We start from the raw sequence: 96,634 nt of genomic DNA, 5'->3' as shown, positions 1-96,634 counted from the left end.
ACAAAAATCCTGAGTGGTATCGTTTGTTGTTGGAGCAAGTGTTTCATTTACCTGAACAGTTACTACTTTTAATGTTCCTGAAACATTTTGACAACTTGAATCACTATTCATAGAGACATAATAAGTATATGGACTACCCGGCATTGTCAATCCAGAAATTGTCAATTGTCCGGTTGGACTTATAGTATATGTAACTCCGCTAAATGTTCCATTTGTAATTGGTTGTGAATAATCATTTGTAAAATACCAGCTAAAAACCGGATTACTTAAAGCGGATGTTGGTTGAATTACCGCATTATTCCCTAAACAAATTTGTACATTATCAGCATTAATATCATTAGCAACTGAGAATGGTAATATCGTAAATGTTATAGAGGCTCTGTCTGTTTGTGCGGATTGACAAAACTGTGTTGAGCTCACTCCAACATAATAAGTATACGTACCAGGTAGTAATCCTGTTAACTGAAGTGTATTCGAGTTTTGTCCAGCTATTAAAATTTGGTTTGTGCCATCAAAACTGTACCAGTAATACACTGGATTCGTAACCGGTGGAACACTATTAAGCTGAGCTGTCAAAAGCACATCTCCTGTTGTACTACAAATGGTAGTATCTGTATCTGAATTAACTAAAATACTTGATATAGATCCATTAGGTGATGTTCCTAATACGGTTACAGTAATTTTTGTTCTTGAAAGCACTTCACACCCGCCTCTTATAGGCTGCACATAAAACACATAAGTTCCAGCAGGTAAATTAGAAGGTAATGTATAAGAATTACCATTGGCTAAAATAGTTCCTCCAAATTCAGCATCATACCATCTGTATGAAGTACAATTGTCTCCAGCTATAGTAACTGTTCCTCCCTGACAAAGTTGAATTGTAGTTCCTGTTCCCCCAACTACACTAACGTCAGCTTCACGTTTAACATAATTAACATTTAAAAAATCAAGCACATTAGCCGCTCCTCCTAATCGGATTTTAACTCTGTCATAAGGTGGTGACTGGGTGTTTGAAAGGAAAACAACTTCATCAGAATCAATTACCTGAACAGTTGCAGAAGAACTTCCTGCCACCATCAAATCACCAACAGGTGTGTTACCCATGTAACGTTGTACGGTAAAACCTGCTAAAGCTGAAACAGTCAGCAATGCTCCAGGTTTTGTCAGCTTAATTTTTAAAATATCAGTCGGTTGAGAAACTGTTCTAAACTTAACTGTCAATTCTGAAGCCGATAAAACTCCTACTCCATTGTACATGGTTGCAAAACTATTATCATCATTATCTACAGAATTCCAAGGATTAACCACACTTGTAGTCCCTGTTAAAGCTCCAACTCCTAAATCATATGTTCCATAAAATAAATCTTCAACATCTCCAGATTGACAAATCAATGGATTAGCTTCTCTTGTGTAGTAAGCCTCAAACACCTTAGCATTTTGGGATACTCCAACAGTAGATCCAACAATAATTCTGATTCCGTCATAAATTTTTGGACCAGTATTATCTGACGGAACAAAAGTGTATTCAAAACTATTTTCACCTGATAATAAATCGACAAGAGTTCCTGAAAGCGGTTGAATTGTTCCTATAATTTGTGGTACACCGCCTCCGTCACGTTTAGTCGCAACAACTGAAATAGCTCCAATTAATGTCAGACCACTATATTCTGTTCCAAGTTTTACTGAAACTGGAGTTCCTGCTGCTATGGCAGTATTCCATTGTAATGTTTGCCATGTAGTACCTACACCTAAAACCCCTAATCCACTTGTAATAGTCGAATGAGTTTGCGGGTTATGATCAATTGCTTGTGAATCATTAACAACTGTTCCAGTTACTATAGAACCTGAACTTTGAGTATCAGCATAAACTCTTTCTGTAAAAGTAACACAATCAGCAGGGTTATTTACAACAACAGTCACTATAGCACTTGTATCACAAAATCCATTACTTGCCACTACTGTAAAAGTATATACTCCTGCTTGAGTAAAAGGTCCTACTGTTGGAGAAGCCAGAGGAGTTCCGTTTGAATTATACCAAGTAACCGTTGCATTTGAAGTAGCCTGCAGTGTTATACTGTCACCTACATTTATTACGAAGTTATCTGGATTAACAGTTAACTGAGGTACCGGATGTACTGTAACAACTACTGAAGCTTCTGTTGATGCACAAGGAACTCCTCCAACTACTGCCTGTATATAATATGTTCCGTTTACTTGAATATTATCAACTTGATCAAGCGGAATTGTATTATGATTACTATCTAAAAATATATAGGTAGTATTTCCAGAAGCATCAAAATTAAGAATAGCATCTCTTAAATTCACTACTCCGCAACCGGCTAATGTTGCCGCAACATCTAAATCGACCTGAGCAGGAAAAACTACATCTACTGGTAATAATGTATTAACTTCGTTTTCACAAGTTCCATTTATTTTAATAGATATGTAGTAGGTTCTGGGTGTATTTGCAGTATTTAAACCATTTATTGTAAGTGAACCTGTAACTGCATCTTTAACATAAGTAATTCCTGTATGACCAGAAAATCCAGTTGTTATTTCGGTAGTTTTATTTTGATCAGTATAATAATGAAATTCACTATCAGCTACAACAGTTACTGGATTTAGAACAGCAATTCCTGAGCACGTAGCTGTAACAGGGCTGGAAATTGAAATATCCGTCGCAACTGGCCTTGCAGTAAAAGTAACTGTCACTGCAGTTCGAGATGATAGTGCTGTACAACCTATTTTTCTTGCAGCAACATAATAAGTTGTCGTTGCATTTAAAACCGGAGTCGTGAAACCTGCATTATAAGCAGTCGTTGCTATAGGAGTATTACTAGTTGGACTATCATACCAAAGCAATTCGTTCTCACTATCTGTCTCTGCGTAAAGTGTCACTGACTGAGGCCCGCAAATGGATACATTCTGTGAGCCTCCAGCAATTGCTGGAGTCCCCGGAGATAAATACACCTCATACAACCTTAATCCCTTAGTTAAATTTAATTGAACCAATGATGATAGTGTGATTTTTATTCTGTCAAAAGACTGTCCGGGAGTAATAGGTATAGTAGCTTTTTGTCCGTTACTCAACAATCCTAATAAATCTAAATCCAGTATTGTTCCTACATCTAATGTATAGACAACATTTGCCCCGTTTAAAGCTTCTATTTTTAATCCGTCAGATAATCCTAAATTTAAAATTGCCGGATTGTCAAGCTGTAAAGTTACATGCACCTGATCAGTTGGTTTGGAAAGGGCATTAAAATATACGGTTTGACTTATAGTTCCAGCAGCAGCTAATGCACCCAAACTTAAATGTGAATAACTATTCAAATCTGAGTCAATTGCCCGTTCAGGGTGATCTACTTCTGCACCTCCTAAACCTATTAAGTCAATTGTTCCTCCTGTTCCGTCAAATGAAGTAGCAAAAGGAGGACTACAGCTATCATTACCTGTTGTATAAAATGCATAATACACTTTCATACTGTTGGAAGTTCCTAATAAAACAGCATTAGTATTATCTGTTATTTCAATCCTGTTATAAGATGAATCAGGTGTAATTGCAAAATAAAAATTACCATCCTTGTCACGAATCAGTTTACCTGATTCGTTTGAAAAATTATTTTGACTTGAGAAACTATTTATTATTGTAGTGTTGTTTTTTGCAGTAACTGTGAAGAAATGATTTCCCAGAACAACTGTCCCCAGTAAATCGGCAAGATCACTGCCTAAATTACCGCCTAGCAAGGAATTTAATACATCTTGGTCAAAATCAAGTCTGACATAAGTTGTTTTTCCTGCGGGCACTGCTGTTGGGAATTCCAACTCAATTTTACCGCTGTAATTACCAATTCCAACCGCCACCCCTCCATAAGAATTTAAGGTTGCAAATGAATTATTAAACAATGTAGCATTGTTTGGATTGGTAACATGATCAGAGGTGACCAGAGAACTTGCATTGACGTAATTGATTTGTGCTTTCAAATCTGTTTGAAGAAAAAGTAACAGAAAGACAGAAAGACAAAAAACAAGGATAAAATTATCCTTTTTGGTAAATCTCCTATTCATAAGCAATAATTTAAATGTTCAACTTTATTTTTATTGTGTGAAAAATGAATCTTTACTTAAATCATTATAAGATCTATTAAGTGAGCAGAATGTGAAATTTACATTCCATTATAAGACAAAAGCTTACTTAAAATTATTCTTAGTGGGAGATCTTAGAATATTAATAATTTTTCGAATTAGTTGCTTAAAAAATACGATTTGTGTTTTTGTGAAATTTTATTCATTAAACATTAAATTCAAAATGTTACATATTAAAATTATCAAAAAAAGTAAGAAAAAAGTCGCATATACGAGTCTATTCGATGAAGGTTGAAAAAAAATCGACAAACTAAACATTTTTCCATATTTAACTAAAAAAAAGCTAATAATCATTAAAAAAATAACATAATATGATTATTTTATATAACTTTATAGATAAATTCCTACAATTTATTAAAAACAAAGTCACCTGATAATTATCTATTATGGAGAAGTGTGATAAAAAATATAGAATTACATTTTCTAATGTTTTTATACTACTATTAGTAATTATACTTGCATGTACTTCTCTTATTTTTCTAAATGGCTTTACTATAAAAATCTTATCAGCAAGTCGAGCATATGTCAACGGAGAATCTCATTACTCTAAAGCACAAAAAGATGCTGTTCGACACTTAATAACCTATTTGTATACACATGACAAAAAACAATGGAATCTCTATTTAAAAGAAATGAAGGTTCCATTTGGAGATGGTTCAGCGAGAATAGGATTGCTAACAAATACTCCTGACTATAAAATTAAAGAAGGATTTATACAAGGTAGAAACAGTCATAAAGATTTAGACGATATCATCTGGCTTTTCAGAAACTTTAATTCTGTTCCTTTTTTGAATAAAGCCATTAAAGAATGGGAACAAGGAGATAAGCTAATTAAAGAATTATCTAATATAGGAAACAATGTTAATGAAAAAATTAGCAGATACAATTTAAGTAATACTGACAGACAAAAAATTCTCTTAGAAATTAGTGAAATTAGTGATAGATTGACTATTAATGAACGTAATTTTTCCAATACTTTGGGGGATGGAACCCATATCATCAAAGATTATTTAATATATACAAATATCTTTTTTATTTTAATCATCATAAGCAGTGTTAGCATATATTATCATATAACTGTGAAAAGAATAATGAATTCTAACAAAGAGATTGAAATTAACAATCAAAATTTAGTTACTGCTAATAAAGAATTAGACAAATTTGTTTACAGTGCTTCACATGACTTAAGATCTCCAATAACTTCATTAAAAGGATTAGTTGAAATCGCTAAAGAAGAAGACAATTTGGGTGAGATAAGAAATTATTTAGCTTTAATGGAACAAAGTCTATCCAAACAAGATCAATTTATCAGCGACATAATTGATTACTCCAGAAATAAACGTCTAGGAGTAAGAAATGAAGAAATAAATTTAAATGAAGCCATAGAAGAAGTAATTTCCCAGCATAAACATATTAAAGAAGCAAACGAAATTCAAATTCACAAAGACCTGGCAGTTAAGAAAATAAATGGTGACCCGCTTAGAATAAAAATTATTTTAAATAATCTGGTTTCAAATGCTATAAAATATTCTGATAAAAATAAAAGCTCAAAATTCATTCATATCAAAATATTTAATACAAATCCATTTCTTAAAATCGAAGTCCAGGATAATGGCATTGGTATAAAAGAAGAATTTATTGATAAAATTTTTGATATGTTTTTTGTGACAAATACTAACTTAGGTTCTGGTTTAGGACTTTATATAACAAAGGAAGCTGTTGATAATCTTAACGGTTCAATAACCGTAAATTCAAAACATACTATAGGAACAACTTTTACAGTTTTAATACCAATCCAATATGAGATGTAATCATACTTTTTTACTTATTGAAGACAATTCTATTGATCAGCTTATAACGAGTAAATTGATCAATAGAATTACCGGAACCCATGAAATAAATATTGTTGAGAACGGCAGGGAAGCTATAAAATGGATTAGCTACAACAGAATTGATTTTGATAAATCGCTGATAATCCTTTTAGACATAAATATGCCCGAAATGAATGGTTTCCAATTTCTCAACGAATTTGAATCATTACCTGAAAATTTGAAAAAAGAAACGCAAATTTTCATGTTGTCTTCGACTTTAAACAATGATGATATTGAAAAAATAAAAAACAGCGCAAGAGTTAAAACATTATTAGAAAAACCCTTGTCTATTCAAAAGCTCGAACAATTTATTTGAGTGAATCTACTACACTCCATTTTTTAATCCAAAAAAACATTTTAATTACATTTTAATTATATTTCACAACCATTATTAATTCATGCAATTTTGATTGAGTAGCTTCTGCAATTGATTGAGTAAATTTAATATCAAGATTAATTCCGAGTTACCTTTATTTAGTTTTAACTAATCCACCCAAACTTGCTTAGGTTTTAATAACCAAATACAGGTAAAATACCACCAATACTTTTATCGATGAAGTAGTTGAAGTTATCAACTCCTGAATAGCAAGTCTTGAAGAAATAATAGCACTAAAACTAGATGTTGCTTCCAGAACCGGCAGAAAAAAAGATTATTGGGATATAGATGAATTAAAGGCCGATTATTCTACCGTTCTTCCACCTTCAGTCTTAGTATGGTTTCCATTTAAAGTGACAGTTGGGTAAAAAAGCGAACGTGATTCTTTTAAGGCATACATGCTTTATTTATGTCAAAATTATGTTGCATGATTACCTCATTGTTTTTTAATCCGGCTTCAATGTACCCCTCGAATTTACTTTGGGAATATCTTTGATACCAAAGTAAAATTGTCATTAGAATTTGTGCTTTCCTCATTATATTCAATTTTTATTAATTGAATATTGTTTATTATTTTTAATCAAAAAAACACAGTCTTTTTATAATTTTTAAATATTTATTATACCCATCATACAAAATAATGTCAGGATTAGTGAATTTAACACCTTTAATTCTTTGACGAATTTCGAAACAACACATACCGTGAACTAAACTCCAAACCATAAACGAAAGCGGTTCTACATTATGTCCTTTAAAATAACCTTTATTGATACATCTTGATGTTTTTTCAACTCGGTCAAAGTAGCAACACCTTCATCCAAATCTTCATTCTCCGAACTTTCTAAAAATCCCATTGGTGCCTTTAGGTTGAACATCAAATCATACATTTCTTGGTTTCTATGGCGAATTTCATATAAGCCAAACTCATTTACATAAAATCTTCTATTTTGAATAAATCTTCAAAATAGCCACCCAGTTCCTGAAAAACCTATAGAATACAGGTCGTGTAGAATAGCATTTTTATCTTTAAAATAAACATGTATAATACCTACACTATAGTCAATCCCGTCAGCAATGTTTCTAACAGTGGTTTGCTCAATTCCTTTTTCTATAAAAAAGTTTTTTGCTCCTTTAAGAATCAGTGTTTTTAATGTTTCTTTTTCTCTTGCTTTTCTATCCGCTACGCTCTTACCTCAAAAATTATTTGACTATAATATATTTTATTTTTAAACAATGTTCATTTTTTTACAAATAATAAACACAGTAAACAAATCTCTTGTGTTACTGCGTTTACAAGCATTTTTTTTATATTTCTTTTGGGGTTGAGGAAGCATAAAAAGAATCATTTCAAAAATATCTTCATGCATAATTGGGGTGTGCCCCTCACCATCACTCTTGAAATGAACTAATCTCTTATTATTGAAACGTCATACTTAAATTAATTATTAAATATTAAGTTTAGAAATTGAATCCCTTCATTAATCGCTTTCAAACCTTCTGAATTTTGTTCATTATTTTTAAAAAACTGAATAAATCCGTGATATTGATTATTATAAACACACACTTCCGATTTTACTCCAGCCTCAATTAATGCTTTATTATAATTTTTGTTCTCATCTAATAAAGGGTCGAGTTCACCCACTTGAATAAAAGCTGGTGGAAGATTCTTATGATTGCCATTTAAAGGAGCGATATATGGCAAGTCTGAATTTGTACCGTTTGGTATATATCCATTCATACTACTAATGAATACCTCCTTAGTTGGAAAGTTTGTGTCGCCTAATTCTTTCCACGATGCTGTATTCATGTCCAAACTTGCTGCATATAAATATATCAACCATTGTCCAACAATTTGAGGACCATTCTTATCTCTTGCCATCATAGTGACAACCGTAGCTAGGTTAGCTCCCGCACTGTCTCCACAAACTGCAATTTTGTTAGGGTTAGCTTCTATTTGGTTAGCATTATTTGAAATCCATTCTATTGCTGTGTAAATGTCATTTAACCCTGCTGGAAAAGGATGTTCAGGAGCCAAACGGTAGTCAACATAAGCAACTATAGCTTTAGCACCATTTGCAATGGTATGTGCCATAACAACATGTGTTTCCAAATCGCCAGCAACAAAACACCCACCATGAGCAAAAACGACTACAGGAAGAGATTCAGTTTCCAAATGTTTTGGTATATATAAATGAACGGGTATACTATACTCGACATCATTTGTAGGAATATGTATGGTTTTTATTTCGCATTCAGTATCTGGCGTACCTGCTGAAGGTATCATAGCTCTATATGAAGAGCGTAGTTCTTTTGCAAATGTTAATTCTGTACTCATTTTAAATTGTTTACTTAATTCTATAATTTCTAATTCAAATTTTTTAATTGGTTACATTAAAAACCACTATCCATTAAAACCTATTTTCACATGAGCTCCATCGCAAAAAGGTTTGTTCTGAGAAGCGCCACAACGACAAAAAGCTGTAACCTTTGACTTTCTTTCTTCTGTCCCATCTGTTTTTTTTATTGATATGTTACCATATACTAAAAGCGGTCCGTTTGCTAAAGGTTCTACAATGGTTTCGGTTTCCACTGTTGGTTTTTCTTGTGTATCATTATTTTTGTAATAGCTTAATGCACCACTCGGACATTGATCTATTTTTTCCATAATGATTTGACTATCACTACCATCTATGTTTATCCAAGGCTTTTTTTGAGGATTAAATACTTGAGACAATCCTTTTTCGCCTTTCCAGCAAATGGTAGAATGAATGCATTTTTGGGGTTGCCATACAACGGTTATTTCTCCGTTGGTATACTCTTTTTTAATTTCTTTATCCATATTTATTTAATGTCTCAATATTTTAATAGATTACTTTTTTAAAAATTATTATTTCTTAATCTAATTATGTTTATGTACGAAGCCATTTTTTAAAAAAAGACAGTACTAGCGGCATAACTAAAAAAATCATTAGACCTGAAATTAAAAGTGCATTTATAATTCCTTCAAAAAAAGAAAGAGAAATTACTGCTGAAATTGTTTTTACAAACCTAGGCACAACAATTGTAAGCGGATAAACAGCAATAAATGTAACTACCCACTGTTTCCATTTTTTTACTTCTGAAAAAGTATTATACCAAAATTTGTCCCAGTCTTGGATTACTTCCTGTTTATCACTCAACCATGTAGCGTGTGGATCTTTCAGTAGATTCTTTCTTGCATCAGAATTTAACCAAACCCTTGCGTTTTCAGAGCTATTGAAACGAATTATAACATAATAATAGTCACTATCCTTTTCGGGATTCAGTAATGTAATAGCAATAAAGCCTTTAAAAGTTTTCATAACTTCATCAGTCTTAGCCTTCCATATTTGAAAATCCTTCACACTATCAGGAGCTACTTTATATCGTACTAGTAGAACTCCATCTCCATCAATTTGTTGCATCTCCATTTAATATACCAGAATTATGAAAAATATGTTTGTATTCAACAAAGTCATGCATTGCTGATAAACCGTTTAATCTTCCTAACCCGCTTAATTTATATCCGCCTTCCTCAAACTCATCATTTACCTGTGCCCAATTATTAATCCATACAGTGCCGGCCTCCAACTCTCTGATAACACGAAGAGGTAAATCGACATTTTGTGACCATATAGATGCTGCTAAACCATATATACTGTCGTTTGCCAGTGTGATAGCTTCTTCAGGTGTATCAAATACCTGAATAGTTGCTACCGGACCAAACGTTTCTTCCTGTATAATTTTCATTGAGTTATCAGAAACTTCTAATAAAGTAGGGGCATAAAATGCTCCATCAGCTAACTTACCTTCTGAAAGTTTTCCGCCTCGAACCAACACTTTTGCACCTTCAGTTATTGCCTCTTCGACTGTTTTGTCAACGCGTTCTACATTTGCTTTATCAATCATTGGCCCCATATCACTTGTAGGGTCTGATGCCGGACCAACCTTAACCTTTTTCAATCTTTCTGCTAAACCTGCTTTAACTTTGTCAGCTATTCCTCTTTGTACCAATATACGGCTTCCAGTCATACAAAATTGTCCCGCAAAAACAGTAATTGCTTTTTCAAGAGTAGGTAATGTTATATCTAAGTTTGCATCGTCGAAAACAAGCATAGGCGTTTTACCACCCAACTCAAAACCAAATCGTTTCAATTGAAGCGCACCATTACGCATCAAAATTTGTCCAGTTCTTGTACTTCCTGTATAACTAATTGTTGGCACATCGGGTGATTCAACCAAAAATGCTGCGCCATCGCTACCCGATTCAGTAAACAAGTTTAATACACCTTTAGGAATATCCTTAACTGATTCAAAAACTTCACTGATTAATGCATTTACCTGTGCAGTTTGGGCAGGCATCTTAATTACTGTAGTACAACCGGCTGCAAGTGCAGGTGCTAATGAACGAACCATTAGTATAATTGGAGAATTCCATGGTGCAATAATTCCCGCTACACCTAAAGGCTCTGCCAAGACCATACTAAAAGATCCTGGCTTTGTTTCCAAAGCGCGTCCGTTCTCACTTAATGTCAATGCAGCATAATATCTAAATTTAGGAGCAACGAGACTGAATTCAAATTCTGCTTCCATTTTTATTTTCCCATTTTCTAGCATTAAGGCATCCACTAATCTTTCTTGATAGGCTTCAAACTGGTCTGCCAACTGATTTAGAACTTTATAGCGTAAGTGGCGGTTTGTTCTCCAGTCAGATTTTTTAAACGTTTCTTTTGCAACAGCAACTGCAGCTATTGCTTCGTCTTTGCCACCGTCTGCATATTGCCCGATAACTTCTCCTGTAGCAGGACTGAAACTGTCTTTATAATTTTTATTATCAACCCATTCGTTGTTAATAAAATTCAATGCTATTTTATTTTTCATAAATTGATAATTTGCTTTTTAACTATAGTTTCCTTTAAAAGTTTAACCTACTTTTCTGCTATTGTATTTCTTTTTTCTATTATAAATTAAATTCCTTGCCTTTTGGATCACTGTGAAATTTTCCTGCCGGAGTAATTCTGAAACTACCTGCTGTGGCAAGTGTATCTTCCATGAACATGAAATGATAAATTTTTTCGTCTTTGACTTTGGCAAGTATGGAGAAAGGTGAAGTCACTTGTTTGTTAAGTGTTCTCGATGTATAAGTAAAAGAACCAAACACTGCTACTTTTTCATCTTCAGAAAATATATCCTGTACTTCAAAAGCCTGAATGGTCCAAAATTCATTTACGCCGGAGAAAGTATCAATAAAAGCTTTTGCTCCTTCATGATGAGTTCCTGTCCAAGGAAGAATTTTCTGCAATTCTGGGTTATCGAAATTTAATGAAATATAAGTAGCATTCGAATCAACAAGTGAACTTATAACATCAGGATTAGTTGTGTTGGCTAAAAAAAGTTCAATAATTTCTTTTGGAGTTTTCATGGTTTTGTTTTTAAGTTGTTTTTCTTTTTCAGTTACTGAAGTTTGTGAGAATGCTTGACTTTCTAAGCATACTATAAAACTTAATAATTGTACTTATGAAATAGTATTAATTTTATTCTTTGCTTCAGCGAGAGTAACCGTTTTACCTAAAGCTCCAAACTCATGCAGGTCACCAAATACTTCGATACGTATAGATTGATTAAGACCACCTACTCGTAATGGGTCAAAACCATTATCACGAATTAAGTCTTCGATTTCTGCATTTATGCTATTATCATCGGTTGCATAAAACTCAACTGCTTTGTCTGGAGTTTGGAAAGAAGCATTTGATAGTGATGCTGCTCCTAATGTCCCTAGTGCTTTTGCTAATTTCACATCATTAGGCAATAATGTAGAAAGTATTTGTCCTGATGATTCGTCTGCACCGATTATTTTTTTAAAACCTCCTTTTTCGTCAGGAGCGATTGGATTTGAAGGATCTACAATAATTTTACCTTGTAGTTCACTTGCATACGTTTTTAAAACTTCTTTGATAGAATCAAACCAAATCGCTAGTATAACAATGTCTGCTTGTTTGATTGCATTAGAAATAGTTGCCGGCTTTGCTAAACTACCTAACTTTTGAGAAAGCTCGTTTGCTTTTTCAATTGTTTTGTCCGCAACAATAACGGAACGATTTCCTTTTACAAGATTTGTGGCAACTGTAGCTCCGATATTTCCCAAACCGATAACTGCCACTTTTGATTTTTGTATCATAACTATTTCTTTTTAATATTAACTATAATTTAGGGATACAATGTCCGACATTGGATAGAGATAATCCAATGATATAGTTTAAGAAATAGTCTTGATGTAGATTAAGTATTTTAGGAAGCCTTGCTACGTAAATTTCGCAATCGACTTAAAAATTCAGGAGTTACTCCAAGGAAAGCAGCAATCTGTACCTGCGATATCCGGTTAATCAATTGAGGATATTGATTTAAAAAAGATTCATAACGCTCTTCTGCTGTTAAACTGAAATTTTGCAGTAATCGCCCTTGTAAATTAACAAAGCCATTCTCTATTAATACTCTAAAAATACGTTCAAATATAGCTGATTGCTGATATAATGATATTAAATCTTTCCTACTTATTTGTAAAACAACAGTGTCTTCCAGTGCATCAATATTCAGAGTAGATGGTTTTACTCCATGAAAACTGCCAAGATCATTTATCCAATAATTTTCAATTCCAAATTGTAAAACATGAATATTTCCTTTTTTATCAACACTATAGGTTCTCAGACAACCTCTTACTACAAAATTAAATTGTGTGCAAATATCTCCTTCCTGTAGAATATATTGTCGTTTTCTATACAGGCGTGGATGAAACTTTTCCTGAATCAACGCTTTTTCTTTGTCGTTTAACACATAAGATTTACTTGAAAGGTAATCAAGCAAAGGTTCAACAGAGGCTAAAGGTGCTATTTCATTCATTTGGCAATCGTTAAAATTAATTTTGTAAATTATCTTACAAAATTGCTTACTGATTACAAATTTATGCTTTTTCAAACGAAATATTGATTTTATCTAAGTCTTAGACTTTGGGTCAGCGATTTAAGTGTTGGGAGTAATCCATTTTCCATTTTAAAACAGCTATAATACTTCTTAAAAAAAATCTCAAAAAAGATTAAGAATACATATTTTTATATATAAAATCATTTTAAACCTGTTCATTTTTGAGTCTGATTCAGAACAATTTATTTGGTCAAATTATCAATTATAACTATCCTAGCTACATAAGATTTGAAGCTTTTGTAGTACAGGAGTCCTTTGTTTTTTATGTTCCCTGGAACCCTTATCAATAAAAGAGTTAGTTAGGATGTTCGAATCCCTCTTTCTCCGCGAGCTAAAGGCTAATGGTTTTAAAACCCTTCAAATTCAAAATTTGAAGGGTTTTTTGTTTTACGGTTATCGTTTAGCCGGAATGAAAAAGTTTACTTTGACAGTTTCAATTCTTTTTTAAATTACATGAACAGATTAGTAACACAACATAATGTTAATTAACCGCTTTTATTTCTTAATTTATAAATACTTTTGAAATAAAATATAAATGTATGTTTTCTAAAACTTGTGAATACGGATTAAGAGCAACAATTTTTATAGCTTCAGAATCAGCAAAATATAAAAAAACCAGTCAGAAAGAAATTGCTGAAGAAATTGATTCTCCTATGGCATTTACAGCTAAAATTTTGCAAAAGTTAGCTCGAAAAAACATTGTAAGCTCTTCTAAAGGTTCCGGTGGCGGTTTTTATATCGAAAAGGAAAACTTAAAAAAAATTAAGTTTATTGAAATAATTGAAGCCCTGGAATGCGGTTCAATTATTACAGGCTGTGGTTTGGGACTTAAAAATTGTTCAGAAGAGCATCCATGCCCTGTTCATGAGAAATTCAAAGACATTAAAGCCAGTTTGATAGAAATGTTTGAAAATACTACCTTAGAAGAACTGGCTTCCGGAATTAAAGAAGGAAACACTTTTTTACGTTATTAATTTTATCATACTGATAAATGTCATAATTCATTATTTTTTAATAAGATATTTTTGTCTTGTTAATAAAATCTAATGAAGCAAAACACTTATATTTATTTTTTATGTATCAGTAGTTTAATTATAATTTTTTCAATTTATAATTATACCCTTTACAGTTCACCTCCCAAACTGACACTATCCGCCAAAGCAATGTCAGGACAGCAGCTATGGCAAAAAAACAACTGTTTTAACTGCCATCAGCTTTATGGTCTGGGCGGCTATCTGGGGCCTGATTTGACAAACATCTATTCTAATCCGAATAAAGGACCCGGCTACATCAGAGCAATGCTGAAAAGCGGTGTAAAAACGATGCCTGTATTCCATTTTTCAAAACAAGAAACAGACGCTTTATTGTCTTTTTTAAAAGAAGTGGATAAAACAGGGCAATATCCTAATTATAATGCTAACATGAAGCCCGACGGATGGGTGGAAATAACGACTGAAAATGAAAAATAAAGTACCGCTTTTGTTTTTATCCCTGGGTATGCTTTCTTTACTGGCTGGTATATTTTTTGGTGTTTTGTCAGGACTCCAATACATATTACCCGATTTTTTAAAAGAGATATTACCTTTTTCCCACTTACGTCCACTGCATACGACCAGCGTAATAGCCTGGATAATTTTATCGGCAACAGGCGGGGTTTATTTTTACCTTTCGAAAATATCCACTTTGTATTCCGTAAAATTAAGTTACATTCATTTTGCTTTATTTTTCATTATTGGAATCTGTATTGTACTATTCTACTTTAAAGGTGACTTTGGAGGCAAAGAGTATTTGGAATTTCCTCCTTTTTTAATTATCCCCATTCTATTGGGCTGGGTATTGTTTGGCATCAATTATTACAGGACTTTGGCGGGTAAAATTAAAAACTGGCCTGTGTATTACTGGATGTGGGGAACCGGTATCGTCTTTATGATTTATCATTTGTGCGAAGCCTACTTGTGGCTGCTGCACAGTTTCAGCACCGATTATATTAAATCACTTGCCATGCAATGGAAAGCAGGCGGTTCGTTTGTAGGTTCCTGGAACATGCTTGTGTATGGCACAGCTATTTATTTAATGTCTAAAATAAAACAGGATGATTCCATAGGCAGGAACAGAAAATCCTTTTTCTTTTATTTTTTAGGATTGACCAATTTAATGTTTGGCTGGGCACACCACATTTACATTGTCCCTACCGAGTCCTGGATCCGGTACTCGGCCTATGCCATCAGCATGACAGAATGGATTATCCTATTCCATATGATTTATGAATGGAAGAAATCGATGCCGAAAACATTGATTCAGAACCATTTTCTTTCTTATAAATTTTTAATTATGACCGATATTTGGGTGTTTATCAATATTATTCTTGCCTTGCTGATATCAATTCCTGCAGTAAATTATTTCACCCACGGCACACATATAACCGTTGCCCATTCAATGGGAACAACAATTGGCATAAATACTTCTATTTTACTGGCATCTGTGATTTATATCCTGAATGATTGGGAGATGACAACCGATTTGGATTCGAAATACCTTGGATATAAAATTTTAAACAGCAGTCTGATTACTTTTTTGCTGGCTTTGTTGATTGCCGGCGCCTATAAATCGTATTGTCTTTATTACCTTAAAATAGATAGTATTTCGGTTATTCATTACAATTTGCGATGGGTGTATGCCTTCTTTGTATTGTCAGGACTAGGCATTTTTACCGGAATATTATGTATTGCTTTACCACTGTTGAAAAAAATGAAAAGGATTTTAATAACCCAATATTAAAAAAATGAAAGCATTAAAAGACAAAATAATTGAGCTCAAAAAAGAAAAGAACGCTATAATTCTGGCACATTATTATCAGGATAAAGAAATTCAGGAAATTGCCGACTATGTAGGTGACAGCTTGGGTTTATCACAAGTAGCCGCAAAGGCGGACAATCCTGTAATTTTATTTGCAGGGGTCCATTTTATGGCCGAAACAGCTAAAATATTAAATCCGGATAAAAAGGTAATTGTTCCCGATTTAAATGCCGGATGCTCACTGGCTGACTCCTGCTCTGCCGAAAAATTCGGAAAATTTGTATTCAATCATCCGGATCATATTGTTGTCACCTATGTCAATTGTTCTGCAGAAGTAAAAGCATTGACGGATATTGTTTGTACTTCCTCCAACGCCCTAAAAATAGTTAAGTCGATACCCGAAGACAGACCGATTATTTTTGCTCCCGATAAAAATTTAGGAAAATACATTATGGAGCAGACAGGCAGAAAACTCTTGTTATGGGACGGCAGCTGTGTAGTACATGAGGCTTTTTCATTCGATAAATTAATTGCCCTTCATAAAGAACACCCGGAGGCTGAAATAATTGCCCATCCCGAATCGGAATCACATATCCTGAAAGTAGCCAGCTATGTAGGCTCTACGGCGGGAATGATTGATTATGTGGCTAAAAGACCTTCCCATAAGTTTATTGTGGCCACCGAAGCAGGTATTTTATACAAAATGCAGGAAAATGTTCCTGATAAAATTTTAATTCCGGCTCCTTCACATGAAGATAATACATGTGCCTGCAGCGAATGTGCCTTCATGAAAGTAAATACTTTACAAAAAGTATATGACTGCCTGTTGCAGGAATCTCCCGAAGTAATGGTTGACAGTACTGTCATTGAACGTGCCTTGATTCCTATTAAAAGAATGCTGGAATTATCTTAATTATGAAAACAGATTATTTAATTATTGGGTCGGGAATTGCAGGTCTGACATTTTCCTTAAAAATTGCACAGCATTATCCCGAGAGAAAAGTGGTAATCATCACAAAATCGGAAGATGCAGAGTCCAACACTAAATATGCTCAGGGAGGTGTTGCAATTGTAATGGATCATTTAAATGATTCTTTCGAAAAACATATTAAAGACACCATAAAAGCCGGCGACGGTCTTTGTGATCCCAATATTGTGGAAATGGTCGTAAAAGAAGGCCCGCAGCGGTTTAACGAACTGTTGAAATGGGGCGCTTCTTTTGACAAAAACGACAATGGAAAATATAATCTAGGAAAAGAAGGAGGACATTCGGCCAACAGAATCCTGCATCGCAAAGACCAAACAGGAAAAGAAATCGAAGAAGCTTTAATTAAGCAAATTGGAAAACAAAAAAACATAGAACTATTAGATTATCATTTTGCCATTGATTTATTAACCTCCGAAAACAGATGCTACGGATGCTATGTACTTAATGAAAGAACCGGACAAATACTGACTCTTAGGGCAGGTTATACTGTTCTTGCAACAGGTGGCATTGGTAAAATATATGGTCTTACCACCAATCCTGAAATTTCTACAGGCGACGGTATTGCTATGGCACACAGAGCCAATGCAAAAACCAAAGACATGGAATTTATCCAATTTCACCCCACAGCTTTTTATAACCCGGACAGCAACGAAACTTTTTTAATTTCTGAAGCGGTCAGAGGTTTTGGCGCTTATTTGAAGAACAAAAAAGGAGAACGTTTCTTATTTAAAGCTGATCAAAGAGGTGAACTGGCATCACGTGATATCGTGTCACAGGCCATTTATAACGAGCTTAAATCAACGGAAGAAAATTGTGTCTATTTAGATTGCACGCATCTTGACAAAGAAGAATTCATCCATCATTTTCCAATGATTTTTGAATATTGTATAAAAAACGACGTAAATATAGAATCTGACTGGATTCCGGTCATTCCTGTCCAGCATTACTTATGTGGCGGTATTGATGTCGACAGCAATGGAAAAACCTCAATAGATCATTTGTATGCGTGTGGTGAATGTTCCCGGACAGGTTTGCATGGCGCCAACCGTCTGGCATCCAATTCACTGCTGGAGGCACTGGTTTTTTCCGACAGGATTTACAAACAGATCACTAAATCATCTGTCAACAAACTAACACAAACCATTACCGCAGCCGATTTGAACCCATTGGAACAATGTGACTTGTCTGACAATTATACAAATGACTTGGAGACTGAAATACAGCTTTGCATGCGTGAAAAAGTAGGAATCGTTAGAAATAATGAAGAATTGAAGCAGACACTGCAGCAGTTTAAAGTCTGGAAAAAGGAAATCGAACAAAAATTTCAACAAAATACAATCTCCTCCACACTTTGTGAAATTAGAAACATGCTGGATGTGGCAATTTTAATCACAAAAGCTTCAATAAAAAGAGCCAAAAACTGTGGTGGCTTTTTAAAAATTTAAATGATGATTGCAATCAATACAAAAACAGAAACCTCAACATTGCTGGATTATTACGATTTATTTATAAACTATGGTGCTGTTCAAAAACTATACAAAAAAAATGAAATCATATTCAATGAAGATGACTGGGCAGGTTTCTTTTACATCATAGTAGAAGGCAGTGTACGTATGTTTAACCGTAATGAAGAGGGAAAAGAATTCATTCAGGGATATTTTACAACAGGACAGAGTTTTGGAGAACCTCCATTGCTTATCAATGAAAAATATCCTACTACAGCAGCCTGCATTAAAGACTCGGTTTTACTTAAACTTTCGAGAGATCACTTTTTTCATTTACTTAAAGAAAATCCAAATTTCCAAATGATTTTTCTAAAGATTTTATCAAAAAGAATAATCGGCAAAGCCAAATCTTCTAAAGATATTATCAATCAAAACACAAAACAGAAAATCATTTCGTTTTTAAACGCCCAAAAAGGAAGCAAAACCAAAGAAAGGGTTTTAATTTCCTACACACGCCAGGAAATAGCCAATTTTACCGGATTAAGGGTAGAAACGGTAATAAGGATTTGTTCTAAACTAAAAAATGAGAAAGTGATAGATATTATTGATCATAAAATTTATTTCTGATTAATGTGTTTTTAAAAAATAAAGAGGGACAAGTCCCGCTTTATTCAATAATTAATTCTAAAAAGTAATATGAAAAGAAATTCGTTAATTATTTAACACCATCATTTTTACGCATGTATTCCAAAAGGTTTCGGGCATCACTTTCAGCAAGATTTTGATTGGGCATACGAACCATACAAATTTCCAATTGTTTTTTCAATTCAGGATCCTTGTCAATCATAGGATCAGGATTTGTGATGAAATTCATAATCCATTCCGGAGTTCTTCTTTCAGTGACACCTTTCCAACCTGGTCCAACCAATTTTTCATCAGTCAGTTTGTGGCAGGAATTGCATTTAAGTCCATAAACTTTTTCACCTTCTGAAGCCATTTTCGGGTCTAAGGAAGCTCCTAAATCCACTTTGTCATAACTTCCCTCTCCTTTGGTTGCATCATAGTTTCCTGAGGCTGCCGCATCACCCTCTGCAACAGGTTCTCCTTCTGATACGACAGGCTCTGCTGCTGCTTTTGAAAAGTCCTCATTGCCACTTTCTTTTTTCCCGCAAGCTATTGCTAAACTAATTGTTAAAGCAAGTAAACATACTTTTTTCATGTTTTTATAAAGATTTCAATTTTATTCAAATTTCGGATTTACATAGTAACAGTTTTATGACCAAAATCACAAATCAAAAATTTAATTAGACCAATCCAGCAACCTTCTTTCACCTGAAATTGCTTTGATATCAGTAATATCCTGAGACATTTCAATCACTCCTTTATAGTTTAATTTTTCATCCCTTACGGCAAAGTAACGGATGTAGATTAACTGTCCTTTATAGTTTATCCAAAATGAAGCTTCGTTTTGCTCGCCTTTTCTGAATTTATCCAGAATTTCCAATACAGTCCCCACACTTTTAGGTGGATGACAAAATTTAACTTCTCTTCCTATAATACCTGCACTTCTGGGAAACACACGCTCCTCTCCCCGATTGTAAAAAATAACTCTATCATTTTCGTCCACATAAGTCAAATCGAGCGGTATGGTTTTAAAAAGCAGATTTAACTGCTCAAGAGTCATATACCCTTCGTTCAATTTAAAACCTTCATTGGCAAACAGACTTTCTTCTTTTGCTTCAAAATCATTGGCGTCTGTTTCATTTGTAATATAAGGGATGGGCGGGTTTTTAAGCATCCAGCCAATTTCTTCCTCTCCATTACTCATTTCAATCCAATCCTTATCTTCCAAAAGCTGTAAAGCATTGGGAAACAAAACAGTTTCCTCCACTTCAATTAATCTGTAAATATTATCGATTAAATAAGGCGTATCGGCCTTTAAGCGTTCATAATTATTATCTGAATAATGCTTTCTCAACAAACGCATTTGTTCGCGCATTGTATCATGAAATGACCACATCCCTTTTGAAGGACCGTTCCAGCCTTTTTTTTCCAGATAAGGAAAAAGCTGGTTTTCTTTTCGAAGAAAACGTTTTTCAATCGTTGATAGTTCGTTAAAAATATTGAACCATTTTTGCGTTTCCTCCTGCGGATGGGTTGCACTTAATTCCTTTAATAACGAAACTATCAAATCAACTTCTTGAAAATACGTATAAACCGGATGTCCTTCAACCACAGGACTGCTTTTCGTGTCTGTATTCATTTTAAGACCGTTATTTTGAAATAATAATTTCGGGTTGCAATATCACTTTAGACGTGATGGAATTGGAAATCAGGCAGGCTGTTTCTGATTTGGAGATAATTCTTTCGGTTTTACTTTTCTCTTCTTCATTTGAAATCACGATAACAGGTTTCAAAACAATTTCAGTCATTAAAAATCTGCCGTCCACTTTTTCAAGTATCCCGGTCGCCGCACAGTTGATTTTTTTGAATTCCAGTTTTGAATATTCGGCGATAGCCAAAAAAGTAGTCATGAAACAACTTTGCACGGCTGCCGTAAACAAATGCTCCGGCGACCAGAATCCAGCCATTCCTTTGTCAAATTCCGGTGGAGTGGCCACTTCAACCTTTAATTGAAAATCGGGTGAGGAAAGCGTTCCTTTTCTGTCTCCCGTCCACTCTAAATCTAAATTATACTGATGTTTCTCCATATGCATATAGGTTTAATTCGATCTTGAATAATTGTATTTTGAGATTTTCCAAATCATGGATTACTTTCTCCTTGTTTACCCAGTAATACTGCTCAAACAGGTTTTTATAATAATCGATTCCATGAGATAAATTGTTTTTAAAGGTTTCCCATTTTTTTATTTGAGCAGGCTGTACCTCAAGTACTTCTTCTATTTGATTTTTCAAATAATCGATATACAGTTGCAGTTCTTTGATAAAAAAATTGGGGCGGTCCCCGTGTATCTCAATGCTTTTGCTGCCGTATATGTGCTGAACCATTTCTTTTAAAGAAACTTCTTTTGAAAAATAGGCCATATTGGGACCGGGACATACCACAACTCCTTGTGCCTGTCCTTTAACAGGGAAATTTAATTCTAAATGGCTCGGATTGGCTAAGCCTACACACAGACAGGCTTTTTCGGTTATGGCTTTCATTTCTTTTGCAAAAACCGATTCCGGAAGTTCATGCTTCCTGTTTTGCAATTCGGTTATTTTTTTATCCTGATATTTTTTAGAGGCGGTACAACTTCCTTCTTTATCGTATTCCTTGCTTAACGCCAGATATTTTTTAGGACAGGAGCTTCCTGCTTTACCTGCGGCAATCCGTGCATTTTTAAAAATATCATTGGTCATGCCTTTGACAGTATTGAAGGGTACTCCCAATGGTGAAATATTACTCAGATAAAGGTCGCTTTCCTTACAGTCAGCTAATAATTTTCTAGTTTCCGCATCTACAGAAGTTGCTTCAGGGACTAATAGAAAAGGAGACCCCCACCCTACACTGTCAACCTGATAATGATCCAGTAAAAACTGATGTTCTTCGGCTGTCCCAACACCACCCTGTACAGTTATTTTCAGCAAAGGAGGTTTTTCAGGCACAAATTTATTTTTGGAAGTCAACGCTTGTGTGAATAATGAAAAAGCCGAATCAACCAGTTCGTTTTTTTTGGCCTTGAACTCCTCCAGTATAGGACCCAGCAACAAACCTTCGGTAGCAAAAGCATGACCGCCACAGTTTAAACCCGATTCAATTCTGTATTCTGAAACCCAAAGTCCTTTTTTGGCTAAAAAATTGCCCTGAATTATTGCCGAACGAAAATCACTTACTTTTAAAATGATTTTTTTATGGAATTGACCGTCAGGAGCAGGATAAAATCCATCAAAAGATTCCAGGTAGCTGTATAATCTGGGATTCATACCCGCCGAAAAAACCACTGAAGAATTTACAGTACTGTTTGCAAAACCTCTCAAGGCGGCATGTGCGTCATTATAGAAGATTGGCAATTGTTCCTGATTATCAAAATTGTCTTTATCGACTTTGGTCATAATATTTACATCAATACTGCCCGGTTTAAAAAATTGTTCCAAAACGCTTTTTACTTCGTTAATATTGGTCTTACCGGATGTAATGAGTTGCTCCAAATTATTTTTCAATTGGGAACCATTGGGAAGCATTGCAATAAATGATTCCAATGAAGCTCTTTTTTGAAGGAGTTCCTGTTTGAAATTTTCAAATTTTTGAGTAACTATTTTATCGGCTAAATTTAAATAACCGGTGATTCGTCTGGCTCTGAAGTCTTCTATTTTCTGAGTAATTTCTTCATAAGGCTGTTTGAATTTCGCAGCATAGTAAGCCGTCATCTTTTCAATTAAATCATCATCCATAATGGAAATGACAGAATCTATACCATAGTGGGCAACCCTGATAGGGCTGTCAATGGTAAAAGCTAATCCCATTACGGGAATATGAAATGTATGCATCGTATTTTAATTAGTTCATTGTTTGGACGTAACAAATTGACCAAATAACTTTCAAACAGAATATGATTAAAATCACATTCTGCTTATTTTAAAAATAAACCCGAAATAAAAAATATAACAACCACAACTATAATATTGGATTTCCAAAAGGCATTGGCATTTTTCAGCTCCATGAAATGGAAGGCCACCAACAAAAATTTGATTCCAAAAATGCTTAAAATGAGTAAAATTTTACTGGTTGCACTGATCGATAAGAGACTTATTAAAAAGGCCATTATTGAGACCAGAATTAAAATGACAATAATATTAATTAATGACTTGTTCATACGATTCTGAAGTATAAATATAAAATAGGAAAAAGCAACAGCCATATTAAATCACACATGTGCCAAAAAGTGGTTCCCGCCTCTACATCTTCTATTTTTTTAGCCGATAGATTCTTTTTCAGCAGCAGTATAATCAGGATGCCGATAATTACATGGATTAAATGAAAACCTGTCAAGAGCCAATAAAAAGAGAAGAAATTATTGGTTCCTAAGCCATATCCGGAACTCAATTTATTATAATATTCAATCGATTTTACAACTATGAAAAGGATTCCGAGGAAAACCCCCAGATTAAACTGCCTGCCAGCTGATGAATAGGATTCTTTTTTAAAAAAATGCAGTCCCTGAGCCACAAAATAGCCGCTAATCAGTAAAATAAACGTATTTAAGGTTCCCAAAGTCAAATCTAATTTTAAACTAGAGCTGTGGTATAACTCCGGGGTGGCTTTAGCATCAATCAATGCGGCAAAAAGTGCCATACAAAAAGTAATGACTTCAATAAAAATGATAATCCACATCAGGATTCCTCCCGGCGGATAGTATATGCTTTTATAATCTATTTCCTGTGTTTTCATGATTTATAAAAATTTTACCAGCCCCGTTTCAACTTCATAAAAAGCACCTACTAAATCTATTTGATCATCATAAGCCTGTTTCCTGATTTCAGGACTTTTATCCAAAATGTCTTTAATGGTTTTATTGATATTTAAAGCAACATGATGCTGGGCTTCATTATTTGTAAATGATTCCTTGATCTGCCCTGTAAGCTGGGTTAAATTGCCTAGCTCGACTTTGTCCAATGTACCTTGTATAGCACCGCAGTTAGTATGCCCCAAGACAACAATCAGTTTGATTTTTTTGAATTTCACTGCATATTCAATACTGCCTATTATATTGTCATCTTCTAAATTACCTGCCACTCTCTCTACGAAAATTTTCCCCAGACCCTGATCAAAAATAATTTCGGGAGGCACTCTCGAATCCATACAACCCAATACCAATGCGTAAGGATGTTGTGCCGATTTATTATGAAGAATATCGTTTTTATAATCCGTATTTATAAAATTACCGGACAGAAATCTTTCGTTACCTGCCATAAGTTCCTTTTTTACAGCTTCAGGAGAATCCATTTTTACGTGTTGCTTTTTGGAATAACAGCCCAAAACAAGGAAAGCGGTTTTTAAAGCCAGGATTTTAATTACAAACCCTTTAGCAAACAATCCTTTAAAAAATAATAGTTTAAACAAATAGGTCTTCATGATTTCTGATGATTTTATTTAGTACAGTATTATTGTTTTTTGATTTTATCATATAATTTAACCAATGCCGTTAGTAATTCTACCGGATTTGTCAATATTTGGTAATGATTCTGACCAAACATCTGCGGTAAATAGTATTTGGCCTGCGCTTCAATTGCCAAGGCATACGAATTGATGTTTTTTTGATTCAACTCCCTTAAAGCCTGACGGGTGTCGTTTATACCGTATCTGCCTTCGTATTTATCATAATCGTTAGGTTTACCATCAGAAATAAGGATAATCCATTTGTTTTTAGAATCCCGCTGTTCCAGTCTTGCACCGGCATGACGCAGTGCGGCGCCTATGCGTGTATATCCGGAAGGTTCTATCGCACCGACTTTATACTTGGCACTATCCCAGTTTTCATCAAATTCCTTGATTGTTACATAACTGGAAAAGTTGCGTGTTTTTGAATAAAAACTATCGATTGAAAAATCAATATTGAACTCATTTAAAATTTCTCCAAACAATATGGAAACTTCTTTTTCGACGTCAATGACTCTGTTGCCTGCCGCATAACTGTCACTGGACAAACTGACATCCAGAAGCAATAAAATAGAGACATCCTTGTCTTTCTTCCGGTTGGAAAGATATACTTTGTCCGAAGGATTTTTTTTAGAATGGATGTCGACATACAAATCGGTGAGTGCGTCGATATCAAATTCGTTTCCTTGCGGCTGACGTTTTTGCTGCTGCATTTTATTATTTAAATGGGTGAGTATTTTGCGCAGTCCATTTAAAGTAGCCGCATTTTTTTTGATGGTATTTTCATAATACGAAGTATCTTTTTTGAGCAAAGTCTTCGGATATACTTTACAAAACTTTTCTTTGTAGGTTCTTTTTGAAAAATCCCATTCGTCATAAGCGATATGATAACCGGTTGTATCAACTTCGGCACTTTCTGAAACCGAAGTATTTTCGATAAAATCGGCTTGATATACCGAATGCGCCGTATCATCTACCCTGACTGTAAACTTCATGCTCAAATCCTCGATGGCATTTTCATGGTCTTCCAACTCATCAGAACCATCGAAATCCCTCCAGGTACCACTGAATTCTTCAGCTGTCTCTACTTTTTCAAATTGATGCAGCAACACATAGTCTTCCTGCTGTTTTTTATCAATTTCGAGTGTTTTTATTTCCTCAACCGCTTTTGCCTTTAAAAGGGTCTGAGGCTGTTCTGTATTGGAAGTTTTTACCGAATCCGAAAAGTTTTCCAAAATATTATTACCAGCTGTTTTTTGTTCATTTTTCATTGGTTTTCCATATATCATGGAAAAATCCGGCTCTTTTTTGGGATTTGTATTTTTAGAAAAATGACTGACCAACCGATAATAAATATCTTCGGTACTGGGATATTTTTCAAAAAGAAGCTGCAAAACTTGCTGTTTTTCTTCTTCCGAAAAAAAAAACATTTTCCTGTTGGTTTATATCTAATTCTTTTTGAATACTTAAAAAAAGAATCCGGAACTTATAAAAATCAAAATTTTCATCACCCGATTCAAATCCATTAAAATGAACAGACAAAAAGAAATTGTTGTTTTTATAACCTCCTTCCCTTTCTGCAGGGAATATTTCGATAGGTTCGCCGGTAATGGCTCTTGCTAAAAGAGTAATGCGAGATTTTATATCCTTTAAGAAAACAGCATTTTTATCAGAGAGCACTTTGTGCTTGTTTCTGTTCTTAAAGTATTTAGCTACCGAACTAAAAAGTATCTCGTCTAAGTCCATAATCAAATCATTAAATCACATAAATCTTTCAGAGCCTGGGTGGTTTGCAAATCATCGGTCAATGGTTCTATAATGGCTGTATGAGTGGATAATCTTTTAGGCAATCCACTTTTAATCAGCTTAGCGGCATTGACCAGCAATCTTGTTGAAACTGTTTCTGTCAGTCCTAATTCGGTCAGGTTTCTTATTTTATTTCCAATGGCCGTCAATTTTTTGGCAGTGTCCGGTTCGCATCCGGTTTCCTGAATCAGAATTTCGATTTCCTGATTCGATTTAGGATGTTCAAAAGTAATAGCTGTAAAACGCTGTTTAGTGGATGGTTTAAGTTCTTTAAAACCTTTTTGATAACCCGGATTAAAAGAGGCCACCAACATAAAATCAGGATGTGCTGTGATGGTTATTCCTAATTTATCAATGTATAATTGACGTCTGTGATCGGTTAAGGAGTGTATGGCTACGATAACGTCGGGCCTGGCTTCGGCAATTTCATCCAAATAAATGATTGAACCTTCCTTGACAGCCATGGTTAAAGGACCATCAGTCCAAACCGTTTCGGCTCCTTTTATGATATATCTGCCAATTAAATCAGTCGATGAAGTTTCTTCATGGCAGCTGATGGTGATTAATTTTTTTTCAAGTTTCACCACCATAAATTCTATAAATCTGGATTTACCGGTTCCGGTAGGCCCTTTGAGCAGTAACGGAATTTTATTTTGGTAAGCCTGTGAAAAAACATCTTCTTCTTTTCCTACCGCAAAATAATATGGAATTGTAGTTGTCATAATTTTTAAGAATAAAACGGAAATTTACACCTCTTATAAAGATAGTGACGGGTATGGAGGTATGAGCAAATAAGAATCTGGTGTAAATTTTCCGTTTGTTATTGTGATACTGTTTCTATGATTTTTGCCACGGTGTTTTCGTTGTTAACACCTAAACCTTCCTGTTGATGGACTAATTCCCCGTTTTTATTAAAAACACTGATGATATTTGAATGGGAAAAATCCAAAGGCGATATCTTTTTATATTTCACGGCCAGCACATTAGCAAATTCTTGTACAGTGTTTACATTTCCCTGAAGAAATGTCCAATGCGGAGCATCCATAAAATTTTCCTTCGCAAATTTTTTCAGCCTTTCAGGATTATCCGTTTCGGGGTCTATGCTGACCAGAACAAAATTTAAGTCTGACAATTTATCTTCCGGCATTTTCGATTCGATATCACGCATATCAGCAACTAATCTGGGACAAGCTGCTTTACATGAGGTATAAATCATTACCATGACGGTTACTTTTCCTTTCAAATCCTCTAAATGGATGGTTTTATTGTCTTGTGTTTTCCATTCGCTGGTTAAATTGAAGATAGATTCTTCTGAAATGGACTGCTTTACAGTTTCCTTTTTTTGGCAACCCAAAAAAAGAAATAGTGTAAGTATGTAGATTATATTTTTCATGATTTTCAATTTTATTTTAAAGTATCCTTAACACATCTAAAACCTAGGTTTCTAATGGTATAATCTGCTTTTGTGCTACCCCGGAATGCATAGCGCATAAAAGCGGCATAGTTCATCAAATCGGATGCATTAAGCGAGCCGCTGCCGCAAAACAGATTTTTGTCTGTAGTTACATCACTTCTTGACTCTCCGGTCAGGAGAATGGAACTAAAATCGGAAGTCCATTCCCACACAAGTCCGTGCATGTCATAAACCCCATAATAATTTTTAAAAGTTTTTCCTACCTCATTATCATACGCTTTCGTTTTTTCATACCAATCCAAAATGTATTGATTGTATATTTTTTCTTTTCGGGCATCGGGCATTTTTTCATTTGCCATTGCCACATATTCCCATTCATCCACAGTGGCCAGTCTTTTACCCTGACATTCGCAGTAAGCATTTGCCGCATACCAGGAAACGTTGGTCACAGGATGGTTATTTTCTTCTGTATTACATGTCCCGTCATTATTTTTCCAACTATACAAATAATTTTCATCTGCAAAAATTCTTTTAATCTCAGATTTCTGCCAGCGTTTATTTTGTTTTACAAATGCTGCAAAATTTTCGTTTGTTACCGGATAAACATCCATATAAAAATTGGTAACGGTTACCGGTTTTCCTTGTTTTCCATATAAAGGAACATAACTTCCTCCTTTTATGAACACCATCGGGGTTTCTACCCCAAAAGACGTATCTTTCGGAGTAGAAATTGATGGTTTATTTATATTTTCTACATTTTTGAAATCATCATTTTTCTGACATGAAATCAAAACAAAAGCAAAAACTAAAAAATATAAATTCTTCATTGCACTAAAAATTATTTTTTACCTCTTACAGCTTGAACCATTGCAACCGTAACTTCTTTTTTATTATTACCCCATGAATTATACACATAAGTCAGTACGTTTGCCACTTCCTCATTCGTCAATGTCTGGGCAGTCATGACACTATTGAATTTTTTGCCATTTACAGTAATCTCACCCGTTTTACCTTTCAGCACAATATCAATTGCTCTATTAATATCAGCATTTAAGAAATCTGATTTTGCAAGCGGCGGGAAAGCATTGGGCAATCCTTCTCCACTAGCCTGGTGACATGCAAAACATGTTTTACCATAGATTGATTTACCATCGTCAATTCTTTCAGTAAGCGTGACTGCTTTAGCCGGTTTTGCCGTGTTTTCATCAGGCATAGATTGAATTGTACCTCCTTCAGGATGGTAAACCTGATCTGATTGTGTACCTGAGTATATTTTTTTATTATCCTCACCGGTAACATTAAGCATCCCTAAGCTGCCTTTATTGAAAGTTCTAAAAATAGAGTGGTCGACTAAAATTAAAGTACCTGGAACATCCACTTTAAAATCAACGATGGCTGCACCACCGGCCGGAACAAGGGTGGTTTGAATATCGTGATTTACCAAATCACCGCCTTCTACGTGAACATTATCAAAAATTTCTCCAATAACATGGAAAGAAGACACTAAGTTAGGGCCACCATTCCCAACGAACAAACGTACTCTCTCGCCTACTTTTGCCGTAAGTGCACCATCCCCGGTCAAAGCTCCGGTTTTACCATTAAACACCACATAATCAGGCTCTTCTTTTACTGCTTTTGCCATATCAAACGGTTGCAATCCTTTTTCACCGTTGACTTCTTTAGTATAAAAATCACCCTGCATTACATAGTATTCTTTATCTACCGGAGGCAGTCCTCCTTCAGGTTCTACCAGGATTAATCCGTACATACCATTTGCAATGTGCATCCCTACCGGTGCAGTCGCACAATGGTAAACATACAAACCTTGGTTTAATACTTTAAATGAGAAGGTTACTTCGTGACCTGGCGCTACAAATGAAGATTTAGCTCCGCCACCTGGACCAGTAACCGCATGCAAATCTATATTATGCGGTAATTTGTTATCGGGATGGTTTTTAAGATGGAATTCAACTTCGTCTCCAACTCTGGTTCTGATGAAACTGCCCGGAACTGAACCACCAAAAGTCCAGTAAACATATTTTACTCCATCAGCCATTTCACCTTCTTTCTCAATAATTTCCATATTGACAATCAGTTTTTTTGCCGGTCTGTCGCCTACGGGTTTTGGAACAAACGGCGGTGCTGTCAATTCTGCTGTAACAGGATCTCCTTCTACACTAATTGAAGCTGGATCTGTTTTTGTGTTTTCTTTTTTACAACTAATCATCATTGCACTTCCTGCAATCAGGATTAAAGCTAATTTTCTTAACATTTTGTACGTTTTAATCGTTATTGGTAATTTTAATTGCTTCGACTGTTGGTCTGCCATACTTAATAAAATCAATAATATAGAGTATGATACCAACTGTAAACATGGTGGCACAAATCAGCAATACATAAAAGTGAATGCTAATTTCATTTTGTACTTCCATAAATTCCATTTTTAATTTTCTCTCGAGATATACCTGTACAACACCTGCCACACCAAAAGCAACTGTCATACCTAAAATTCCGATATTCGCCAGCCAGAAAGCCACATGCCCTTGTTTACTGTCATATCGTTTTCTTCCTGTCAGGTTAGGAAGTGCATAACTTATAATAGCTAAGACAATCATAGCATAAGCACCCCAAAAAGCATAATGACCATGCATAGCTGTTACCAGCGTTCCGTGAGTATATAAATTGGTTTGCGGCAATGTGTGTGCAAATCCTAATAAACCTGCTCCGATGAACGAAACTATAGCTGAACCGATAGTCCAGAACAGGGCTATTTTATTGGGATGGCTTTTTTCACCCTTACGATACATCCTTACTGCAAATAAAGCCATCGCTAAGAAAGCAAGCGGTTCTAAAGCTGAGAAAATACCGCCTATAATCAACCAAATTTTATTTACACCTATAAAATAATAGTGGTGTCCGGTACCTAAAACTCCTGATAAAAAGGTCAAACCTATAATAACATACAGCCATTTTTCGATAACCTCTCTGTCTACACCGGTTAGTTTTATCAACAGGAATGATAAAATACCTCCCATAATTAATTCCCAAACACCTTCAACCCATAAGTGAACTACCCACCATCTAAAGAAGGAATCCGTTACCTGGCTATCAAACCAAATCATTCCCGGTAAATATAAAAGCGCAGCAAACAACAATCCCATTGAAAGCACTAAGGCAGTAGTGGTTCTTCGCGGACTTTTAAATAACGTAACCAATATCAGTCCCAAAAACAGTAATACGTTTACTACTACTAAAAAGTCCAATTCTCTTGGGATTTCAAGAAATTTTCTTCCTTCCCAATGGTTTAAGTGAAAACCGATTATGGCTATCACACCAACAACAGCAAGCGATATTAACTGTACATACGCTAGTTTTACACTTACTATTTCCCGTTGCGCTTCTTCTGGAATAATATAATAAGCTGCTCCCATAAAACCTGTCAACAGCCACACTACCAATAAATTAGTGTGCACTGCTCTTGCAGTATTGAATGGAATAATGTCGTGCAGTCCTTGTATACCAATCCGATCAAAACCCATTATAAATCCGTAGACTATTTGCAATGAAAAGAGCAGCATACACAAGGCAAAAAACCAATAGGCTACTTTTTGTGATTCGTATTTCATAAGTGTAATTTTTATTGTTTATCTTTTGCTAATGGTGAAACAACTCTGTCAAAACCATTTAAATCGATTTTCCCAATCCAATTTAAATAGGCTACCATTGCCTCTGCATCTTGTTCCGTCATGGCATAGGCTACCATTTTTCTGCCTCGGGGCTGCCATGGTTCTTTAGACATCAGGACCGCTTTTATATAAGCTTCTCCTCTTCGGTCAACAACTTTTGTTAATTCTGGAGCGTAATATCCTCCTTCGCCTAAAATAGTATGACAGCCCATGCAATTATTAGACTCCCATATTTCCTTTCCGCGAACAATCCTGACATCTATTTTCTCATCAAAAGACTGATCGTTTTGAGGCATGAACGAATAAATGGTTAATCCAATAAAAATCGTAAATGTGACAAACGTTCCTCCGAGAAAAAATGCTCTTGCTTGTGATTTTGAAAGCATAATCTACTTGTTTAAGGTTAGTGAATTTTTAAAAGGACATTTTTATCCTTTTTATCTGAAAACAAATTTCATTAACATTTCATTAACTGTTTATGATATTTATCATATATCAAATTATTTGCAAAAAAAAGCGTCTATGATTAAAATCATAAGTGCTGATTACCTATTCGAGTAATTTCGAATAAAAAAAATAACATGAAAACAATGGAAGAAAAAACAATAGGAGAATATGTGGCAGATGATTTTAGAAGCGCAGCGATATTCTCAAAATACGGTATCGATTTTTGCTGTAAAGGACATAAATCCATAGATGAAGTATGCCAGGCTAAAGGATTGGACAAAGAGGCATTGATTGACGAAATCGGGACAGTTACAAATTCAAATAAAGGAGAAATAATAGATTTCAAATCCTGGCCATTGGATTTATTAATTGATTACATAGAAAAAAAACATCACAGATATGTAGAGGAAAAAATACTTGTTATAGCCCAATTCTTAAATAAGCTGTGTAAAGTTCATGGGGAAAGACATCCGGAACTTTTTGAAATTCAAAAAATGTTTTTCGAATCGGCTGATGAACTTACACAACATATGAAAAAAGAAGAGCTGATTCTTTTTCCTTTCATCAAAAAAATGGTGGCTTCCCAAAATAATGAGAGCAGTTTGAACCATCCTCCTTTTGGAACTGTACTGAACCCTATTCAAATGATGAAACATGAGCATAATAATGAAGGTGAAAGATTTAGAAAAATCAAAGAACTTTCTAACGATTATACACCACCGCAGGATGCCTGTAATACTTACATAGTAACGTTTGCCATGATAGATGAATTTGAGCAGGATCTGCACAAGCACATTCATCTTGAAAATAACATCTTATTTCCTACTGCTGAAAATTTAGAAAACAAATTGTTAAACTAAACTGTATGGATTTTTTTGTAATCAAACGCAGTGGAGAATACAAACCTTTTCAGGCTTTCAAAATCGAAGATGCGATTTTAAAAAGCTTTGACAGTGTTCATGTTGCTTACGACGAAGATATTTTTACTTCGGTAATTGATAAATTACAAGGTAAAACTGTTTGGGCAGTAGAAGAAATCCAGGACCTAATCGAAGAAACCTTATTTAAAAAGGACTATTTTGAAGTTATGCGCTCTTTTATGCTGTACAGGCATACAAGAAAAATGCAAAGAGAACATATTCAGGATTTAAATGATGACACTACTTATGTAGACAGTTCTCAGACCATTGAAGAATATATCCAACAAACCGATTGGCGTATCAATGCTAATGCCAACACGTCTTATTCAAATGCCGGGCTGGTAAACAATGTGGCCGGAAAAATAATTGCTAATTATTGGCTGGATAAAATATACTCCAAAGAAGAAGGGTTTGCACATAGAAACGGAGACATTCATATTCATGATTTAGACTGTCTTACCGGCTATTGTGCCGGATGGAGTCTGAGAGTCTTTTTAAACGATGGATTCAACGGTGTCAGAGGCCGTGTTGAAAGCAAAGCTCCGTCTCACTTCAGAGAAGCATTAGGACAAATGGCAAATTTTTTAGGTATTTTACAAAGCGAATGGGCTGGTGCACAAGCTTTCAGTTCATTTGATACGTACCTCGCTCCTTATGTTTTTAAAGACAACTTAAGCTATGAAGATGTGTTGAAAGCTATCAGAAGCTTCATATACAATTTGAATGTCCCTGCCCGCTGGGGCCAATCTCCTTTTACCAATATCACTTTAGACTGGATTGTCCCTGAAGATTTGAAAGATCAAATACCAACAAAAAACAACCAGCATCTGTTTGCCGTTTCAAATGCAGATTTACTTGGTAAAGCCAGGGAAAGAGGCGTTAGTACATTACCTGAGCTGCAGTACAGGCATTTCCAGAAAGAAATGAATATGATTAACAAAGCCTATTATACGGTAATGACAGAAGGCGATGCCAACGGACAGCCTTTTACCTTCCCTATTCCAACCGTAAATATTACGGAAGATTTTGACTGGGATGGAGAAAATACCGATATATTATTTGAAAACACGGCCAAAATAGGTTCATCCTATTTCCAAAATTTTATCGGAAGTCAGTACTTAGTTGATGAATTGGGTAATAAAGTAGAAAATCCCAATGCCTACAAACCCAATGCCGTACGCAGTATGTGCTGCAGGCTGCAGCTCGATTTAAGAGAATTGCTTAAAAGAGGCAACGGACTTTTTGGTAGTGCCGAAATGACCGGCAGTATTGGCGTGGTTACCATAAATATGGCCAGACTGGGGTATTTGTATAAAAACAACAAAACCGAATTATACCGTCAACTGGACAATTTACTCATTATTTCCAAATCAACTTTAGAGAAAAAAAGAAAATTCATTCAGGAAATGTATGACCGGGGACTTTACCCATATACTAAAAGGTATCTGCCGCATTTCAGAAACCATTTTTCTACAATTGGAGTTAACGGAATGAACGAAATGATTCGAAATTTCACCAATAACGAAGAAGACATCACTTCAATGTATGGATATGAATTTTCAATGGAAATTTTAAGCCATATAAGAGAAAAAATGAAAGAATTTCAGGAAGAAACGGGTAACTTATACAATCTTGAGGCAACTCCTGCTGAAGGAACCACTTATCGCTTTGCAAAAGAAGATAAAAAACGATTTATAGACATACTTCAAGCCGGGGAATGCGAAAACATTTATTATACCAATAGTTCGCAGATCCCTGTGGATTATACCAATGACCCGTTTGAAGCTTTACTGATGCAGGATGACTTACAATGCCAATACACCGGAGGTACGGTACTACACTTGTATATGAGCGAAAAAATAAGTTCTCCCCAGGCATGTAAAGAATTTGTAAAAAAAGTGCTGACAAATTTCAAACTACCTTATATAACAGTTACACCCGTATTTAGTGTTTGTCCGGTACACGGCTATTTGAATGGTGAACACGAATATTGTCCAAAATGTGATGATTTAATCATACAAAACTTTAATAATCAGATATATGAACAAAACCAGACAAATTTTAATTAATCACCAGCATTTAAGAACTAAATGCCTGGTGTACACTAGAGTAATGGGCTATCACAGACCTGTTGAAAGTTTTAATATTGGTAAGAAAGGTGAACACAAACAACGAATCCATTTTAACGAAAAGTCATGCTGTTAAACCTATTTACAGCATAACCCCTTTTACTCTTTTGGATTTCCCTCATATTACAGCCTGCATCCTCTGGTTTTCAGGCTGTAATATGAAATGTTTGTATTGTTACAATCCTGAAATTGTATCCGGTAAAGGGCAATTTTCGTATGAAGATTCTCTGTCTTTTCTAAAAAAACGGCAGACACTTTTGGACGGCGTTATTTTAAGCGGCGGAGAATGCACAAGCCACAAACATTTTATCCCCTTTTTAAAAGAGGTGAAACAGCTTGGTTATGCTGTCAAAATAGATACCAACGGCTCAAATTCAGCATTGCTGGCTGAAATAATAAAATTGAAATTGGTGGATTATATAGCATTGGACTTTAAATCACTGCCTGATAATTATAAAAAAATCACACAGTCCGATTTATTTGATTCTTTTCAAAAAACATTGGATATTTTACTTGAATACAAAGTAAAATTTGAAGTACGGACTACTTATCATTCCGATTTAATTTCCATTTCCGATTTAAAAAAAATGATTCTGTTTTTAGAGCAAAAAGGATACATTGGTTATTATTATATCCAAAATTTTATCAATAACACTCCAACAATTGGTAATCTGAATTATTCAACAAAACTTACTGAAATTGAAAATTTAAGCACCAAAAGAATAAAAGCAGTGCTTCGATGAAATAATTTTTTAAGGTATTTTAGCTGAACAATATCTGTTATCTTGTTTCAAATATAATTGTATCTTGAAAGAAAAATAAATTCCCTTAATGACTACAAAAATAAAAATAGAAATTTTTAACTATTGCTTAATAATTTCCGGAAGCTTTTTGTTAGCGTTTGGAGTGGTTGCTTTTTTATCGCCAAATCATATCGCAACAGGTGGTACGGCTGGTTTGGCCATTGTACTGCATCATCTTCTTAAACTGCCTATATATCTGTTGCTTGTTTTAATTAATATACCGTTATTATTTTTTGGTGTTAAATATTTAGGAAGAAAATTTGCTGTCGACACCACATTTTGTATCGTTTTAATCTCGGTTTTTGTGGCAATTCTCACTAAAATAATTCCGATTCCTGCCTTAAGCAATAATTTGTTACTCTCAACTTTATATGGAGGAATTTCTATAGGCATAGGATTGGGGTTGATTTTTAAAGGAGGGGCCTCAGCCGGAGGCGGTACAATTTTGGCAAAAATAATCGCTGTCAGCACAGGCTTTAAAACCAGTACCATAATTTTAGTTTTGGATGCCCTTGTAATTATTATGGCTGGAATTATTTTTAAAAGCCTTGAAATTGCACTTTGGAGTCTGATTAGTATATATACAGCTTCAAAACTTATCGATACTATTCTGGTAGGTGCGCCAAACAAAAAGATTGTTCATTTATCTTCATCAAAAAATTTAACAGAATTAAGCAATCTTATTTTTCAACAACTAAATATAAAGGGTACAGTTGTAACCGGGAACGATTTAGCAAATACTGAGCATAAGGACATAATTTTTATTTTAATCGATAAAAACAAATTAAACATCCTCAAACAACTGGTTCATTCCTACGACAAAAACATCATAATGATTGTAATGGAAGCTGCTGAAATATTAGGTACTGACGATTAACTACCATATGATCCTGCTTTTAATTTCTTAAACTATTTTTATGTCTGATGCAAAAAAAAAGCATCATATGATAAATGTCATCAATAATAGGACATTTGTGTCCTAATTTTATTTGAAATTTATAATTAAAAATATGAAATTTATAAAACAGTTAAGCTTACTAGCTTTAACAACCTTCGGAATAAATATTCAAGCACAGGAATTTGAAGTAAATTTACAATTAAGACCAAGATATGAATATAGAAACGGTTTTAAAGAACTAATGAAAGACGGTTCTTACCCAAGCTCATTTGTCAGTCAAAGAAGCAGATTGGATTTTAATTACAGGCAAGAACATTTAAAAGTTAAATTAACTCTTCAAAATTTAAGGAATTGGGGTGATGCATCCACAGTTACTGCCTCCGATAAAAATGGAACAGCATTGTTTGAAGCCTGGGCGCAATATGAAATCGACTCTACCTGGAGTATAAAAGTGGGAAGGCAGGTCCTGTCATATGACAACCAAAGAATTATGGGTGCAATAGACTGGGCACAGCAGGCACAATCCCACGATGCAGCATTAATTACTTTCAACACTAAAAAACATCAATTACATTTAGGTTTTGCATTAAATACAGATAGTGAGAAATTATACGAGGAATTGTATACCACCAATTATAAAAACATGCAATTTGCCTGGTACCACAAAAACTTCAATAAAATGAACATGAGTTTGTTGTTTTTAAACAATGGTTATCAATATAAAGAAGCTGTCACAGATGATTTGAAACTTGATTACATTCAAACTTTTGGATCCTTTATGGATTACAAAAACAATAAACTTGATGCCAGCTTAGGAATTTACGGCCAAACCGGCAAAGGCAAATTAATCAATGAAAAAACTCCTGTAGGTGCTTATTATGCCGGTATTGCAGCCAACTATGCTTTTACTGAAAAATTTAAAGCCGGTTTAGGTTATGAATACTTATCAGGGAAAGATCAAGAGGACACCAGCAACAAAATAAAATCATTCTACCCGCTGTTTGGAACAAATCACGCTTTTAATGGTTTGATGGATTACTTTTATGTTGGCAGTTTCAAAAATAATGTCGGACTTCAGGATGCATATTTGAAATTGAATCTGAATTCAAACAAATGGCAGTTTAATCTAACACCTCATTTATTTTACAGCGCAGCCAATGTTTCTGACCCTGCAGCTGCAACAAAAAAAATGGATAACTATTTAGGAACAGAAATTGATTTTGTCACAACTTTTATGTTCAAAAAAGAAATTACCTTATCCGCCGGATATTCACAAATGTTCGGTTCAGATACTTTAGAAGTACTTAAAGCCGGAAATAAAGGTTATGACAACAACTGGGCATGGATAATGATAAATATTAATCCAAGAATCTTCACAACAACTGCTAAATAAAAATGGATTTAACCAAAAAGGATGTGTCGTTGCGATACATCTTTTTTTTTAAGAGTACTTTTAGATTCATAAATCAGCAATCTTGATTTCAATAAAGAAAGCCATCCAAATCATTAATACAAGTAAAATTTCTGAATGCTAATTATTATATGTTGATTAAACTTGTATATAAAGGCAGATTTGAATACTTTAGTTAGCAATGGAGGAAAAAAAGCAAATATTAATCACGTTTGGAGACAATGTCCGAAGGTTCAGAATCCAAAAAGGACTTTCTCAGGAGCAATTGGCCCATCTCGCTGATGTTCACAGAACCTATATAGGAATGATTGAAAGAGCTGAAAAAAACATCACACTGATCAACATTCAAAAAATAACTAATGGTCTTGGTGTTGACCTAATCGATTTATTAAAAGATGAACAAAGAGCAGATTCAGTATCTTAAAGACAATATTTCAGCAATAAACGGTGTGAATTTCGACCCTGCAAATACAGGTATTGGAGGTTTGCTTTTATTTGGTTCTAAAACCGACTTCAAAACTGCTATGAAGAGGTATTTTACTGAAAGACTCAGTGATGATGAATTTAATCAAACCTTACAGCGTGAATTCAGAGATGAGAATTATATTAAAGCAAGAATTCTGGATATAGCAAACAGGCATTTAATTTTAAAAGCTGACTTAATCACATATTACGATTCTATTTTACAGCAAAGTGTAAAAAATGAAATCGATAAAGCTGGATTTGTTGCCAATGCTATTGAGTATATTAAGAATAATATGAATAATGAGTATCATTATAAATATACAGCAACCAGTTTAAAGAAGATTTTAGAAAAACAATATGATTTTATATTTTCAAACGGATTTCCTTCTAATATTCAAAATATAAACACAGGAATCATGACTGCCAATGCAGGGGATAGTGCTCAATTTTTATTTCTGGCAAGAGCCATATTAGCAGGTTTCAATTGTTCCAATGTTGATGTCAGATCCAGTAAATATGATGCAGTCGTTGATTATAACAATACTTTGTTAAGAATTCAAATAAAAGGTGCATCAGGGAATTCAATCAGTTTTAAAGACAGAGACAGAGGAGGTCAGGGAATTGACCATCATCACATAAGAAATCAAGGTCAGAGAATTACTGCGGAACATTGTGATATTTACGCCGCCGTGGATAAACAGGTAGGTATATGCTATTTAATTCCTATGAGTTATGTGGAAAAAATTGATGATGCCGACATCACAAATGTAAGCTTAAATTCTCTTGACCGATTTAAAGAAAACTGGGATATTATTTCTGAAGTTGCTTCCGAAAAAAACAAAAGAATATGAAACTGACTTATTCAACTGAAAACCAAAGGAATAATTATCACTCGAATTCCAAAAGAGCTTTTTCTGGTTTTCCATTATCATCAACTGATGTAAAAAAAACTTTTGATTTTGCTTTCGAAATGTGCATGGGTACTGGACACCACCGTGCTCACAGGACAGGCGGTCAATATGACAGAAGTAACGGAGAAAAATTCTGCAATACATTTCAAGGAAAATTAGCCGAAATAGTTCTTTATAACCATTTTAAATCGCATGGATTTGATATAAAGGAACCTGATTTTGGTGTATATGGCAAAGGTCTTTGGGATGATTCGGATTTAGAAATCAACGGAAAAAAAATTAATGTAAAATCCGCAGCCTTCTTCTCAAATCTCCAGCTTTTAGAAACGAGAGACTGGAACACAAATGGTCAGTATATCCCAAATTTAAATACGGGCACTACAAGTAAATATGATTACTTTGTTTTGGTAAGAATAAAACCCGATTTGAAATCGATATTCAGAGAAAATAATTTATTCAACGGTACTATTTTTGAGAAAGACAATATTGAAGCAACTGTAACGAAACAAAATTTCAGTGCCGATATTGCAGGATATATTACCCACACAGATTTAATAACGGTAATAGCCAATAGAAATATTTTACCCCAAAACTCTTACCTGAATGGAAAAGTAAGAATGGATGCGGAGAATTATTATATTCAGTGTGGAGATATGCGGGTTATAACAGATTTAGTGTCAGAATTGAAAGCTATGCCTCAGCCTCAACAGGCACCATAACATTATCCAGAACTTTTTTAATGTTTGCAGAAACGGCTTCAATAACAGGAACACTGACAGAATTACCCGCTTGTTTGTACAAATTTGAGTTGGCCAGTTTCGTTGGAATCTTAAAAGTATCCGGAAACCCCTGAAATCTTAAACATTCCCTTGGCGTTAGTTTTCTAAAGCCATAATCAGTTAAAATGAGCGGCACATTGTGTCCGCCGGTTCCCATATTAGCAGTAAGCGTAGGACAAACATTTGATTTGTTCTCTCTTACATACTGTCTTCTGAATTGATAAACAGTATCTTTTGATTTGATAGTCTCTTTCAGCATATCAAACATATACCTGTCTTCATTGTAATAGAAAGCATCATCAACTTTCTCTTTGATAAGGAAGTCTTTTATTGTTTTTGTAAGTTCTTCCTTTTTTGGAAATTCAAACAAAGTCTCGGCATTTGGATATTCATTCAAATCAAAAGCTATCATAAATATTCTTTCCCGGTTATGAGGAATATTACCATAGTCCTTTGTATTTAAAACCTGAGCCTGAAACGAGTAATTTCTTTCTCTTAAAGAAGATTCAATCACCTGCATAGTCTTGCCGTGGTCGTGGGTTACAAGGTTTTTAACATTCTCTAAAAAAACCACTTTAGGTCTCATTGTATCAACAAAATCCAATATTCTGAAAAAATGATTGCCTCTATGGTCATTAAATCCCTTTCTATAACCGGCAACTGAAAATGGCTGACAAGGGAACCCTGCTGTCAAAATATCAATCTTTGGAATTGTATTCAAATCCAATTGTAAAACATCTCCTTCAATAAGCTCATGTTTAAAGTTTTCGCGGTAAGTTACACAGGCAGCCTTATCAAATTCATTAGCCCAAAGCAATTCGAATCCGGATTTTTCAAATCCCATACAAATCCCTCCAATACCAGCATATAAGCTCCCTACTTTAAACTTTTCATTCATAACCTCTTGTTTTCTATGCTAATTATAGTATGTAATCTATATTTAAAAATACAAATATACAAGTAATACTATATTCTAATACTCATGCCTGTTAAATTTAAAATCAGCTGATTAAAATACATTTTTAAAGAGCTGATTAGTAAATACATTTATTCAAAGAAGGCTTTTTAATTTGGAAATCAAATTTTCCTGCCAGTCACCTTTTTTAATCTCACATTCCCAAATCACAACTACATTATAACCATTTGCAATATTAATCTTTTCATTTTCAACATCCCTTTTTATATTGTTTCCAATCTTTTTCAACCACCATTCTGTATTTGTTTTGGGAGGTCTATAATATCTGCAGTCATTATGACCATGCCAAAAACATCCTCTGATATCAATAATACACTTAAGTTTGGGGATAAATATATCGGGTTTTCCCGGTAAATCCTTTCTATATAATCTATACCTGAACCCTTTACTAAATAGAAATTTCCTAACAAGAACTTCTGGTTTTGTGTTCTTGCTTTTTATCTGACTCATATTATAACTCCGTACCTCTTTACTATGTGTATCTGCCATTTCTTTATTATTTACAGAAGTCATAAACCAACATATAAAGTTAAATAATTAACCCGTTACCGGGAAGTTTATTGGAGGATTTGCGTTATTTTTCAACTCACTTCAGTGCAAAATCCTTTATCTTTGCACACTTGAGAAAGACAGTTATCAAATCGATTGAAGATGTAAATCTTTTTAAAACCCAATTGCTGCATTGGGCACAACAGTTTCGTGAAATTATTTTTCTGGATAGTAACAATTATCCTCAAAAATACGGTTCGTTTGAAGCAATTTTGGCTGTCGATGCTTTCACTTCCATAAAAACGGATTATTATAATGCTTTTGAAGATTTAAGACAATACCAGCAACAAACAAAAGACTGGCTGTTTGGTTATTTATCGTATGATTTAAAAAACGATATAGAACAGTTGACATCACATAATTTTGATGGTTTGCAGTTTCCGGATTTGTACTTTTTTCAGCCAAAGAAAATTTTCCTGATAAAAGAAAACCTTGTCGAAATTTCATATTTATCAATGTGTGATGATGAATTGGAGGAAGATTTTGAAGATATAGTCAAAAGTCGAAAGCCGAAAGCCGAAAGTCAAATGTCAAACATTGAGAGCATAAAAATCCAACAACGTATTTCAAAAGAGAGCTATTTAGACAAAGTAACCCAAATGCTGGCTCATATTCACCGCGGCGATATTTATGAGGCTAACTTTTGTATGGAATTTTATGCTGCCGAAGCTGAAATTAATCCAGTGGAAATTTTTCAAAAACTGGACACTATTTCTGAACCTCCATTTGCAGTATATTTTAAAAACCACAAACATTACTTATTATCCGCTTCACCTGAACGCTATTTAAGAAAAGAAGCAAATAAAATCATTTCACAACCTATAAAAGGAACTTCAAAACGTTTTGAAGATGCTGCTTTGGATTTACAATCCAAAACCGAATTGGAACAAAATCCAAAAGAACGCTCCGAAAACATCATGATAGTTGATTTAGTCCGGAATGATTTATCGCACACAGCCACCAAAGGTTCTGTCAAAGTAGAAGAATTATGCGGTATTTACACTTTCAAACAAGTACACCAAATGATTTCTACTGTTACTTCAGAAATTGAACCAAATACATCTCCTATAGAAGTTTTAAAAACCACTTTCCCTATGGGAAGCATGACAGGAGCACCAAAAATTTCGGCGATGCAAATCATTGAAGAACTCGAAGAAACAAAACGCGGGCTTTACAGTGGTGCCATAGGGTACTTCACTCCTGCCGGCGATTTTGATTTTAATGTAATAATCCGAAGTATTTTATATAATGCTGCCAATAAATACATCTCTTTTTCTGTGGGCAGTGCCATTACAGCACTTTCTGAACCTGACAAAGAATATGAAGAGTGTTTATTAAAAGCTAAAGCGATGCATGAAGTATTAACAAACTAAAAAAAATAAATATGCTTATTCCATCATTACAGTATCTTTTTGAAAGGGATTTAAACAAACTAAAAGAAGAAATCGAACTTTACAACAACGAAAACAACCTTTGGATTACTGACAAAAACATAAGCAATTCGGGAGGAAATTTATGTTTACACTTAATCGGCAATCTGAAAACATATATTGGTGCTGAACTTGGCGAAACCGGATACATACGTGAGCGTGATTTAGAATTTTCTCAAAAAAACACTCCAAGAATTGATTTATTACGTGCGGTAGAAGAAACAAAAGAGATAGTTTTAGACACACTTACTAAACTAACAGAAGAAGATTTACATAAAGAATATACACTGGTAAAGAATTACCCATTTAAATCCACCTATCATTTATTGATACATTTAACTGTCCATTTGGGGTATCATTTAGGACAAATCAATTACCACAGAAGATTATTGGATAATTAAAAATCAAGGCAACTCAACAGGGTTGCTTTTTTATTGATAAAAAACTTAAATTCGCATAATGCTTCAGGATTTACAAAATCATATTCATAAAAACCTACACTACCTTATTGGTAAAAAACTGCTTCTGGCTGTCAGTGGTGGTATTGACAGTATGGTTCTAGTAGATTTATTCTCAAAACTTGATTTTGAAATCGGCATAGCACACTGTAATTTTCAATTACGTGGAGAAGAAAGCAATCAGGATGAATTTTTTGTAAAATCCAAAATATGCCACACCGAGCGCAGTCGAGGTGCCAAACACAAAATCTTTATTCGAAAATTTGAAACTCAAAAATACGCTGAAGAAAACAAACTTTCCATTCAGCAGGCGGCACGCGAATTACGTTATAATTGGTTTCATGAATTATTGGAAAAAGAAGGCTTCGATTATTTAATTACTGCCCATCATCTGGATGATTCACTGGAAACTTTTCTGATTAATTTTACACGGGGCACCGGTATCGAGGGTCTTACAGGAATTCCTGAGGTAAATAACAAAATTGTCCGTCCTTTATTAATTTTTTCAAGGTCAGCAATTGAAAATTATGCCAAAGACAATAGTATCGAATGGCGTGAGGATTCAAGTAATGCCTCTGATAAATATTTCAGGAATAAAATCAGACATCATGTTGTTCCTGTGCTGAAAGAACTGAATAATAGTTTACTGGATTCGTTTCAAAATACCATTAAAAATCTATCAGAAACCAATTCATTAGCCAAAGACGCTTTGGTTTTTCAATTTGAGAGGATTGCTTCTCAAAAAAATGAAGAAATCCACTTTGATACCGAAAAATTAAAGCAGCTCCCGAATTGCGGTACATATTTATACGAATGGCTGAAACCATATGGTTTTTTTGATTGGACTGCCATTAATGATTTAATGGATAACCAATCAGGAAAGCAGGTATTTTCGGAAAATTACAGATTATTAAAAGACAGAAATCGGCTTATTCTTTCTAAAATTACCAATGAAAATCCGGAAATTATTTTAATAAATGAAGAAGATAATTTCATAGATAAACCAATAAAATTATTGTTTTGTAACCAAAGTCACATTTCAGAGCCTTCAAAATCATCTATTTTTGTTGATAAAGAAAAGTTAAAGTTTCCTTTAGTGCTTAGAAAATGGAAAGAAGGTGATTATTTTTACCCTTCGGGAATGAATGGAAGGAAAAAAGTGAGTAAATATTTCAAAGATGAAAAATTCTCATTGATTGATAAAGAAAAAACCTGGCTTTTATGTTCAGAAAACGAAGTAGTCTGGATTGTAAACCATAGAGCCGACAAACGATATATTGCAACAAACAACACAATAAAAATTTTAAATATTACCCAAAAAAAATGAAAAAATTATACGCCTTACTCCTATTTTTTACAAGCTTTTTAGGAGTTCAAGCCCAAATTTTAAATCCAGTTTCATGGAAGACATCGGTTGAGAAAAAATCGGAAACCGAATTTGTCATTACTTTCAATGCAACAATAGAACCTGAGTGGCATATGTTCTCTCAGTTTACGCCTGATGGTGGTTCTTTACCTACAGTTTTCACTTTTAAAAACGCAAAAGGCAACTATCAATTAGTTGGCAAAACAGTTGAAAGCCCCTATAAAAAAGTATATAGTGATGTTTTTGAAATAGATGAATATCTTTTTGAAAATAAAGCACAATTTAAACAAACTGTAAAAGTAACCAATCCTAAAAGCAATTCGGTTAAAGTATTTGTAGAATATCAGGTATGTAAAGAATCGTGCATTCAGCAAGACAAGACATTTGATATAAAATTACCTGTTGCCGTTGCTGAAGAAACTAAAACAGAAAAAGAAGTAAAAAAGGACTCGGTTCAAAAAGACACCAATAAAATAATTGCAGTTCCTTTAATTACAAAGGAAAATAGACCGGCTTCAATAGATGAAGTAAAAAATCCTGCCACTGAAAAGAAATCTGGAAACTCGAAGAGTTTGTGGAGTATATTCATTTTAGCTTTCATAGGTGGATTTGCGGCGCTCTTAATGCCTTGTATTTTCCCTATGATTCCTATGACTGTAAGCTTTTTTACAAAACAAAGCAAAACAAAAAGTGAAGGAATCAGAAATGCGGTTATTTACGGACTTTCAATCATTGCTATTTATGTAATTTTAGGTTCAATCATAACTGCTGTATTTGGTGCAGAAGCTTTAAATGAATTATCAACGAGTGTATGGTTTAATTTAATTTTCTTTGGATTATTAGTAGTTTTTGCTCTTTCATTTTTAGGTGCATTCGAAATTGTTTTACCAAGTTCATGGGCTACAAAACTGGATTCACAGGCAGACAAAGGCGGTATTATCGGAATCATTTTTATGGCACTTGCTTTAGCAGTGGTATCATTCTCTTGTACCGGCCCAATTGTAGGAACTTTATTGGTAGAATCGGCTTCAAAAGGAGGTATTGCCCCAATTGTTGGTATGTTAGGATTCTCACTGGCTATTGCGTTACCATTCATGTTATTTGCTATGTTCCCGGGCTGGTTGAACTCACTGCCTAAATCAGGTGGATGGTTAAATACCGTAAAAGTTTCATTAGGATTTTTAGAATTGGCTTTTGCTTTTAAATTTTTATCAAATGCCGATTTAGTATTACAAAAACACTGGCTGGAGCGAGAGCTGTTTATAGCGATATGGATTGCAATTTTTGGTGCATGGGCCTTATATTTATTTGGCAGATATATGCTGCCTCATGATTATGAAAAAGCTGATAAAATTGGAGTAGGAAGACTTTCAATGGCTATCATTGTAACTACTTTCACATTTTATATGATTCCTGGTTTATGGGGAGCTCCTTTAAAGATTTTAAGCGGCTTAACACCTCCTTCAACTTATAGTGAAATACCAAATGGTTTAGGCGGCACGACTAATAACGATAAATCGGCTTTACCGGAACATGCACATTACGGCCCGCATGGCATCATCACTTTTGATGATTATGAAACCGGTCTGGCTTATGCAAAACAAGTAAACAAACCAGTACTTCTTGATTTTACAGGTGACGCCTGTGCCAATTGCCGAAAAATGGAAGATAATGCATGGTCCAATCCTGAAGTTCTATCTATTTTAAAAGAGAAGCTGGTCGTAATTTCATTGGTTTGTGACAGAAAAATAGAACTTCCAAAAGAACAGCAATATGTTTCAAAAACCACGGGTAAAGAAGTTGTTACGATTGGCAACAAGTGGAGTGATTTACAAATTACTAGATATAAAAGCAACTCACAGCCTTTATATGTAATTCTGGATAACGAAGGCAATGATTTATCTGAACCTATAGCCTATACTTCTGACATACAGGAATACAAAACCTGGTTGGAAAACGGAATCAAAAACTTTAAATAACAAGAAAGCCCTCAATTTTGAGGGCCTTTCTTTTACTGATTGTATTTGTCTTTATATTTTTTATACAATTTCGTTTGATGTGATTCCAGCGGTATATCCCTTCCCTGAATAAAAGCTTTAGTCAGTTTATTGGTTCTCATATCGAGTGCATCACCATCCGAAATGAATAATGTTGCATCTTTACCGACTTCCAAAGAACCGCATTGATTTTCAACACCCAGTATTTTAGCAGTATTAAGCGTAATTGTTTGCAAAGCCTGTTCTTTAGTCAATCCGTAGGTCACAGTTGTTCCTGCTTGAAATGGTAAATTACGGGTATTCATACGTTCCATATCCCCGCTGTTTTCCAAACCGACAACAATTCCTGAATCGGTTAGGATTTTAGCCAATTTAAACGGTTGATCGATATCATCCTGATCCAAATTGGGAAGACTATGTGTTCTTCCTATCAATACACTTATTTGATTCGATTTAAGCAAACCGGCTACTTTGTCTGCCTGATAACCTCCTATGATTACCATTTTTTTAATTCCGTTGTCTTTCCCTACTCTTATGGCATCAATGATTTGTTTTTCTTCATTGGCATTGATATATAAAATTTGTGAACCATCAAAAAGTCCTTTCATAGATTCATAAACCAAATTCTTTTCTTTTGGGGTTTCGCTTAAATATGCTTTGGACTTATTAATGAAAGTGTTTAACTCATCCACTTGTTTAATATAATCTTTATTAGCCTCTATAGTCCCTGGTTCTGCCCACCACCCGGAACGCCTAAAAGTTGTTGGGAAATTCAAATGTATCCCGTCATCCTGCTTAACTACAGCATCTTCCCAGGTCCAGGAATCCAACTGGACAATTGAAGAAGTTCCTGTAATTCTTCCTCCGCGGGGTGCTACCTGAGCCATTAATACTCCGTTAATTCTTGCGGTTTCAATAATCTTGGATTCAGAATTATACGCAATAATACTTCGTACATTAGGTGTAAAGCTTCCTATTTCTTTTTCATCATCAGAAGCTCTTACAGCATCAATTTCAACCAGACCAATAGTCGAATTAGGTGCAATAAAACCAGGATATACATGTTTCCCGGAAGCATCAATAACATTTTCATAAGCCGTCATATCCAAACGGATTAAACGGGCATCTGCAACCAATGTCAGTTTTCCGTCTTTAAAACCAATTGCGCAGTTTTCAACAACTTCACCATTGCCCAAGTGAGCGGTTCCGTTCATGATTAACGTTGCTTTTGCTTGTTTAGGTGCGGGTATATTTTGTGCCTGAAATCCAACTATTGGAAATAACAGACAGGCTAATTTTATATATTTTTTCATTTTTTTATTCTTCTAAAGTGTCACAATGGTAATGTACTTTGTCTTTTTTGGCAGCCGGCTGCGTGGCCATTCCCTGATTTTTTTCCTGCAGTAACTGCATAATCAAGGCCGCTTTTTCATTGGCTATTTCTTTACGCTTGACTTCATCCAATGTTTTATCGAAATAGACTACACCTTCAACTAACGTTTTTTCAGCTTTGGCATAAATCGATAATGGATTATCGCTCCATAAAACCACATCGGCATCTTTACCAACTTTTATACTTCCGACCTTATCATCCAGATGCAAAAGCTTAGCAGGATTTAGTGTCACCATTTTCCATGCTTCTTCTTCCGAAACACCTCCGTATTTCACTGTTTTGGCAGCTTCCTGATTTAAACGGCGTGACATTTCAGCATCGTCAGAATTAATTGCAACCACAAGTCCTTGTTTTTGCATTAAAGCTGCATTATAAGGAATAGCATCATTTACCTCAAACTTATATGCCCACCAATCAGAAAAAGTTGAAGCTCCTACTCCATGTTTCTTCATTTCATCAGCCACTTTATATCCCTCAAGAATATGTGTGAAAGTATTGACTTTAAAATTGAATTTTTCTGCCACGCGCATCAAACCTAAAATTTCGGACTGCACATAAGAGTGACAGGAAATAAATCTTTTCTTATTAATAATTTCAGCTAAAGTCTGTAATTCCAAGTCAACTCTTGGCTGTTTCATTCCGCCTTTTTTACCTTGTGAATTAAAAGTCTTCCATGCATTATCATATTCCTGGGCTCTGGTAAAATAATCGATAAATACCTGTTCCACTCCCATACGTGACTGAGGGAAACGGGTTGGATTTTGAATACCCCAATTGGATTGTTTCACATTTTCTCCCAAGGCAAATTTGATAAACTGAGGTGAGTTTTTAAAAATCATTTCATCCGGTGCCAAACCCCATTTCCAGCGTACAATTGCCGAACGGCCTCCAATAGGATTCGCTGAACCGTGCAGTAACTGTGAAGTAGTAACACCTCCGGCAAGATTTCTATAAATATTGATATCGTCAGAATTTACAACATCTTCAATCGTTACTTCGGCAGAAGAATTATGACCACCTTCATTCACACCTCTTGAAATAGCAATATGCGAATGCTCATCAATGATACCGCTGGTTAAATGTTTCCCTTTACCGTCAATTACAACTGATGAAGCATCAGAAAGATTTTTTCCAACAGCCGCAATCTTACCGTCTTTAATCAAAACATCGGTTTCCTGCAAAATTCCGTCCTTTTCATTGGTCCAAACCGTTACATTTTTAAACAGAATTGGTTTTTGCGTTGGTTTTTGCAGATTACCATAAGGCAAATTAGGATAGGTAACAGGGAAAACTTTATAGATATCGTTTTTCTTTTCATCCTCTTTTTTCGTTTCAGAAGAAGTCGGTACTTTTTTAGCAGACCAATACGTTTCCTGGCCATTTGCCAAAACTGCCTTTCCTGAAATCATATTTATATCAGATACAAAAGCAGTAAGTCTGTTAAATTCAGTTTTGGTTGTATCAGCAGTTCTAACTAATAAATTCATCCAGTTATTAGCTAAAGCCAATTTTGAATTCACCTTTTTATCCTGAGCTGTTTTTACATCAGCTTTTGGAGAAACTATTTCACCTTCAATTTTCAATTTAAAATTTTCATTCCCTAAAGTCAGCTGGTAATCGCCACGGACATCTTTCAGATTCATGTCGTTTACTATGAACTTAGTTCCATTTACCCAATTTTCATAGATAACCGTTTTAGCATCAAATATTTCACCCGATGTGATTAAAAGATTGGCAATTGCTCCGTTTTTCAAACTTCCAATTTCATTAGATTTTCCAAGCAAAGATGCCGGCACCGTTGTTAATGCCTCAAGCGCTTTAGTTTTATCAAAACCATATTTAATAGCTTTTAAAAGATTGCTTCTAAAATCATCTATTTTTTTAAGTTTGTCTGTTGTTAATGCAAAAACAATTCCGTTTTCAGCCAATACTTTCAAATTGGTTGGTGCCTGATTCCAAAAGCGTAAATCTGCCAATTCCATCTGATTGGCCTGATAAGGATCGGAAACATCATACGCTTCCGGAAAATTAATTGGAATGATAAATTTAGCATTCGTTTTTTTAATTTCCTCCACACGCTCAAACTCGTTACCGGAACCCTTCAGAATATAATTTATACCAAATTGCTTACCCAATTTAGCTACCCGTAAACTGTTCAGCTTGTCTTCAGAGGCAAAAATCTGAACCAATTTTTCATTTTTTAGTAAGGCTTCCAGAGAAGCATCTTTATACTCCGAATTCCCTCCTTTATACCAACCGGCATCATGATACATTTGTTTTAATAAAGCCAGCATTCCCATCAATGAAGATGGATAAGCCTGATTGCTTGTTGGACTTTTAGTGAAAGCGAAATGATTGCTAACTGTTGGCACTAAAAATTTATTGGTTTCTTTATCATTATTCAAAAGCACCAAAGATCCCGTTCCTCTTGCTATCCCATCAGGCACATGAGTTCCAACAGTTCCAAAACCGGCTTTTAAGAATTCTTCTGCTTTTGTCTGATCAAACTTAAAGACCTCAGCTGTATTTACTTCGGTTTTAATATGTTCATTCCAGTAATAACCTTTCTTTTTTGTATCATACATAGGGTTATTGCCATTACTTTGACCTTTAGGAACTTCAACACCAAACGTTGTGTACATATCTATAAATGAAGGATAGATAGATTTCCCCTCTAAATTGACAAGCATTGCTCCTTTAGGAATTGTCAGATTCATTCCAGCAGAAACCACCTTACCATCTTTAATGAGTAAAGTTCCTTTCTCAATTATTTGTGAAGGGGTTACGTAAATTTTAGCATTTTGAAATGCCACATACATTGAAGATTTACTCTTGGTACTTTCATTATTAGGAAAGTAGTCCTGAGAATACGTTTGAGGAATGCATAAAATTCCAAAAAGCAACAACAATACTATTTTTCTCATTTTGATCTGGTTGATTAGGCTTCTAAAATACCGATTTTTTTCAGTGATAAAATTAGACAATCAGTTTCTTTAACATAAGTTTAAGAAAAAAGCCGTAAGAAATTGCCGCTAATTATTTTTTGCTATTTTTGTGTTATATAAGCCATTAAAATAATATACGCCATGTTAGTAAAAGTTTTTGGAAGCGCCGTTTTTGGCGTGGACGCCACCACCATTACTGTAGAAGTAAACATTGACAAAGGAATAGGTTATCATCTTGTAGGACTTCCTGATAACGCTATTAAAGAAAGTAGCTACCGCATAGCCGCAGCACTTAAAAACAATAATTATAATTTTCCCGGTAAAAAAATCACTGTGAATATGGCTCCTGCCGATTTACGAAAAGAAGGTTCTGCCTATGATTTGACAATCGCTGTTGGAATTCTCGCCGCATCAGGTCAAATTATGTCTGAAGAGGTTGACAAATACGTCATTATGGGAGAACTATCTTTAGACGGAGGTTTACAGCCCATAAAAGGGGCTTTGTCCATAGCAATCAAAGCAAAAGAAGAAGGTTTCAAAGGTTTCTTTTTACCAAAAAAAAATGTAAAAGAAGCTGCAATTGTTACCGGATTGGTTGTTTACGGAATTGAGAACGTAAAAGAAATCATTGACTTTTTTGAAGGAAAAGGAACAATTGAGCCTACCACAATAAATACAAGAGAAGAGTTTTACAAAACCTTGGATTATCCCGAATTTGACTTTGCGGAAGTCCGTGGACAGGAATCGATTAAACGGTGTATGGAAATTGCGGCTGCCGGGGGACATAATGTGATATTAATTGGCCCTCCAGGAGCAGGTAAAACCATGCTTGCCAAACGATTGCCCAGCATTTTACCGCCAATGACTCTAAAGGAAGCTTTAGAAACGACTAAAATTCATAGTGTCGCAGGAAAAGTTAAAGACACCGGGTTGATGAACCAAAGGCCTTTCAGAAGTCCCCATCATTCTGCGTCGAGTGTTTCATTAGTAGGTGGCGGCAGTTATCCGCAACCCGGAGAAATCTCTTTAGCTCACAATGGCGTTCTCTTTTTAGACGAGCTGCCGGAATTTAAAAGAGAAGTTCTTGAAGTCATGCGTCAGCCTTTGGAAGACCGGGAAGTAACTATTTCAAGAGCCAAATTTACTATAACCTATCCTTCCTCTTTTATGCTGGTTGCCAGTATGAATCCAAGTCCCGGAGGTTATTTTAATGATCCGCATGCCCCTGTAAGTTCGTCTCCTAATGAAATGCAACGGTATTTGAATAAAATTTCAGGACCACTTTTAGACCGGATTGACATACATATTGAAGTTACACCTGTTCCGTTTGAAAAACTATCTGATAAAAGAGCTTCCGAAAGCAGTGTTGAAATCAGAAAGCGGGTAACAAAAGCAAGGGAAATTCAAAGCAATCGTTTTGAAAAATACGAACACATACATTACAATGCTCAAATGACCACAAAACAGATACGTGAATACTGTGAACTCGATGATACTTCTTTGCAATTGCTGAAAACTGCTATGGAACGATTAAATTTATCAGCAAGAGCCTATGATAGAATTCTAAAAGTTTCGCGGACAATTGCTGATTTAGAAGATTCTGAAAATGTCAGCTCAAACCACATTGCCGAGGCAATTCAATACAGAAGCCTTGACAGAGATGGATGGTTGGGTTAATTGGCCGCAATATTTTTTATCATTCCCTTAAAAATAAAAAAATGAAAAGGTAACATGCTATACCAGTAAAGCCGGCCAAAAATTCCTTTGGGTCTGAATGTAGCTATCTGGTGTAGTGTGTTATTTTCATCAATCTTAAACTCCAGCCAGGCTTCACCCGGTACTTTCATTTCGGAAAACAAAAGCAGTCTTCTTTTGTCTTTATCGGCTAATATCACTCTCCAAAAATCCAATGAATCACCATTATCCAAATGATCCGGATTGGTTCTGCCTCTTCTTAAACCTACGCCTCCAAAAAGCCTGTCAATAAACCCTCTTATTTCCCACAGCCAATTTCCATAATACCACCCGTTATACCCCCCAATTGACCAGATATTATCCAGAGCTTTATTTACATCATCAACTTTCACTTTTTGATAATCTTTCAGACAGCCGTATTTAGGTACTTCAACATAATTCTTAAGATCCAATTTGAAACCGCTGCTTGAGAGACTGTCTTTCCAACTTGAAACAACAAGGTTTTGCTCAATTTTTTTGAAAGCCAATTTAATTGCGTCAGTATATGAAATTGGTTTTATACCAAGCATTCTTTGTAAATCATTGTTTTTACAAACAACCTCAACCTTCATGCTGTTCACTAGATTTTTTGCCAGTTTATAACTCGTTGAAGTAACAAAATAAAGCCAGTAAGAAGATAGCTTAGGCGACATAAACGGCACTCCTATAATCATAATTTTTAATCCTCTTACTTTAGCATACAACTGCATCATTTGTTTATAGGTCAAAATGTTTGGTCCGCCAATATCAAATGATTTATTGAAACATGTTTCTTTATTTATTACACCGATCAGATATTGAATAACATCTCTTATGGCAATAGGTTGCGATTTTGTTAAGACCCATTTGGGAGTTATCATTATGGGAAGTTTCTCGCATAAATCCCTGATTATTTCAAAGGAAGAACTTCCGGAACCCACAATAATTCCTGCCCTTAAAACGGTAAGATTAAAATTTCCCTGATACAAAATGTTTTCAACATTATTCCGGGAATTCATATGCTTGGAAAGATTAGGGTTATTAACAATTCCACTAAGATAAATGACTTGTTTTACCTTCATTTTATCCATATAAGCATTAAAATGATGTGCAGATAAAGCTTCCAACTTGTCAAAATCTTCAGTAGAGCTGGTCATTGAGTGAATCAGATAATAGACAGTATCAATGTTTTCAGGAATGTGGTCAAAATTTGGTTCTTCTAAAAAATCAACTTCCCAGACAGCTATTTTTTTTAAAGTCTCCTCATCAGTTCCCAATCTATTTTTATCCCTTACACAGCATACCACATCATGCCCATTGGCCAGTAATTCAGGAAGCAGTCTTCTCCCCACATATCCATTTGCTCCGGTAAGTAATATCTTCATGATTTTTACAAAAAACTTAAAGCATTAAAAATCAGTATTTTGTTTAATTATTTACAATTAAAATTAAACAAAAAAGCTCAGAAAAACAATAAAAAAAGTCGGGAAATCCCGACTTACATATATGATTTTAAATCTTTTATTTTAGCTCTGCAAAAGTATCCCCTTGTTTGATATCTCCGGTATTATACCCTTTCATAAACCAGGATTTTCTTTGTTCAGAAGTGCCATGAGTAAACGACTCCGGTACTATATAACCCTGCATACGGCTTTGAATTGCATCATCTCCTACTGCCTGGGCCGCACTGAGTGCTTCATCAATATCGTCTGGATCTAAATATTTCTGATTATATTTTGCCCATACGCCTGCGTAGAAATCAGCCTGCAGTTCCAAAGCCACAGAAAGGCGGTTACCCTCTTCCTGACTCATCTGTTGCTGCAGCTGGCGTACTTTTCCGGAAGTTCCCAATACAGTCTGCAAATGATGCCCTACCTCATGCGCAATAACATAGGCAATGGCAAAATCACCTCCTTTTGCTCCAAAACGTGTTTGCAGCTCGTTAAAGAATTTAAGATCCATATATACTTTTTCATCTCCCGGACAATAAAAAGGTCCCGAGGCTGCTGATGCACTTCCGCAGGCAGTCTCGACAGCATCTGTAAACAAAACCATTTTTGGATTTCGGTACTGCACCCCATTATCAGTCATAATTTTCCCAAAAATATCCTCAGTATCAGCAAAAACAGTAGATACAAATTCACCAAGTACTTTTTCCTCTTCTGTTAAAGGTCTTTGTTCAGTTTGTGTTGTGGTTTGCTGTTGTGTTTGCTCTAACAAATTACCGATTGTCTGACCGGTTTCACCGCCAAATAAATTCAACAATAAAATAATAATTCCCAAAGCACCTCCGCCGGCAATTACTTTTCCGCCGGATGACATTCCCCTGCGGTCTTCAACGTTATCACTTTGACGTCTTCCCTGCCATTTCATAGTTTTGAATTTTGAATTATATAAAAATATATTTTTTTATGGTTTTGAAAGCCATTTGAACAGGATATTTTCAAATAAGTCTTTCTCGATTGGCTTGGCAATGTAATCATTCATACCTGACTGCAGGCATTTTTCTCTTTCTCCTTTTATTGTTCCAGCCGTCAAAGCGATAATAGGCACTTTTTTATTTTTCTTCCGTATTGATACAGAGGCTTCGTACCCATTTAAAACCGGCATTTGAATATCCATCAGTATCAAATCAGGATTTTCTTTTTCAAATTCCTCAATACCCGTCTGACCGTTTTCTGCTTGAATTACAATAACATTCGGCAGCATTTTTTTCAACATTGTTTTTGCCAGCATCATGTTTACCTTATTGTCTTCAACTACCAGGATTTTAAACTCTTTATGCGACAGACTTTTTAATAACGAAACCGGAACATTTTCATAAATCACTTCCATGGTATTCACATCCATTGGCCCGCAATTCGTATTTAGAGTACAAAAATCCAAGTCAACATTAAAATAAAAAGTACTTCCTTTTCTGTAGTGGCTTTCAACTTCCAGTTTAGAGTTCATCAATTTCAGAATATTATTGGAAATTGTCAATCCTAAACCTGTTCCTCCATATTTTCGGGTAGTAGAGTTGTCTTCCTGCGAGAAAGGCTCGAAAATTTTAGCCAGATTGTCTTTTTTAATGCCAATACCCGTGTCTTTCACTAAAAATTGAATATTTGCTTTATCCTGTCTGAAATCATTTGCTTTTATCTGGAGTTCAACCCGTCCTTTATCAGTAAATTTAACAGCATTTGACAGCAGATTTAAAAGAACCTGTTTGATACGCAAAGAATCAATTAAAACATATTCAGGCACATTTTCATCAATATGAAGTTCCAATTCAATGTTTTTTTGGACCGAATCAAATCGAATAATATCAATAATCTGATTTGCTAATTCATATAAGTTGGTTTTCTTATATTCAAGTTCCAGTTTTCCTGTCTCGATTTTAGAAAAATCCAGAATATCATTAACTACATCTAAAAGTATGTTTGCAGATTGATTAACCGTGGTTATATACTCATTTTGAGTTTTATCCAAGTCCGTATCCTTCATTAACGACGAGAAACCAATAATTGCATTTAAAGGGGTTCTGATCTCGTGACTCATATTTGCCAAAAACTCAGACTTCGCTTTACTGGAAGCTTCAGCATATTCACGGGCTTTTATTTCATTCTCTACAACTTTCTTTTCAGTAATATCAATAAGAATACCTTCAATAAAAGCAACTTTTCCATCTTTGAAAATAACATCACTGTATTCTTCAACCCAAACTATCTCTCCATTCTTTTTTATGATTCTGTAAGTCAATCTAAACGGAGTTCCTCCTTTAATTGCTTTTTTATTAATTTGGAGTGCTTTTTGCTTATCCTCAGGATGCAGTAAATCAACTAAATTAATTTTACCATCTAAAAATTCTTCTCTTGAGTAGCCTGTGAGCGCTTCTATCTCATCATTGATATAAATTTTAGAAAATCTCTCGTCATCTTTTGATAAGAAAACTACACCCGGCATATTATCAGCCAATAATTTAAACCGCTGCTGTGACTCAAAAAGTAATTTTTGACTTTCTATCCGTTCAATTGTAATCGAAACGTTATTTGCTAATATCTGCAGGATTTCAATTTCATCGTCTGTCCACTCTCTGTCCTGAGAACAATCATCAAAACCGATAGTTCCATAGAATTGGTCCCCTACAAAAATGGGGAAAACTAAAATCGTTTTTATATCCTCAACAATGAATCTATTATCTTCATCATTATTATCATCACTTACTTTAACCTTAATTATCTCATTATTGAAAAGTTTACTCATGAACATCAGGTTATCTTCATGTTTCATTTTTTTCAATAATGGGTTATTGATCTGTGAAGAAATATTTTCTGCAACCCATTCGTATTTTATTGATATTTCCTTATTTACAGGGTCATTTTCCAAATAAGAAATTCTATCAACATTAGTAACTTTACCTATTAATGCAAAAATTTCATCAAAAATGTCTTTTAGGGAATCTTTGCTTAAAATTATTTTTGTAGAAAGCGCAATGGCTGTCAATAACTTTGTCTTGGATTCTAATTGCTGTTCTGTCTTTTTTCTTTTAAAAGTTTCAATGGTCAGTGAAATAATATCTGATACAGAACGTGCAAAATTGATATCATCATTATCCCATTCCCTTTGACTTTTTGTTGTTTCAAAACATAAAATTGAATGTAATTCCCCGTTAATTAAAACAGGTACATCCAGCATTGATTTGATATCGTTTTCCGGGAAATAATCCAATGCAAATTCTTTTGTACTCTCATTTTCATATACATTTGAGGCAACAATGATATTCTCCTTTTCCAGAGTATTAAAATAAACGGAATCTCCGTCTTTATAAGTCGAAAAACCTCCGTCAAACTCATCAGACTCTAAGTTATAAAGTGAAACACAATATAATTTTTCAGGAAAAAATTCCCAATAGCTTATTCTGTCAATGAATGAACCTTCCGAAGCTGCTTTGAGTATTTTATTCAATCTGATTTCAAAAGTTTCATCATTGTCAAATGCCTGAGTAGCCAGCGTATTGATAGTTTTATTGAATATTTCATTTTTATACTGTCTTTCTTTTTGCTCAAGTTCAATCTTTTTGAGCAAAGTAATATCTCTCGCAATTGCTGAAAAGCCAGACAAACGCCCCTCAACATCACGTTTGACAGTAACATTTTGAGACAGCCATATCTCCTTGTTTTTAAGAATTATAACAGGGAATTCAAAAGGAGTAATTTCAGTTTCATTAAGAATAGAATTACGGTAAAAGCCTAGTATCTCATTCCTATAATCTTCCCTGACAAATAGAGTAAAATTTTCACCTATTATTTCTTCATTAGTGAGATTGAATAATTTCTTAGCATAAGAGTTCACAAAGGTGAAGCGCCCCTCTCTATCTGTTTCAAAAATTATATCTGTGGCCGACTCAATAAGATTTTTGTACTGATGCTCTAAATCAACCTGCTCAGTTACATCTTGTCCAATACCAACATATAAATCCTCAGAATATTTTGAATCTTTCCACTGAATATATTTGTATGAACCGTCTTTTGTCTTAAGTTTTCTGGTATAAAGTTTATCGCTGATTTCATAATCAACGGTTGTAAACCCCTCATCTTCTGTCAATTCCCAAAAACCAAACCCTTTAACTTCATCCAGAGTATATCCCAGAATACTTTCAATAGTATGGCTGCAATAAACAACCTCTCCCTTTTTATTTACTCCCAATACCAGCGATGTCCCTTTGTTGACAATATTATCTGCAAACAAAAAATTATCTTTAGCATTCAGGTTGACTATATATCTTACATGATTTATAAGAGATGTCATAAAACAGCTGTACATTAGTATAACCAAATACATCTCATTAATTATGCTCAAGTAATATAAAACAGCAATAAAAACAAAATTAGCCAACACAAAAACCCAATAGGAACGTAACGATCTAAAGACATTATAGGCAAAAAACATCAATATGATTAAATCAAAATAATTTGATTCATACTCAGGTCTTTCCAATATTCTTTGAATTGTTATGAAATAATAGGCTGTAAAAAGCAGAATAAAAAGTTCCCTTATATTATTAAATACTATTTTTATTTTTAAGCTTGAAAAATAAATACTTAACAATATCAAAGACACTATCATATTGATAGGCGCCTGTTCTTTTTCCCTTAAATCAAAATATTCAATCGAGAAATCGACAACCGGAAGTGTTAATCCTATAAATAAAAAATAAAGCTGATATTGTTCTTTGGAATTATCAATTTCGGAGTAATTTTTTATCAGATCTTTATTGATTAAAGAACTTTTTCTAAACCCCAAAAAAAACAAAAAAGCAGTAAATACAAAAAACGACAATATAAACCACCACGAATGGTGAACATCGTCTTCAAAAAATAAGCTTTTCGCAACTAAAGTAATTGTAATCAATAAATTGGGAGTTTAAAAATGTTATTACCATGACCCAATTTACTGATTTTTTTCTTGTTTTCAATTAATTGTCTTATTTTTTTCTTCAATCCATTTTGACATAAATTTTACTGACAAAAACTGATTATTAATCAGTAAGTTACCAATAAAATTCTGTCTTCTTAGGTTTATAACATTTTGTTTTGTTTGTGTTATTTTTTCATAAAAACCATAAGCGTATTTTTCTTGAAAAAAATGCTCTTCAAGTATGTCAAATCCTGCTTTTTGCTTACTTATCCATAACTCCTGATTAAGGTATAATTCAACAGATTTCAAAACAAAATCTGCATTATTATCCACGATAAAACCATTCCAGTTATCGTCTTTAGAAATACCTTCACAACCTATTTGTGTAGTTATTGAAGGAGTACCAGTCACCATTGCTTCAAGAAGTTTTCCTTTTATACCGGCACCAAAACGCAATGGAGCCAGTAAGGCTCTTGCATTTTCAATCACTTCCAATGCATTTTCGGCTCTGCCTTTTATTAAAAAACCTTCTTTTTCATTATGCAATTGCTCTACTTTTTGTGAGGAATAAGCTCCATAAATATTCAAATCGGCTTCGGGTATGGCTTTTTTAATTGCTTTCCAAAAGGATTTCAGCTGCAATACCGCATCATAATTAGGTTCATGCAGAAAATTGCCGATGAAAACAAAATCCTTCCTTTCTGAAAATGTTTTAATTTCTTTTTTAGGCGCATAAAATATTGGCAGATAAAAAAGCAACGAAGTATCTATTTTAAAAATATGCTGCAGAATTTCCATTTCGAAATCAGAAACCATAAGCGAAACATCACATCTATATACACTTGCAATTTCCCTTTTGGCGGATTCCTCCTCCAATAAATTCTCAATTTCGAAGTCCGAATTACTTTTAACAGCCTTATGACGTGCATAACGCAAACAATGAAGGTCTTCTGTATCCAAAATCCGAACGGCATCCGGGCAATTTTCAATTACACGCCATCCAAACTGTTCTTCTGAAATAAAACGGTCAAATAATACAATATCAGGATTTAATTCTTTGACAAAAACATCAAAACTGGAACAATTCAATTCTATTTTTTGAGTTTCAATTCCCAATATTTTCAAATCAAATGAGAAATCACTTTCCTGCGCTGCCGATGCAAAAGTTATAGTATAATCCATTTCCTGAAACAGGGAAATTAATTGCAGCATTCTAGTTCCCGCAGCGGAAGAATTGGGCTCAGGAAAAACCAATCCAATGATTAAAAGTCGTTTCAAAATTTGATTTTTATACAAAGTAACAACTATAAATTAGTTCTAAAAAATGTAATTTTGCATTTCAATCTTGAAACTATGTTAGGATTAAAATTAAAAACCGACCCAAGATGGGTAAATATTGCTGAAGATAATTTAGCTGAAATTTTATCGGACCATGCCTGGTGCGAGCAAAAAGCCGCTACCAATGCGATTAACTTAATAATCAATAATTCAGAAAAAGATGATTTGGTTACAGAAATGACCAAAATAGCTATTGAAGAGATGGATCATTTCAGAATGGTTCACGATATAATAAAAGCTCGAAATTTTGAATTTACACGGGAACGCAAGGATGATTACGTTGGTTTACTTACAAAATTTTTAAAAAAAGACGGCAGTCGTGATCAATCTATGATTGACCGTTTGCTTTTTGCAGCTATGATTGAAGCAAGAAGCTGCGAACGTTTTAAAGTACTTTCAGAAAATATAAAAGACGAAGAATTGGCTAAATTTTATCGCGAATTGATGATTTCTGAAGCGAATCATTTTACAGTTTTCTTAGGTTTTGCCCGAAAATATGGTGAAAAAGAATATGTAGACAACCGCTGGAAACAATGGATTGAGTACGAAGAAAGCATCATTACCAATTTTGGAAAAAAAGAAACCATACATGGATAAAGATAAAAGCGTTCAAAAATTTTGAACGCTTTTTTTGTAACATTTTTATTGTTTAAAACTCTAATTATATAAACTTAAAACTAAAAAAATGCAGGCACATGAAATAGATTACCATATTTATGGTGAAGAAATGCAGTATGTAGAAATAGAACTGGATCCGCAGGAAGTTGTTGTTGCCGAAGCCGGCAGTTTTATGATGATGGACAACGGCATCAAAATGGAAACCATTTTTGGTGATGGTTCCGGACAACAATCAGGAATGCTGGGTAAACTTTTAAACGCCGGTAAACGAATGCTTACAGGTGAAAGTTTATTCATGACGGCTTATCAAAACCAAGATTTGGGTAAAAGAAAAGTTTCTTTCGCCTCTCCTTATCCTGGAAAAATTGTTCCAATCGATTTAATGAAATACGGAGGGAAATTCATCTGCCAGAAAGACTCTTTCCTTTGTGCTGCTAAAGGAGTAGCTGTAGGAATCGAATTTTCCAGAAAATTAGGAAGAGGATTATTTGGCGGAGAAGGTTTCATCATGCAGAAAATTGAAGGTGACGGAATGGCTTTTGTACATTCCGGTGGGACTTTAGCCCGCAAAGAATTGCTTCCGGGCGAAGTTTTGAAAGTTGACACAGGCTGTATTGTAGGTTTTACTAAAGATGTTGACTACGATATTGAATTTGTAGGCGGCATCAAAAACACTTTATTTGGTGGCGAGGGTATGTTTTATGCAACTTTGAGAGGACCTGGAATAGTGTATATCCAATCATTGCCTTTCAGCAGACTGGCAGGCCGAATTATTGCATCAGCTCCCGGTGTTGCCGGAGGCGGTAAAGAAGAAGGAAGCTTGTTAGGCGGTTTAGGAAACCTGCTTGACGGGAGATAATAAATCTTAAAAAAAGTAGTCTGTCTGTAACAACCTGCTTTATGTTTGGTTTTAAGGATTACAGACAGACTCTTTATTCTAAAGAAAACTACTTCATATACGTTTCCTCATATGATTTTTTAGCCTCTTCGTAACCTATCTTAAAAATCTCATCCATTTTTGCTTTGCTGGTTTCAAACGTACCAAATTTTGACAATTCTTCCGGCTGAATTACCCAGTCACAATGTGTAAATTTATGGGCACTGGAATTTGCAAAGAGCAGTTCAAAAGCTCTTGCGGTTACAGCTTTTATAGATGCTAAGGAATTGGCATCAATTTTTTGGGTGGGGCTTACATACACCCCTATAATGGCATCACAACGACCTAACAATATATCTGTAGGAAACTGATTCAAAATACCGCCATCGCTATATAAATCGCCGTCTATTTGATACGGTGACAGTACGCCGGGAAAAGATGACGATGCCAGGACAGCATCCACCACTTTAGTTTTCTCGTCAAAAATCTTCAATCTGCCTTTAACCAAGTCGGTTGCAGTAAGATGAATTTTTAAATCCAAATCGCCTATTGTCTTATCACCAAAAACACTTTCAAAGTACAATTTAAAAGCATCGGCATCAATAAATCCTGCTTTTCTGAAAGTAAAATGCTTCCAATTGAAAAAATAGATTGATTTAAAAAAATTTAAAATTTCGACAGGAGTTTTTCCTTCAGCATATAATGCAGCCACTATAGCCCCGGCACTTGTACCTGCGATGCATGTTGGCTTAATTCCTTTTTCTTCCAAAAACTGCAGCACACCCGCATGTGCCAAACCTTTGGTTCCGCCACCGGAAAAAACTATCCCTATGGATTTTGATTCTAAAAACATAAAAAAGAAGGCTGTAAAAACAGCCTTTATAAATTATTACATCAATTAATTATTCAATAGCGAAAGCAACTTGGGCATTTACAACGATTTCAATTTCACCAATCGCTAATGTTTCCTTATTTCCTCTATCTGCCATTGCCATTTCAGCCATTGCCCCTTTATACATTGGACGTGGGAAATGTGTAGCAGAGTTATCAGTAATTAAAAGTAATTTTCCCACTTTTTGTCCTAAAGCTGAAACAAAATCATTCGCTTTTTGTTTTGCGTTAAGCATTGCTTTTTTACGTGCTTCTCTTTCATGCTCTTCTAATTTTGAGGATTTAAACTCAATACCATTAATATTTGTGATTCCGGTATCTGTAATTCCCATCATGAATTCATCATACTTTTTGATATCTTTCAACAATACCGTAATCGTTTGGTTAGCATGAAAGTTGTACTTCTTCTTTTCGTAATCGTAATTTTTATACAGGCTTACATTTGTAGTCTGGAAATCAGTTGCAGGAATATTGTTCTTTTTGATGTATTTAATGACTTTGTCAATTGTTTCATCATTTGTTTTTTTTACAGAAGCTGCATCTTTACCGGTATTTTCCACTCCAAGAGTAATTACACATTGGTCAGGTGCTACTTTCACTTTACCCTCACCCGAAACATTTACTTGCGGAATCTGAGGCTTTTGATCTTGAGCGTAAGTCATTGCTGTTAAAAACATTAAAAAAGTTACTACTAGTTTTTTCATTGTTTATTTAATTTAAAATTGTACGAATCTATATTTTAACAATACAAGATTTACAAATGTCGTGCCATTATAGCTTTCCACCCCTATCTAAAAAATATAAAAGCACTATTGGTATAGCCAAAAGTCCTACTATAAATGTGTTATCTGTCAACATAGACGGTTCTTTTATCAATGTTGTTGCATAGCCTCCTATGGCACCCCCAAAATGTGCTACATGGCCTATATTGTCATTTTTAGCTTTCATTCCGTATATAGAATACAGCAAATAACCAATACCGAATATATAAGCCGGAATAGGTATTGGTATAAAAAACATGTATAAGTTCATGTCTGGATTCAATAAAATAGAAGCATAAACAATACCTGTTACAGCTCCTGAGGCTCCTACTGCCCTGTAACCAAAATCATTCTTATGAAAACTCAGCGTAAGTAAACTTCCTGCAACTAAGCTAATAAAATACACCATCAAAAAGGTAAGAGAACCAAAACTGTATATCACAACCGGCGCAAACATGTACAAGGTGAACATATTAAAAAACAAGTGCATATAATCCCCATGCAAAAAACCAGAGGAAAGCATACGAATTTGTTCACCGGCACGGATACTTCCTACATGAAATTCGTACTTTCTAAAAAAATTATAATCATTAAATCCTTTGTAACTTATCAAAACATTTGCACCTATAATGCTTAGCAAAAATATGTTCATTCTTTTTTTATTTAAAAGTATAAAAAAAATAAAAGCTCAGAAAATTCTGAGCTTTATTTTATAATTGAAACCAGTTTTTTATTAATTCTTTCTCGGTTGAAATTGCATTTTTATGCAAATATTCGTTGGTTTTAGAATTGTAATTATAATCTTTAGCCCATTCCTTATGATTTTGAGCCAATTCTCTTATTGCGTTACAAACAAAGGTAATTTCATCATTAGTGGTTGTAGGATGAATTGACATTCTTATCCAGCCTGGTTTTTCAGTTAAAATACCAGAGTCAATATTACACGTAATCGCATTTGATTTTTCCTGATCTACATGCAACAAATAATGTCCGTAAGTACCTGCACAACTACAGCCACCTCTTGTTTGAATACCAAAACGGTCATTTAATAATTTTACCCCTAAATTATAATGCAGATCATTTATATAAAACGAAATTACTCCTAATCTGTCTTTATGCTGACCGGCAAGAATATTGATATTAGTCTCTTTATTTAATTCAGAAAAAACATAATCAACAATTTCATGTTCACGTTCCAAGATATTTTGAACGCCCATTTTTTCTTTCAACTGAATTGCCAATGCTGTTTTAATCACTTGTAAGAAACCTGGTGTTCCGCCATCTTCCCTATCTTCTATATTATCAATATATTTATGTTCTCCCCATGGATTAGTCCATGAAACGGTTCCTCCTCCAGGGCAATCAGGTACATTATTTTTATATAAGTTTTTATTGAAAACCAATACCCCGGAAGTTCCAGGCCCTCCCAAGAATTTATGAGGAGAAAAGAAAACAGCGTCTAAATAAGCTTCTTTGTCTTCAGGATGCATGTTGATTTCTACATACGGTCCAGAACAGGCAAAATCAACAAAACAAACACCTCCGTTCTGATGCATGATTTTGGCTACTTCATGATACGGTGTTTTTATTCCGGTAACATTAGAGCATGAAGTAATTGATGCGATTTTAAAACTTCTGTCCTGATATTTTTCAATCAATTTTTTAAAAATATCCAAACAAAAAACACCTTCCTCATTGGCAGGAATCACAACGACGTCTGCAATAGTTTCCAACCATGATGTTTGATTGGAATGGTGTTCCATATGTGATACAAAAACAATTGGTCGTACTTCCGAAGGAATCGTTGTAAATTCTTTTAAGTTTTCAGAAACCCGTAAGCCTAAAATACGTTGAAATTTATTTACGACACCTGTCATTCCTGTTCCGTCTGTAATCAGAACATCATTTACATCAGCATTTACATGGTGCTTGATAATATGTCGTGCTTCATGATACGCCATGGTCATAGCTGTACCTGAAACCGTAGTTTCGGTATGAGTATTTGCAACAAAAGGACCAAAATCATTCAACATTTTTTCTTCAATTGGTCTGTATAAACGACCCGAAGCTGTCCAATCTGTGTAAATAATTTTTTTTCGGCCAAAAGGAGATTCAAACTCTTGATTAATTCCTACAATATTATTTCTAAACTGTTGGAAATACTGTTCTAGAGCAGTAGTTTTTTCTGTTGCAATCATTGTGTTGAAATTTGGTTCCAAATATACATTTTTTAGCAATTTTATAACTCGATACTGACATTTTTATGATTATTTTTGGAGTTCATCATGAATAACCTGAAAATAAAAAATGCAATTAAATATTCAAAATAGTTTTATAAATGAGCTTCCTGCCGATTCCAACTCAGAAAATCAAGTTAGAAAAGTATTCGAAGCCGTTTTCTCATTTGTAAATCCAACAGAACCATCAAATCCTAAAATCCTGCACACCAACGCTGATTTGGCAACTGATATTGGTTTTTCAATGTCAGATTTGGCTTCATCAGCATTTTTAAATGTTTTTTCAGGAAAAGAAATTTATCCAAATACGAAACCTTTTGCCATGTGCTATGGTGGACATCAGTTTGGGGTTTGGGCAGGGCAATTAGGAGATGGTAGAGCCATAAATTTATTTGAAACAGAAAACAACCAACAAAAACAAACCCTTCAATTAAAAGGTGCCGGAAAAACACCTTATTCAAGAAATGCTGATGGTTTGGCAGTTTTACGCTCTTCCGTTCGTGAATATTTATGTGCCGAAGCTATGTATCATTTGGGAGTCCCTACCACGCGTTCTCTAAGTTTAATTACTTCCGGCGATATGGTATTGAGGGATATTTTATACAATGGCAACCCAGCTTATGAAAAAGGAGCAATCGTTTGCAGAGTAGCTCCCTCATTCATCCGTTTTGGTAATTTTGAGATTTTTGCTTCGCGGAATGATATCAACAATTTAAAAAAATTAGCTGATTTTACCATCCAGCAGTATTTTCCTGAAATACATTCGGAAGGAAAAGAAAAATATTTGGCTTTCTTTAAAAAAGTTGCCGAAACCACTCTTAATATGGTCGTTCATTGGCAACATGTAGGCTTTGTACATGGTGTTATGAATACCGATAATATGAGCATTCACGGCATTACCATAGATTACGGACCATATGGTTGGTTGGAAGACTATAATCCGGATTGGACACCCAATACAACCGATGCCGGCCAACGCCGTTATCGTTATGGTAACCAACCCCAAATTACCCTTTGGAATTTGTATCAGTTAGCCAATGCTTTATATCCTCTGATTAATGAAACTGAAGGTCTGGAAGCTATTTTACATGCTTATGAAGAAGATTATGACAAGGCTTACCTGACAATGATGCGCAATAAATTAGGCCTTGAAAACACTATTGAATCAGATACGGAACTAATCCATCAACTAACAAACAATTTATCAATAAAAGAAACTGATTATACTATTTTCTTCCGATTGCTTTCAACAATTCAAAAAGAAGATACCATTGAAACAGCTTTAGAGAAAATAAATTATTCATTTTATCATCCTGAAGAAATTAAAGATGAAATTTTAAACCAATGGCAAATCTGGTTTGAAAACTATTTAAACCGATTGCAGTTGGAAACTCCTTCAGATACTGAACGAAAACAAAAAATGAACATAGTAAATCCTAAATACGTATTGAGAAATTTCATGGCACAATTAGCTATTGAAAAAGCGGATCAAGAAGATTATTCTTTACTAAATGAATTATTTACCTTACTTTTAAAACCATATGACGAACAACCTCAAATGGAACAATGGTTCTCTAAAAGACCTGATTGGGCAAAAGAAAAAGTAGGTTGTTCTATGTTAAGCTGTAGTTCTTAAAATGAAAAGACTTTTATATATTTTAGTATCGGTTCCAATTTTTCTTCCTGGCTGTAACAAAGAAAAAACAAAACAAGAAACAAAAACAGTTATCATTCAACCGTTTGAAGACATTTCAAACAAAGAGATTGATTTTGTTGAAAAAAAATTAAAGACTATTTTTTCAGAAATTAAAATAAACAAGTCCATTTCCTTTCCGGATTATACATGGAATAAAACCAAAACAAGACACAGAGCAGATTCATTAATTGCTTATTTAAACAGTAAAGCAAAAAATGATGAAGTCATAATCGGGCTGACAAAAAAAGACATCAGTACCTCAAAAAACGATATTGACGATTGGGGTGTTTTTGGACTAGGTTACAGACCCGGAAATTCATGTATCGCTTCTTCTTATAGATTAAAAGGCAATAAAATTGATAAACTTTATAAAGTAGCCATCCACGAACTGGGACACACTCAAGGGCTGGTTCATTGTCCCGTAAAAAATTGTTTCATGCGGGATGCGGAGGGTAAAGATCATTTGGATGAAGAAAACACGTTTTGTGATCAATGCAAGAAAGCTTTAAAAAGACACCACTGGAATATTAACTAAAAAACTATATAATTATGGCAAGTGTAAATCCTTATTTGATTTTTAACGGACAGTGTGAAGCGGCTTTTAATCATTACAAAAAAGCTTTTGGCGGAGAATTTGTAACTTTTTCTAAATTTAGTGATATGCCTAATGACGGTAGTACTCCGCCATTATCTGAAGAAGAAGCCAATCGTGTTATGCACGTTAGTTTTCCTATCAGCAAAGAAACTATTTTAATGGGCAGTGACAGTAACTCACAAAGTGGTGATGCAAAGTTTGGAGATAATATTTCAATCTCTATAAATGCTGACAGTAAAGAGGAAGCAGAAAAATTATTTAACGGTCTTTCTGAAGGCGGTTCTATCACTATGCCGATACAAGACACATTTTGGGGAGCTTATTTTGGCATGTTTGTTGATAAATTTGGTGTAGCATGGATGGTAAATTTTGATTATCCGCAACAATAAAAATTAAAAAATATTGTTATATTTCAAAAAAATAATTATTTATGAAACAAATTACCCAATTTCTACTTGCACTTTTCTTGTTTATTACAATAAGCGAAAATGCATTTGCACAAGGGCCGCCACCATGGGCACCTGCTCACGGTTATAGAGCTAAAACACGTTATGTGTATTTCCCTGATCAAAATTTTTATTATGATTTACAGGCAAGAAATTACATTTATCTAAACGGTTCCAACTGGCAAGTTAGAGCAACTTTACCCAGCATTTTTGTTGGAATCAATTTAGGTAGAAGCGCACAGGTTGAATTAGACTTTGTAGGAACCAGACCTTACCGTTACAACACTACCCACATTGTGAAATATAAAAAACCTAAAAAAGTTAAACACAAAAAGGTAAAGGTAATTGAAGTGCATGATCATCACGGTCATGGTCACCACGGTCGTGGACACGGAAAACACTAATACGGTATATGCAGTTTGATTTAAACAAAAGCATAACAATTTTATCAAAAACACCTCAGGTTTTAGAAACTTTACTCTCCAATATCCATCAGGATTGGACACATAACAGTGAAGGCGAAAATACTTGGAGTGTTTTTGATGTTTTAGGCCATTTGATTCATGGTGAAAAAACAGACTGGATTGTTAGATCTGAAATCATTTTATCCTCAAAAGAGAACAAAACATTCGAACCTTTTGATCGGTTTGCTATGATTACTGACAAACCCAATAAAATAGCACAAGATTTACTTGAAGAATTTGCTAAACTTAGAGCAGAAAATTTAGAAAAACTAAAAGCGTTTAAGCTAACTGAAAGTGATTTATCAAAAAAAGGAATTCATCCGGAATTAGGTATTGTAACATTAAAAGAATTACTTTCCTGCTGGGTGGTTCATGATTTGAATCATTTAAGTCAAATAAGCCGGGTTATGGCTTTTCAATACAAAACGGAAGTAGGTCCATGGGAAAAATACTTAAGTATATTGCATAAAAAAGCCTGAGTTTAACTCAGGCTTTTATTTTGTAAAACTCTTATTAAATCCCAGCAATTTGTTTCAACTCATTTACAAAACGTTCTGCTAAAACATCAGCTTCTTTTTGTGAAGGAGCTTCGGTATAAATACGGATAATTGGCTCTGTATTCGATTTTCTTAAATGCACCCATTCAGAAGAAAAATCAATTTTTACACCATCAATAGTCGAAATATTTTCAGAAGCATATTTATCCGCAATTTGCTTCATCACTCCATCCACATCAATTTGAGGTGTCAATTCAATTTTATTTTTACTCATAAAATACTGCGGATAAGAAGCACGTAATTCAGCTACCGACTTTTCCTGATTAGCCAAATACGTTAAAAACAAGGCTACTCCTACAAGTGCATCGCGACCATAATGAATTTCTGGATAAATGATACCGCCATTACCTTCACCACCAATAATAGCATTTGTAGCTTTCATCAATTCAACCACATTCACTTCACCTACTGCACTTGCCTGGTAACTTCCGTTATGCTTTTCCGTAATATCACGTAATGCACGCGATGAAGACATATTGGAAACTGTATTTCCAGGAGTTTTACTCAACACATAATCAGCCACAGCAACCAAAGTATATTCTTCACCAAACATCTCTCCATCGTTAGATATAAAAGCCAAACGATCGACATCCGGATCCACCACGATACCAAAATCGGCTTTTTCTTCCACTACCAACTTACAAATGTCTCCCAAATGTTCTTTTAATGGTTCAGGATTATGTGGAAATTGACCGTTAGGTTCGCAGTACAACTTTACCACCTCAACACCCATTTGCTCCAATAATTTTGGGATAATAATTCCGCCTGAGGAATTTACCCCATCAACAACCACTTTAAATTTCTTTTGCGCAACAGCATCAGCATCCACCAATGGCAATTCCAAAACCTCGTCGATATGGATGTCCATATACGCATCATTTTCAGTCACTTCACCTAATGAATCCACATCCACAAAATCAAAAGCTTCCGCTTCGGCAATTTCAAGTATTTTAGCACCATCGGCACCACTTAAAAACTCACCTTTTGCATTTAAAAGTTTTAAGGCATTCCATTGTTTAGGATTGTGGGAAGCAGTCAAAATAATTCCTCCGTCAGCCTGTTCTAAAGGAACAGCCACTTCAACTGTAGGTGTGGTTGACAAACCCAAATCGATTACATCAATTCCTAATCCTACTAAAGTATTCACCACTAAGTTATGAATCATAGGTCCCGAAATTCTAGCATCCCGGCCTATACACACTTTTAATCTGTCTTTTGAAATATTTTGCTTTAAAAAAGTACCATAAGCCGATGCAAATTTTACCGCATCAACCGGAGTTAAATTATCTCCTACTTTACCTCCTATTGTTCCTCTAATTCCTGAAATTGATTTTATTAAGGTCATTATTGCATTTAAAATTTAGAAGTTTAAAAAAATTGACCCAACCAAAGTTGGATAGCAAATATAGTTAAACAATTTAGGTAAAAAAAGTGTCACTATTTAACTTGTAATTTTTCTGACGGCTTCAAAAGATCAGTATTAGTATTCTTAATTTTAGTGTAACCCTTAATTATCTCACCATTAAGAAATTAAGGAATTTAGTATTGCTTTATGTTTTTTTCAGAATCGCTTAATAACTTAATATCTTAATGGTTAAATCAAAAAGTTAGATGGTTTTGAATTTAAGTACATTAAGCATTTCTTTTAATATATTATGACTGAATAGTTACAAAAAAGCTATATTTACGAAGACAAACAATTAAACAGACACTACTATTTGAATTTTTTAGCACACATATATTTATCAGGTGATAATGAATTACTTAAGATAGGTAACTTTATGGCCGATGGTATCCGGGGCAAAGATTATCTGCATTTTGACCCTGAAATTCAAAAAGGCGTTTTATTACACCGGCTCATAGATACTTTTACCGATGCGCACCCTGTTTACCGCCAAAGCAAGCACCGTCTGCATGAAAAATACGGACATTACTCCGGGGTGATTATGGATATTTTTTATGATCATTTTTTAGCCAAAAACTGGAGCAACTATCATGAGAAGAATCTAGACAGTTATGCTGATGATTTTTACCAATCGCTGCAAAACAATTACGACCAGCTTACTGAAAAAACCAAAAAAATGATGCCTTACATGATTGGCCGAAACTGGTTTGTAAGCTACGCAACTGTTGGAGGACTGGAAATGATTTTATTCCAGATGGACTACCGTACCAAGCACAGAGCCAACATGCCTGAAGCCATAAACGAACTTCTGTTATTTCATAATGAATTTGAAAATGAATTTACAATCTTTTTTGACGAACTAATTAAAGTATGTGCAAAATGGAGAGCGGAAAATGGCTGAATTTTTACAAACTGAAGTTTCCTTAGTTCCAAAACAAATAAATTTCGATTTTAAAACATTCAAATCGCTCTACTTCCCTCCATAAAACCACAAATAATGCAAATCAAAAAATCAATAATCACATTATTTATTTTTTTAGTTCAAACAATTGTTTTCGGGCAAACTAAATTGATAAAAGATTTAGACAATGACGGTATAAAAGACACTGTGTTTATTGATTCGTTAGAATCTGTAATAATCTGCAAACTATCCACCTTGAAATTTAAACCCGTTTCAAGCAAACCTATTGAAATATTGAATCCAACTTCCGGTGTTTATAAAACAAAAAATGGATTTGAGTTTTTTAATGATTGGATGCGTGCAGGTTACAAAAACCAATTCAGATACAATGTCAAAACGAAAAAGATTCAGTTAATTGGTATGAGCAGGTATGAATTTGGAAATGCCGCTAATTACGGAAGCGGCGAATCAAGTGTAAATCTGCTAACTGGAGATTATATTGGTAATTGGAATTATTATGATATGGAAATTGAAAAATTAATCAGTATTCCAACAATTAAAACTAAAATGAAATTTACTGTCACAAATCTGGAAGACTTTGGAGAAGAAACCTATTTCAACTATGCCGAAAGATGTGCTGAATTATACCAAAAACACAAGGAGATTAAAATGAATAAAAAATAACCTTTATCAATTCGGGGATATGGCTTGGCAAAAGCAAAAAAACCATACTCAAAAACGAACCGAATTTAACTTTTTAAGCCTCAATTGCAGTTCAAATCAATGATTTTCTTTTTAACCTGAAACCTTTTGGTTAAATTTATAGAATAACAGTAAAACATTCAAAACTTTATAAACCCACTGATCTATAAATTTCAGACTATGAAACAAAACAATTTACTTCGGATGGACAATGTAGGAATTGTGGTGGAATCTCTTGATGAAACCATTCCATTTTTCCTTGAACTTGGTTTGGAACTGGAAGGAAGAGCATTCATTGAAGGCGAATGGGCAGGCCGTATTACCGGTCTTCATAATCAATCTGTAGAAATTGCTATGATGGTCACACCGGACAGAAACAGCCGTCTGGAATTATCTAGATTCATTAATCCTGAAGTGATTGCAGATCATCGCAATGCTCCGGTAAATTCTTTAGGTTATTTACGCGTCATGTTTGCAGTTGCCGACATAGACGATACTCTCAACAGACTTTACAAACACGGTGCCCAGCTCGTAGAAGAAGTAGTTCAATATCAGGACGCTTATAGACTTTGTTACATAAGAGGACCGGAAGGAATTTTAATTGGAATTGCCCAACCTCTTAAATAAAACTAAAACTGCATTAAAATCTTTTTTGCTTTTTAATAATTGTCAGCTTTTAGAAATTTCTTTTCTACAGAATATAGAATTTCTATCTTTAACCTACTTATTTAAGTTTAAGCGAAAGTAAAACCAACAATACAGCAGTTTGACAAAAAACATTAAAATGACTGATAATATAAAGCTGGGACTCAAAGAAAACTGGAAACAATTTACTGTTTTGGTAATTGTAAATGCCTTTGTTGGCGGTATGATAGGAATGGAACGAACCATTTTTCCGCAGTTTGCCAGTCAGGAATTTGGAGTTGGCTCAAAAACGGCAATACTATCATTTATTACAGCATTCGGGCTAACCAAGGCAGTTGCAAACTATTATACAGGAAGGCTGGCTAATAAATTCGGGCGAAAGAATCTGCTTTTATTTGGCTGGTTAACCGCCATCCCAGTTCCCTTTTTATTGATTCACGTACCAAACTGGAGTTGGGTGATTTTTGCCAATATACTTTTAGGGATGAGCCAGGGACTTACCTGGAGCAGTACAGTTGTGATGAAAATTGATCTTGTAGGCGAAAAAGACCGTGGTTTTGCAATGGGTCTAAACGAATTTGCAGGGTATTTTTCGGTAGGCTTGGTAGCATTCTTCACAGGCTTTATTGCCAACAGATTCGGCATTACCCCCTATCCGTTTTATATTGGTATCTTTATTTCCATTATGGGTTTCCTATTGACTGCTTTATGGGTGAAAGATACCAGATTGTTTGTCCATAAGGAAAGTACAACAGACACTACGGCCCAGCTCGACAATATATTTTTAGAAACGACTTTTAAAAACAAAACGCTGAGTTCAGTGACGCAGGCCGGTCTTGTCAACAATTTGAATGACGGTATGATCTGGGGATTGCTTCCAATTGTACTGCTGTCATTAAACTACAACAATGAGAACATTGGAATAATTACAGCTGTTTATCCTACTGTATGGGGAATCGGTCAACTTTTCACAGGCCGGATGTCTGATTTTTACTCTAAAAAAGCGATGCTTTTTTGGGGGATGCTTTTACAGGGTTTGGCAATTTTACTTCTCCCTTTTTACAGTGACTTTTATATTCTGGCATTCATTTCGGCTGCTTTAGGCCTTGGAACTGCATTGGTTTATCCAACTTTTTTGTCAACAATAGCACAGGCAACAAGCCCAAAACAAAGAGCAGAAAGCATAGGAACATTCAGACTTTGGAGAGATTTAGGATACGCTTTCGGGGCAGTAATATCTGGAGTGACTGCCGACTTATTCGGCATTAAATACGCTGTTATTTTTATTGGAATTGTGACTATTATCTCTTCTCTGATTATTAAATTCCGTATGCCGGAACAGATAAAAAACAATAATTAAAAAATAAATCATTGTTGACAGCATCTGTCAAACACATTACAACATCCCTAAAAAATGCTGAAAATTATCTATTTTTTGCTGATATTAAAATTACAGCAACTTTATATATCACTTGGCAGGCCTGGGAATGTAAAGAAATAACAAATGATGAAATTCAAAAAATTAAATAATTACTTTTCTCAAAATTTAAACAGATTGAAAAAAAAAAAAAAAAAAACGGAACTGTAATACTACAATTCCGTTTTCATTTTGAATTAATAATTTAACCTCATCTCATTAACTCAAAGGGAGTATGAACTATTGAACTGCTTTTAAAGCATCCGGCATACCATAACCAAACTCAGGATGTTTATTGTTATACAAGTGTGATGTCTGGCGTAATTTATTCAATACCTGATCACGTGTCCAGGTTGGGTTTTTAGCCCAAATTAAAGTTGCTATACCCGCTGTAGTAGCTGTAGCCACAGATGAACCGCCTACATAGTCCCCCTGACCATCATAATAACTGTTTACTGGCAATTTATTTCCTGTTCCGTCTCTTTGCATCATTATAGTAAATTCAACTTTACTTCCTGTGTGGCACACATCGCACGCCTGGTAAGTACCTGCCTCTTTAATTCCTGTTACAGCCACAGTCTCAGCCATCCAAGCCGGGAAAATAACCCCTGCAAAATTGGTAAAACTTGTAGAAGTTCCCGCAGCACAAAATATCAATTTTCCTTTACTGTAAGCATACCTGATTCCATCTTCAATTTTACCGGAAGAAATAATATTCCCCATTGACATAGAAATTACTTTTACACTTGAATTATTACCTAAACTGGTAAATGCAGTTTTAACTCCTTCCAATTCATGATACCCATCAAGAACAACATTAGAAGCTGCTCTGTAAGTAATCAGATTACAGTTGTAAGCTACACCAACAGGCTGTCCCTTATCATTACGCGGTGACGCGGCTACAGATGACATGCTGGTTCCATGTCCGCATTTATCATTAGCTCCATCGTAACCCGTTGACCAAGGCCAGATAGAATCTACATATACACCGTATTTTTGAACTGTTCTGCCTGAAGAAGCTCCATTATTAAAACTGCCGTTTAATAAAGAATTGACTGTAGAAGCCCCTGTATCAACAACACCTAATGTGATGCCTTGACCTGAACTGTACCCCCATGCTGCCGGGATATTATGTTTGTAAAATGCCCACGGAGCTTTTGCATTTGGCGAGATTACAGTATAATCAGCTGAACTTACTGCTTCACTTTCCAAGCCGCATCCGGATGAAGAAGATGAATCCTTGCCTTGTATTGCAGATTCTTCCTGCAGTCTGAAATCGGCAGGCTCAATATATCTCACATAACCTAATCTGCTTAAAGCTACAATAGTTTCCTGTTTCTCGATATAAACATTCACTTGATTCAAATAATTATCCGATGACAATAAAATTTTATCCACTGTTTTACCCTCATATCTGGCAATTGTTTCTAACAACTGGTTCTGCAGATAAACCTGATTCGAGGTTTTAGCTCTGTCAAAATCATTTTTATTATTCCCAAAACCTATTGTGCACAGTTTATTCCCGTTTTGAACAGCACTCCATAATTCCTGAGAAGTTGCCATTCCCCAATTGAATTGTTTTCCTTGGTTTACAAAAGAAAAAACCTTTGATCTGACTTCTTGAGCAGACAAAGGCCGTCTTTGATTTTCAGGAATAGTAACCTCCTGTTCGCTGGTTGCTGTATCATCTTTAGAACACGAAGCAAAAGTCAAAATAGACAATACGCAAATTTTCATTAAATTTTTTTTCATTTTATTGGTTTTTGTTGGTTAATTTTACTAATGTAGTATTTTTTTTACAAAAAACAAATTAATATCTCAACATCAGCCAACTACTAAAAAAGAAAAAATAATTTCATACTTTTGCATTCCTATGCAAAAAACAGTTAACATACTTAATAAAAGAGCGAAGTTTGATTACGAAATAATCGACAGATACACTGCTGGTATAGTGCTGACTGGAACCGAAATTAAATCTATACGATTAGGAAAAGCATCTATTGCTGAAAGTTTTTGTGAATTCCATGGCACTGAATTATTCGTAATCAATTCGAATATAGAAGAATATGCTTTTGGAACACATTATAATCACAGAGCAAAAAGTGAACGAAAACTTCTTTTAAATAAAAAAGAGCTGAAAGGACTTTTAAAAGATCTGCAAAACAAAGGTCTTACTGTTATTCCTTTACGTCTTTTCACAAATGAAAAAGGGTTGGCTAAGCTAGACATTGCTTTATGCCGTGGTAAGAAAAATTACGATAAAAGAGAGACAATTAAAGACCGTGATAATAAGCGTGATTTAGACAGAATCAAAAAATCACATTAATTCTTATCCTCTAACAAAGGAACAAATCTGAAATCACCAAACTCATGTTTTTCAAACTGGGTTTCGCTTTTACGGATAAGTAAAGTCATAACCTGAACATCTTCCCCTACAGGTATTACTAACCTGCCTCCTATTTTAAGCTGTGCCATTAAAGGTTGTGGAATATAAGGCGCTCCTGCCGTTACAATTATACTATCAAAAGGAGCATAATTGGGTAATCCTTTATACCCGTCACCAAAAGATAAATGCTTAGGACGGATTCCTAATTTAGGTAGTAAAATAGAAGTTTGCTTAAACAACTCATTCTGTCTTTCAATAGAATATACTTTGGCGCCCATAGTACACAATACAGCAGTCTGATAGCCACTACCGGTACCAATCTCTAAAATCTTATCGTCTTTTTTTACCTGAAGTAATTCGGTTTGAAAAGCAACCGTATAAGGTTGGGAAATAGTCTGCCCAGCACCTATAGGAAAAGGTTTGTCCTGATAGGCAAAATCCTCAAAGCCGGAATTCAAAAACAAGTGTCTAGGAATTTTTTTAATAGCATCCAACACGTTTTTATCGGCAATTCCTTTGTGTTCCAACAGGCTTACCAACTGATTTCGAAGTCCTTGATGTTTTGGGGTATCTTTCACGGTATAGGCAGTTAATTTTTGGTAAAATTAAGCGTAAATTTTCAATTTAAAAAAACATTTGTCTAAACATTTAAAGGTTTTGAATTTGAAATTTATTTGTCATTTGGTTTATGCTTTTTGTTATTTCCAACTGGAAATTGTTATTTTTGTTCAAAATACTTTTTTATGCTTAAAGTGGGCGTTTTAGGTGCCGGTCACCTTGGAAAAATACATTTACGATTACTTAAAGAATCTACAAAATACGAACTCGTTGGCTTTTATGATGAAAATGCCGAATATGCAGAAAAAATAGCTAAAGAATTTGGATACCAGCGTTTTGACACCATTGCAAAATTAATCCATGCAGTAGATGTTGTCGATATTGTTACTCCAACTCTTTCACATTATAAATGTGCCAAAGTGGCTATAAAATCAGGAAAACACGTTTTTATAGAAAAACCTATTGCCACTACTGTTGAAGAAGCTGAAGAAATTATCGCTTTAGCCAATGAACATAACGTAAAAGGGCAGGTAGGACATGTCGAGCGTTTCAATCCTGCATTTAAAGCGGTAAAACACAAAATCGAAAACCCAATGTTTATCGAAACGCATCGTTTAGCCGAATTTAATCCCCGTGGGACTGATGTTCCTGTGGTTTTGGATTTGATGATTCACGATATTGATGCTATTTTGAGTGTGGTAAATTCGAAAGTGAAAAATGTACATGCCAGCGGTGTTTCAGTAATCAGTGATTCTCCGGATATTGCCAATGCCCGAATTGAATTTGAAAACGGTTGTGTGGCCAACATTACTTCAAGCCGAATTTCAATGAAAAACATGCGTAAATCACGCTTTTTTCAAAAAGATGCCTATATCTCGGTTGATTATCTTGATAAAATTTGTGAAGTTGTAAAAATGAAAGATGCGCCTGAATCCCCGGGTGATTTTGATATGATTTTACAAAATGCCGAAGGTGTTAAAAAACAGATTTACTACGATAATCCATCCGTAGAGCCAAACAATGCCATATTGGACGAACTCGAATCATTTGCTGATGCAATAAACAATAACACAACTCCAGTAGTAACTCTGGAACAGGCTACTGATGCTTTGCGTGTCGCGTATCAGATTATTGATGAGATGAAAAAATAGAAAAATCGCCACGGATTCACGAATATGATTTTTGAAAATTATTCGTGAATTCGTGGCAAAATTTTAAATACAACAACAAATAAATTAATAATGAAACACATAGCTGTTATAGGTGCTGGAACTATGGGTAACGGAATTGCCCATACCTTTGCACAATCAGGATTTACCGTAAAACTAATTGATATCTCTGAAAAATCCCTTGAAAAAGGAATGGCAACCATCGCGGCCAACTTAGACCGTATGGTAGCAAAAGGTACTATTACCGAAGAGGATAAACATAAAACCATAGGAAACATCATCACCTATACTGATATCAAAGACGGTGTGGTAGGCTGTGATTTAGTGGTTGAAGCAGCAACTGAAAACGTTCAGTTAAAAATGAATATCTTCAAACAATTGAGTGATACTTGTGACCATAATGTGATTTTGGCTACCAATACTTCTTCAATTTCAATTACTCAGATTGCTGCAAATGTTGTACATCCTGAGCGTGTTATTGGTATGCATTTCATGAATCCGGTGCCAATTATGAAATTGGTTGAAATCATCCGTGGATACAACACTTCTGACGAAGTGACTAAAATCATCATGGATTTATCTGTTAAATTAGGAAAAATCCCGACAGAAGTTAATGATTACCCTGGTTTCGTAGCTAACCGCATTTTAATGCCTATGATTAACGAAGCTATCGAGACATTATACAACGGTGTAGGCGGAGTTTACGAAATTGACACAGTAATGAAGCTGGGAATGGCTCACCCAATGGGACCATTGCAATTAGCTGACTTTATTGGACTTGATGTATGTTTATCGATCCTAAACGTAATGTATGACGGATTCAAAAATCCTAAATATGCTCCATGTCCGCTATTGGTAAATATGGTAATGGCCGGTAAACTTGGTGTAAAATCAGGAGAAGGTTTCTACGATTATTCTGAAAGCAAAAAAGCAGAGAAAGTTTCTAAACAATTTTCTAAGTAAATAGTAATTAGTGATTAGTAAATAGTCTTATGATGTTTGCTAATCACTTTTCACTTTTCACTAATTACTAATAAATGGCAAAAATTATCCCTTTTAAAGCAGTTCGTCCGGCATCTGATAAAGTAGCACTTGTAACCTGCAGAATGTATGATGATTATAGTTCTCCCGAGTTAGCTGCTTGGCTGAGTTATAATCCTTATTCATTTTTACACGTTATTAATCCTGCTTATACACATTCACAAAAAATAACAGCCGATAAACGCTTTAAAGGTGTAACCCATAAATACAATGATTTCAAAAAGGAAAATGTGCTTATCAAAGAAGAAAAAGATATATTTTACCTTTATGAGATCCAGACGAAAACCAACACGTTTACAGGTATTATAGCGGGAACTTCCATTGAGGATTACAAAAAAATATCATCAAAAAACATGAAGATACGCTTCAATACCGTGTAGAACTTTTCAAAGATTATTTGCATCAAACTGGTTTTAATACAGAACCTGTCTTGATAACTTATCCTGACAGTACAGAAATCAATACGTTTATTGCTATTCATAAAAAAAGCAGACCAATTTATGAATTCGCTACTACCAATAAGGAGAAACATACACTTTGGAAAATAGATACTGAGACAGAAATTAACTTGTTAACCGAACATTTTGAAGCTATTCCTGATTTATATATAGCTGATGGCCATCATCGTTCTGCCTCTGCGGAAATGTTATTTGATCAGGATAAAAATTCAGGAAACCCAAATTTAAACTATTTTATGAGTTTTTTAATTGCCGAAAGCAATGTAAAAATATACGAGTTCAACAGGGTAATTCAGGATTTGAATGGTCATACAAAAGAAGAGTTTGTCAAATTACTGGCAACTAATTTTGTTATCAAAGACAAAAAGAGAGAATTGTGGCAGCCTAAAAATAAAAATGAATTTGGAATGTATCTCGACGGGCGTTTTTACGCATTGGAATACAAACACAAGGAAAACAGAAAAGGAATCTTAGAAAACCTTGATGCCCAAATATTATACGATACCGTTTTACACCCTATTCTAGGTATTGGTGATTTACGTAATGACGAACGAATTGATTATATTCCAGGAAAGCAAGCCATTATACACATGAAAGAAATGATTGATGAAGGTGAGTTTGAGGTTGGTTTTATGCTGTATCCTTCTGATATCAAAGAAATTAAATTATTAGCCGACAATAACTTGATTATGCCTCCTAAATCAACTTACATAGAACCTAAATTCAGAAGTGGGTTGTTGGTGTATGAGTTGTAGAAATAAGAGGAAAGATAAAAGACATAAAGACGAAAGACTTTTTGAAAATTTGTCATTCCAAACGTAGTCGATGAATCCCATAAAGAATTTAAGATGAAAAACTTTTTTCTATCACTAATATTATTTTCAACTTTTTGTTTTTCACAAAATGACACGATACAAAAAATCAATAGAATAGATAGTATATGTTTAAAAAAAACTCCTTCAAAAAAATACAATTTTTCCATTGATAAAAAGTATAAATTATATAATGGTTACTCATCTGGTATTGGTAAATCAGACATAATATTTTATTTCGATACACAAGTCAAGCAAAAATTGATGAAAGCGATTTGTAATGAATCTATAAAATATAAAAATGGGATGATTGAAAAAAGAACTGGTAATTTTTACTATTCGAATGATAAATTTATTTATATCAAAATTAAAGTAAAACAAATCACTAAGAATGATATATTAAAAGATGAATTTAATTATTCTTTTGATGAATTATCAAAAACTAAAAATTTAAAAAACCTTTTATTATTTGATGTTTTTCCTTGGGTAAAAGCAAAAAACAAAGAAATTATAAATTTTTATTTAAAAGATTAACTATGTCAATATCTCAAAACCTCAACAACATAAAATCGTCCCTTCCCTCACATGTAACCTTGGTAGCGGTTTCTAAAACCAAACCGGTTAGTGACTTGATGGAGGCTTATAATGCAGGTCAACGTATTTTTGGTGAAAACAAAATTCAGGAAATGACTGAAAAATGGGAACAAATGCCTAAAGATATCGAATGGCATATGATTGGGCATGTACAAACCAATAAGGTAAAATACATGGCTCAGTTTGTAAGTTTAATTCATGGTGTGGACAGTTTAAAGCTATTGCAGGAAATTAATAAACAGGCTGCAAAAAACAATCGTACCATAGATTGCTTGTTACAGGTGTATATTGCTGAAGAAGAAAGTAAATTCGGTTTGGATGAAAAAGAATTGGAAGAGATACTAAAACAACTCTCCGAGGCCGCTCAGAGTCCAGACAATGAATTCAAAAACATCAGAATTACTGGTTTAATGGGAATGGCAACCTTTACCGAAAATCAAGACCAAATCAAAAAAGAATTCCAAAATTTAAAAGCTATTTTTGACAAATATAAGGAGCTGAAAACTGAAAACTGTCAACTTACTACTATTTCAATGGGCATGAGTGGGGATTACCAACCTGCTATTGAATGTGGCAGTACAATGATTCGCGTTGGAAGTAGTATATTTGGCACTCGATAGTCTAACCGCAAAGCACACNCGCTAAGTTTTTTTTTGCGACCTTTGCGAAAACCTTGCGCTCTTAGCGGTTAAAAAAAAAAGATTATTTACTGCATACTCGACATAGAAACAACCGGCGGTCAATACAACGAAGAAGGTATTACCGAAATAGCCATCTATAAATTTGATGGTCAGGAGGTCGTGGATCAATTTATCAGTCTGGTAAATCCTGAAATTCCTATCCAGCCATTTGTGGTAAAACTAACAGGCATCAACAATGCCATGTTACGAAGTGCCCCAAAATTCTATGAAATAGCCAAACGAATCATAGAAATTACCGAAGGAAGTGTAATTGTAGCACACAATGCTTCTTTTGACTACCGTGTTATTCAAACGGAATTTAAACGTTTAGGCTATAGTTTTAAAAAACCTACACTTTGTACTGTAGAATTATCTAAAAAATTACTTCCTGACCAGCAATCTTATAGTTTAGGAAAATTAGTCCGTAGTTTGGGGATTCCAGTAACTGACCGTCATCGTGCAAACGGAGATGCGATGGCAACGGTGAAATTATTTAAGATGCTTTTAGCCAAAGATTTCGAAAAGACTATTGTAAAAAGCTTCATCAAAATTGAAATCAAATCGGGAATGGCACCAAAACTGCTTGATATTGTTGAAAATCTCCCAAGCAGAACCGGTATCTATTACATCCACAACGAAAAAGGAGAATTGATTTACATCGGTAAAAGCAGAAACATTAAAAAACGTGTCAACCAGCATTTTACAGGTACTTCAAATAAAAGCAAAAAAATACAGCGTGATGTGTATGCTGTAACCTTTGAAGAAACCGGAAGTGAGTTAATCGCCCTTTTAAAAGAAAGCGAAGAAATTAAAATAAACAAACCTATTTACAATCGGGCACAGCGTAAAACCATTTTCCCATGGGCATTGTATGCCGAAAAAGATGAAAATGGGTATTTGGCATTAAAAGTTTTAAAAGCTGATGGACGCAAAAAAGAAATCACTTCTTTTTCTACTTCTCAGGAAGGTAAAAATGCATTGTTTAAAATCACTGAAAAATATCAGTTATGCCAAAAGATAAATGGTTTATACGATACTAAAAAAGAATGTTTTCAATACGACATTAAACAATGTTATGGTGCTTGTGTAAAAAAAGAAACATCTGAAAGCTACAACCAACGAGTTAACGAATTCATTGAAAATCATCAATTTCACAATGAAAGCATGATGATTATTGATAAAGGACGAAATTTAGAGGAACGAAGTGCTATTTTGGTAGAAAACGGAATTTATAAAGGCTATTGCTTTTACAATCTGAATTATCAAATTAACAATATAGATATTCTGAAAAACATTATTGTTCCAATGCAAAATAATAGGGACACTAGAAACATAATTCAGAATTTCATCAATAAAAAGAAAATACTCAAAGTAGTTAAATTTTAACTAATTAACTTAAGAATTAAAAATCTGAATACTCCTGCCAACATATTAATAACCATCATTGGCCCCACAGCCATTGGAAAAACTGCTTTAAGCATCAAATTGGCGCAACACTTTGAATGTGATATTATTTCCTGTGACAGTCGTCAGTTTTTTAATGAAATGACCATTGGTACAGCTGTTCCTAATAAAGAAGAACTGGCTTCTGCCACACATCATTTTATTCAAAATAAATCTATTTTTGAAAGTTATTCGGTAGGTGATTTTGAATCCGAGGCACTGACAAAACTGAATGGTCTTTTTCAAACAAATCCTATTCAAATCATGGTAGGAGGCAGTGGTTTGTATGTTGATGCAGTTCTAAAAGGCTTTGATGAATTTCCGGATATTGACGATACAATACGGACAGAAATCAATCGCAACTACGATGAACTCGGGATAGAATATCTTCAGGAAAATTTAAAAAATCTTGACCCGGAATACTATTCCAAAATAGAAAATACGAATCCCCAGACATTACAAAACCCACAACGAATGAAACGTTTTGTAGAGGTTTGCATCGGTTCCGGGAAACCGTATTCGAGTTTTATTGGTAAAAGGAAAAATGAGCGCAACTTCACTCCTATAGTGATTGGTTTGGATGCCGACAGGGAAATAATGTATCAGCGAATAAACATGCGCGTGGATATTATGATCAAGGAAGGACTTGTAGGAGAAGCCAAAGCACTTTATCCTCACAAAAATTTGAATGCTTTACAAACAGTAGGCTATCGTGAATTATTTGATTATTTTGATGGTACAATTTCTTTGGAAGAGGCTATTGAACAAATTAAAATGAACACCCGACGTTTTGCCAAACGCCAAATGACGTGGTTTAAACGTACAGAAAATGCAATCTGGTTTGATTATCAAACAAATCATAATGAGATTATTGCCCACATAAAATCAAAAATCAGTTAACAATGCCTATCTCACCGGATTTCACATCATTATTCGAAGAAAAACATAAAATCAATTTTTTGAATTGTACACCCAATGGTTTTCTTAAACATACAGATTTGTGCAATCTTTTACAATTAACCGCAGGTTCTCACGCACAATCAGGTGGATTAAGTTATGCTGATATGCAGGTTTTTCATCAAGCCTGGGTTTTAAGCAGAATGCAAATTGAAATTACTGAATTACCTAAATGGCAGGATGAAGTAGTCATTAAAACCTGGATTAAATCTATAGAGAATTACCAATCTGTCAGATGCATGGAAATGTATCTGAGCGGAAAAAAGATTGTAGGCTGTGAAACTTTTTGGGTGGCAATTAACACCAACACACGAAGACCTGAAAATTTGGCTGTGCCACATGATCATTTTGAAATTTTCCCGAATAATGCAACCAACATAGGAACACATAAAGTTTCTATTCTCCACAATGCTCCAAAAATAACAGATAGAATTGTAAAGCTTTCAGATATTGATATTGTTAATCATGCTAATAATGTAAAATATTTAGAATGGTGTTTGGATGAAGTACAACCCGAAATTGTCTTTGAACAAAAAATCACATCTTTTGGAATTAATTTTTTACAGGAAGTGAATCTGCACGATAAAATTGAAATCAACTCTTTGCAAAATGAAAACACTATTGCATTTACCGTGACAAGGAACAACAGGACCTGTTATGCATTGAAATTGCATTTAAAAGGATAATTAGATAAATAAAAAAGGGAAGCTAAGCTTCCCTTTTTTTAATCCAGACTTAAAGTGATTTGGCCATCATCTTCAAGTGTTATATTATAATCTGTCAATTCTGTCCCTTCCTCGGAAGAAGATTCGTTTATTTCTATTTCTTCAGGAATTACTTCTATTGGTTCTTCATAAGGAAGCGATTCCAGCAAGTTGACTTGTTTTAATTTATCAGTGGTTAATTGATTACCTAATGCCTTGATTCCTTTCACAGCTATGAACTGTTCCATATCGATGGTTTGGTTCTCTTTTTGAGCTCCTTTACTCTTTGCAAAAACAATTTCAGCTACTGGTCGCCAATCGGTTGAAACAATTTCCAATTGTGATTTTTCATGTTCGGTTATGAAAATTTCTTCTTTATTTTCGTTTTCAACTAAGAAACGTTTGATGAAATAACGTTCTTTTTCCCCGTCATAATAAATCGCCGAAATTGGTTTTTTAGGATGCCATTTTTCAAGGATAATCATATCCTCATCAAAATGGGTAGTCAATTCCGGGATAATGGTTTTCAATTTTCCAGACTGATTAATGATTAGCAAACGGTCATTAGGACGGAATTCTCCTAACAACTCTCCTCTTCCATCTACATTCAAACGTTGCACTGTATCGTCAAACCAGACTTTACGCGGACGCAAAGTTGAAATTCCTTTCTCTTTTAGTTCAATTTTCTTAATAGGATATTTTGAAACCGTATTTCCTTTAGAAGCACGTCCTTTAATTGCTATTTCTGCAAAATCCATATCCCATTTCAGCTTTTTGACACTCCCCACCTGACGCAGTAAAATAGTTACCACTTCAGCTTCACCATTTGGATTATGTGAAAAATACAATACCTGTGATCCTGGTTTTTCCTGTGTTAAATCATAAGCTTTGTCACGCGTAACTCCCGAAACATTGAAACGCTTGATAAATGAAGAACCCGACTTTCCGTCACGATAGATCATGTTATAAATCGTTCTCTTATCATTTTTATCAAAAACCGCAATATGAATGATATCTTTCCCAATGAATTTTTTATCATCCACTTTGGTAATAATCATTTTACCATCACGAAGGAAACAAATCACATCGTCAATATCACTGCAATCGGCAACGTACTCGTCTTTCTTTAGACCAGTACCCATGAAACCTTCTTCTCTATTTACATACAGTTTCGTGTTACGCAACACTACTTTTGTAGCTTCAATTGTATCAAAGTTTCTGATTTCGGTTTGACGCTCGCGACCTTTACCATATTTCTCTTTCAGTTTGGCAAAATAATCAATTGCAAACTCAATCAGGTTATCTAAATGATGTTTAACCTGTGTAATTTCATCTTCTAATTTTGCAATCAATTCATCAGCTTTATCCGAGTCGAATCGTGTAATACGAATCATTGGAATCTGCGTCAGTTTTTGCAAATCTTCATCAACAATTTCTCTGATTAACTGCTTTTTGAAAGGCTCGAAACTTTTATATAAATACTTATATAACGATTCTCTGTCGCCATACAATTTGAAATCGATGTACATCTCTTCACGGATGAAGATTTTTTCCAAGGTTGAAAAATGCCACTTGGTTTCCAATTCGGCCAATTGTACCTCTAATTCCTGACGAAGCAAATCAACCGTGCGATTGGTTGAAATTTTCAACATTTCTGAAACACCAATAAACAAAGGCTTATTATCTTCAATCACGCAGCCTAAAGGCGCAATAGAGGTTTCACAAGCCGTAAAGGCATACAAGGCATCAATCGATTTATCAGGAGAAACTCCCGGCGGAAGATGAATTAGGATTTCAACTTCGGCTGCTGTATTGTCTTCAATTTTTTTGATTTTGATTTTCCCTTTATCGTTCGCTTTCAGAATACTATCAATCAATGTTGATGTATTTGTCGAAAACGGAATTTGGGTAATAACCAACGTTTGTTTGTCTAACTGCGAAATTTTAGCACGTACACGAACGCGTCCGCCACGCATACCATCATTGTAATTAGAAACATCGGCGATTCCAGCTGTTGGAAAATCCGGGAATATAGTAAACGGTTTGTTCTTTAAAATCTTAATCGATGCATCAATCAGCTCATTGAAATTGTGAGGCAAAATTTTAGTTGACAAACCAACTGCAATCCCTTCTCCACCTTGAGCCAACAACAATGGAAATTTAACTGGAAGGTTGATAGGCTCAGCACGACGACCGTCATAGGACAATCCCCATTCGGTAATTTTAGGTGAGTACAAAACTTCAAGGCCAAACTTTGAAATACGTGCTTCAATGTAACGCGATGCAGCAGCACCGTCACCAGTAAGTATGTTACCCCAGTTCCCCTGACAGTCGATCAGCAAATCTTTTTGACCAATCTGCACCATGGCATCACCAATACTCGCATCTCCGTGTGGGTGATACTGCATGGTGTGTCCCACCACATTGGCTACTTTGTTGTAACGGCCGTCATCCAACTCTTTCATGGAATGCATGATACGACGCTGCACCGGTTTAAATCCGTCTTCAATAGCGGGTACGGCACGTTCCAGGATTACGTAAGAAGCGTAATCTAAGAACCAATCCTTATACATACCAGTTACTTTAGTAATGGTAGCATCCGGGTTTTCTTCGTTGTGGTCGTAAAAATGTTCACCTTCAAAATGACCTTCCTCTGAAGTGTTTTCTTCAGATAAATTCTCGTCTTGAGGCGTTAATTCTTCTTCGTTTATATTTTCGTTTTCTTCACTCATTTTGTTATGTTTACGGTTAACAGTTATCAGTTAACAGAAAAACTGTAAACTGTGAACTGTAAGCTGTGAACTTAATTTGTTAATTCTTCCACAGTATCCAACTCCACTTTCAGATTCTTGATAATAAACTCCTGACGGTCAGGCGTATTTTTACCCATATAGAATTCCAATAATTTTTCGATTGAAGTCGCTTTGTCCAACATTACAGGGTCTAATCGAATATCCTCACCAATAAAATGCTTGAACTCATCAGGCGAAATTTCTCCTAATCCCTTGAATCGTGTGATTTCAGGCTTTGGTTTTAATTTATCAATCGCCATTCTTCGTTCTTCGTCGCTGTAACAATAAATAGTTTCTTTCTTGTTACGCACACGGAACAATGGCGTTTGTAAAATATACAAATGTCCTTCTTTAATGATTTCAGGGAAAAACTGCAGAAAAAACGTAATCAACAACAAACGGATGTGCATACCATCGACATCGGCATCGGTAGCGATTACGATATTGTTGTAACGCAAATCTTCCATACTTTCTTCGATATCCAATGCCGCCTGAAGCAAGTTAAACTCTTCGTTTTCGTACACAATTTTCTTTGTCATTCCGTAGGTATTCAAGGGCTTACCACGCAAACTAAATACTGCCTGCGTATTCACATCACGTGATTTGGTAATTGAACCCGAAGCCGAATCTCCCTCAGTAATAAACAATGTACTTTCTAAACTTCGTGGGTTTTTGGCATCAGTTAAATGCACACGGCAATCACGCAGTTTTTTATTATGCAAACTTGCTTTTTTAGCACGTTCTTTTGCTAATTTTCTAATTCCAGAAAGCTCTTTACGCTCGCGTTCCGCTTGAAGGATTTTACGAAGCAATAAATCGGCAACTTCAGGGTTTTTATGTAAAAAGTTATCTAGATTCGTTTTGATAAAATCGTTTACAAACGTACGTACCGTAGGTGCGTTAGGCCCCATTTCGGTAGAACCTAATTTGGTTTTTGTCTGTGATTCGAAAACCGGTTCTTCAACCTTAACTGAAATTGCTGAAACAATCGATTTACGGATATCAGAAGCCTCGAAAGGTTTATTGTAAAACTCCTTGATTGTTCGTACAATAGCTTCACGAAAAGCGCCTAAATGCGTACCTCCCTGCGTTGTATTTTGTCCGTTTACAAACGAATAGTATTCTTCAGAATATTGTGTTTTACTGTGAGTCATTGCAATTTCGATGTCATCACCACGCAGGTGAATGATAGGATACTGCATATCTTCTTCTGAAATGGTTTCTTCCAATAAATCTTTTAATCCGTTATCAGAATAAAACTTTTCGCCATTATAAATTATTGTTAATCCTGTATTCAGGTAACAATAGTTTTTAAGCATTTTTACGATGTACTCGTTACGATATTTGTAGTGCTTAAAAATAGTATCATCGGCCACAAAAGAAACTTTTGTTCCTTTGCGTTTTGTTGTAGTTATAATTTCTTCTTCAAGCGTTAAATTACCTGCGGAGAACTCGGCTGCTTTTTGTTGGTCATCACGCACCGATTCTACACGAAAGAAAGCCGAAAGCGCATTCACGGCTTTGGTACCAACTCCATTTAAACCAACAGATTTTTTGAAGGCTTTTGAATCGTACTTACCTCCGGTATTCATCTTCGACACAACATCGACCACTTTACCTAGTGGAATACCCCGGCCGTAGTCACGCACTGTAACCATTCGGTCTTTAAGGGTTACTTCAATGGTTTTACCGGACCCCATAACAAACTCATCGATACAGTTGTCAAGAACTTCTTTTAGTAGAATATAGATACCGTCATCAGGCGACGAACCGTCACCCAATTTACCAATGTACATACCGGGACGCATACGGATATGCTCCTTCCAGTCGAGAGAGCGTATATTGTCTTCGGTATATTGATTTTGCTCAAGCATATAAAAATCGATTTAATCTCGTTCTGTTTGATTTTTATAGTCCATAAAAATCTCGAGTGGTGCTAATATAAAATAAATGAAGCTTATATGAAACAGGCTTCCTATAAAGTTATTGACAATAATATTTTCAACACCATTAAAAAAAATTGACAGCAAAAGTTAAATACTTGTTAAAATATTAAATATTTTTTATGATATTTACAAAATAAACTACTAACCAAATAAACATGAGAAAAATCGCATTCATTCTATTTGGGTTAATTATCAGTAATATGTCATTAGCCCAAAGTAAATTAACCGGTAAAGTAATTGACCAAAATAATCAAGGCTTACCTGGTGTTAACATTAATCTTTCCAACGGAAATTCAACAACTACTGATTTTGATGGAAAATACATGCTTAATTTAGAAAACGGTACTTATAAAATTACTTTTTCTTTTTTAGGGTATAAAACTACAAGCAAAGATGTAACCATAAACGATGGTGAAAACACATTGGATATTACACTTCAGGAGGATTCAAAATCCCTTGATGAAGTAGTAGTTGTAGGATCAAGATCAGCACCAAGAAGCAACACTACCACAGCACTGCCGATTGACCTACTATCTTCAAAAGAATTAGCGTCAACTGGCCAGGCAACTTTCGACAAGGCTTTACAATACAGAATTCCTTCATTCAACACTGTCCAAACTCCTGTAAATGATGCTACATCCTTACTGGATCCTTACGAAATCAGAAACATGGGACCAAGCAGAACTCTAGTATTAATTAACGGGAAGAGAAAAAACATGAGTGCTTTATTATACACTCAAACCTCTCCGGGACGCGGTGAAACAGGCGCTGATATTTCTGCAATTCCTCAGGACGCAATTGAAAGAGTTGAAATTTTACGTGACGGTGCTTCTGCACAATATGGCTCAGATGCGATTGCCGGTGTTATGAACATTATTTTAAAAAGCTCGCCTAATTCAGGATCAGCAACAATAAGAACTGGAATCACTGGTGAAGGCGGTGGAGAAATGATAGGTGTTAGCGTTAATAACGGTACAACTATTTTTGAGGACAAAGGCTTTTTAAATTACACTATTGATTTTTCAAAAACTAAAATGGCTAATCGCCCTGGAAAAGTAGACGCAGAAGGTGAAGCTAATGATTTTGGAGCTGATATTAATGATGTCAGAGAATTTTTAGGTAGAAGACCGGATGCGGGTAATATAAATGCATCACCAGAAACTGCTGCATCTAAATTTGAATTAAACGGAGGAGTTGATGTCACTGAAAACTCAAAATTCTACTTTAACGGAGCTTATGTATACAAAAAAGTAAATTCATTTGCCAATTACAGAACACCATACTGGAGAACATTGGCAGACTATCCTTTTTTATCTGAATTATTCCCTGCTAATACACCAAGTGGCTACGATGGGTATGTTCCTACTTTTGAGGGTGACCTGAATGATTACAATGGTACTTTAGGTATAAAGTCAAAAAAGAATGGCTGGAACACCGATTTAAGTATAACTTTTGGTGGTAATACTCAGGAGTATGGAGTAAATAATTCTTTTAACCGTTCAGATATTCAAGACAGTAATGGCCAAAATGTATATCTAGAAAACAGTCCTATCAGCTTTAAGCCCGGAGGAACAAGTTTCAATCATATCGTTGGAAATATTGACATTAATAAAATTTTGAATGACCATTGGAGTATTGGTGTAGGTTCTGAATTCCGTACAGAAAACTTTATCGTTTTTGAAGGAGACAAAGCATCATGGGAAGGTTTGGGTGCCGACTCTTTTGCAGGAAACCGACCTGAAAACTCTGGAAAATGGAACAGATACAATCTAGGTGGATATGTAGCAGTTGATTTTGACCCTACTAAAGATTTTCAGGTAAGCGGAACTTTACGTGCTGAAAACTACAGTGATTTTGGCAGTACAGCTGTTTGGAAATTAAGTTCAAGATATAAATTCATGGACGATAAAATCACTTTAAGAGCCTCATATTCAACAGGATTCAGAGCCCCTTCATTACATCAGATTTACACACAAAAATCTCAATATAGTTTCGTAGCGGGTTCAGGAATCCAAGTGAGTGGTTTAGTAAACAACGTATCTCCACAGGCAAGACAAATTGGTGTTGAACAATTAAAAGCAGAGAAATCCAAAAACTTAACTTTAGGAATAGGTCTTAAACCAAGTAATAAATTCAGTGCTACTTTAGACTATTATAACATTTTAGTTGATGATAGAATCGTATTAAGTGACGAGCAAGATGCTGGAAGCCTGGGAACTATATCATTTTTTACAAATGCTTTGGATACAAGGACTTCAGGTTTAGATGTTGTAATGAACTATAAAGATATCGAATTAGCCTCTGGAAAACTCGGATTTAATTTATCTGGAAATTATACATTCAAAAATGAGAAAAGAAATGCTGTACCACTTTTCACATATAATGGACAAAATACTCCAATCATAGATAATACTCAAGAAAGACTATTATTTACTTCCAGACCAAAAACCAAATGGATTTTAGGAACTAGTTATGATATCGGTAAATTTGGCTTTACATTAAACAACACTTTGTTTGGAAAAACAACCTTCCAACAAGCCGGTATTGATTTAAATTTAGAGACCGAATTTAAACCAAAAGTAGTTACTGATTTAGGCATCAATTATAATTTCAATGAAAAAATAACAATTGCATTTAACGCTAATAACATTTTAAATGTTTTACCGGAATGGAAATTTGTTGCTTTGAATAACGCAGGTAGAGCAATCTTAAATGATCCTGCTCAAACTAAAACACAATCAAATTTGATAACTTTCAATCAAAGATATTCAACAATGACCTACGATGGCTATCATTTCAGTCAATTAGGTTCAATGTTTAATTTATCATTGAATTATAAATTCTAAATAAAAAGAATCAACAAAGGCAGCTTAACCGCTGCCTTTTTAATTTTTTAAAATATGGCATATGAATTATACGAAGGAGAAATGGCAAAAATTTTTGACATCATGTATCAAAAATTTATCGACTATGATGCCGAATTTAATTTTTACAACGAACTCCTCAAAAAATACAATTGCAATTCAGTGCTTGAAATAGGCAGTGGTACAGGAAATCTAGCTAATCGATTCTCCTTATTATCATCAATTAATTATCAGGGTATGGATTATAGTCTGGATATGATAAAAATTGCTGAAGAAAAAAGTTCTAATATAAAATTTATTCATGGCGACATGAGAAATTTTAAGTTGGAAAAAAAAGTTGATGCAATAATAATGACAGGAAGAACATCCAGTTATATCATTTCAAATAAAGATCTTTACAATACTTTGGATTCTATCAGCAGTAATTTAAACAAAAAAGGATTTTACATTTTTGATTTTATAGACGCATCAAGATATATTCCACATATATTAGAAAATAAAAACATTCAACATATTGCAAATGCAGAAGATACCATATATTCAAGAATAGGAAACTGGACGCCTTTAGAAGAAGATAATTTCCTGTTACAATGGGAAGCAGATTATTATGTAACCCTCAATAACAAAAAAAAACATTTAAAAAAAGATATTTCTATTGTCAGAGTTTTTACTCTTGATGAAATTGAACTTTTTTTAAAAATCAAAGGCTTCAGCATAATTGAAATAATTGACAAAAGAACCTACGCCTATGACACTTTTGTCATTGTAGCAACAAAATAAAAAGCATTCAGACAAAAACTTAGTTTTTATAATGATATAAAATTCCTGTATCTGTTGGAGTCCATAATGCTGCTTTTTGATTTGCTGCTTTCAAAGCATTGTTCGTCCATGTGTTGCAGGTATGAAACAAACTGTAACTGCCTTTAGCTTCATAAAAAGCATCATTTTTACCGTAAACTGCATCTGTTTCAATTTTCAGAAAATTACCCAAATCCTGTTCAAATGAATTAGAGATAAAACCAACTAAGTCCATATATTCCGATTCAGAAATCATTATCCGCTTACAATTATCATTTTCTTTCAGACTTTTATAAAATGTAGCATGAATAGCCGAAGCACTAAACCCGGTTGCTGCCTTTAGTGCTGTTGAAAATTTTAAATCAGCCCATGTGGGAGTCTCTAAATAAAATCCTTTATCTCCCCAACCGAAAGCAAGAAATTGAGCAGAAGTATCTTTAGCAATAGTATTTTCAAATTTCACTTTTTGTGTCCAATCATACAAATGGTTTTTTACCGGAACTACAATATCTGTATGAACACCATTTGAAAGTATATACACCGGAATAGTTTGACCTTCAGCTGCTGTATTCGAATTAACAGAAATTTTAGAAAGTGTAAAGGCAGAAAGTACATAAAATAATATCAGTGCTATAAAAACTGCAAAAGATTTTAAAATAAATTTGATTATCCGTTTCATTTTTACAAGAATAATTTTATTAAAATGAAATCAAAAATTGAGCCAAAAAAAGCGAAACCTTAAGGTTTCGCTTAAATATATTTCTATAGGAAGACTTAATTAAACATTAAATCTGAAATGCATTACATCACCATCTTTAACTATATATTCTTTCCCTTCAACACGTAATTTTCCAGCTTCTTTAACTTTTCCTTCAGAACCATAATTTGAATAATCTTCAAAAGCAATTACTTCTGCACGGATGAATCCTTTTTCGAAATCAGTATGAATAACACCAGCTGCTTTAGGTGCTGTATCACCAATATTAATTGTCCAAGCTCTTACTTCTTTTACACCCGCAGTAAAATACGTTTGAAGATTTAACAATTTATAAGCCGCACGAATTAACACTGATGAACCTGGTTCTGTTAATCCCATATCTTCTAAAAATACCTGACGCTCTTCATAGCTTTCTAGCTCTGTAATATCTGCCTCAGCTCCTACCGATAAAATTATAACTTCTGCTTGCTCATCTTTAACCAACTCACGAACTTGATCAACATATTTATTTCCACTTACCGCTGAACCTTCATCAACATTACAAACATATAAAACTGGTTTTGTAGTAATCAATTGGAATTCTTGCATCAATTCTTCCTCATCTTGATTTTGAGGAATTACTGTACGAGCAGATTTAGCTTGCATTAATGCTTCACGAATTCTATCTAACAATGCTTTTTCAACTTGCGCCTCTTTATTACCAGTTTTTGCTGCACGGTTTACTTTTTCTAGACGTTTATCGACAGTTTCTAAGTCTTTTAATTGTAGCTCAATATCAATCGTTTCTTTATCACGAATTGGATTCACATTTCCATCTACGTGCACAATATTATCATTATCAAAACAACGTAAAACATGAATAATAGCATTACACTCTCTAATATTACCCAGAAATTGATTTCCTAAACCTTCCCCTTTACTGGCTCCTTTAACTAAACCTGCAATATCTACTATATCAACAGTAGCCATTTGAACACGTTCCGGCTTTACCAGTTCTTCCAAACGATTAATTCTAGGATCTGGAACATTAACAACACCAATATTAGGTTCAATTGTACAGAATGGAAAATTAGCACTCTGTGCTTTAGCATTTGACAAACAATTAAATAAAGTTGATTTTCCTACGTTTGGCAATCCTACAATACCTGCTTTCATTGAGTTTTATTTTAAAAGAGTGCAAATATAACTTATTTCTCATTCAAAAGCTAATCCATAATCCAACTCCTTAACCACATAATAAGGAATCAACAATCTCACAACAGCCTTAAAATAAATCAATTCCAAAAACAATCATAGAAACTACTATAAAAGAGAATAATTCATTTTGAAATTCAATAATTCAAATTTATCCAAAACAAAAAAATACTCCTTACTGAATAGGGTTTCTCAAAGATCTGAAAGGCTTTATTCCAACTAAGTATTTATCCCATCCGTTCGCTTCACTCGGGTGACATTAAGAGGAAGAAGCCCGATGGGCTTCAGGTATATTTTACAAAATAACTTTCACAAAACACTTATAAACAAAAAATCCCCATCATTACTGATGAGGAT

The 96,634-nt window shown here is 34.5% G+C and carries 86 protein-coding genes and 2 pseudogenes; 44 read left to right on the top strand and 44 right to left on the bottom strand.

The window, feature by feature from the left end; genetic code table 11:
• A pseudogene (locus EZM65_RS14355) lies at positions 1-4,068 on the bottom strand (PKD domain-containing protein); the annotation flags it as partial.
• A 464-nt stretch (positions 4,069-4,532) separates the two neighbouring features.
• On the opposite strand from EZM65_RS14355, the gene EZM65_RS14350 reads away from it, so the two are divergent.
• Both EZM65_RS14350 and EZM65_RS14345 read left to right on the top strand, forming a co-directional pair.
• A complete protein-coding gene (locus EZM65_RS14350) occupies positions 4,533-5,957 on the top strand; it encodes a HAMP domain-containing sensor histidine kinase (RefSeq protein WP_136669244.1) in 1,425 nt (474 codons plus the stop codon).
• Positions 5,947-6,333, top strand: coding sequence for a response regulator (locus EZM65_RS14345; RefSeq protein WP_136669243.1), 387 nt, complete (start codon positions 5,947-5,949; stop codon positions 6,331-6,333). Before EZM65_RS14350 ends, EZM65_RS14345 begins: the two co-directional genes overlap by 11 nt.
• Positions 6,334-6,780: 447 nt before the next feature.
• Here EZM65_RS14345 and EZM65_RS14340 read toward each other — a convergent pair whose 3' ends face one another.
• The 10 genes from EZM65_RS14340 to EZM65_RS14300 form a co-directional block, all read right to left on the bottom strand.
• Positions 6,781-6,930 carry a hypothetical protein gene (locus tag EZM65_RS14340; RefSeq protein ID WP_248574880.1) on the bottom strand — a complete coding sequence of 50 codons (150 nt, stop codon included), beginning with the start codon at positions 6,928-6,930 and terminating at the stop codon, positions 6,781-6,783.
• A 200-nt stretch (positions 6,931-7,130) separates the two neighbouring features.
• Positions 7,131-7,268 (bottom strand): hypothetical protein, encoded by a 138-nt coding sequence (locus EZM65_RS15645; protein WP_211196224.1) that lies wholly within the window; start codon positions 7,266-7,268, stop codon positions 7,131-7,133.
• Between the two features lie 84 nt (positions 7,269-7,352).
• Positions 7,353-7,493 (bottom strand): TetR family transcriptional regulator, encoded by a 141-nt coding sequence (locus EZM65_RS15640; protein WP_248574881.1) that lies wholly within the window; start codon positions 7,491-7,493, stop codon positions 7,353-7,355.
• Positions 7,494-7,831: 338 nt separating this feature from the next.
• Complete coding sequence (locus tag EZM65_RS14330; RefSeq protein ID WP_136669242.1) at positions 7,832-8,728, bottom strand: alpha/beta hydrolase; 897 nt, start codon at positions 8,726-8,728, stop codon at positions 7,832-7,834.
• 66 nt (positions 8,729-8,794) lie between these two features.
• The gene (locus EZM65_RS14325) at positions 8,795-9,232 is read right to left on the bottom strand and encodes a (4Fe-4S)-binding protein (protein WP_211196223.1); all 438 of its coding nucleotides are present in this window, start codon (positions 9,230-9,232) and stop codon (positions 8,795-8,797) included.
• A gap of 70 nt (positions 9,233-9,302) precedes the next feature.
• The gene (locus tag EZM65_RS14320) at positions 9,303-9,842 is read right to left on the bottom strand and encodes an antibiotic biosynthesis monooxygenase (RefSeq protein ID WP_136669240.1); all 540 of its coding nucleotides are present in this window, start codon (positions 9,840-9,842) and stop codon (positions 9,303-9,305) included.
• On the bottom strand, positions 9,823-11,292 hold the full coding sequence (locus EZM65_RS14315) for an aldehyde dehydrogenase family protein (RefSeq protein WP_136669239.1): 1,470 nt from the start codon (positions 11,290-11,292) through the stop codon (positions 9,823-9,825). Before EZM65_RS14315 ends, EZM65_RS14320 begins: the two co-directional genes overlap by 20 nt.
• A gap of 79 nt (positions 11,293-11,371) precedes the next feature.
• On the bottom strand, positions 11,372-11,833 hold the full coding sequence (locus tag EZM65_RS14310; protein WP_136669238.1) for a nuclear transport factor 2 family protein: 462 nt from the start codon (positions 11,831-11,833) through the stop codon (positions 11,372-11,374).
• A 93-nt stretch (positions 11,834-11,926) separates the two neighbouring features.
• Positions 11,927-12,589, bottom strand: a complete 663-nt coding sequence (locus EZM65_RS14305; protein ID WP_136669237.1) for an NADPH-dependent F420 reductase — start codon at positions 12,587-12,589, stop codon at positions 11,927-11,929.
• A 110-nt stretch (positions 12,590-12,699) separates the two neighbouring features.
• Positions 12,700-13,308, bottom strand: a complete 609-nt coding sequence (locus EZM65_RS14300) for a Crp/Fnr family transcriptional regulator (RefSeq protein ID WP_136669236.1) — start codon at positions 13,306-13,308, stop codon at positions 12,700-12,702.
• 620 nt (positions 13,309-13,928) lie between these two features.
• Here EZM65_RS14300 and EZM65_RS14295 point away from each other — a divergent pair.
• From EZM65_RS14295 to EZM65_RS14270, 6 genes are all read left to right on the top strand, one after another.
• A complete protein-coding gene (locus EZM65_RS14295; RefSeq protein WP_136669235.1) occupies positions 13,929-14,363 on the top strand; it encodes an Rrf2 family transcriptional regulator in 435 nt (144 codons plus the stop codon).
• Between the two features lie 189 nt (positions 14,364-14,552).
• Positions 14,553-14,858 carry a cytochrome c gene (locus EZM65_RS14290; protein ID WP_169051715.1) on the top strand — a complete coding sequence of 102 codons (306 nt, stop codon included), beginning with the start codon at positions 14,553-14,555 and terminating at the stop codon, positions 14,856-14,858.
• A complete protein-coding gene (locus EZM65_RS14285; RefSeq protein ID WP_136669233.1) occupies positions 14,848-16,167 on the top strand; it encodes a cbb3-type cytochrome c oxidase subunit I in 1,320 nt (439 codons plus the stop codon). Before EZM65_RS14290 ends, EZM65_RS14285 begins: the two co-directional genes overlap by 11 nt.
• Positions 16,168-16,171: 4 nt before the next feature.
• On the top strand, positions 16,172-17,098 hold the full coding sequence (gene nadA / locus EZM65_RS14280) for a quinolinate synthase NadA (protein WP_136669232.1): 927 nt from the start codon (positions 16,172-16,174) through the stop codon (positions 17,096-17,098).
• A gap of 2 nt (positions 17,099-17,100) precedes the next feature.
• Positions 17,101-18,618, top strand: a complete 1,518-nt coding sequence (gene nadB, locus EZM65_RS14275; protein ID WP_136669231.1) for an L-aspartate oxidase — start codon at positions 17,101-17,103, stop codon at positions 18,616-18,618.
• Positions 18,619-19,245 (top strand): Crp/Fnr family transcriptional regulator, encoded by a 627-nt coding sequence (locus EZM65_RS14270; RefSeq protein WP_136669230.1) that lies wholly within the window; start codon positions 18,619-18,621, stop codon positions 19,243-19,245.
• A gap of 88 nt (positions 19,246-19,333) precedes the next feature.
• Here EZM65_RS14270 and EZM65_RS14265 read toward each other — a convergent pair whose 3' ends face one another.
• The 14 genes from EZM65_RS14265 to EZM65_RS14205 all read right to left on the bottom strand — a co-directional run bounded on the left by EZM65_RS14265 (position 19,334) and on the right by EZM65_RS14205 (position 32,010).
• Positions 19,334-19,837 (bottom strand): cytochrome c family protein, encoded by a 504-nt coding sequence (locus EZM65_RS14265; RefSeq protein ID WP_136669229.1) that lies wholly within the window; start codon positions 19,835-19,837, stop codon positions 19,334-19,336.
• 81 nt (positions 19,838-19,918) lie between these two features.
• Complete coding sequence (locus EZM65_RS14260; RefSeq protein WP_136669228.1) at positions 19,919-20,881, bottom strand: DUF438 domain-containing protein; 963 nt, start codon at positions 20,879-20,881, stop codon at positions 19,919-19,921.
• 10 nt (positions 20,882-20,891) lie between these two features.
• Entirely contained in the window at positions 20,892-21,329 is a 438-nt protein-coding gene (locus EZM65_RS14255; protein WP_136669227.1) for an OsmC family protein, read from the bottom strand.
• Positions 21,310-23,109 (bottom strand): hypothetical protein, encoded by a 1,800-nt coding sequence (locus EZM65_RS14250; RefSeq protein WP_136669226.1) that lies wholly within the window; start codon positions 23,107-23,109, stop codon positions 21,310-21,312. Before EZM65_RS14250 ends, EZM65_RS14255 begins: the two co-directional genes overlap by 20 nt.
• A 322-nt stretch (positions 23,110-23,431) precedes the next feature.
• Entirely contained in the window at positions 23,432-24,010 is a 579-nt protein-coding gene (locus EZM65_RS14245; RefSeq protein ID WP_136669225.1) for a cytochrome c oxidase subunit 3, read from the bottom strand.
• 3 nt (positions 24,011-24,013) lie between these two features.
• On the bottom strand, positions 24,014-24,694 hold the full coding sequence (locus EZM65_RS14240) for a carbonic anhydrase (RefSeq protein WP_136669224.1): 681 nt from the start codon (positions 24,692-24,694) through the stop codon (positions 24,014-24,016).
• Positions 24,695-24,723: 29 nt separating this feature from the next.
• The gene (locus tag EZM65_RS14235; protein ID WP_248574879.1) at positions 24,724-26,148 is read right to left on the bottom strand and encodes a nitric oxide reductase activation protein NorD; all 1,425 of its coding nucleotides are present in this window, start codon (positions 26,146-26,148) and stop codon (positions 24,724-24,726) included.
• Complete coding sequence (locus EZM65_RS15765; RefSeq protein ID WP_248574878.1) at positions 26,096-26,464, bottom strand: hypothetical protein; 369 nt, start codon at positions 26,462-26,464, stop codon at positions 26,096-26,098. The genes EZM65_RS14235 and EZM65_RS15765 overlap by 53 nt, the downstream gene beginning before the upstream one ends.
• A 2-nt stretch (positions 26,465-26,466) precedes the next feature.
• Entirely contained in the window at positions 26,467-27,246 is a 780-nt protein-coding gene (locus EZM65_RS14230) for a CbbQ/NirQ/NorQ/GpvN family protein (protein ID WP_136669223.1), read from the bottom strand.
• A gap of 98 nt (positions 27,247-27,344) precedes the next feature.
• Entirely contained in the window at positions 27,345-27,917 is a 573-nt protein-coding gene (locus EZM65_RS14225; RefSeq protein WP_136669222.1) for an SCO family protein, read from the bottom strand.
• 11 nt (positions 27,918-27,928) lie between these two features.
• A complete protein-coding gene (locus EZM65_RS14220) occupies positions 27,929-28,765 on the bottom strand; it encodes a formylglycine-generating enzyme family protein (RefSeq protein ID WP_136669221.1) in 837 nt (278 codons plus the stop codon).
• 11 nt (positions 28,766-28,776) lie between these two features.
• Positions 28,777-30,210 (bottom strand): copper-containing nitrite reductase, encoded by a 1,434-nt coding sequence (gene nirK / locus EZM65_RS14215; RefSeq protein ID WP_136669220.1) that lies wholly within the window; start codon positions 30,208-30,210, stop codon positions 28,777-28,779.
• Between the two features lie 10 nt (positions 30,211-30,220).
• Positions 30,221-31,564, bottom strand: coding sequence for a cbb3-type cytochrome c oxidase subunit I (locus tag EZM65_RS14210; protein ID WP_136669219.1), 1,344 nt, complete (start codon positions 31,562-31,564; stop codon positions 30,221-30,223).
• A gap of 11 nt (positions 31,565-31,575) precedes the next feature.
• Positions 31,576-32,010 carry a cytochrome c gene (locus tag EZM65_RS14205; RefSeq protein ID WP_136669218.1) on the bottom strand — a complete coding sequence of 145 codons (435 nt, stop codon included), beginning with the start codon at positions 32,008-32,010 and terminating at the stop codon, positions 31,576-31,578.
• 204 nt (positions 32,011-32,214) lie between these two features.
• Between EZM65_RS14205 and ric the strand changes: the two genes are divergently transcribed.
• The 9 genes from ric to EZM65_RS14160 all read left to right on the top strand — a co-directional run bounded on the left by ric (position 32,215) and on the right by EZM65_RS14160 (position 40,327).
• Positions 32,215-32,931 carry an iron-sulfur cluster repair di-iron protein gene (gene ric, locus EZM65_RS14200; protein WP_136669249.1) on the top strand — a complete coding sequence of 239 codons (717 nt, stop codon included), beginning with the start codon at positions 32,215-32,217 and terminating at the stop codon, positions 32,929-32,931.
• A 5-nt stretch (positions 32,932-32,936) separates the two neighbouring features.
• Positions 32,937-35,060 carry a ribonucleoside triphosphate reductase gene (locus EZM65_RS14195; RefSeq protein WP_136669217.1) on the top strand — a complete coding sequence of 708 codons (2,124 nt, stop codon included), beginning with the start codon at positions 32,937-32,939 and terminating at the stop codon, positions 35,058-35,060.
• Complete coding sequence (nrdD, locus tag EZM65_RS15885; RefSeq protein WP_136669216.1) at positions 35,032-35,196, top strand: anaerobic ribonucleoside-triphosphate reductase; 165 nt, start codon at positions 35,032-35,034, stop codon at positions 35,194-35,196. Before EZM65_RS14195 ends, nrdD begins: the two co-directional genes overlap by 29 nt.
• Entirely contained in the window at positions 35,150-35,863 is a 714-nt protein-coding gene (locus EZM65_RS14185; RefSeq protein ID WP_136669215.1) for an anaerobic ribonucleoside-triphosphate reductase activating protein, read from the top strand. The genes nrdD and EZM65_RS14185 overlap by 47 nt, the downstream gene beginning before the upstream one ends.
• 88 nt (positions 35,864-35,951) lie before the next feature.
• On the top strand, positions 35,952-36,800 hold the full coding sequence (locus EZM65_RS14180) for a YitT family protein (RefSeq protein ID WP_136669214.1): 849 nt from the start codon (positions 35,952-35,954) through the stop codon (positions 36,798-36,800).
• A 133-nt stretch (positions 36,801-36,933) separates the two neighbouring features.
• Positions 36,934-38,214, top strand: coding sequence for an alginate export family protein (locus EZM65_RS14175; RefSeq protein WP_248574877.1), 1,281 nt, complete (start codon positions 36,934-36,936; stop codon positions 38,212-38,214).
• A gap of 199 nt (positions 38,215-38,413) precedes the next feature.
• Entirely contained in the window at positions 38,414-38,656 is a 243-nt protein-coding gene (locus tag EZM65_RS14170; RefSeq protein WP_136669213.1) for a helix-turn-helix domain-containing protein, read from the top strand.
• On the top strand, positions 38,628-39,548 hold the full coding sequence (locus EZM65_RS14165) for a hypothetical protein (RefSeq protein WP_211196222.1): 921 nt from the start codon (positions 38,628-38,630) through the stop codon (positions 39,546-39,548). Before EZM65_RS14170 ends, EZM65_RS14165 begins: the two co-directional genes overlap by 29 nt.
• A complete protein-coding gene (locus EZM65_RS14160; RefSeq protein ID WP_136669212.1) occupies positions 39,545-40,327 on the top strand; it encodes a hypothetical protein in 783 nt (260 codons plus the stop codon). Before EZM65_RS14165 ends, EZM65_RS14160 begins: the two co-directional genes overlap by 4 nt.
• Here the strand turns inward: EZM65_RS14160 and dcm are convergent.
• Both dcm and EZM65_RS14150 read right to left on the bottom strand, forming a co-directional pair.
• The gene (gene dcm, locus EZM65_RS14155) at positions 40,299-41,285 is read right to left on the bottom strand and encodes a DNA (cytosine-5-)-methyltransferase (protein WP_136669211.1); all 987 of its coding nucleotides are present in this window, start codon (positions 41,283-41,285) and stop codon (positions 40,299-40,301) included. The genes EZM65_RS14160 and dcm overlap by 29 nt on opposite strands.
• A 153-nt stretch (positions 41,286-41,438) precedes the next feature.
• Positions 41,439-41,852, bottom strand: a complete 414-nt coding sequence (locus tag EZM65_RS14150; protein ID WP_136669210.1) for a very short patch repair endonuclease — start codon at positions 41,850-41,852, stop codon at positions 41,439-41,441.
• Between the two features lie 131 nt (positions 41,853-41,983).
• On the opposite strand from EZM65_RS14150, the gene EZM65_RS14145 reads away from it, so the two are divergent.
• The 4 genes from EZM65_RS14145 to EZM65_RS14130 are packed head-to-tail and all read left to right on the top strand — an operon-like array spanning position 41,984 to position 47,145.
• Positions 41,984-43,285 (top strand): anthranilate synthase component I family protein, encoded by a 1,302-nt coding sequence (locus tag EZM65_RS14145; protein WP_136669209.1) that lies wholly within the window; start codon positions 41,984-41,986, stop codon positions 43,283-43,285.
• A gap of 11 nt (positions 43,286-43,296) precedes the next feature.
• On the top strand, positions 43,297-43,743 hold the full coding sequence (locus tag EZM65_RS14140) for a DinB family protein (RefSeq protein WP_136669208.1): 447 nt from the start codon (positions 43,297-43,299) through the stop codon (positions 43,741-43,743).
• A 58-nt stretch (positions 43,744-43,801) separates the two neighbouring features.
• Positions 43,802-45,127 (top strand): tRNA lysidine(34) synthetase TilS, encoded by a 1,326-nt coding sequence (tilS, locus tag EZM65_RS14135; RefSeq protein ID WP_136669207.1) that lies wholly within the window; start codon positions 43,802-43,804, stop codon positions 45,125-45,127.
• A complete protein-coding gene (locus EZM65_RS14130) occupies positions 45,124-47,145 on the top strand; it encodes a cytochrome c biogenesis protein CcdA (RefSeq protein ID WP_136669206.1) in 2,022 nt (673 codons plus the stop codon). Before tilS ends, EZM65_RS14130 begins: the two co-directional genes overlap by 4 nt.
• Positions 47,146-47,177: 32 nt before the next feature.
• On the opposite strand, the gene EZM65_RS14125 is transcribed toward EZM65_RS14130, so the two are convergent.
• Together EZM65_RS14125 and EZM65_RS14120 are read right to left on the bottom strand one after the other, a co-directional pair.
• Positions 47,178-48,476: an amidohydrolase family protein gene (locus EZM65_RS14125; RefSeq protein ID WP_136669205.1), complete on the bottom strand. Its 1,299-nt coding sequence runs from the start codon at positions 48,474-48,476 to the stop codon at positions 47,178-47,180.
• 4 nt (positions 48,477-48,480) lie between these two features.
• Positions 48,481-51,480: an amidohydrolase family protein gene (locus EZM65_RS14120; RefSeq protein WP_136669204.1), complete on the bottom strand. Its 3,000-nt coding sequence runs from the start codon at positions 51,478-51,480 to the stop codon at positions 48,481-48,483.
• Between the two features lie 162 nt (positions 51,481-51,642).
• Between EZM65_RS14120 and EZM65_RS14115 the strand changes: the two genes are divergently transcribed.
• Positions 51,643-53,178: a YifB family Mg chelatase-like AAA ATPase gene (locus tag EZM65_RS14115; RefSeq protein ID WP_136669203.1), complete on the top strand. Its 1,536-nt coding sequence runs from the start codon at positions 51,643-51,645 to the stop codon at positions 53,176-53,178.
• On the opposite strand, the gene EZM65_RS14110 is transcribed toward EZM65_RS14115, so the two are convergent.
• The 4 genes from EZM65_RS14110 to EZM65_RS14095 form a co-directional block, all read right to left on the bottom strand.
• Positions 53,175-54,599, bottom strand: a complete 1,425-nt coding sequence (locus EZM65_RS14110) for an SDR family oxidoreductase (RefSeq protein ID WP_136669202.1) — start codon at positions 54,597-54,599, stop codon at positions 53,175-53,177. The genes EZM65_RS14115 and EZM65_RS14110 overlap by 4 nt on opposite strands.
• 136 nt (positions 54,600-54,735) lie before the next feature.
• Entirely contained in the window at positions 54,736-55,587 is an 852-nt protein-coding gene (locus EZM65_RS14105; RefSeq protein ID WP_136669201.1) for a neutral zinc metallopeptidase, read from the bottom strand.
• A gap of 36 nt (positions 55,588-55,623) precedes the next feature.
• A complete protein-coding gene (locus tag EZM65_RS14100; protein WP_136669200.1) occupies positions 55,624-59,607 on the bottom strand; it encodes a PAS domain S-box protein in 3,984 nt (1,327 codons plus the stop codon).
• A gap of 60 nt (positions 59,608-59,667) precedes the next feature.
• Entirely contained in the window at positions 59,668-60,891 is a 1,224-nt protein-coding gene (locus EZM65_RS14095) for a glycosyltransferase family 4 protein (RefSeq protein WP_248574876.1), read from the bottom strand.
• Between the two features lie 75 nt (positions 60,892-60,966).
• Between EZM65_RS14095 and EZM65_RS14090 the strand changes: the two genes are divergently transcribed.
• The gene (locus EZM65_RS14090) at positions 60,967-61,548 is read left to right on the top strand and encodes a tRNA-(ms[2]io[6]A)-hydroxylase (protein ID WP_136669245.1); all 582 of its coding nucleotides are present in this window, start codon (positions 60,967-60,969) and stop codon (positions 61,546-61,548) included.
• An 88-nt stretch (positions 61,549-61,636) separates the two neighbouring features.
• Positions 61,637-62,428 (top strand): TIGR00266 family protein, encoded by a 792-nt coding sequence (locus EZM65_RS14085; RefSeq protein WP_136669199.1) that lies wholly within the window; start codon positions 61,637-61,639, stop codon positions 62,426-62,428.
• 88 nt (positions 62,429-62,516) lie between these two features.
• Here EZM65_RS14085 and EZM65_RS14080 read toward each other — a convergent pair whose 3' ends face one another.
• The 4 genes from EZM65_RS14080 to EZM65_RS14065 all read right to left on the bottom strand — a co-directional run bounded on the left by EZM65_RS14080 (position 62,517) and on the right by EZM65_RS14065 (position 66,296).
• Complete coding sequence (locus EZM65_RS14080; protein ID WP_136669198.1) at positions 62,517-63,299, bottom strand: patatin-like phospholipase family protein; 783 nt, start codon at positions 63,297-63,299, stop codon at positions 62,517-62,519.
• A 49-nt stretch (positions 63,300-63,348) separates the two neighbouring features.
• Complete coding sequence (locus EZM65_RS14075) at positions 63,349-64,041, bottom strand: SIMPL domain-containing protein (protein WP_136669197.1); 693 nt, start codon at positions 64,039-64,041, stop codon at positions 63,349-63,351.
• 67 nt (positions 64,042-64,108) lie between these two features.
• The gene (locus EZM65_RS14070; protein WP_136669196.1) at positions 64,109-64,750 is read right to left on the bottom strand and encodes a rhomboid family intramembrane serine protease; all 642 of its coding nucleotides are present in this window, start codon (positions 64,748-64,750) and stop codon (positions 64,109-64,111) included.
• A 58-nt stretch (positions 64,751-64,808) separates the two neighbouring features.
• Complete coding sequence (locus EZM65_RS14065; RefSeq protein ID WP_136669195.1) at positions 64,809-66,296, bottom strand: aminotransferase class V-fold PLP-dependent enzyme; 1,488 nt, start codon at positions 66,294-66,296, stop codon at positions 64,809-64,811.
• Positions 66,297-66,405: 109 nt separating this feature from the next.
• On the opposite strand from EZM65_RS14065, the gene EZM65_RS14060 reads away from it, so the two are divergent.
• The 5 genes from EZM65_RS14060 to EZM65_RS14040 are packed head-to-tail and all read left to right on the top strand — an operon-like array spanning position 66,406 to position 70,015.
• Complete coding sequence (locus EZM65_RS14060; protein ID WP_136669194.1) at positions 66,406-67,971, top strand: YdiU family protein; 1,566 nt, start codon at positions 66,406-66,408, stop codon at positions 67,969-67,971.
• 1 nt (position 67,972) lies between these two features.
• Complete coding sequence (locus tag EZM65_RS14055) at positions 67,973-68,566, top strand: Zn-dependent protease (RefSeq protein ID WP_136669193.1); 594 nt, start codon at positions 67,973-67,975, stop codon at positions 68,564-68,566.
• A 14-nt stretch (positions 68,567-68,580) separates the two neighbouring features.
• On the top strand, positions 68,581-69,015 hold the full coding sequence (locus EZM65_RS14050; RefSeq protein WP_136669192.1) for a VOC family protein: 435 nt from the start codon (positions 68,581-68,583) through the stop codon (positions 69,013-69,015).
• A 41-nt stretch (positions 69,016-69,056) separates the two neighbouring features.
• The gene (locus EZM65_RS14045) at positions 69,057-69,476 is read left to right on the top strand and encodes a hypothetical protein (RefSeq protein ID WP_136669191.1); all 420 of its coding nucleotides are present in this window, start codon (positions 69,057-69,059) and stop codon (positions 69,474-69,476) included.
• Positions 69,477-69,484: 8 nt separating this feature from the next.
• A complete protein-coding gene (locus EZM65_RS14040) occupies positions 69,485-70,015 on the top strand; it encodes a DinB family protein (protein WP_136669190.1) in 531 nt (176 codons plus the stop codon).
• Positions 70,016-70,049: 34 nt separating this feature from the next.
• Here EZM65_RS14040 and glmM read toward each other — a convergent pair whose 3' ends face one another.
• Entirely contained in the window at positions 70,050-71,438 is a 1,389-nt protein-coding gene (gene glmM / locus EZM65_RS14035) for a phosphoglucosamine mutase (RefSeq protein ID WP_136669189.1), read from the bottom strand.
• Positions 71,439-71,811: 373 nt separating this feature from the next.
• Here glmM and EZM65_RS14030 point away from each other — a divergent pair, with 373 nt between their 5' ends.
• The 4 genes from EZM65_RS14030 (at position 71,812) to EZM65_RS14015 (ending at position 75,106) form a co-directional block, all read left to right on the top strand.
• The gene (locus EZM65_RS14030) at positions 71,812-72,399 is read left to right on the top strand and encodes an ACP phosphodiesterase (protein ID WP_136669188.1); all 588 of its coding nucleotides are present in this window, start codon (positions 71,812-71,814) and stop codon (positions 72,397-72,399) included.
• A 96-nt stretch (positions 72,400-72,495) separates the two neighbouring features.
• The gene (locus EZM65_RS14025) at positions 72,496-73,083 is read left to right on the top strand and encodes a hypothetical protein (RefSeq protein WP_136669187.1); all 588 of its coding nucleotides are present in this window, start codon (positions 72,496-72,498) and stop codon (positions 73,081-73,083) included.
• A 198-nt stretch (positions 73,084-73,281) separates the two neighbouring features.
• Entirely contained in the window at positions 73,282-73,728 is a 447-nt protein-coding gene (locus EZM65_RS14020; RefSeq protein ID WP_136669186.1) for a VOC family protein, read from the top strand.
• 157 nt (positions 73,729-73,885) lie between these two features.
• Positions 73,886-75,106, top strand: a complete 1,221-nt coding sequence (locus EZM65_RS14015) for an MFS transporter (protein ID WP_136669185.1) — start codon at positions 73,886-73,888, stop codon at positions 75,104-75,106.
• 297 nt (positions 75,107-75,403) lie between these two features.
• Here the strand turns inward: EZM65_RS14015 and EZM65_RS14010 are convergent, their stop codons facing one another.
• Complete coding sequence (locus EZM65_RS14010) at positions 75,404-76,915, bottom strand: S8 family serine peptidase (RefSeq protein ID WP_136669184.1); 1,512 nt, start codon at positions 76,913-76,915, stop codon at positions 75,404-75,406.
• A gap of 121 nt (positions 76,916-77,036) precedes the next feature.
• On the opposite strand from EZM65_RS14010, the gene smpB reads away from it, so the two are divergent.
• A complete protein-coding gene (gene smpB / locus EZM65_RS14005; protein ID WP_136669183.1) occupies positions 77,037-77,489 on the top strand; it encodes an SsrA-binding protein SmpB in 453 nt (150 codons plus the stop codon).
• Here smpB and EZM65_RS14000 read toward each other — a convergent pair.
• Positions 77,486-78,127, bottom strand: coding sequence for a protein-L-isoaspartate(D-aspartate) O-methyltransferase (locus EZM65_RS14000; RefSeq protein ID WP_136669182.1), 642 nt, complete (start codon positions 78,125-78,127; stop codon positions 77,486-77,488). The genes smpB and EZM65_RS14000 overlap by 4 nt on opposite strands.
• 165 nt (positions 78,128-78,292) lie before the next feature.
• Between EZM65_RS14000 and EZM65_RS13995 the strand changes: the two genes are divergently transcribed.
• The 8 genes and pseudogenes from EZM65_RS13995 to EZM65_RS13960 all read left to right on the top strand — a co-directional run bounded on the left by EZM65_RS13995 (position 78,293) and on the right by EZM65_RS13960 (position 85,947).
• Positions 78,293-79,258 (top strand): Gfo/Idh/MocA family protein, encoded by a 966-nt coding sequence (locus tag EZM65_RS13995; protein WP_136669181.1) that lies wholly within the window; start codon positions 78,293-78,295, stop codon positions 79,256-79,258.
• A 90-nt stretch (positions 79,259-79,348) separates the two neighbouring features.
• Positions 79,349-80,239: a 3-hydroxyacyl-CoA dehydrogenase family protein gene (locus EZM65_RS13990; RefSeq protein ID WP_136669180.1), complete on the top strand. Its 891-nt coding sequence runs from the start codon at positions 79,349-79,351 to the stop codon at positions 80,237-80,239.
• 74 nt (positions 80,240-80,313) lie between these two features.
• Positions 80,314-81,530, top strand: a pseudogene (locus EZM65_RS13985) (DUF1015 domain-containing protein).
• Between the two features lie 93 nt (positions 81,531-81,623).
• Positions 81,624-82,121, top strand: coding sequence for a hypothetical protein (locus EZM65_RS13980; protein ID WP_136669179.1), 498 nt, complete (start codon positions 81,624-81,626; stop codon positions 82,119-82,121).
• Positions 82,122-82,123: 2 nt separating this feature from the next.
• The gene (locus EZM65_RS13975; protein WP_136669178.1) at positions 82,124-82,801 is read left to right on the top strand and encodes a YggS family pyridoxal phosphate-dependent enzyme; all 678 of its coding nucleotides are present in this window, start codon (positions 82,124-82,126) and stop codon (positions 82,799-82,801) included.
• 84 nt (positions 82,802-82,885) lie between these two features.
• Positions 82,886-84,247, top strand: a complete 1,362-nt coding sequence (locus EZM65_RS13970) for an exonuclease domain-containing protein (RefSeq protein ID WP_136669177.1) — start codon at positions 82,886-82,888, stop codon at positions 84,245-84,247.
• 24 nt (positions 84,248-84,271) lie between these two features.
• Entirely contained in the window at positions 84,272-85,204 is a 933-nt protein-coding gene (gene miaA / locus EZM65_RS13965) for a tRNA (adenosine(37)-N6)-dimethylallyltransferase MiaA (protein WP_136669176.1), read from the top strand.
• 2 nt (positions 85,205-85,206) lie between these two features.
• Positions 85,207-85,947, top strand: coding sequence for an acyl-[acyl-carrier-protein] thioesterase (locus EZM65_RS13960; RefSeq protein ID WP_136669175.1), 741 nt, complete (start codon positions 85,207-85,209; stop codon positions 85,945-85,947).
• A gap of 38 nt (positions 85,948-85,985) precedes the next feature.
• Here the strand turns inward: EZM65_RS13960 and EZM65_RS13955 are convergent, their stop codons facing one another.
• Both EZM65_RS13955 and EZM65_RS13950 read right to left on the bottom strand, forming a co-directional pair.
• Positions 85,986-88,697: a DNA gyrase/topoisomerase IV subunit A gene (locus EZM65_RS13955; RefSeq protein ID WP_136669174.1), complete on the bottom strand. Its 2,712-nt coding sequence runs from the start codon at positions 88,695-88,697 to the stop codon at positions 85,986-85,988.
• Between the two features lie 71 nt (positions 88,698-88,768).
• Positions 88,769-90,631, bottom strand: coding sequence for a DNA topoisomerase IV subunit B (locus tag EZM65_RS13950; protein WP_136669173.1), 1,863 nt, complete (start codon positions 90,629-90,631; stop codon positions 88,769-88,771).
• A gap of 227 nt (positions 90,632-90,858) precedes the next feature.
• Between EZM65_RS13950 and EZM65_RS13945 the strand changes: the two genes are divergently transcribed.
• Both EZM65_RS13945 and EZM65_RS13940 read left to right on the top strand, forming a co-directional pair.
• Positions 90,859-93,549 carry a TonB-dependent receptor gene (locus EZM65_RS13945; protein ID WP_136669172.1) on the top strand — a complete coding sequence of 897 codons (2,691 nt, stop codon included), beginning with the start codon at positions 90,859-90,861 and terminating at the stop codon, positions 93,547-93,549.
• A gap of 54 nt (positions 93,550-93,603) precedes the next feature.
• The gene (locus EZM65_RS13940) at positions 93,604-94,347 is read left to right on the top strand and encodes a class I SAM-dependent methyltransferase (RefSeq protein WP_136669171.1); all 744 of its coding nucleotides are present in this window, start codon (positions 93,604-93,606) and stop codon (positions 94,345-94,347) included.
• Positions 94,348-94,366: 19 nt separating this feature from the next.
• On the opposite strand, the gene EZM65_RS13935 is transcribed toward EZM65_RS13940, so the two are convergent.
• On the bottom strand, positions 94,367-95,044 hold the full coding sequence (locus tag EZM65_RS13935) for a TIGR02117 family protein (RefSeq protein ID WP_136669170.1): 678 nt from the start codon (positions 95,042-95,044) through the stop codon (positions 94,367-94,369).
• A 99-nt stretch (positions 95,045-95,143) separates the two neighbouring features.
• Positions 95,144-96,238 (bottom strand): redox-regulated ATPase YchF, encoded by a 1,095-nt coding sequence (gene ychF / locus EZM65_RS13930; protein ID WP_136669169.1) that lies wholly within the window; start codon positions 96,236-96,238, stop codon positions 95,144-95,146.
• Positions 96,239-96,634 lie beyond the last annotated feature (396 nt).

It is taken from the genome of Flavobacterium sp. H122 (genome assembly GCF_004959765.1).
GTDB lineage: Bacteria > Bacteroidota > Bacteroidia > Flavobacteriales > Flavobacteriaceae > Flavobacterium.
This window is presented reverse-complemented; position numbering and strand designations above follow the sequence as displayed.

What these genes read in the sequence shown, in the direction of transcription:
- EZM65_RS14350 (WP_136669244.1), top strand. Translation starts at nt 4,533, where the DNA reads ATGGAGAAGTGTGATAAAAAATATAGAATTACATTTTCTAATGTTTTT.
- EZM65_RS14345 (WP_136669243.1), top strand. Translation starts at nt 5,947, where the DNA reads ATGAGATGTAATCATACTTTTTTACTTATTGAAGACAATTCTATTGAT.
- EZM65_RS14340 (WP_248574880.1), bottom strand. Translation starts at nt 6,930, where the DNA reads ATGAGGAAAGCACAAATTCTAATGACAATTTTACTTTGGTATCAAAGA.
- EZM65_RS15645 (WP_211196224.1), bottom strand. Translation starts at nt 7,268, where the DNA reads ATGTTCAACCTAAAGGCACCAATGGGATTTTTAGAAAGTTCGGAGAAT.
- EZM65_RS14330 (WP_136669242.1), bottom strand. Translation starts at nt 8,728, where the DNA reads ATGAGTACAGAATTAACATTTGCAAAAGAACTACGCTCTTCATATAGA.
- EZM65_RS14325 (WP_211196223.1), bottom strand. Translation starts at nt 9,232, where the DNA reads ATGGATAAAGAAATTAAAAAAGAGTATACCAACGGAGAAATAACCGTT.
- EZM65_RS14320 (WP_136669240.1), bottom strand. Translation starts at nt 9,842, where the DNA reads ATGGAGATGCAACAAATTGATGGAGATGGAGTTCTACTAGTACGATAT.
- EZM65_RS14315 (WP_136669239.1), bottom strand. Translation starts at nt 11,292, where the DNA reads ATGAAAAATAAAATAGCATTGAATTTTATTAACAACGAATGGGTTGAT.
- EZM65_RS14310 (WP_136669238.1), bottom strand. Translation starts at nt 11,833, where the DNA reads ATGAAAACTCCAAAAGAAATTATTGAACTTTTTTTAGCCAACACAACT.
- EZM65_RS14305 (WP_136669237.1), bottom strand. Translation starts at nt 12,589, where the DNA reads ATGATACAAAAATCAAAAGTGGCAGTTATCGGTTTGGGAAATATCGGA.
- EZM65_RS14300 (WP_136669236.1), bottom strand. Translation starts at nt 13,308, where the DNA reads ATGAATGAAATAGCACCTTTAGCCTCTGTTGAACCTTTGCTTGATTAC.
- EZM65_RS14295 (WP_136669235.1), top strand. Translation starts at nt 13,929, where the DNA reads ATGTTTTCTAAAACTTGTGAATACGGATTAAGAGCAACAATTTTTATA.
- EZM65_RS14290 (WP_169051715.1), top strand. Translation starts at nt 14,553, where the DNA reads ATGTCAGGACAGCAGCTATGGCAAAAAAACAACTGTTTTAACTGCCAT.
- EZM65_RS14285 (WP_136669233.1), top strand. Translation starts at nt 14,848, where the DNA reads ATGAAAAATAAAGTACCGCTTTTGTTTTTATCCCTGGGTATGCTTTCT.
- nadA (WP_136669232.1), top strand. Translation starts at nt 16,172, where the DNA reads ATGAAAGCATTAAAAGACAAAATAATTGAGCTCAAAAAAGAAAAGAAC.
- nadB (WP_136669231.1), top strand. Translation starts at nt 17,101, where the DNA reads ATGAAAACAGATTATTTAATTATTGGGTCGGGAATTGCAGGTCTGACA.
- EZM65_RS14270 (WP_136669230.1), top strand. Translation starts at nt 18,619, where the DNA reads ATGATGATTGCAATCAATACAAAAACAGAAACCTCAACATTGCTGGAT.
- EZM65_RS14265 (WP_136669229.1), bottom strand. Translation starts at nt 19,837, where the DNA reads ATGAAAAAAGTATGTTTACTTGCTTTAACAATTAGTTTAGCAATAGCT.
- EZM65_RS14260 (WP_136669228.1), bottom strand. Translation starts at nt 20,881, where the DNA reads ATGAATACAGACACGAAAAGCAGTCCTGTGGTTGAAGGACATCCGGTT.
- EZM65_RS14255 (WP_136669227.1), bottom strand. Translation starts at nt 21,329, where the DNA reads ATGGAGAAACATCAGTATAATTTAGATTTAGAGTGGACGGGAGACAGA.
- EZM65_RS14250 (WP_136669226.1), bottom strand. Translation starts at nt 23,109, where the DNA reads ATGCATACATTTCATATTCCCGTAATGGGATTAGCTTTTACCATTGAC.
- EZM65_RS14245 (WP_136669225.1), bottom strand. Translation starts at nt 24,010, where the DNA reads ATGAAAACACAGGAAATAGATTATAAAAGCATATACTATCCGCCGGGA.
- EZM65_RS14240 (WP_136669224.1), bottom strand. Translation starts at nt 24,694, where the DNA reads ATGAAGACCTATTTGTTTAAACTATTATTTTTTAAAGGATTGTTTGCT.
- EZM65_RS14235 (WP_248574879.1), bottom strand. Translation starts at nt 26,148, where the DNA reads ATGTTTTTTTTTTCGGAAGAAGAAAAACAGCAAGTTTTGCAGCTTCTT.
- EZM65_RS15765 (WP_248574878.1), bottom strand. Translation starts at nt 26,464, where the DNA reads ATGGACTTAGACGAGATACTTTTTAGTTCGGTAGCTAAATACTTTAAG.
- EZM65_RS14230 (WP_136669223.1), bottom strand. Translation starts at nt 27,246, where the DNA reads ATGACAACTACAATTCCATATTATTTTGCGGTAGGAAAAGAAGAAGAT.
- EZM65_RS14225 (WP_136669222.1), bottom strand. Translation starts at nt 27,917, where the DNA reads ATGAAAAATATAATCTACATACTTACACTATTTCTTTTTTTGGGTTGC.
- EZM65_RS14220 (WP_136669221.1), bottom strand. Translation starts at nt 28,765, where the DNA reads ATGAAGAATTTATATTTTTTAGTTTTTGCTTTTGTTTTGATTTCATGT.
- nirK (WP_136669220.1), bottom strand. Translation starts at nt 30,210, where the DNA reads ATGTTAAGAAAATTAGCTTTAATCCTGATTGCAGGAAGTGCAATGATG.
- EZM65_RS14210 (WP_136669219.1), bottom strand. Translation starts at nt 31,564, where the DNA reads ATGAAATACGAATCACAAAAAGTAGCCTATTGGTTTTTTGCCTTGTGT.
- EZM65_RS14205 (WP_136669218.1), bottom strand. Translation starts at nt 32,010, where the DNA reads ATGCTTTCAAAATCACAAGCAAGAGCATTTTTTCTCGGAGGAACGTTT.
- ric (WP_136669249.1), top strand. Translation starts at nt 32,215, where the DNA reads ATGGAAGAAAAAACAATAGGAGAATATGTGGCAGATGATTTTAGAAGC.
- EZM65_RS14195 (WP_136669217.1), top strand. Translation starts at nt 32,937, where the DNA reads ATGGATTTTTTTGTAATCAAACGCAGTGGAGAATACAAACCTTTTCAG.
- nrdD (WP_136669216.1), top strand. Translation starts at nt 35,032, where the DNA reads ATGAACAAAACCAGACAAATTTTAATTAATCACCAGCATTTAAGAACT.
- EZM65_RS14180 (WP_136669214.1), top strand. Translation starts at nt 35,952, where the DNA reads ATGACTACAAAAATAAAAATAGAAATTTTTAACTATTGCTTAATAATT.
- EZM65_RS14175 (WP_248574877.1), top strand. Translation starts at nt 36,934, where the DNA reads ATGAAATTTATAAAACAGTTAAGCTTACTAGCTTTAACAACCTTCGGA.
- EZM65_RS14170 (WP_136669213.1), top strand. Translation starts at nt 38,414, where the DNA reads ATGGAGGAAAAAAAGCAAATATTAATCACGTTTGGAGACAATGTCCGA.
- EZM65_RS14165 (WP_211196222.1), top strand. Translation starts at nt 38,628, where the DNA reads ATGAACAAAGAGCAGATTCAGTATCTTAAAGACAATATTTCAGCAATA.
- EZM65_RS14160 (WP_136669212.1), top strand. Translation starts at nt 39,545, where the DNA reads ATGAAACTGACTTATTCAACTGAAAACCAAAGGAATAATTATCACTCG.
- dcm (WP_136669211.1), bottom strand. Translation starts at nt 41,285, where the DNA reads ATGAATGAAAAGTTTAAAGTAGGGAGCTTATATGCTGGTATTGGAGGG.
- EZM65_RS14150 (WP_136669210.1), bottom strand. Translation starts at nt 41,852, where the DNA reads ATGGCAGATACACATAGTAAAGAGGTACGGAGTTATAATATGAGTCAG.
- EZM65_RS14140 (WP_136669208.1), top strand. Translation starts at nt 43,297, where the DNA reads ATGCTTATTCCATCATTACAGTATCTTTTTGAAAGGGATTTAAACAAA.
- tilS (WP_136669207.1), top strand. Translation starts at nt 43,802, where the DNA reads ATGCTTCAGGATTTACAAAATCATATTCATAAAAACCTACACTACCTT.
- EZM65_RS14130 (WP_136669206.1), top strand. Translation starts at nt 45,124, where the DNA reads ATGAAAAAATTATACGCCTTACTCCTATTTTTTACAAGCTTTTTAGGA.
- EZM65_RS14125 (WP_136669205.1), bottom strand. Translation starts at nt 48,476, where the DNA reads ATGAAAAAATATATAAAATTAGCCTGTCTGTTATTTCCAATAGTTGGA.
- EZM65_RS14120 (WP_136669204.1), bottom strand. Translation starts at nt 51,480, where the DNA reads ATGAGAAAAATAGTATTGTTGTTGCTTTTTGGAATTTTATGCATTCCT.
- EZM65_RS14115 (WP_136669203.1), top strand. Translation starts at nt 51,643, where the DNA reads ATGTTAGTAAAAGTTTTTGGAAGCGCCGTTTTTGGCGTGGACGCCACC.
- EZM65_RS14110 (WP_136669202.1), bottom strand. Translation starts at nt 54,599, where the DNA reads ATGAAGATATTACTTACCGGAGCAAATGGATATGTGGGGAGAAGACTG.
- EZM65_RS14105 (WP_136669201.1), bottom strand. Translation starts at nt 55,587, where the DNA reads ATGAAATGGCAGGGAAGACGTCAAAGTGATAACGTTGAAGACCGCAGG.
- EZM65_RS14090 (WP_136669245.1), top strand. Translation starts at nt 60,967, where the DNA reads ATGTTAGGATTAAAATTAAAAACCGACCCAAGATGGGTAAATATTGCT.
- EZM65_RS14085 (WP_136669199.1), top strand. Translation starts at nt 61,637, where the DNA reads ATGCAGGCACATGAAATAGATTACCATATTTATGGTGAAGAAATGCAG.
- EZM65_RS14080 (WP_136669198.1), bottom strand. Translation starts at nt 63,299, where the DNA reads ATGTTTTTAGAATCAAAATCCATAGGGATAGTTTTTTCCGGTGGCGGA.
- EZM65_RS14075 (WP_136669197.1), bottom strand. Translation starts at nt 64,041, where the DNA reads ATGAAAAAACTAGTAGTAACTTTTTTAATGTTTTTAACAGCAATGACT.
- EZM65_RS14070 (WP_136669196.1), bottom strand. Translation starts at nt 64,750, where the DNA reads ATGAACATATTTTTGCTAAGCATTATAGGTGCAAATGTTTTGATAAGT.
- EZM65_RS14065 (WP_136669195.1), bottom strand. Translation starts at nt 66,296, where the DNA reads ATGATTGCAACAGAAAAAACTACTGCTCTAGAACAGTATTTCCAACAG.
- EZM65_RS14060 (WP_136669194.1), top strand. Translation starts at nt 66,406, where the DNA reads ATGCAATTAAATATTCAAAATAGTTTTATAAATGAGCTTCCTGCCGAT.
- EZM65_RS14055 (WP_136669193.1), top strand. Translation starts at nt 67,973, where the DNA reads ATGAAAAGACTTTTATATATTTTAGTATCGGTTCCAATTTTTCTTCCT.
- EZM65_RS14050 (WP_136669192.1), top strand. Translation starts at nt 68,581, where the DNA reads ATGGCAAGTGTAAATCCTTATTTGATTTTTAACGGACAGTGTGAAGCG.
- EZM65_RS14045 (WP_136669191.1), top strand. Translation starts at nt 69,057, where the DNA reads ATGAAACAAATTACCCAATTTCTACTTGCACTTTTCTTGTTTATTACA.
- EZM65_RS14040 (WP_136669190.1), top strand. Translation starts at nt 69,485, where the DNA reads ATGCAGTTTGATTTAAACAAAAGCATAACAATTTTATCAAAAACACCT.
- glmM (WP_136669189.1), bottom strand. Translation starts at nt 71,438, where the DNA reads ATGACCTTAATAAAATCAATTTCAGGAATTAGAGGAACAATAGGAGGT.
- EZM65_RS14025 (WP_136669187.1), top strand. Translation starts at nt 72,496, where the DNA reads ATGCAAATCAAAAAATCAATAATCACATTATTTATTTTTTTAGTTCAA.
- EZM65_RS14020 (WP_136669186.1), top strand. Translation starts at nt 73,282, where the DNA reads ATGAAACAAAACAATTTACTTCGGATGGACAATGTAGGAATTGTGGTG.
- EZM65_RS14015 (WP_136669185.1), top strand. Translation starts at nt 73,886, where the DNA reads ATGACTGATAATATAAAGCTGGGACTCAAAGAAAACTGGAAACAATTT.
- EZM65_RS14010 (WP_136669184.1), bottom strand. Translation starts at nt 76,915, where the DNA reads ATGAAAAAAAATTTAATGAAAATTTGCGTATTGTCTATTTTGACTTTT.
- smpB (WP_136669183.1), top strand. Translation starts at nt 77,037, where the DNA reads ATGCAAAAAACAGTTAACATACTTAATAAAAGAGCGAAGTTTGATTAC.
- EZM65_RS13995 (WP_136669181.1), top strand. Translation starts at nt 78,293, where the DNA reads ATGCTTAAAGTGGGCGTTTTAGGTGCCGGTCACCTTGGAAAAATACAT.
- EZM65_RS13990 (WP_136669180.1), top strand. Translation starts at nt 79,349, where the DNA reads ATGAAACACATAGCTGTTATAGGTGCTGGAACTATGGGTAACGGAATT.
- EZM65_RS13980 (WP_136669179.1), top strand. Translation starts at nt 81,624, where the DNA reads ATGAAAAACTTTTTTCTATCACTAATATTATTTTCAACTTTTTGTTTT.
- EZM65_RS13975 (WP_136669178.1), top strand. Translation starts at nt 82,124, where the DNA reads ATGTCAATATCTCAAAACCTCAACAACATAAAATCGTCCCTTCCCTCA.
- EZM65_RS13960 (WP_136669175.1), top strand. Translation starts at nt 85,207, where the DNA reads ATGCCTATCTCACCGGATTTCACATCATTATTCGAAGAAAAACATAAA.
- EZM65_RS13955 (WP_136669174.1), bottom strand. Translation starts at nt 88,697, where the DNA reads ATGAGTGAAGAAAACGAAAATATAAACGAAGAAGAATTAACGCCTCAA.
- EZM65_RS13950 (WP_136669173.1), bottom strand. Translation starts at nt 90,631, where the DNA reads ATGCTTGAGCAAAATCAATATACCGAAGACAATATACGCTCTCTCGAC.
- EZM65_RS13945 (WP_136669172.1), top strand. Translation starts at nt 90,859, where the DNA reads ATGAGAAAAATCGCATTCATTCTATTTGGGTTAATTATCAGTAATATG.
- EZM65_RS13940 (WP_136669171.1), top strand. Translation starts at nt 93,604, where the DNA reads ATGGCATATGAATTATACGAAGGAGAAATGGCAAAAATTTTTGACATC.
- EZM65_RS13935 (WP_136669170.1), bottom strand. Translation starts at nt 95,044, where the DNA reads ATGAAACGGATAATCAAATTTATTTTAAAATCTTTTGCAGTTTTTATA.
- ychF (WP_136669169.1), bottom strand. Translation starts at nt 96,238, where the DNA reads ATGAAAGCAGGTATTGTAGGATTGCCAAACGTAGGAAAATCAACTTTA.